Origin of the sequence: Paenibacillus sinensis, assembly GCF_019904155.1 — a bacterium.
GTDB lineage: Bacteria > Bacillota > Bacilli > Paenibacillales > Paenibacillaceae > Paenibacillus_AQ > Paenibacillus_AQ sinensis.
Genome location: NZ_JAHCMB010000217.1, coordinates 1 through 84,194 on the forward strand (window position 1 = coordinate 1; position 84,194 = coordinate 84,194).

Consider the following 84,194-nt stretch of genomic DNA (forward strand, 5'->3'; position numbering starts at 1 on the left):
AAATGTAAGTCTCTGAACTTTGAGTAGTCTACTTGATACCGGAAAATCCTTATAAAACGTGGGTTTATTGAGAGGCAGGGACCCAGCTCATAGGCCATTTATTTATGCTGAAGCTGAACATCGACATCGCCACGATTGCCAAGGCGACCGGATTATCGGAACAAGAGATTCTTGCAACCTTGATTCGTGTCTTCGCCAATTAAACATTGAGTAACCAAGCAATAAACCGCCAAGGGCCGAAACTTTGAAGAGGAACTTTTATTTTATTACGCTCGCCAATTTCCTTATTGCATTAAAGGACAGGATTTTATATAATCATTATGCAACCGGTTGCATCAAGGAAGGAGTAAGATATGGAGAAGTTGACCATTCAACAAATAGCCGATCTTGCCGGGGTCAACAAGGCTACGGTATCGCGGGTTCTGAACGGGAGCAGCAGCATTTCCGAGAAGACACGGCAAAAGGTCGAGCAGATTATTAAGCAGCACAACTATGTGCCCAATTCCATTGCCCGCGGATTGGCTTTTAATAAGACGTTTACTGTTGGTTTTTGCTTTGATTACACGGATAAGCGGGCCTATGCGAACCCCTTTTTTTATAAGGTGCTTCAGGGAATTGAGGAGATCGTGTATCAGAATGATCATCTGTTTCTGATGATGAGCGACCACCGGCTGAAGAAAAGCAAGTCCACCTTTGAACGGGTTGTCGCCGATCATCGGGTGGACGGCCTGATTATTCCGAATACGTTGTTAAATGAGCAAAATTACAATTTGCTCCTTAAACATAAAATGCCCTATGTTGTCTCCGGGGAAAATATGCTGCGAAAGGAGGGAGTACCGTGGGTTGATATCGACAATGTGCAGGCTGGCCGGATATTGACCGAGCATCTGATTGACCTTGGCTGTCGCCATATTTTGATCTATGCGGATAAAAGCGCGGCAGAGCGGGACAAGTTTATCGCCGACCGTCTGAAAGGGTACTCAGAAGCCATCAGCCGGGCAGGATTGGAAGTTAACGTCATTCACAGTCCCGAAGCTTTGAAAGCGGTTAATCAAGAGGGGGACGAGCAACCAGAAGGTCTTCCGCAGCCGGATGCTTTAATCTGCTGTACACATGAGCAGCTGTTTGAGGTTCTCGACTGGGAACTGGGACATTCTGTTTTATCCCGACTGGCTTTGGCCACATTTGATAATTTCCCAATATCCCGTTATATGAAGTATCCGATTCATTTTGTTGAGATTGACCTGGAGATGATGGGCAAGCAGGCGGCCCAAATGCTGTTCGCGCTAATGAGCAAAGAGGAAAGCGTGGTGCAATCCATCTTGATTCAGACACGCATCGGCAGTAAGTGATGAAGAACATACTGGAGTAGAGGAAGGATTTCAATGACTACAAACTTTTATCACGACCCGGCGGTGGATGCTGTCCTGATCTCGCCAAGGCAGATGGAGATCCGGCTCAGGCTCCCAAGTCATAACCATACAGTCCGGCTCCTGCACTGGAATAAATACAAGCTGGAGCAATATGGGATACAGTCCCAGCCTATGGTTATGTGGGCGGAATCCGAGGATTACAAGTATTACCGTACGATATTGACTGGAACGGAGTCTCGTATCCGTTACCTGCAATATAAATTTGAATTTGAAAGCGGGGGTGAGCGGTATTGGCTTCATTCCGACGGCGTGAAGCTCACAGAAGAAACGAAAGGCGGGTTCGCGTTATCCTATGCAGGAGACAGGGATGCCCTTGATCCGCCGGATTGGATCGGCAGCCGGGTATGGTATCAAATATTTCCGGAACGGTTCAGCAACGGAAATAAGGATAATGATCCTGAAGGCACAGAGCCATGGGGAAGCGTGCCTACACGCGACAACTATATGGGCGGCGATCTGCAGGGGATCATTGACCGTCTGGATTATCTCGACAGCCTGGGTATCAATGCGTTGTATCTCAACCCGATATTCAGCGCCACATCGAACCATAAGTATGATACGATTGATTATTTCGCCGTTGATCCGCAGTTTGGAACGGCCGATGACTTGCGTCGGCTCGTCAGCAAATGCCATGAACGGGATATCAAGGTGATTCTGGACCTGGTCATTAATCACTGTGGGTATTATCACCCGTACTTCCAGAATGTGATTAAACAGGGGGAACAGTCGGAGTATAAGGATTGGTTCTACATTAATCAATATCCGGTAGTGCGAAGCGAAGAGGGGTATGATTCAGTAGGATACTATCAGTGGATGCCCAAGCTGCGGACATCGAATCCCGCTGTTCAGCAATACATCTACGATATCGTTTCTTTTTGGCAGAAAGAAAGCGGTATCGACGGATGGAGGATCGATGTCGCAGACGAGGTGGAGATCAGCTTCTTGCGGGAGCTGAAATCCGTGGTGAAGAGATTAAATCCCAACGCTATCATTATTGCAGAAATCTGGGACGATGCCAAGCGGCTGATGCTGTCCGGAGCGGTGGACAGTGTCATGAACTACGAGCTTCGCACCCTCCTGTTCGATTTTATTCTGGACCGTTCCATCACCTTGCGCCAGTTCCATGCTCGTCTTGTTCATTTTACCCACCGGTATTCACTTGCGGAACTAGGGCAAATGTTCAATCTGCTGGGAAGCCATGACACCGAGCGGATTTTGACCAGATGCGGCGGGAACGAAGAGGATTTATTGCTGCTGCTTGCTGTACAGTTCATGCTTCCCGGCAATCCGACTGTGTACTACGGGGATGAAATCGGTATGACTGGAGAAAATGACCCATACTGCCGCGCAGCAATGCCATGGGAAGACCTGATGATGGAGCATCCGCTGTTTAAGCAATGGCAATTCTGGATTTCAAGAAAAAAAGGTGATACAGCACTTCAGAATGGCGGAATTGAGCTGCAATATATGGAAGAATCCGAATGCTACTTGATTCGCAGAGCGGATGAATCCCAAAGCATGAGCTTATTGATTAATTTCTCTTCATCGGAAGTGCAGCTGGAGTCTATTCATAATGATCTGGGCCTTCATGAAAGCACTTGCTTATACCGTTCATCCGAGCTTGGTGCAGCAACTGCAAGTCTTCACCCTCGGCAGTTTCATGTATATCAAAATACGATATAAGGAGACTAACATATGATGATCAAAAGGAGCCTCTTACTGTCAACTGTGCTTGTATTGCTTGTTGTTCTATCAGCTTGCGGTTCAGGCAACGGCAATAAGCCGGAAGCCGGAAATGCCAGTTCTCCACAGGCGGACAAGCAGGTAACCATAACGTTCTGGCATCACTACAGCACAGCTTCTCCGGAAGAGAAAACCTTGACCGAGAAGCTGATCCCCGAATTTGAGAAACAGAATCCGGGCATCAAGGTGAATGCCGTGGCTTTTCCTTGGGACGAGCTGCATAAGAAGCTTCAAATCAACAGCAGCGGAGGAGGAGAGCTGCCCGATGTAGCCCGTCTGGATATTATCTGGGTTCCGGAGCTGCAGGATTCCGGCGTTCTGGCCCCGCTGGATGAGGAGTTTGCCGATTTTGATACAGTCGCGCAAGGGCTGCTGGCAGGTCCGCTCTCGACCGCGAAAGTCGGTGACCATTATTACGGTGTCCCGCTGAATACAAATACCAAGGTGCTGTTCTGGAACAAGGACATGCTCCAAAAGAGCGGAGTGAATCAGGCGCCGGCTACGATGGATGAGTTCTTCAGCGCGATCTCGGCGGTTAAGGCTCAGTTCCCGAAAGGCTGGGGGTACGGTGAACCGGCTTTGCAGGGCTGGAACGTATTGCCATGGATTTGGAGCAATGGCGGGGATATTCTGTCGCCGGACTACAAGACTGCTGACGGCTATTTGAATTCGCCGAAGACGGTTGACATTATTGCCAGATTGAGAAAGGCGTATGCGGCCGGAGAAATCTCAGGCTTCAAGCCCGGAGATGTATCCGTAACGGAAGGCCATGCACAGGGAAGCTATGCCATGATGGCCGAGGGACCATGGTCTGTGGCGCAATTCAACTCGCAATTTCCGGATTACCAGGCTAATATGGCGCTGTTCCCGGCGGGTTCGGCAGGCTCCGTGCAGGTGCTTGGAGGCGAGGACTTAGGGGTGCTGAGCAAGGATAAGAAGGAGGAGTCCTGGAAGTTCGTTAAGTTTATGGTATCCGAATCTTCACAGGTAGAGATGGGCAAAATCGGCCAAATTCCGGTTAACCTGGCGGCGATGAACAATGAGGAAGTCCAGAAGATTGATTACTATCCTATCTTTATGGAACAGCTAAAAACAGCCAAGGCACGTCCTCCTGTAAAATCATGGCCGCAAATCGACAATGTGCTGGGCGATACGATGACCCGTATTTTCCTGACGGATAAAGATGTCAAAGCTGAGCTTGATGCGGCAGTTGTGCAGATCGACAAACTGTTAAAGGATTAACTATTAATGAAGGCGCCTTCATCTGAATCATGAAGTGAAGGCGTCTCCTCTAAATAAGGAGTCATATCTATGCGAAAAAGGGAAGGGACTGCCGGATATCTGTTTTTTCTGCCCGGTTTTATGTTTTTTTCAGTGTTTATCCTCTACCCGTTAATTCGGAATTTTATCTACAGCTTCTATGACTTCAGACTGACGGATATTAATCATCCCGTGTTTACCGGAATCACCAACTATAAGCATGTGCTGTCTGATTCCATGTTCTGGATTTCCTTGCGGAATATCCTGGTGTACGGATTGATTTCCGTGCCCGGGCAGATGATATTCGGTTTCTTGGTAGCCTATGCCTTGCATCAGAACCGTTTTGGAATTAAGCTGTTTCGTGTGGTTTATTTCCTGCCGGTTATCACATCCTGGGTGGTAGCCTCACTGATTTTCAAATTCGTGTTCATGGACCAGGGCTTCTTGAATTATGTAATCACCGATGTGCTGCATCTAACCGGAGAGACAATTAGCTGGCTGAGCGATCCCGGCAAGGCGATGTTTGTTATTGGCGCTCTGGGCATCTGGAAAGGGATCGGATGGGTGATGGTAATCTACCTGGCTGCATTGCAGGGAGTGCCCAAGGATCTATACGAGGCTGCAGCGCTGGATGGAGCCAGCACATGGGAGAAGATTCGTTACGTGACGCTGCCTTCCATTCGCAACACTACTTTTTTTATCCAGATGATGTTGATTATTGGGGCATTTAATGTGTTTACTTCCATTTACCTGATTACGGATGGCGGACCGCTGCACCAGACGGAAGTGATGCTGACATGGATGTATGAAAAGGCATTTACAGAGTATGATCTCGGTTATGCCTCGGCTTTGTCCTATGTGTTCGCTGTCATTATTGCCGGGTTGACGGCTATACAATTTCGCCTGAATAGACAGAATTAAGGAGGCGATCTCATGCGTTCGTTATGGAAACCAATAGTACTGTACACGCTGCTCATTATAGGCGGACTCATTTCCGTGTATCCGCTTGTTTATATGTTCCTGACGGCTTTAAAGCCGATGACCCTGTTGTTTGAATTTCCGCCCCGGCTGGTTCCGTCAGAGATAACCTGGGGGAATTTCACCGAAGCTTGGGTCAGTCAGGATTTTGCACGCTACCTGTTCAACAGCGTTTTGGTCACACTGTCCAGCTTTGCCTTGATTTTTGTATTATCCTCCATGCTGGCCTTTGCCTACTCCAGATTTCATTTTAAAGGAAAAGGCTTGAGCTTTGCGATTCTGATGGGCGGACTGGTCATTCCGAGCCTCACACTGCTGATTCCGCAATTCCTGCTGATCCGCCAGCTTGGCTTGTACAACTCACTATGGGGATTAATTGTGGTATATGCCGCCGGCAGTATTCCCTTTACCACGTTTCTGCTTAAGGGATTCTTCGATTCCATCTCTTTTGATATTGATGAATCCGTGGAGATGGAGGGAGGCAATGCCTGGACGCTGTTCTATTCCATCATTCTGCCGCTGTCGAAGCCGGCTTTTGTGCCGGCAACCATTTTTAACGCGCTCGTTGTGTGGGAAGAGTTCCCTTGGGCGCTAACGATCATCAATGATCCGCTGAAGCGGACCTTGCCGGTGGCGCTTGCCAATTTCCAGGGTCAATACACCACCCAGTGGGGGATCGTATTTGCCGGGTCATTGATTGCGATTGTGCCCATCATCCTGTTATTCCTGATGCTGCAGCGTTACTTTATCGCCGGCATTACCGCCGGAGCCATTAAGGGGTAAAGCCTCGGCCTCGCAATAAAGAAGTTCAAGAGCAGCGGGTACCGACAGACGGTGGCCTGCTGCTGTTCGTTATGCGGTTCTAATGAGAGAAGCGATTGCGCAAGCAAAAGCTTTTCTTTTTTTATGGTCGAAAAACTTTACAATCTGACGATCGTCAGATAAAATGATGGCATTTCCTATTTTTTAAATGGAGGTAAATTGAACAATGAGTACTCATGCAATAGACACCGAGGGGTCGAAGCTTTGGGGTAGAGCTTTTATTTTTATAATGCTAGCTAATTCCCTTATGTTTATGGCCTTTGAGATGCTGCTGCCTACATTGCCTTTGTTTGTTTCCCACGTAGGGGGAAGTGCGTCACAGATTGGCCTGGTTACAGGGATTTTTATGTTCTCAGCCATTTTGATCCGTCCGTTCACAGCTTCATTGGCCGCTAAGATGGACAAAAAATATTTGCTGCTAATCGGTGTCGCGATATGTGCATTGGTGACAGGAGCTTACTATCTGGCTTCAAATATAGGGATGATATTATTGCTGCGTGTCCTGCATGGGCTGGGATTCGGCATTGCAACGACTTATTTTGCTACGCTTGTAACCGAGAATATCCCTAAGGACCGTCGTGGAGAAGGGATGGGGTATTTTGGTGTTGGCGAGACTGTGGCTGTATCGGTGGGACCGCTGATTGGCACGGCTATTTTGACCAAATATGATTTTCATGGATTGTTTTATGGCGGAATGGGGATTGTTCTTCTTGCATTACTGATGGCGGTTTTTGTATCCCGAAAGCCTGGTGAGGGCGGCAGCAGCGTGCAGGCTGGGGCCAAAGTCAAATTCATAGAGAAAAAGGTTTTGTTTCCCTCAGTACTCATTATGCTGGTGGGTGTAGCGGCTGGAGCGATTATGTCCTTTCTGGCTCTTTATGCGAAGGAGCAAGGGTTCGAGACAATTGCGTGGTTTTTCTTTCTTATTGCTCTCGGGAGTTTTTTGGTTCGTCTCGTATCTGGTAAAATGTTTGATAGACTGGGCCCCGGCTCGGTGCTCGTCCCTTCAGCGATCGTGATGATGGCCGGGATTTGGCTCTTAACGATATCTGATAGTAATGTCATGTTCTTGATCTCGGCAGTTGTATACGGGTTCGGGTTCGGCGCCATTTTTCCGGCTCTTCAGACATGGTGTGTTAACCTGGTTGAGGTGCATGAGCATGAGCATGCGATGGCATCCTTCTTCAATTTTTTTGATCTGGGCATAGGCGGTGGTTCAATGATTCTTGGATTAATCGCCACCCTGTATTCCTATATTCAAGTCTATTATATAGCTATAGCCGTAATGGGCGTTTATTTGCTGTTATACCTTGTTTACGGAAGAAAAAAAGCAGCGGAGGGAATCAATGAGCAAAGACAAGATTAAAGAAGTTGCAGTCCAGCATTTTAACCGGTACGGGTATTACGGAGTGAAGATGGCTCAAATTGCAATAGATGCGGGAATCCGGAAGCAGTCGCTTTCCTATCATTTCCCCTCCAAGATCGCGCTGTTTACGGAAATATATGGAGAAGTAGTTGATGTGGAAATATCGTTTGTCCGTCATTTTTTTGCTGCTAATCAACAGTCCGCTTGGGATGAGCGGTTGTATCAGTTCCTTGTTGAACACAAAAATCGCTTCATAACGCATACGGAGATTAATTTCATGTTTGTGGTCTCTTTTGTCACTCCAACTGAGGCCAATGAGATTATCTCGATCAAATATCCGCAATACTTGGCGGCTCTGAAAGATGAAGTAACTCAGTTGTTTGCCCGGGAGCAGATCGCGTGGCTGGCCCCTGAAGAATGCGCACAAGCCTACGTTACCCTTTTGGATGGACTGGATGTGCAGCTGGTGTACGAGAATCCGGATGCCTACGATCAGACATTGAAGATTTCTTGGCGTGTATTCTCGCATGGGATTCAAGGCAGCTGATTGTTGCTTCGTGAGATATGGACGGTTTGGTTCTGCCCGTGCTTTCCCGGCGATCCATACAGAACAAAGTACCCTTCCGCAGCTGTTCTGAGGGCCTCTTAAGGTGGGGGACTTTTGACTGAATAGCAAGCGTTCACATTTACGGATTCTGATATGTCTCATGGACTATTAAGCAGAATAAGCTAGTATTCAGGAGGAAAAAAATGCTACTATTTACACAATTAAAAAATTATCAATAGCGAAAAGAAGGGTTGAACATTGACATATGAAAGTGAGCAGCAGGAAGACCTGCAGGAATTGACTGAAAAGGCGGAGAGCGGGGATGCAGAGGCTCAGTACCGCCTGGCGCATTGGTATTACAGCGGCGTGTATGGCGCCAATAAGGACGATGAGAAGGCCTTCTCCTGGTATTCGCAGGCTTTCTACTGGTTCTCCCAGGCGGCTGAACAGGGTATCATTATGGCTCAATACTATTTGGGCGTGTGCTATGAGAACGGATATGGCGTGACTGAGAATTATGAACGGGCCGTTTCCCTGTACAGTGAAGGGGCGGATCAGGATCTTCCGCCTGCGCAGTGTGCGCTCGGGCTGTGCTATGAGCACGGAACCGGTATCGAGGAAGACAAGGCCAGAGCGATGGAGCTGTATATGCTGGCAGCCGAGCAGGGCTATGCCCCGGCACAGTGCAATTTGGGCTTTTTTTATTATCTTGGCATTGTAGAGAAAGAGGATAACGTTCAGGCAGTTAAATGGTTTACTAAGGCGGCTGAACAGGGTCATTCCCGGGGGCAGCTTCTGTTGGGCGAATGCTATGAGAACGGATACGGCATTCCGATGGATAAGCCAAAGGCCAGAGAGCTGTACCGCAAGTCGGCAGAGCAGGGTTATGCTCCGGCGCAGTGCAATCTGGGCTTTTTCTACTATCATGGCATCACGGTTGAAGAAGACAACGAGGAAGCTGCCCGCTGGTTCGCCAGAGCCTGTGAGCAGGATTATCCCCGGGCGCAGTATCTCTTGGGCGTGTGCTATGAGAACGGTTATGGCGTCGAGCAAAGCCTGGAGCAAGCTGCCGCCCTGTACCGCAGCGCCGCCAAACGGAATTATCCGGATGGACTATGTGCGCTGGGCGTATGCTATGAATTTGGCAAAGGTCTGGAGCAGGATTATCAAAAGGCGGCGGAGTTCTACCGATTGGCGGCGGAGCAGGGCCATCCTGTGTCTCAGTGCAATTTGGGCTTTTTCTACTATCAAGGGATTGCGGTGGAGGAGGACAACGAACAGGCCGCCCAGTGGTTCGCCAAGTCAGCGGAACAGGGTCATTCACGAGCGCAGTTTTTGTTGGGCCAATGTTATATGCACGGGCATGGTGTGGAGCGAAATCCAGAACACGCTGTAGAGCTGTTCCAGCTTGCCGCCAGGCAGGGGGACCCCCGTGGACAGACGGAGCTGGGGTTATGCTATGAGTTTGGAACCGGTGTGGAGGAAGACAAAGCCAGGGCTATGGAGCTGTACCGTCAGGCGGCCGAGCAAGGCTATGCTCAAGCGCAGTGCAATGTTGGCTTTTTTTACTATAATGGCATCGTAGTGAAGGAAGATAATGACGAGGCTGTCCTTTGGTTCACAAAATCTGCCGAACAAGGCTATGTCCGTGCGCAGAGTCTGCTCGGCGTGTGTTATCAGAATGGCTGGGGGGTAGAGAAAAAAACGGAACAGGCAGTGCATCTTTATAGGCTTGCTGCCGACCGCGATTACCCGGAAGCGATGTGTAACCTTGGGTGGTGCTATGAAAACGGTGTAGGGGTGGAGCAGGACAAGGAACAAGCGCTTGAGCTATACCGCCAGGCAGCCGAGCAGGGCTATCCCCGGGCACAATGTAATCTGGGCATCTTTTATTACTACGGCATTGCTGTGGATGAGGACAATGATAAAGCGTTCTACTGGTTCTCCCAAGCCGCGGGGCGCAGTAATTATCACGCGCAATATATGCTTGGAGAATGCTATAAGAATGGCTTTGGCGCAAAAAAGGATCTGACGAAGGCCGCCGAGTATTACCAGCTGGCTTCGGATCAGGGGCATCTGCGCGCGCGCAATGCGCTAGGTGGTCTTTATGAATTCGGAAGCGGCGTCGAGCAGGACCTCACAAAGGCAATTGAGCTGTACCGCAGCGGAGCCGAGCAGGGCAATGCCGACTCCCAGTACAGGCTGGGCTTGATACTATATCTGGACGGAAACAAAGGGGCTGCTGGGGCAGCAAGCTGGCTTGCAAAAGCCGCGGAGCAGGGACACCGCGTTGCTCAGCATAAGCTGGGAGATTGCTATCTATTTGGCCATGGCGTAAAAGCGGACAGAAAAACGGCGCTGGAGCTGTATACGCTTTCCGCTGAGCAGAACTACCCTCAGGCACAGTATGATCTGGGTGAGGCTTATCTAAAGGGAACTTTATGTGAAAAGGATTACGATCAGGCGATCCTGTGGCTGGAGAAGGCCGACGCACAGGGTGAGACCAAGGCTGGTCATCTGCTGGGCATTTGCTATGAGAACGGTTATGGCGTCGAACAGGATTTGCGGCGGGCTTGTGAGTATTACGGTATTGCCGCCGAACACCGGTACACGGAAGCGATGAAGGATTTGCACCGATTGGCGGAAACCGGCTATATTCCGGCACAGTTCAATCTGGGGCAGCTTTATTATCACGGCTATACAGAGGATGAGGAAGAGAAGGCAGAGAATTTACAGGCGGAAATATGGTTCAAACGGGCGGCAGAGCAAGGCGATTCCGATGCGCAGTATATGCTTGGGTGCTGCTACTATGAGGCAACCGGGGTTGAGAACAACCTGCCCCTGGCTGCACAGTGGCTGGCAGCTGCCGCGAAGCAGGATCATCTGAAGGGGCTTCGCCTTTTGGCGCACTGTTATGAATATGCGGACGGTGTACCAAGAGACAAGAGCAAGTCCAACGAGCTATACCGCCGTGCGTTTCAGATTTGTCTTGCTCGTGCCGAGCAGGGAGATTTATCCGCGATTTCTCTGCTGGCGAAGAGCTATTGGCTCGGTCAGGGCGTCAAGCGGGATTATGCCATCGCGGTGCAATGGTATGAAAAAGCCGCGGAGCATGGAAGCATTGAGGCCATGTGCCGGCTAGGTGAATTCCACGAGCGTGGTCAAGGCGTAGCCAAGGATGGCGCTCAGGCCGCAGAATGGTACAGAAAAGCCGCAAATCGCGGCAGTGCTCATGCACTGGCCGAGCTCGCGCGCCTTTATGAGAAGGGCATTGGTGTGGAGCGCGATATGCAAAAAGCATATGAGCTGTATTGTACAGCCGCCGAGCGTGGCAGCGGCCAGGCAGAGGAGGCGCTAGAACGGCGGTTCGGCCATACCGAGTGGTTCCGGAAGAAGCACGAGGATGATGCTGAGAACGAGGGTGACGAAGACGACGAGAGCGACAAAGACGGTTCATTATTGTTTGACAACGAGGAGTACAAGGAGTACTGCCGTCAGCTTGACCGTTATAACTGGGATGATGGCTTCGGATTTCCGCAATCTCTATTATCCGACTCCGGCTGTGATCTTGCGCTTGCCCTGAAAATCTTCTATCTGGCAGACGGGTACGGGTACCTGCAGCGCTTTCTCGGTCAGGAACCGACAGGCTCTCCTGAATGGCTGGCTTTCATGGATGCACTGTACGCAAGGCTTGTGGAGAATCAATTTCCAGCCACGGAGAGCCGGTATCCCGGCAGAAAGCATCCTTATCAGATACCTCTGAGCAAGGTGCAGCGGCTTCGTCTGCGCAAGGCAAATGTAGCTGATGTGTTGTTGGAAGATGTGTGACATGCATACATAGAAAAATAACCCAAAGCGGCGATCGTATGATATCCTCTCGTGCTTATGCCAGAAAGGATATCATCGCCGAATGGGTTATTTAGGAACAGCACCTCATTTCAGTGCGATTCCTGCTTATTAATTGCCGAGCGAGGATCAGCGCAGCGTCTTCAGCGCGCCGCTCCAGGCTACGACTTGGTCGAGCATGCCGTTAACATTAGTCAGATGCAGATCCTGCGGCTTAAAGACTGCGCCGTTCTCAAAGTCGGTGAACAGTGACAGCGCAGGATGCACGCGGACATCGGCGATCGACAGTTCTCCCAGAATGCCGCGAAGATGCTCGGCGGCACGGGCTCCACCGACAGAACCATAGCTGACGATGCCGGCGGCTTTATTGTTCCAGGCTTCGCGGGCGTAATCCAGGGCGTTCTTGAGAGCTCCGGAGATGCTGTGGTTATATTCCTGCACGATGAATACGAAGCCGTCGAGGCTGGCAAGCTTGGTGTTCCAGGCTGTAGCTTGCTCTGTAGCATCCTCTTCGCCCAGCAGTGGCAGCTTGTAATCAGCGATGTCGACGATTTCGTAGTTGGCATCCCCGCGTTTCTCCGCGATACCCTTCACCCATTCTCCCACCTGAGGGCTTAAACGACCTTTCCGAGTGCTGCCCAGAATAATTCCGATATTTAATTTAGTCATTGTGTTCTCCTCCTGATCGGCATTTTTGCCAAATAATTTATCCAGAAAGCCCATTGCACACACCACCATATTCTGCTGATTGTTAGTTTCTCCTGAACGCGGAAATACGATCCCCGATGAGTTCATGAATTCCGGTCAAATTGAAGTGTTGGCCAACTGACTTTAATTTGATCTGTGTATGATTGCTATGGCACTATAATAATTCAATCACATTATAAATGTCAAGCTACTAACTATTAGTTTGTTGATGTTTTTTTCTTATCAAGCTCTCCAGATGGTTCATCAGCTGATTATCCACATAAAACTCTGATATAAATAACATTNGTTGCTAAAGTTCCTATTATGGCTAAAATCATGTTGGCCTTCCGCGGGATGTGTTACAATCAATGCTGCCGATGGCTAACTACCGTACTACTTATTGGAGGTCATTATGAAAAAAGTAGAAGCGATCATCCGTCCCGAGAAGCTGAGAGAGGTTATAGAGGCTCTTCGCATCATAAATGTAACCGGTTTTACAGTCACTCAAGCTCAGGGACGCGGCCAGCAGAAGAACACGACAGGCGTTTATCGGGGCAAGTCCTATACGGTGAATCTGCATCACAAGATCAAAATCGAGATCGTGGTATCCAACCACAAAGTGCAGGAGACGATCCAGACTCTTATCCGGACCGCTCAGACCGGCGAGATGGGCGACGGCAAAATTTTTGTCAGCACCATTGAGGAAATGTACAATATCCGCACCGGCGAACCCGACGAGACCATTGATGAATTAATGTGAACTGCATTACATGAATGACAAACCTGTGAACAAAGAGAGGCGAAGTCCTGAACTCGTCTCTTTTTTGTGTTAGCAAACATAACATTTCATGTTGACAATGATAGGCCTCGCTTTTACTATTAGAGATGCTCATATCGTGTCAGGGAGGATAACATCAACATGAATGCCGGAACTGAAGTAGCAATGAATACCGTATGGGTTGTACTGGCAGCGGCCATGGTTATATTCATGGAAGGCGGGTTCAGCCTGCTAGAAGCTGGCTTGGTACGGACGAAGAATGCGGTTAATGTGACAATGAAAATCTTTGTGGATTTGACGGTGGGAGTGCTGGCCTTTTTTCTCATCGGATTCGGACTCTTGTTTGGCAAAGACTCGGGCGGTGTCATCAGCTTCAATTTCTGGGGCGCTTCCCAGTCGCTGAAGATGTCCCTCGATCTCCCGCTCGCAGCCTTTGTCTTGTTTCAAATCGGATTCGCCATTGCGGCGATCTCCATTATTTCCGGCGCGGTTGCGGAACGGATGAGCTACAAGGCGTATATTTTGATCGCTGCATTCGTGGCCGCTATCCTGTACCCGATCTCGGCGCATTGGATCTGGAACGGAGACGGATGGCTGGCGCAGCTTGGCATGAAGGATTTTGCAGGCTCCGCTGCGATTCATGCCCTGGGCGGGTGGGCGGCATTCGCCTTTGCCAAAGTGCTCGGCCCCCGCAGGGGAAGATTCAATTCGGACGGCAGCGTGAACGTATTCGCGCCAAGCAATATTCCGCTGGCTTCGGCGGGAACCTTTATTCTCTGGTTTGGCTGGTTCGGCTTCAATTCGGGAAGCACGCTGAATGCGTTTGATGTTAATCTCGCTTCCATCGCACTCAACACTACGCTTGCGGCAGCGGCGGGAGGAACAGCGGCGATGGTGTACACGATGTTCCGCTACGGGAAGGCGGACCCCAGTATGACGATGAACGGCGCGCTGGCCGGTCTCGTTGCCATTACCGCAGGCTGTGCCTTTGTCAGCGCCTATTCCTCGATACTGATCGGACTCATTGCAGGTGTGCTGGTCATCTGGGGAACGCTGGTCATCGACAAATTGAAGGTGGATGATCCGGTTGGAGCCGTAGCCGTTCACGGGATCAACGGAGTCTTCGGAACGCTGGCGGTCGGCCTGTTTGATAAGAACGAAGGTCTCCTGACGACAGGCGGCTTGCATCTGTTAGGCGTGCAGGCACTCGGAATCGCAGTTGTCGTCATCTGGGGGCTCTCCATGAGCTTCGGCTTCGCGAAGCTGGTCCAGAAGACGGTTGGCCTGCGGGTGACGGCTGAGGAAGAAGAGGAAGGTCTGGATATGGCAATGCACGGCATTCCGGCCTACAACGAGCTTGAGCGGTTCAGTGACCAGCCGGGCATCGATCCTCGCCTTCTGCACAAGACTGGAACCGGACTTTAGAGCGGCAATGCTTGGAAGCATTGAACCTGGAGCCGATTCCAGAGCTGTATCTGAGCAGGAGCCGGAACTGAGAACCTGGAGCTGGCGCTCGAACTAGATCTGGAGATTTGCTTATAACAACGGAAAAAAGGGCAGCCCGGCTGAGGAATACCCCGTGTTTTTGAAACGGGGGGCAGATTCCTTGCATTTGCCGGGCGGCCCTTTTTAACGAAATAAATGACAAGCCAACCTCAGAACGTCCCCGCCGCTTCCTTGGCTCTGGCGATCCCGTTCTCCTTGATCTGCTGGGCTTTGTCCGGCTCCGCGTTATGCCCTTCAATGAAGATTCCTTCAAGTGACGGCACACCGTAGAAGTTCATCATGATCTGGATGTACCGGTGACCCATTTCCAGCTGGGCGGCTGCACCCTCGGAATAATAACCGCCCCGGGCTTGAATGTGGATCGCCTTCTTGTCCGTCAGCAGACCAACCGGTCCTTCGGCTGTATACCGGAAAGTTTTGCCGGCGACGGATATCGCGTCAAAGTAAGCTTTCATAACCGGGGGAAAAGAGAAGTTCCAGAAAGGGGTCACGAATACGTATTTATCGGCCTCAACGAACTGGTCACTCAGCGCAGCCAGACGTCCTACCTTGGTCTGTTCGTCTGCGGACAGCTGATCAAAGGCGGCGCCGGACTGTAGCTTGCCCCAGCCGCTGAATACATCGGCATCGATGTAGGGGATATGCTCCTTGTAGAGGTCGATCCGGATGATCTCGTCGCCCGGGTTCTTCGATTGATAGGTATCGATGAACGCTTTTCCGGCCGCCATACTGTAGGAGACCTGGTGGTCATGCGGGTGGGCGGTAATATAGAGCAGCTTGGCCATGTTGGGTTTCATTCCTCCTGGTGAGTGATCTGCCGTTAGTGTTGGATTTTCCCGGTGATTTATTCATGGCGATTTGCCGGGTACGTTAGAGATACGAACCAGCCCGAATCGCCGCACATACATAAATAACACATACATAAATAAAGCGGACCCCGAAGGACCCGCTTGCTATGAACGGCAAGCTGCTATGTAGTGCTTCTGATATCTTGGCCGGATAAGGTGCTCAATCGCCGTTGTTCGCATTCCGCAGTGAAAGCCTAGCCTATTGGTGTAGAAGCGTACTTGAATCTTGAATTTGTACTGGAAATGAAACGATAAACCTGTCAGAATACGAATAGACAAGGAAGTATTTACTCGATAAGCTCTGGTTTCCTCTTGATCAGCACGTCTTCGATGATTTCGATAAACTCCGCGGATGCCTTCGCCTGTACCGCCAACTCATAGATGTTCAGCAGTTGTTCATTGGTCAATGTTTCCAGTGAAGAAGGACGCGGAGAAGGAGTAAAATGATAGTTCATTAAATTCCTCCTTAAGGTTGAATGGTTGTGCAATATACATCCTTTCCAAATGATACCATTTGTTTGATGGCTTGTCTTCTTCTGTTCTCCCTCTCAATTCTTCTTTACATATCATGGGTATTATGTAATAATAATATTTTTTGTTAACTTAGATAGAGGAGAGTGTAAAAAATGAGCCAGCGTCCGCAACCTGAAGAGTATGACAAGTTTTTTGAGAAGTATATCGCTCTTGTTCCGGAGGAAGGAAGCTTGGAAGAACTGCTCGGCGAGCAGGCCAAAGCGGTAATCGCTTTATTCGGAGAACTATCGGAGGAACAAGCGGCTTATCGTTACGCTCCCGGTAAATGGAGTTTCAAACAGCTGCTGGGCCATTTGATCGACTCCGACCGGATTATGTCGTACCGGATGTTCTGGATCTCCCGGGGGGACAGCACATCGCTTCCCGGATTTGACGAGAATTTCTTTGTGGAAGCCGGTCAATATGACTCGTATCTGCTGAAGGATCTGATTCCTCTCTACGAAGCCTCCCGGCAGTCCACGCTGGCTCTTGTCGGCAGCATTAAGGATGAAGCCTGGACCCGGATGGGGAACGCGAACGGGCATGCCATTTCGGCCGGAGCCCAGCTCTGCCTGATGATTGGGCATGAACGCCATCATTTGAATATCATTAAGGAACGGTATCTCGGATAGGAGGGACTGGGATGGGGGTGTGGCGGAGTATCTTAAGGCTGTTGTGGTCGCCTGAGCGTCATCTGTTGGCTGAAACGTTCGATCAGTTCGAATACTTCCGGATCAAGGGAGCGCTGGGCAGCGTCGGTATCCGGCATCGTACCGTTTTCTCAGGGACGTCCGCAGCTGCTGAACGCCGCAGTCACCGCGGTGGGCCATCTACCATTCTATATCGGATTTATATCAGTTCTGAAGATGAAGGAAGAGCGGCGAAGGCGCTGAAGCGCTGAGGATTTTTAGCCCTTGAAGTCATTTCATGAAAAATAGGCCATGAACATCTGCGGCAAGCAGGCGGTCATGGCCTTTTCTATGGCTGGCTAGCCTATAGTGAAGGATTCTTGTGGCATTTGCGGCATACCGGATAGTAAGTCTCGTTGCCGCCGATCTGAATCTGCTTGCCGGTATAGACGGGCTTACCGTTCTCAACCCGCAGCGTCATGGTGGCTTTCCGCTCGCAGAACCAGCAGATTGTCTTCATTTCCTCGATTTTATCCGCATAGATAAGCATATACTTGCTGCCCTCGAACAGATTGTTCTGGAAATCGTTCTTCAGACCAAAGGCCATCACCGGAATGTCCAGCTCATCGACGATCCGGACGAGCTGAAGAATGCTGCTCTTGTTCAGGAACTGGCATTCGTCGATCAGCACGCAGTGCGGCTTCGGCTCATTCGAGCTGACGATGCCGAATATATCGGTGCTCTCATCGATCGCGATGGCCTGTCTGCGCAGACCGATCCGCGAGGATACATAGCCCACTTCATCACGGTTGTCGATGGCGGAGGTAAAGATCAGTACGGACTTGCCCTGTTCCTCGTAATTATGGGCAACCTTCAGAATTTCGATGGATTTCCCGCTGTTCATGGAACCGTATTTGAAAAATAATTGTGCCACTGGCTATCTGTCCCTTCCCTGAAAATGCGACCTCTCTAGAGTATCACACTCCCGCTGCGGCAGGCCACCAAAAAAGAGCCTCACTGGTCACCGGTCTGCCGAATCTGTTAAAATAACGTCATGCCAACCTGCCGCTCTTTGACAGCGCAGGTTATTTTTTTTCGGTAATCGATTCGGTAATTGATGATGGAGAGGAGTACACCAAGCATGGCAGAGGATCAAGACACATACAAGGAACGGATGACCAGATTGAAGGAAAAGGGCGCTCTTCCGCCCGAAGCGGAGAATCTCATGGAAGAGCTGCTCGCCAAGCTGGCGGAGGCGGAACGGAGCAATCTCGCGCTTCGCCGCGCCGCTCTCAAGGCGGCTGGAGGCCAGAGTATGTCCACCCGGCTGCGGGAAGCCTTATATGAATAGAAGGTAAGCCTATGTCCATTCTGTTTAAATTTCTCAAGCCGTACCGGACTGCTGCGATTCTGGCACTCGTCATGATGCTGATCGAGCTCTCGGTCGAGCTGTCGCAGCCCTATCTCATTTCCAAAATCATCGATAACGGCATACGCAGGCATGATTTATCTGTAGTGTGGACGTGGGGAGGATTCCTTGTACTCAGCGCCATTGTAGCGTTCTCAGCGGGGATTCTGAGCTCCTTCTTTGCTTCACATGCGAGCCAGGGCTTCGGCTTCGATATGCGGGACCGGCTCTATGAAAAAGTGCAGTCGTTCACGTATGCCGCGTTCAACCGTTTTGCCGCCTCGACACTGATCACCCGGCTTACAGGGGATGTCTCCCAGCTTCAGGATGCGGTATTCACAGGACTGCGTTTCATGTCTCGCATCCCGCTTGTGGTGCTCGGCAGCGTAGTCATGGGGCTGGTGGTGCAGTGGCGGCTTGGACTCGTGCTGACCGTGACCGTCCCGGTCATGATCGTCCTGCTGATACTGCTGATGCGCCGGTCCTCCCGGATGTTTCGGACCGTCCAGAACAAGCTGGACAGTGTCAACGGGGTCGTTCAGGAGAATCTGACCGGCATCCGTCTGATCCGCGTCTTCGTGCGGATGGGCTACGAAGTGACCCGCTTCGCCGAGTACAGCCGGAACCTGATGCGCAGCACGATTTCGGCCCTCCGGCTCACCGAAACGGCAATGCCGTTCGTCCTGCTGCTGATGAACGGCGGCATCCTGGTGCTGCTGTGGTTCGGCCGCATTGAAATCGCTCACGGGAACGCCACGCTGGGGCAGACGGTTGCCGTGATCAACTACACGCTGCGCGCGGTCGGCGGACTCTCGGCGCTGTCCGGCATCGTGGCCGCCTTCTCGCGGATGCGCGCATCCGCGCTGCGGGTGGGCGAAGTGCTGGACGCTCCAGGCGTCGAGGATACCCGCCGGAGCGAACGCGCAACTTCGGAGAATGGCGTGAACAATGCCGATATGGAGAACCCGCCCCAGCCTATCCGGGGAGCTGTCTCCTTCGAGCATGTGTCATTCCGATATCCGGATAGCGATATCGCCGTTCTGGCGGACATTTCATTCAAGGCCGAGCCCGGCGAGGTTGTGGCGATAATGGGGGCGACCGGCTCGGGCAAGACGTCGCTTGTGTCGCTGATCGCCCGGCTCTATGAACAGACGGAGGGCGTGATCCGGGTGGACGGCCGGGACACGCGTGAACTGAATCTCGCCGATCTGCGCGGTGCGATCGGGTACGTTCCCCAGGAGGTGCTGCTGTTCTCGGGCACCGTCCAGGATAATATCGCCTGGGGCAATCAGAAGGCGACGCCTTCCGAGATTGAAGCCGCCGCCCGGGCGGCGCAAATCCATGATACGATCATGAGCCTCCCGGATGGCTATGACGCTCTGCTCGGGCAGCGGGGAGTCAATCTGTCCGGCGGGCAGAAGCAGCGTCTCAGCATCGCCAGGGCGCTGGTGCGCAGACCGTCCATCCTGATTCTGGACGACAGCACGAGCGCGCTTGACGCCGTTACCGAAGGCAGGCTGCTGGCGGAGCTGCAAGAGCTGTCCTGCACGACATTTATCATCACCCAGAAGATCGCCTCGACGGCGGCAGCGGATCTGATCCTGCTGCTGGACGAAGGCAGGCTGCTGGCGGCCGGGACCCATGAGCAGCTGCTGGCCGGCTCCGGCCTGTACCGGAGCATCTGCGAGTCGCAGGGCGGAAAGGAGAACCTTCATGTTCAAAACCGTGCTTGAACCGTTCCGGCATCCGCGACCTGTCTTCGAACTTGGCGAAGGCCGGGCGCTGGGAGCGGGCCGCGGCGGGGGCAAGGCTCCGGTCAAGGCCAAGGACTGGTCCCAGGCGCTGCGCCGTCTGTGGAAGTATCTCGCCGAGCGCAAGCTGAAGCTTGGCATGGTCCTGTTGATGGTTGTGCTAAGCTCCGGGCTTTCCCTACTGGGGCCGTATATGATCGGCAGGGCCGTTGACCACTACCTGGAGGGAGGCGGAGGACATTGGGGTCTCTTTCTGGCGGGTCTTGGAGCGGTCTACGTATTGGTCGCCGTTACATCGTGGCTGCAGAACATCTGGATGATCGAAATTTCCCAGGAGACGGTATACCGGATGCGCACCGAGCTGTTCTCCCATCTGCACCGTCTGCCGATTTCATTCTTCAACCGGCGCCAGCAGGGGGAGATCATGAGCCGACTGACCAATGATATCGAGAATGTCAGCTCGAACCTGAACAGCTCGGCGATTCAAATCTTCTCCGGCGTGCTGACGCTGGCGGGAACATTGATCGTCATGCTGACGCTCAGTCCGCTGCTGACGCTGCTGACCTTTATCGTCGTGCCGCTGATGGCGGTGGGCATGCGCTGGATTACCCGGCGGACAGGCCCGCTGTTCAAGCAGCGGCAGCGCAACCTTGGCGAGCTGAACGGTTATATCGAAGAGACGCTGTCGGGGCAGCGGGTCATCAAGGCGTTCGGCCAGGAGGATCGGGTTATCACCGCCTTCCGGGAACGCAACAGCAGAATTATGCTGTCCGGCTTCTGGGCGCAGTCGATTTCCGGCTTTATCCCGAAGCTGATGAACGGCCTCAACAATCTGAGCTTCGCCATCGTCGCCGGGTTCGGGGGCTTTCTGGCGATCCGTGGCGCGATTACGGTCGGCGTAATCCTGGTCTTCGTCGAATATACCCGCCAGTTCACGCGGCCGCTCAACGATTTGGCGAATCAGTGGAACAGCGTGCTGTCGGCAATCGCGGGCGCGGAGCGGGTGTTCGAAATCCTGGACGAGGAAGTGGAGGTCAAGGATGAGAGCGGAGCGCATGATGCCGGAGAGCTGCGTGGAGAGGTGAAATTCGATGGGGTGTTCTTCTCCTACAGCGGGGATGGCGATACGCTGCATGATATTACATTCGAAGCCAAGCCGGGCGAGATGATCGCGCTGGTTGGCCCGACCGGAGCGGGGAAGACGACGCTGATCGGCCTGCTCTCCCGCTTCTATAATCCTTCGAAAGGCATGATCGCCGTTGACGGCATGAATCTGGCTTCTATCCGACGGGAGAGCCTGCGGAGCCAGATGGCGTTCGTGCTCCAGGATACGTTCCTGTTCAAGGGAAGCATCCGGGACAATATCCGCTACGGCAAATTGGAGGCGACCGACGAAGAGGTGGAGCGCGCGGCCAGACTGGCCAACGCCCATTCCTTCATCATGCGTCTGCCCGGTGGGTACGACCGCATGCTTGACGTCGACGGCGGCGGCATCAGCCAGGGGCAGAAGCAGCTGCTCGCCATCTCCAGAGCGATCCTGGCCGATCCGGCAATGCTCATGCTGGATGAAGCGACGAGCAGCATCGACACCGTGACCGAGCTGAAGATTCAGGAAGGCTTGCAATCGCTAATGAAGGGACGGACCAGCTTTGTCATCGCTCATCGGCTGGGAACGATTCGCCAGGCGGACCGTATTCTTGTGCTGAGCGGAGGAAGACTGGTGGAGCAGGGGAATCATCAGGAGCTGGTGGCACAAGGCGGCCTGTACAGCGAGCTTGTGAGTGGGGGAATGAGGCATTGAGCGAAGCGGGCCTTGCCTCGCTGTGGCGAGTGGAACACTGAAGAAGCCTCATAAGAGCCGGAACCGCAGGCAGAACAAGAGTGGGATAATAGCCCAGACAATACCAGAATACCATCCGGAAGAAAAAGCCGTGGACGGGGACCGTCACACGGCTTCTTTCGTTTCGCTGAGGCCGCCGGAACGTCTGGCAGTCCATCTTTTTCCAAGTGCGATCGCAGGTTTCTCTACATACTCATAGGACAAGACGGACAGCAGAATGGAAGCGGCGAGCGCAATAAGCAGGGTTGCCCAGAGGGGCAGAACATTATGGAACGCATATACAGAGGCAAAGAGCGCAATACAGTGATACAGATACAGGCTGTACGAAATATTTCCGAGAAAGAGAACGGGACGGATTTCCAGAAATCCGGAGATTTTGGGCGAAGCGAGAGAGGTCGAGATCAGAACGCATACGCCCGCCGCAATTCCCCAGTCGGAGAGCAGCGACAGCCATACCCCTTCCGCCTTGAAGAGCTTCTTCAAGACAGCATCGGAGATACCGGCGTACGTGTAGATCATCAAACCGGCGGCCAGCAGCACATATTTCATCGAGACGCTTAAGCGTAAAATCCCGGCGATCAGCGAAGTCCGGTGTTTGGCAAGCAGAGCCCCGATAATAAAGAACGCCATGTAATGCAGCGTGAAATAGAGATTCGAGGATATCGGCAGCGGATTGTCCGGTTTAATAAGATGATTGAGCAGAAGCGCAAGCCCCGAGAGCAGAATGCCGAAGGCAAGGCTGGTCTTCCAGCCGAACCGGATCATGAACATCATCAGAAACGGAAAGATGAGCGAAATCCGAAGCTCGACACACAGCGACCACAGCACGGGGTCCAGCGCAAAATCCTTGAAGCTCCCGAGCAGCAGCAGGTGATCAATGATCAGGCCGGGAGTCAGGGGGAAGCTCCACACATCCGTGAAGAAGCTGCTGAAGCCCGGCATCGCCCCTTCTCTATAGAAGGCCAGATAGGCGAGAATAGCACAGGCGACTGCCACGATATAGGGAATATAGATCCGGCACACCCGTTTGATCAGAAAATGCGAAATCCGTACCTTCGCGCCCTGCGCATAAAAGGGGAGGGAGAGTACGAAACCGCTGAGAACAAAGAAAAAAATCACCGCTTCGTGTCCGGCCTTGAATATGCGCAAGGGAGTGTAATTCAGCATTTCCAGCCACCATAATCCGGAGAAAATAAAGATAAAATGATGAATCAGAACTGTAGCGGCCGCGAGCCCTCGTAAGGAATCCAACTGATGGTACCTCTTCACTAAATAGCACCCCCACATGCTAGAATTACTAATATTATACATAATTATGATTCTTTACAATATGGAACGGAAGAGGGATAGACCGGTATTCAATTTCTTCAAAACAGCAGATAATAACGGTATCAGCGTTAGATTCGTTCGCTATAATGCGCTTTCTTTCGCAAAAAATGCAAATCAGGCATGATTGAGGATGCTTCCCAAGCGGGAAATCCCGGACGAAGTACCTGCTTAAAATTGCGATTATTTTCCGGGAAATGGGAGTGTAGTCCTGGTGCATTTGTTAGAGCAAAGCGTGGCTCCGCACTTATTGCGGTGGGCCGAGCAGGCGGGCCATGAGCGGTACAGACCAGAATCCGCCGTCCCTTCAGGACGGTGGGCCTATCCCGCGGCTAGCCGGTTACAATCTGCGCCAAAAGATGTCGAACCGCCGTCGGGTATAAATAATGATATGCGTTTGAATCCGCCCCCTTTCCGCCGTTTCTTCTCTCCGGGCCGAAAAGAGAGTACAATAGAAAGGATTCTGTGATTATGCGTATAAGGAACGGGAGGATACATATTCATGACCATTTCATGTGACGTGGCGATTCTGGGAGGCGGAACAGGGGGCTATGTTGCGGCCGTCCGGGCGGCTCAGCTCGGCAAGTCCGTCGTTGTCATCGAACAGGACAAGCTGGGCGGAACCTGCCTGCACCGGGGCTGCATTCCGAGCAAATCGCTGCTCCGCAGCGCCGAGGTCTATGCCGATATTGCCGAGAGCGATCAATATGGCATCGAAGTCTCAGGGGTAAAGCTCGCTTTCGATAAGGTCCAGCGCCGCAAGGAAGCCGTCGTGGAGCAGCTGCACCAGGGCGTTCAATATTTAATGCGCAAGAACAAGATTCAGGTTCTGAAAGGAAAAGGCCGGGTCATCGGCCCCTCGATCTTCTCCCCGAGAAGCGGCGCGGTTGCGGTCGAATTGGAGGATGGAGAGACCGAGACGGTGGTGCCGGATCGCCTTATCATCGCCACGGGCTCGCGTCCCAAGGTGATTCCGGGCTTCGAGCCCGACGGCGAGCTCGTGCTGACGAGCGAGGAGGCTCTGCAGCTTGAGGAGCTGCCGGAATCGATGCTGATTATCGGTGGAGGGGTTATCGGGGTCGAATGGGCTTCGATGCTGGCCGACTTCGGCGTAAAGGTTACGATCGTTGAAGCGGCGGACCAGCTGCTGCCGAGAGAAGACAAGGAGGTTGCCCGGGAGCTGCTGCGTCTGTTCAAGAAACGGGGAGTCAAGTGCCTGACAGGCGTCTCCGTAACGCCGGGTAGTATTACAAGAGAGGGAGACGGTGCCGCAGTCGAGGTTGTGAAGGGCGGTCAGGCGGAGACGCTCCGCGCATCGAAGATTCTCGTCTCGGTCGGAAGAACAGCGAATATCCAGGGCATCGGTCTGGAAAATACGGATATCCGCTTCGGTCAAGGTGTAATCGAAGTGAACGCCAATATGCAGACGGGCGAGCCGCATATTTACGCGATCGGCGATTGCATCGGCGGTCTGCAGCTGGCCCATGCTGCCAGCCATGAGGGCATTATGGCGGTGAATCATCTGGCTGGTGCAGCGCTGCATCCGTATCATCCACATCTGGTGCCCCGCTGCGTGTACACTCGCCCCGAAGTCGCAAGCGTCGGATACACGGAGCAGGAGGCAAAGGAACTGGGTCATGAGACGGCGATCGGCAAATTCCCGTTCTCGGCGATCGGCAAAGCGATCGTACAGGGCTCCAAAGACGGGTTCGTCAAAGTGGTTGCGGACAAGGCGACCGGCGATATTCTCGGCGTCCAGATGATCGGCCCGCATGTTACCGATCTGATCGGGGAAGCCTCGCTGGCCCAGGTTCTGGATGCGACCCCGTGGGAGGTCGGAGAAGCCATTCACGCCCATCCGACGCTGTCCGAAATTATCGGAGAGGCTATGCTGGCCGTTGATGGACGGGCCATTGGAATGTAAGGGCGCCGCCGCTTGGGCGGCCCTTTTCTTTTTAAAGAGAAACACTATATAATAGATGGAGACACGACTTAGTACCTGGTTTTAAGATCAGATCAGGATCGTGGTCCGGCCTCCACTCCGGACCCAGAATGAAGGAGGCACCTCCACTATGGATACACAAGAGACAGTACAAGGCGTCAACCGGCATGAACCGCTTGGCCTCACCGACGGCCAGGTTATCGACATGTACAGGTATATGCTGCTTGCGCGCAAGTACGATGAACGCAGCCTGCTGCTTCAGCGTGCGGGGAAGATCAACTTCCACGTATCGGGGATCGGCCAGGAGGCGGCGCAGGTCGGCGCAGCGTTTGCGCTTGACCGGGAGAAGGACTATTTTCTGCCCTATTACCGAGACTACGCGTTCGTGCTGTCCGTCGGCATGACGGCCCGCGAACTATTGCTGTCGGTCTTCGCCAAGGCGGAGGACCCGAACAGCGGGGGACGCCAGATGCCCGGCCATTTCGGCAGCAAACGGCTGCGGATTGTCACCGGCTCAAGCCCTGTTACAACACAGGTTCCCCACGCTGCGGGCTTTGCCCTGGCGGCCAAAATGCGCAAAGAACCAGCGGTTTCTTTTGTGACCTTCGGGGAAGGCTCAAGCAATCAGGGCGATTTTCATGAAGCATGCAACTTCGCCGGCGTGAACAAGCTGCCGGTTATTATAATGTGCGAGAACAATCAGTATGCCATTTCCATTCCGGCCCACCGCCAGCTTGGCGGGAAGGTCAGCGACCGGGCTCTCGGCTACGGCTTCCCGGGCATTCGCGTAGACGGCAACGATCCGCTTGAGGTATACAAGACTGTGAAGGAGGCCCGCGAGCGGGCGCTTCGAGGAGAAGGGCCGACGCTGATCGAAGCGATGATGTACCGGCTGTCTCCCCATTCGACGTCGGACAATGATCTGGCTTACCGGACCAAGGAAGAGGTCGAAGAGAACTGGAAGAAGGACGGCGTCGCGGCATTCCGGCAGTACTTGACCTCACTCGGACTATGGGATGAGGATAAGGAGCGCGACCTCGCCTCCCAGATTAACCTGGAACTTAAAGATGCGATCGAATACGCCGACAATGCGCCGTTCCCGAAACCGGAGGACACGCTGCTGCATGTGTACAGCGAATCCGAGGGAGGAGTATAGGCTATGGCGATGATGGAATATATCGATGCCATCCGGCTGGCGATGAAAGAAGAAATGGAGCGGGACGAGAACGTCTTCGTGCTCGGTGAGGATGTGGGCGTCAAAGGCGGCGTCTTCACCACGACCAAGGGACTTCAGGAGCAGTTCGGAACGGATCGCGTTCTGGATACACCGCTTGCGGAATCGGCGATCGCCGGTGTGGCGATCGGGGCGGCGATGTACGGCATGAAGCCGATCGCGGAGATGCAGTACTCGGACTTCATGCTTCCGGCGACGAACCAGATCATCAGCGAGGCGGCCAAAATCCGCTACCGCTCCAACAATGACTGGAGCTGTCCGGTCGTCATCCGCGCGCCGATCGGCGGCGGAATCTTCGGCGGGCTGTATCATTCGCAGTGCCCGGAATCGATCTTCTTCGGCACTCCGGGTCTCAAGATCGTGGCGCCTTATTCGGCTTACGATGCCAAAGGGCTGCTGAAGGCGGCTGTGCGTGATCCGGACCCGGTGCTCTTCTTCGAGAACAAGAAGTGCTACAAGCTGATCAAGGAAGAGGTGCCGGAGGGCGATTACACCGTTCCGATCGGCGAAGCCAATCTGCTGCGCGAGGGCGACGACATCACAGTGATCGGCTACAGTCTGCCGCTGCATTTTGCCATGCAGGCCGCCGAGGAATTAGAGCGGGAGCAGGGCATCACGGCGCATGTGCTGGATCTCCGTACCCTGCAGCCGCTCGACAAGAATGCCATTGTGGAGGCCGTTCGCCGCACGGGCAAGGTGCTGATCGTTCATGAGGACAACAAGACAGGCGGTGTCGGCGCCGAGGTGGCGGCCATTATTGCCGAGGAATGTCTCTTCGACCTGGACGCTCCGATATTCCGGCTGTGCGGACCTGACGTTCCGGCCATGCCGATCAGTCCGCCAATGGAGAAATTCTTCATGCTGAGCAAGGAAAAAGTGAAGGACGAGATGCTTCGTCTGGCGCAGTATTGAGATCATGATGACAGGCGTTTTCGGTCTTTAAGAGACTGAATGCGAAGACATAAGCTCCGCAGCAGAGCGGAGCCTTCTTAAGGAGTGAAAGTATGGTAAGCAACAAGTTGACGGATGTGGCAATGCCTCAGCTCGCGGAATCACTCGTATCGGCCACGATCGGCAAGTGGCTGAAGCGTCCGGGAGATCCGGTGGAGCAGTATGAGCCGCTGTGCGAAGTCATCACCGATAAAGTGAACGCCGAGCTGCCGTCCACGGTGGATGGCGTAATGGGCGACATTCTGGCGGAGGAAGGGCAGACGGTCGCTGTCGGCGAAATCATCTGCCGCATCGCCGTGGCGGCGCCAGACGCGGCCCAGGCCGCCGCGCCTGTATCCGGCGCGGCAGAACCAGCGCCGGCCCCTTCGGGCCGGCCGGCGGCTCCCGCTGCCGCTTCGCAGGCAGCGGGCGGACATGCGGCGCAGAACCACGCCGCATTCGACCCGAACGCGCCGATGCGGGCGCGTTATTCACCGGCCGTGCAGAGCCTTGCGGCGCAGCACGGCATTGAGCTGTCCGCCGTACCGGGAACCGGGCTCGGCGGACGCGTGACGCGCAAGGACGTCCTGGCGTACCTTGCGCAGGGTCCGGCGGCGGCTTCGCAGCCGCCGGTGACTCAGTCGCCGGCGCCTGTGGCCGCGCCAGCAGCACGCCCGGCCGCGCAGCCGCAGGCCGCGGCCATTCCGGTGGCTGCGCCTATGGAGCAGACGGCGCTGCCGCCCGTGCGGCATTCCGGACTGCATCTGTCCGAGACGCCGCGCATTCCGGAGATCGAGGTGGAGAGCGGACGCTCGGAATACCTGATCGACGTGACGCCGATCCGGAACACGATCGCCACCCGGATGCGCCAGAGTGTGGCGGAAATTCCCCATGCCTGGACGATGATCGAAGTGGACGTGACGAACCTGGTGCTGCTGCGCAACAAGCTGAAGGATGAATTCAAGCGCCGCGAGGGCATCAACTTGACTTATCTGGCGTTCATGATGAAGGCCGTCGTCAGTGCCATCAAGGATTACCCGATCATGAATTCCGTCTGGGCGGTGGACAAAATCATCGTCAAACGGGATATCAACATCTCGCTCGCTGTCGGCACCGAAGATTCGGTCATGACGCCTGTCATCAAGCGGGCTGACCAAAAGAACATAGCCGGACTTGCCCGGGAAATCGACGAACTGGCGATGAAGACGCGTGAAGGCAAGCTGCGGCTTGAGGATATGCAGGGAGGCACCTTCACCGTCAACAACACGGGATCGTTCGGCTCCATTCTGTCCTACCCGATCATCAACTATCCGCAGGCCGTGATTCTGACCTTCGAGTCGATCGTGAAGAGACCGGTCGTTATCAACGACATGATCGCTGTACGCTCTATGGCGAATATTTGTCTGTCGCTGGACCACCGGATTCTGGACGGCGTCATCTGCGGCCGTTTCCTGCAGCGGGTGAAGGACAACATCGAGAGCTATAACCTTGATACAAACGTCTATTAAGACGGCTTAAGACTGCTGGCCGCTACGCAACTCTGCGGAGCGGTTGAAGCGGCGTGAAGGGCAGTGAATTGGCCCTGATTCCTTGGAGTGGGGATTCATATGCCGCCGCAAGCGGCTGTTCGGTCCGGCGGCTATCACGGGAAGGGAGATGCTAGAGCATGGACAACATGGAAGCGCGCAAGCTTGAAATATCTTATATTCCCCTGATCGAATACGGCCAGGCCTGGGAGATGCAGAAGGAATCGGTGCGCGCAATAGACGCGGGCGAACGTCCGGAGCGGCTGGTCTTTCTGCAGCATCCGCCGACCTACACGATCGGTTCGCAGAATCACCCGGAGCATCTGCTGATGAGCCCTGAGCAGCTCAAGGCGGCGGGCATCGCCGTGTTTCAAATTGACCGCGGCGGGGATATCACCTATCACGGTCCGGGCCAACTGGTCGGCTATCCGCTGCTGGCGATCGGCGAGCAAGGGAAAGTCGATCTGCACGGTTATTTGCGGTCGCTGGAGCAGGTAATCATCGATTACCTGGCGGAGTTCGGCATTGAAGGCGGCCGCAAGCCGGAGTATACCGGCGTATGGGTAGGCGATGTGAAGATTTGCGCCATCGGCGTCAAATTCAACAAGAGCAAGACGCGCAAAGGCTTCGTGACCAGTCACGGCTTCGCTTTCAACATCCGGAAAGGGATTGCGGAGGAAGGGTTCCGTGGCATCATTCCCTGCGGCATTTCGGATTACGGGGTTACGTCGCTGGAGGAAAGCACCGGACGGCGGTTCGAGATCGAGGAAGTCGCGGCTGCGCTGGTGCCGCATTTTCATAGAATCTTTCCATATGGTAGTCTCGTCTCCGACTGGGAAGGCATGCCCGCCGAAGCGAAATAACGATATCCGCAGACGGCTGCGCTGCCAATTGTACGGGCGAGCCGCTTATGCAGAGCCAATATATAACGTCAAACGGCGGCCCGGATTATCCGGGCCGCCGTTACTAACGAAGCCAAATTCAGAAGCCGAACCCGCGCCTGGCGGTCAGCCTGCCAGAAGAGGCTCGATAATGATAAGCAGCGTGGAAGCGACCATAGCGAGCAGCATGAGATAGATGACGATGCGGAACCATTTTCGACGTTGCATGAGTAACTCCTTTGGGGTTTGGTGTAAAATATAAGACACTATAAGTTTTGGCTTATAACAGGTCTTCTATTTCTCGGTTAACGCCCGGCGCCTAAAGGAAGCCGTGAGGCGTTTATCCCTGATATAAAATAATTGTAACGCAAATTTGAAAGTGAGGGAAGTCCAGTGGTAGAACGGGACCGATTGATATCGGAATTTATGGAGCTTGTCCAGGTGGACAGCGAGACAGGAAATGAGCGGAATATCGCCGATGTGCTCATCGGCAAGTTCAAGGAGCTCGGGCTGACGGCGGTCGAGGACGATTCGCAGAAGAGAACGGGCCACGGAGCAGGCAATCTGATTGTTACCTGGGCAGCCGAGAACACGGAGAATGCACCCAAGCTGCTGTTCACCTGCCATATGGACACCGTCGTTCCGGGACAGGGCATCAAGCCGACGCTCGGCGGGGACGGATGGATTACAAGCGACGGCACGACCATTCTGGGCGCCGATGACAAGGCCGGGCTGGCCGCGCTGTTCGAAGGCATCCGGGTTGTTCGGGAACAGAAGCTTCCGCACGGACAAATCCAGTTTGTCATTACGGCCGGAGAGGAATCCGGGCTGCTCGGTTCGCGTTCGCTTGACCCGAAATACCTGGATGCGGATTTTGGCTTCGCGCTCGATTCGAACGGCGAGCTGGGGGCCATTGCGGTCGCCGCGCCTACGCAGGCAAAAATCACAATGCAGATCATCGGCAAATCGGCACATGCCGGCGTGAATCCAGAGGATGGCATCAGCGCCATCCAGGTGGCGGGCAAGGCGATTTCGGCGATGAAGCTTGGACGCATCGATAATGAGACGACCGCCAATATCGGCAAATTCGCGGGCGGCGGTCCGACGAATATCGTCTGCGACTTTGTGCAGCTTGATGCGGAAGCGCGGAGCATCGTGCAGGAGAAGGTGGAGCGCCAAATCGACTCCATGCGCGAAGCGCTGGAGACGACGGTGCGCGAGTACGGTGCGAACTGCGAGTTCCGCAGCGAGATCATCTATCCGGCGTTCAGCTTCAACGGAGAAGACCCCATCGTGCAATTGGCCGAGCGGGCTATTTCTTCCGTCGGCCTGACGCCGAGAACATTCCATTCAGGTGGGGGAAGCGACGCCAACGTGTTCAACGGACTGAACGTGCCGACGCTGAACCTCGCCATCGGGTATGAAAATATCCATACAACCAAGGAACGGGTCAAGGCGGACGATATTGTCAAAGCGGCCGAGCTGGTAGTCGCGCTCGTGCAGGAAAGCGCCAAGCCGCTGTAATTTTGCGGGGAAGCACAACCCGTTGTAATTTGCGGGAAAGCGCCAAAACCGTTGTAATTGTGCGGGAAGGTTTGTTCGGGAAGGCGCCAACCTGCTGTAATCCCACGGGAAGCGCCCACCCGCCGTACTTTTAAGGAATCGGACTGCATGATGCGATCCATCCCCAATAGGCAGCCGCACCCTGAACCGGAAGATTTACTTCCGGCCCAGGGTGCGGCTTTTTTATGTCGGATGGGAATTAACGGGCTAGCTAGAAGAACGGGTGAAGGCTGCGGTTTGGTTCAGGCAGGGGATCAAGCTTCTTCCTGTGAACGCAGCCGCCCTGAGGACCCGCCGGAAGAGCGCCGGGCCGGTTGCGAACGATCGTGACCGGCGAGCGACAGCACGTACGACAGCGGCATATCCCGTCCGTATTTGCGCTGCAGTATGCGAATCGCCTCCAAAATTTCATCCGGTTTCCCTTTCAGCAGCAGGCCGATACGCCCGGTCCCCGAGCCTTTCCCGTTCTTCATGTCCATTTCCTTCTTTCTTCTGAAGTTTGCTATAATACACGGTATGCAGAGAAGCCGTAAAGGAGACCTGAAACTATGAAAGAACTGAATACTGATATGAAAAAACAATGGCCTGCGAACCCCGCTCTGGACGAAACCTTTGTCTCGACGCAGCCCATTTTCTCCGGAAAAATCATTGCGCTGCAGGTTGATACCGTCACCCTTCCCGATGGGGGAACGGCAACGCGCGAGGTCGTGAAGCATCCCGGCGCGGTAGCGGTGCTGGCGCTTAACAAGGGCAAGTTGCTTGTAGTGGAACAGTATCGCCAACCGATGGGACGCACCGAGGTGGAGATTCCGGCAGGCAAGCTGGACCCCGGAGAAGATCCGCGGGATGCGGCTGCGCGCGAGCTTCGGGAAGAGACGGGATATCACAGCGGCGACCTGTCACTGCTGAAATCCTTCTATACCTCGCCGGGTTTTGCCGATGAAGTCATCCACCTCTATGTAACGGATAATGCAGAGGCCGGAGAGATGGCGCTGGATGAGGACGAGTTCCTGGAGGTGTCGGAGCTGACGCTGGAGGAAGCCTACCAATATATCGCGGACGGGCGCATTGCCGATGCCAAGACGATGATGGCCGTCTACGCCTGGCATTTGTACACGCTGACGGGGCAGTGGCACTGATGAGCCGCAATGAATCCGAGTCTCTGCCTGGCGGCTTGGAGGACCGGAATGTAGCGGCGCTCTCAACATACTACTGCGACCTGCATGTCCATATCGGAAGGACCTCGTCGGGCCAGGCAGTCAAAATCAGCGGCAGCCGCGATCTGACCTTTGCGGGGATCGCGCGGGAAGCATCGGAGCGGAAGGGAATCGGGCTGGTCGGGATAATCGACGCCCATTCTCCTGCTGTGCAGCGCGATATGCTGGACTGTCTGCACAGCGGCGAGATGATGGAGGCTCCAGGTGGCGGCATCCGCTACCGCGATACGGCTATTCTGCTCGGAGCCGAAATCGAACTGCGGGAGCCGGGGCGGCGGGAATTCCATGTCCTGGCATTCATGCCCGACCTGAAGGCAATGGAGGAGTTCAGCACATGGATGAGCCGTCATATGCGGAATGTGAATCTGAGCTCCCAGCGTCTCTATGTGACGCCTCTGGAGCTTCAGGCTGAAATTCTCGCAAGGGGCGGACTGCTGATCCCGGCTCATATTTTCACCCCGCATAAAGGGCTGTACGGCTCCGCGACGGAGCGGATGGCCGATGTTTTTGATCTTGACGGGATCGCGGCGGTGGAGCTGGGCTTAAGTGCGGATTCGGAGATGGCCGGTTATTTGCCGGAGCTTGATCATTTCACGTTCCTGACGAACTCCGACGCGCATTCGCTCGGCAAGATCGGCCGGGAATACAACGAGCTGACGCTTGCGTCACCTTCCTTCGCCGAATTCAAGCTGGCGCTCGAAGGCAGGGAGGGGAGAGGCGTCGTTGCCAACTACGGCTTGAATCCGCGACTTGGCAAGTATCACCGGACCTACTGTGCGGGCTGCGGCAGCATTATAGACGAAAATTTCTTCACCTCGCAGCGCTGTCCGTACTGCGGCAGTGTCAAGCTTGTCCAGGGTGTGCTGGACCGGATTCTTAGCATTGCGGATCGTGAGCAGCCGATGGTTCCGGGTAACCGCCCGCCGTACCGGTATCAGGTTCCCCTGGAATTTATTCCGGGGCTGGGGAAAGCGAAGATGAATGTGCTGCTGGAGGCCTTCGGTAGCGAGATGAATATCCTGCACCGGACCGGAGTAGAGGAACTATCGAAGAAGGTCGGCGCCGATTTGGCGGATAAAATCGTCGCTGCCCGCTCTGGCACCCTGGAGCTGACCGCCGGAGGCGGCGGAACATACGGGAAAGTGGCGGCTCCGCTTAAAGAGCGTCCCTAGGGCTGGGGCGCTTTCTGTTATGGATTGTGGATGATATCTATCATGCGGGAGAAGCACGATAGTCTTGGGGAGAGGCAGCTTCAGGGACGAAATCAATAACAAATGCAAATGCGCAGAGCATTTGAGGATAGCTGGTCTGCCGGACAAGTACATTTATGACGGGCAAGCCACACGGATAAGGCATACCAACGGACAAGGCATAGAGTCGGACATCCTCTCATATGGTGGTAACAGAGACCAGGAGAGGAGAACATCCGATGCGGAACATGAGCCGTTCCTTGAAAGAGCAGACGCCGCTCTATATATTTGTCGCCGTCCTGTTTCTGGTGGGCGTCGTGTTCGGCGCTCTGATCGTCAGCGCGCTGACGCTGGACCAGCAGCAGGATCTGGCCGACTATCTCGGCAATTTTTTTACAAGCGTTGACCAGCAGGGACTGCCCGCCGCGCCGGAATCGTTCTGGAGCATCGCGGTGCTTCATTTGAAATGGATCGGTCTGATCTGGGTGCTTGGGCTGTCGGTTATCGGGCTGCCCGGCATTCTGGTGCTGGATTTTCTCAAAGGGCTCTTGATTGGCTTCACGGTCGGAACGCTTGTCAGTCAGTACTCCTGGGACGGGCTGCTGTTCGCGCTCGTCTCCGTCGCACCGCATAATCTGGTCGTGATCCCCGTACTTCTCGTATGCAGCGTAGCCGCGATCGGGTTCTCGCTGCTTATGATCCGCAGCAGGGTGACGGCCCGGCGACCTGTTCCGATCGGCAGACCTTTTGCCACCTATACCATGCTGTCGTTGGCCATGGCTGCTGTGCTGCTCGCCGTCGCCTCGTTCGAGACGTACGTGACACCGGCGATGATGGCTTGGGTAACGCCGCTGCTCGTCAAATAATGTTGGGTTAGCAAGATTCACTCTAGCCTGTCTCATCTCCGGCATATATTCATGGACATTGCAAAGATGACCCCGGGCGGTTGCGGGGTCATCTTTTTGAGTACCAATCTTCCCTGGACCAAGGCACTTGCAACGCTTTCTTGCGGAAAGCGCCAATATGAAATCAAGTTCTCGTCTTAACGGCTAATCCACTAAATGAAATAGGCCCAACAACGTCGGCTCTTGTGTTTGCTGTGAGATTTTCAGCTGTGAGTGTGTACACGTGGGCACCTGGTCGAAGATTACGATCTTCCGCCTGGAATGTAACGGCGTAATTCTGTTCCGAACCAACAGATTCGATGCCTTGCTGCGTGTTGTAAATCTCTTTTCCATCACGGAAGATTCTGAAGCGTATTTGTGCAATGCCCGTGACGCCCCGAATACCTATCGTCGCCACCAAATCTACCCGATTTGGCCGAGAATTCACCGGAATCCGAAGAGTGATTGATGCAAGACGAGATCTTGAACGCCGAATTGTAAATGAGTTGGCCGGGTTGAACTTACGGAGCGGCTGGGAGACAGCTTTATCGAGAATCCGTACCAAAAATATCAGCTCCTCTTGTTTGATTTCTACAAAATATGATGAAATGCAAGAGTGTGATTGGATCATTATCCAAACTGCTGATACTTTGAGTCAAATGCACCGAAATCAATTGAAAGAGCAAAATAAAAGTAGTGTTGGAGCGGACCGGATCGGGGAGATCGCCGCATCGACACGTGAGAAAATAAAAGACCTCCGCCAGTTCTGGCGGAGGCTGTCATGCTACTCGATATCAATGCTCCACTGGCCGTCAGCTTGAACCGAAATTACGTAGGTCCCCTCATAATCCAGTGTCTCTGCGGTAGAACCGGAATAGTGGCCGATTTCATTGGCCAGCGAAATTCCCTCGTTCAGATGGACAATGAAATTGGATTCTCCGGTATGCTTGAAGCTGAATCTTGTGAGCTTGGATTGGAGATTGACAAATACAACGTCATTTCCTTTGCCGGTCAGCTTTGTCGGAGCACTCTTGATGGCCGTTGGGATCGTTTGTGTAATCTTGAATTTCCATGACCCTTCGGATTTGATCTTCAGCATGTATTTGCCGTCATCATCTATGACGACGATGCTCTTGCCTTTATAGGGGCCGATTTCGTTAATGACATGATCTTCATTCTGCCCGGATTCATCCAGGATGTGGACGATGAAATTCGAATCTCCCGAATCCGAAGCGTCGATCACGGCAAATCCCGAATGCAGCTCAAAAAATTTCGTTGCCTGATCGCCTTTGCCGGTAAGGACGAGAGGCTGATCCGCCTCCGGAGTCGGTTCCGGAACCGGCTCCGGAGAAGGCGATGGCGACGGCGACGGAGCCGGAGCTCTGAATGAAGGGACTATTTCGCCTAACTCTCCATATATTTTCGCCACGTTCTGAACATCTTCATCCTCCATCGATTCAGCGATTTCCAGATATTTGAACCGGACATCACCGATTTGATCTCTTGATTTCTCGCGTATGCTATCCGCTGTAGATTTGGATTTTTCCGTATTCCATTTATTGGTCCCATATAATTCAAGGAAATCTTTAGTCTCCAGCAAAATGAGCTTCTTCTGCTTCTCCAGTTCCTGCTGGTCTACTTCAGGTTCAGGAGATGCTGATGGAGAGGCGGAGACCGCCGGAGAGCTGACAGCAGTGGCGCTTGGTGATGGGCTGGCGGTTGGTCCGGCCGATGGATCGGCAGTGGAATTGCTGCAGCCGCCTATTATTACAGCTAATAGAAAAGACAGTGTTATGAACCTCAATTTCGTTGAGACTTTCTTCATATATATCCCCCAGTTCTGCGTATATACCAAAAGTATAAAGGGACTGGGTATATTTTACTATGATATTATTTTCAGGTATGAGTATTGGATCAGCAGCATTGTGAGGCCAGCGGCGTCCGGGGTCCGGAATCTATCTTACTTGCCGTCTTCTGCACCGGCAGAAGCGTTGGGAGAGGGAAGCACGGAAGTCCCGTCCTCATAAACCGGCCCGGTTGGGGACTTAGAGGCAATCCAGTCCGCCTTGGCCTGGTTGAGCTTGCTCTGCATCTCCTGCAGCAGCTCACTCCGGATTTCGTCGCGAAGCGCTGCCAGATCCTGTTTGGTCGCCTGTTGCCCTTTGGCATCTCCGGCGGTGTTAGCTACGTCAGCTCCCTCCTTGACCCAGCCATCTTCTCTCAGAATCTTCGTCTCTCCTGTAATCCGGTTCATCCGGACGGGATATTTGCCTTCCAGCTTGTCATATTTATACAGCCCCGGATAGATCAGCAGGCCGAACAAGGCGATGATCAACAGGGCGAGCACCGCACGGCGCAGTTCCTTTTCCATAATTACATTCTCCTCTGATGCAAAATATTTCTGTCATATCATTCCATTATAGGCTTCGCCCCGCACTCTCGCTGTGACTTTCTCTCTCTGCTCTGACGCGCGCGCCCGTTAGCGGAACACTTTAGCCAAAACGTTTGACTTCTCAAAGTTCCCGGTCCTATAATGGGAGAAGCGGCTTTTACAGAGAATAATCGCGCATGTTCCTGGGGGGAGGGAGATTATGGAAGACCGGATCGACAAAATCAAACAGCAGCTGCAGTCCCAAGGCTATAAATTGACACCCCAGCGGGAAGCGACTGTCCGCGTTCTCCTCGAGAACGAAGAGGATCATCTCAGTGCCGAAGATGTGTTCATGCTTGTTAAGGAAAAGGCTCCCGAAATCGGTCTCGCCACCGTATATCGTACCCTGGAACTCCTCAGCGAGCTTCATGTCGTGGAGAAGATCAATTTCGGAGACGGCGTTGCCCGTTACGATCTGCGTACGGATACGGCCAAGCACCACCATCATCATTTAATCTGCGTGCAGTGCGGCAGCATGGATGAAATCCGGGAGGATTGGCTTGGGCCGCTTGAGGAGAAGCTGGAGAACGAGTTCAATTTCTCGGTCATTGACCACCGGCTCGATTTTCACGGTATTTGCTACCGCTGCCGGGAGAAGAACAAAGCGGACGGCAAGACGGAGTAATCCGCTGCTCATCGGCCGTTCAATGACGACTATCATTTCAGACCTTCCATGTTATAAAGGGATAAGATAAGCTCTCCCGGCTCTGCCGGAGGGAGCTTTTTGATTCTTTTTTGGCTAAGCGGGCTTTTCGGAACCGTTGTGGTTGTACATAAGAATGGCGGCAAACGCATAAAGTGAAGGACGGAGGGATGTCTATGGTCATTTCGCTGCCCAAGGTGCTTCGGCGTCTGATCTTCATTGTGATGTTTGTCGCTTTTACCTGCCTGTTCTATAATATAATGGACCTGGTTCACCGCTGGATGGGACCGGTTCCTGATCCGAATATTCCGGAAGGCTCAGCCGTCCGTGCATACACCGGCGTTAATCCGGCGGACGGAGAGCTGAAAGCGTCCCAGCGGCTGAAGCTGTACTATTGGTATGGGGAATAGGTCCTCTAAAGGAATTGCAGCGATGGCTGCCGAATGAACAAAGAGAGGACGGTGCCGAGAGAAGCGATGAAATCGACGGTACAGGACTTTCTGGAGTATCTTTCCCGGGAAAAAAACGCCTCGCCGCGAACCCTCGAATCCTATGGGCGGGATATTTCACGATTTTTGGACTATGCGGCGGGACGGGGGACGGAGCGTCCGGAGGATATTCGCAGGCCGCTCATTTCGCTGTATTTTGGCGAGCTTCGGTCAGAAGGGCGCTCTGCGGCAACGCTCAACCGGAACACGGTGTCGATCCGTGCCTTTTTTCATTTTCTGCTGAAGGAAGGCTTGATTTCGGGTGACCCTACTCTTGGCATGGAATCGGTTAAAGTGGAGAAGAAGCCGCCGCTTGTACTGAACATCGAAGAGGTGGAATCACTTCTTGCGGCTCCGGACCCCGGAACTCCCCATGGACAGAGGGACAAGGCGATGCTTGAGCTGCTCTATGCGTCGGGGATTCGCGTCTCGGAGCTTGTGATGCTGGATGTAGGCGATGTGCAGACCTCGATGGGGTTCGCGCGCTGTTCAGGCTCCGGCGGACGGGAACGGGTAGTTCCGATCGGAGGGGCCGCATCGGAGACGGTGGAAGCGTATGTGCGGACAAGCCGGGACAAGCTGCTTCGGGGAGACGAAGACCGGGCGGAGCCTGCGCTGTTCCTGAACAATCTCGGGAGCCGGCTGACCCGGCAGGGTTTCTGGAAAATCATCAAGAGGTACGCGAAGGAAGCGGGAATCCGCGAGGATATTACGCCGCATACGCTGCGCGCTTCCTTCGCCTCTCATCTGCTGGAGAGAGGGGCCGATCTGCGCTCCGTCCAGCAGATGCTCGGCCATGCGGACATCTCGACGACCCAGATGTACGGCGGTGCCGTGCGCGGAAATATGAAAGAAGTATATGAAAGACATCATCCCCGTGCCCGTCCGCCCGGCTAAGGCGGATGCCGCGGGACAAGCTTCCAAGCCGTATCAGCGTTAGTGAAGCATACATGAAGGAGCGTGACATAAATTGTCTACATTTGACAAGATCTGTTTTATCGTACTGGACAGCGTGGGAATCGGGGAGGCGCCCGACGCTGCAAGCTTCGGCGATGCGGGAGCCCATACTCTGGGCCATATTCTTGAGCGGAATCCGCAGCTCAAGCTGCCGAACATGCAGCGTCTGGGACTTGGCAACATCGCCCCGCTGCCGCATCTGGAGCCGGTCCAGGCTCCGCAAGGGTACTATGGCAAGATGCAGGAAGTTTCCGTCGGCAAGGATACGATGACCGGTCACTGGGAGCTGATGGGGTTGAAGATCGAAATGCCGTTCAACACCTATCCGGATGGATTTCCCCAGGAGCTGATCACGAAGTTCGAAGAGGCAACCGGCCGCAAGGTGCTCGCCAACAAACCGGCATCCGGAACGGAGATTCTGGTCGAATACGGCGAGGAGCAAATGAAGACGGGCGCCTGGATCGTCTATACATCCGCCGACAGCGTCTTCCAGCTTGCTGCCCACGAGGATATTATTCCGCTGGACGAGCTGTACAAGGCGTGCCATATCGCCAGAGAGCTGACGATGGCGCCGGAATTCTCGGTCGGCCGCGTCATCGCCCGTCCGTACGTCGGACAGCCGGGCAGCTTCACCCGCACTCCGAATCGGCATGATTATGCCGTGAAGCCGCCGGAGCCGACCGTCATGAATGCGCTGGCGGATATCGGCCGCGACGTTATTGCCGTCGGCAAAATCAATGATATTTTCACGGGTGAAGGCGTTACGGAAGCCTACCCGACGAAGAGCAACGAACACGGTATCGAAGTCACGCTGGAGCAGCTGCGCAAGCCGTTTAACGGTCTGCTCTTCACGAATCTGGTCGATTTCGATTCTCTGTACGGCCATCGCCGCGATCCGGAGGGCTACGGACGTGCGCTGGAGGTGTTTGACAAGGCGCTGCCTGATCTGACGTCCTCGCTCGGCGAGAATGATCTGCTGATCGTATCTGCCGACCACGGCAATGATCCCGTGCACAGCGGGACGGACCATACCCGCGAATATGTGCCGCTGCTCGTCTACTCGCCGCGTTTCAAATCGCCGGGCAGTCTTGGAGTCCGCTCCACCTTCTCCGACGTGGCCGCCACGATTGCGGAGAACTTCGGCGCCAAGGCTCCGGCATACGGAACCAGCTTTCTTCAGGAACTGAAATAAGGAGGAATACACATGAAGGATTCAATCAGCCTAGGCTCCATTCAGGAAGCGGCGGCCTATATCAAGAGCAAGGGCGCCGGCACGCCTGACATCGGACTTATTCTCGGATCGGGGCTCGGTATTCTGGCCGATCTGATCAAAGACGGAATCAGCATTCCCTACCATGATATTCCCCATTTTCCCGTATCGACGGTGGAAGGGCATGAAGGCGAGCTGCTGATCGGCACGATCGAGGGCCGCAAGGTCGTCATGATGAAGGGCCGCTTCCATATGTATGAGGGCTACGGCCCCGAGACGACGGCGTTTCCCGTTCGCGTTATGAAGGAGCTTGGCGTGAAGAGCCTGCTCGTTACGAACGCCGCCGGAGGCGTGAACACCGGTTACACGCCAGGGGATCTGATTCTGCTTACCGATCATCTTAACCTGACCGGCCGCAATCCGCTCATCGGACCGAATGATCCGGAGCTTGGTGTGCGCTTCCCGGACATGTCGGAGCCTTACAGCCGCCGGTTGCTTCAAGCCGCTAGGGATGTGGCGAAGGAACAGAACTTCACCTTCAGAGAAGGCGTCTACGCAGGTCTTCTGGGACCTACTTACGAGACGCCTGCCGAGATCGTGATGCTGCGCCGTCTGGGCGCCGATGCGGTCGGCATGTCGACCGTCTCGGAGACGATCGTCGCCCGCCATGCAGGCATCGAGGTGCTCGGCATTTCCTGTATCACGAACATGGCTGCCGGCATTCTAAATCAGCCGTTGTCCCATGACGAGGTTATGGAGACGGCCGAGCGGGTGCGCGAGACGTTCCTGGGCCTTGTGCTTGCGCTCATTCCGAAGATGTAAGCCAGCTTAATTCCAAATATCCGGGAGGGAATCCATTATGACACAATCCGCAAGCAATGCGCCTGAGGTACTTGCATACGGCGTACAGGTTAAAGAAGCCGCCGATTACATCGCTTCCAAACTTGGCTCGTACAAGCCGGTTATCGGCCTGATCCTCGGCTCCGGCCTCGGCGATCTGGGCGACCAGATCGAAGACGCTGTATACCTGCCTTATGAAGAGATTCCCCATTTTCCGCGTTCCACCGTTGAAGGACATGCCGGACGCTTCGTCATCGGCAAGCTGGAAGGCAAGGATGTCATGATCATGCAGGGCCGCTTTCATTACTATGAAGGCTACGCCATGCGCAAGGTCGTGCTTCCCGTCTATGTGATGGCCAAGCTGGGCATTGGCACGCTTGTCATTACGAACGCGGGCGGCGGCATGAACCGCGCCTTCAAGGCCGGCGACCTCATGCTGATCACCGACCATCTCAACATGACGGGAGACAACCCGCTGATCGGGCCGAATGATCCCGAGCTTGGCGTCCGCTTCCCGGACATGTCCCGCGCGTACGATCCGGAATATATCGCGCTGGCCAAACGCCTTGCTCCCGAAATCAAGGGGGCAGACGGCGAAAGCCTGACGCTGCAGGAAGGCGTGTACGCCGGTATCAGCGGTCCGACCTATGAAACGCCAGCTGAGCTGAATATGCTGGCGCTGCTTGGCGGAGACGCGGTCGGCATGTCCACGGTTCCCGAAGTCATCGTGGCCAGCCACAGCCGCCAGCGTGTGCTTGGCATTACCTGTATCACCGACATGGCGATCGGCGACGAGCTGGAGCCGCTGACCCATGAGCAGGTTGTGAAGGTTGCGAACCTGACCAAGCCGAAGTTCATCGGACTTGTCCGCGCATTCGTCCGCGAGGTAAGTCTCTGATATGAGAGCGGTTGACATCATCCAGAAGAAAAGAGACGGCGGAGAACTGACCCGGGAGGAAATCACCTTTCTGGTTCAGGGCTACAGCCGGGGAGAAATCCCGGATTACCAAATGTCGGCCTGGGCAATGGCCGTCTACTTCCAGGGGATGAACGCCCGCGAGACCGGCGATCTGACGCTTGAAATGGCCATGTCCGGCGATCAGGTGGACCTCAGCCCCATCGCGGGCATCAAGGTGGACAAGCATTCCACCGGCGGAGTCGGCGACAAGACGACGGTCGTCCTGGCGCCGCTTGTGGCTTCGGCTGGCGTGCCGGTCGCCAAAATGTCGGGGCGCGGCCTCGGCCATACCGGCGGCACGCTCGACAAGCTGGAGTCCATCTCCGGCCTGACCGTTGAGATGGACCAGAGCCGCTTCTTCGCCCAGGTCGGCGAAATCGGCGTAGCCGTCATCGGCCAGTCGGGGAACATCACCCCGGCCGACAAGAAGCTGTACGCGCTGCGTGACGTGACCGCGACCGTTGATTCCATCCCGCTCATCGCCAGCTCCGTCATGAGCAAGAAGATCGCCGCCGGCGCGGACGCCATCGTGCTCGATGTGAAGACCGGCAGCGGCGCGTTCATGAAGACGCTGAATGACTCCATCGCGCTGGCGAAGGCAATGGTGGACATCGGCACCCAGCTGGGCCGCCACACCGTCGCGGTCATCAGCGATATGGATCAGCCGCTCGGATACGGCATCGGCAACGCGCTGGAGGTCAGAGAGGGGATCGAGACGCTGCGCGGCAGCGGACCGGCCGACCTGACCGAGGTCTGCCTCATTCTCGGCAGCCAGATGCTCGTTCTCGGCGGCAAAGCCAAGGATACAGACGAAGCCCGCCGCATCCTGAAGGAGCGCCTCGAAGATGGCAGCGCCCTTGCGAAGCTGAAGGCGCTCGTAACCGCGCAGGGCGGAGACGCTTCGCAGATCGACGACCCCGCGAAGCTGCCGTCCGCAAGCCGGCAGGTGGAGGTCAAGGCGGCATCAGGCGGCCATATCGAGGCTATTCAGGCCGAAGAAATCGGCATCGCCGCCATGCTGCTCGGGGCGGGACGGGAGACGAAGGAGTCGCAGATCGACCTGGCTGTCGGCATCGTCCTGGCGAAGAAGGTCGGAGACGCGGTGTCGGAGGGCGAGACGCTGGCCGTTCTACACCTGAACGATGCCTCTGAGTCCAAGCTTAAAGAGGCCGAGTTCAAGGTGCTGGAGGCATACCGGATAAATGATCAGCCGGTAACGCCGCCGCCGCTCGTCTACGCCATTGTGACCAAGGTAGGCGTGACCCGGTTCTAGGAGACGGGGCCGCTTGCAGGTCTGACAGCATTCATCCGGAAGCCGATGAGGGTTAGCTCGGTGACAAGGGTGACCTGACCGCCGCTCGCGGGAACCCGCAGCAGGATCAGGGACGCAGTACTTACCATAACGAAGTCAAGGCCGGGTTAAGCTCCATGCTTAACCCGGCCTTTTGTATAGTTACAGCAATATGTTGCTATTTAACCTTATTTCACCACAACCGTGAAGCTGACAATCGGTTCTTTGGCATTAATGTTGGCCCAATAAGGACTATACAGCGTGACGATGTACGTTCCCGTTCCCTCCTCCGGCTTGATCCGGGCGGAGAAGCTCCCATCCTTGGCCAGTGGAGCACTAACGGCTTTGCTCTCTCTGCCCCCGGCAGGACGGGTGGTCAGCAAGAGCCCGGTTACACCGCTAGCCGCGTTCGTCAGAGTTCCGCGCAGCTCGGCATAGCTCTCTGTCTCCGCATAGCCTGCCGGCCAGACGGTTCCGTCAGGGGTAACAAGCGACAGGTCCAGCTTCCACCCGTCAAAGGACGGACTGCCGGTGTAGCGGAAATCAATATCCGCAGCCTTAAGGTCGGCCTGAATCGGAATGCTGTTGATGATCCGCCCGGTGATGGCATCCCGGTATACGAATTCATTGTCCCCGGGAAGCAGGGGAATGCTGACTTTGTACAGGGCGTATTTCAATCCATTATAGCCTTGAGGCGGGCTGGTCGATTCATAGCTGTATGAGTCAAAAGCGCCGAACCGGCTGTTCTCGTAGGAGAAGCCGCCTGTGCCGAGCAGCGTCACCTGGAGGCTGCTGCCGGTCACCGTCGGCTGCTTATAGTTGGTGAACCAATTGCTGTACCGGAGCGCTCCCGAACCCGATGCCGCATCGAAGCTGTAAGATATCTTAAACTGCCGCTGCAGGAAGCTGAGAGGTACGAGAATGGTTCCGCCGCTTCGCAGAATCTTGATGGAATCGACCTTCTCGTTCTTCCGGTACACTGCCCCTGTCTTCACATCCAGCTTCGATTCATTCACATACCCGTTCTCCGAGAAATAGACGGAGTGCTCCGAAGGCACGCTCTGCATTTCCCCATGGATAAAAGTGACGGCGTCCTTAAGAGGAAAATACGGGACCGAGCCGGAGACAAGAGGGGCTGCGCTCAGCTTTACCTTCTCATTCTCCCGTTTATTCAGCGCCGAAGACGTTCCAAGGCGGAAGGCCAGTTCGTCCTCGTAAGGAATCAGCACGACATCCGCCTGATCCAGCAGATTGATGACCGGTCTGCAGCTGGTTAACACGGACAGGAAATCGCTGAGGGATGTGCGGGCTGAAAGGGTATACCCTGTTGCCTGATCAAATGTCCAATAGGCAGAGTAGACTGCCTTGACGCCGCTTCCCGAGATCAGGATCGTCCCTGTGACGTCCTTCGAGAGCGGTGTCGCGAACTTGAAAGCCTGGGACCAGAACTGAACCAGCTTCTGCTTGCTGCTGGAGGTTCCCGCCGCCGCTTCGTCGGCGTACACAGTCCAGCCGTTCTTCGTCAGCAGCTTGACGCTGCCACGAGGCATGACCCCGCTGTATGGCGACGCCGAAGTCTCGAGCAATGTGTCGCCGGAAGCGCGGAATGCGGAGGCTCCAGGCAGCGTGGATGCCGAAGAGGGCTTCACGCCGCTTTTGAACAGCTGGATCTCATAGCCATCCGATGTCAATTTACTCGCGATTCCATAGTATGACAGGCCCGCATCAGGCAGGCGCGTCGGCAGATAAGGCTTCACCTTGCTCTCCGCATACAGCTTGCCGGCCAGCTGTTTCCACAGGCTTTGATACCCGAAGCCGGGGTCCAGCACGACCTTTGCTTCCGGCTTAACGGCTTCTTCGGCGGATGCGGTCCCTGCTCCAAGGCCGGAGACCAGCGCGGCCAGCAGCAGAAACTTCATACCAAGCCCGAGAATTCGCTTAAGCTTATCCTTCTCCTGCCTATGTTTGTTATGCTGAATCATTCTTTCAACCTCCCGAAATCCTTCTTTTTCCAAAATGCCCTGATGTCTAGACGCGATTCATTGTCAAAAGTTTCAAGAGGCCGTCGCTTATCTCTATTAACGCCGTAAACGCGCTGGAATAATTCCTTCCATTTCTGACAAAACTGGAACACAGTACCTGTGATAAAGGTAAACGCTCAGGAGGGGAATTGGAATGAAGAAATGTCGTATTGCTGTGCTTGCGCTGTGTATCCTGCTGGGGCTGCTGAGTCCCGTCTCGGTGTTCGCGGAGGAGAAAGGCCAGAAGGGTCAGAAACCTGGGAGCGCGGCGCCCGATCTGGCGTCTCAGTCCCGCTCGGCGATTCTGATGGATGCCGGAACAGGAACGGTGATCTACGAGAAGAACAGCCACGTTAAGCTGCCCCCGGCCAGCATCACGAAGATTATGACGATGCTGCTGACGGTGGAGGCGATCGACGCCGGTACACTGAAGCTGACGGATAAGGTGCGGGCGAGCGAATATGCCGCTTCAATGGGAGGCTCGCAGATCTTTCTGGAGCCGGGCGAGGAAATGACCGTCGACGATATGCTGAAGGGTATCGCAATGGCCTCGGGCAACGACGCGTCGGTCGCGATGGCCGAGAAACTGGCCGGCTCGGAGAGCGCTTTTGTCGATCTGATGAACAAACGGGTGGAAGAGCTTGGACTGAAGGATACTCATTTTGCCAACTGCAACGGGCTGCCGACCAAGGATCATTATTCCTCTGCCCATGACATCGCCGTTATGAGCCGGGAGCTGCTGAAGCATCCGCAGATTATTAAATACACGGGCTCCTACCAGGACTACTTGCGCAAGGACTCACCCAAGCCGTTCTGGCTGGTGAATACGAACAAGCTGGTGCGCTTCTATACAGGCGCGGACGGTCTTAAGACCGGATATACGTCGGAAGCCAAGTTCTGCCTCTCCGCCACAGCTTCCAAGGATGGGCTGCGCGCAATCGCAGTCGTTCTGGGCGAACCCAACACCAAGACGCGCAACAGCGAAGTGTCGGGCATGTTCGATTACATGTTCTCCCAATACAAGGTTCATACAATTCACAAGACAGGAGACACACTCGGCACCCTCAAGATCGAGAAGGGCGTCAAACGCGAGCTGCCGATTGTCGCTCAGGAGAACTACACGCTGCTGCTGAAAAAAGGAATTACCCAGGAAGGAATCCGGCATGAAACGGTGATTCTGAGTCCGGTGAAAGCCCCGGTCGCCAAGGGTCAGACCATCGGCAAGCTGGTTGTCTATCAAGGGACATCCGTTGTGAAGGAGTATGAGCTCAAGGCGCCGGAAGCAGTCGGCAAGGCGGGCTGGTGGAAGCTGTTCAAGCGGACCGCCGGCTCCATGTTCTCGATGAGCTGACCGATGAGCTGACCTGTCTTTTATGGATTTCGGAGATTCGGCTCTCCGGCTGACAGACAAGAGAAACGCTGCGCGTCCGCCTGGGATGCGGCACAGCGTTTCTTTTTTTGCCGCGAAAGGGTATATCTCTCTATAAAACTGTCAACACTGGATAACAGATTATCACACGGGCAAAATGGGGAATCCTGGCTGTTCAATGCGGATGTTGTCCTTCATTCTTGTAGATACTTGAGAGGTTTCTTCTAGTTTTGTCGGCAGGCAGGAGTCCCCCGCAGCGGTGTAGAAATCGTTGTCCGAAAGGCGCCGAGAGAGGCGTCTGAAAGCCGCTTCTTAAGCAGCGAAGAGGAGAGTGACGATTATGAATTCCCATGTGGAAATGGAGCATCACCGCGGAGTGCTGGTCGTGCGCCTGACAGGCGAGCTGGATCACCATGCCGCCGATTATGTGAGAATGGATCTGGACGAGGCGATTCTGCGCCGGCAGGTGGAGCATCTGGTACTGAATCTGAAGGATCTCCAGTTCATGGACAGCTCCGGTCTTGGCGTTATTCTGGGACGGTATAAGCTGATTCGCGGCAAGGGAGGAAAAATGGTGCTGTGCGATGCCAATCCGGCGGTTCGGAGGCTGCTCGATATGTCGGGCTTGCTCAAAATTATGTCTCTGTATGACAGTGAAGATTTGGCGCTTTCTGATCTGGAGGTGGCGTTATGAGCATGGAGCCGAGCACCAATTTCATGAGCGTCCAGTTCTCCGCACTATCGGAGAATGAATCATTCGCCCGCGTCGTGGTAGCGGCTTTCGTATCGAGGCTTGATCCGACGATGGAGGAGCTTAACGATCTTAAGACTGTCGTCTCCGAGGCGGTGACCAACTGCATAATCCACGGCTATGACGGCGATCCGGAAGGGATCGTCTATATCTCGGCTGTCGTCGAAGGGGAGACCGTAAGTCTCATGATCGAGGACAAGGGTCGGGGGATCGAGGATTTGGAGCTGGCGCAGCAGCCGCTGTATACTTCGAAGCCGGAGCTTGAACGCTCGGGCATGGGCTTCACCATCATGGAGAACTTCATGGATGAATTCGAAGTGACCAGCGAGCCGGGGCGGGGAACCACCATCCGGATGAAGAAGACGATTGTCTCAAAAAAAGCGCTTTTTAACTAGGGGATGGAGCTATGGATGCGGAATCAAAGAAAGCTCCGCCGACCTATTTGGACGATGCGGAGGTCAAACGGCTGATCGCGCTCAGCCAGGCCGGAGACACGACGGCCCGGGATACGCTGGTCGGCTGCAATATCCGGCTCGTCTGGTCGGTCGTGCAGCGGTTCATGAACCGGGGCTATGAGCCTGACGACCTGTTCCAGATCGGCTGCATCGGCCTGCTCAAGTCCGTGGACAAGTTCGATCTCAGCTACGATGTCAAATTCTCCACCTACGCCGTGCCGATGATTATCGGCGAAATCCAGCGCTTCCTGAGAGATGACGGGACGCTGAAGGTGAGCCGCTCGCTGAAGGAAATGGCGAACAAGGTGCGCAAGATGAAGGATGAGATGTCCAAGACGCTGGACCGGCTGCCGACGATCGGCGAAGTCGCCGAGGCGCTTGGTGTAACGCCGGAAGATATCGTGTTTGCCCAGGAAGCGAATAAGCCGCCTGCTTCGATCCATGAAACGGTGTTCGAGAACGACGGTGATCCGATTACGCTGATCGACCAAATTGCCGACGACTCCCAGGAGAAATGGTTCGACAAGCTGGCGTTGAACGAAGCTATTGGCTCTTTGACCGAAAGGGAGCGTCTCATTGTCTATTTGCGCTATTATCGCGATCAGACCCAATCCGAGGTCGCGAGCCGCCTCGGCATCTCCCAGGTGCAGGTGTCGAGGCTGGAGAAGAAGATTTTGCAGAACATCAAGGAACAAATCGCCCAGTGAAGCCCGTCCGGGCTTTCCGGGTCGAGTCCATATCCGCAGTGAGGCTTTCTTCAGGAAAGGATGCCGACCTGCGGTTTTTTTCGTGGCGGATCAATCCGATTGGTCTCTCTATGGAAAGCTGCTAGTGCGGTTCAATAGAAATTGGATTTAATTTACTTGAACGGGTATGCTATGATGATAGAAAATCCTGGACTAGAAATGGAGAGTGGAGTTATGAAAGAAGAACTGGCGAAAGCGCTGAACGAGCAGCTGAATTTTGAGTTTTACTCGGCGCATGTCTATCTGGCGATGGCGGCTTATTGTTCGGGCGAAAGTCTGGACGGCTTTGCCAATTTTTTTCTGATTCAGGCGGAAGAAGAGCGGTTCCATGCCATGAAGATCTACCGCTTCCTCAATGACCGGGGCCTCCGGGCTACGCTTGCGGCACTGCCTGAGCCGAAGAATGATTATTCATCGGTTCTGGACGCATTTGAACATGGATATGCCCATGAGCAGCAAAATACGGGCAAATTCTATAATCTGACCGACCTTGCGCTGGAGACGCGCGAGCATGCCACCATGTATTTTCTGAAATGGTTCGTGGACGAGCAGGTAGAGGAAGAATCGCTGTTCAGCACCATTATTGAGAAGCTGAAGCGGATCGACAAGGACAGCAACGCTTTCTATATGATGGACGCCGAGTTTGCGGCGCGCACATTCACGCCGCCTGCCGAATAAGGCGGATCAGGGTCAGGCCGCATCTTGGCAGATTGAAGCAGGCCGAATCGCGACGGTTAATAAGATACTAGACAGCCCGGACACACTGGTCTCCGGGCTGCTTGGCATGGAACGCGGGAGAGGATCAGAACCCCGTCATTAAAATCCGGCATATTGCGGTTGCCAAAAACAGGGCGATCGGTTAAAATTTTATTGATAATGATTATCAATATCATATAACTGAACTACGTCTGGAGGATAACGATGAACGAGGCGATGAATGAGCATTCTGAAATATACGATGTGACCATTATCGGCGGCGGCCCGGCCGGTATGTACGCTGCCTTTTACAGTGGCATGAGAGATATGAAGACCAAGCTGATCGATGCAAATGAGGAATTGGGCGGCAAGATGCTCATTTATCCTGAGAAGATTATTTGGGATGTTGGAGGCGTTACGCCGCTGAGCTGCCGAAATCTGATCGATCGGCTGAAGGAACAGGCAACCACGTTCGACCCGACCATTGTCCAGGGCGAGCAGGTGGTGGAGATGAAGCTCCAGGGTGACGGGATCTACCGTCTGATTACCGCATCGGGCAGCGTTCATTTGACGAAGACGGTCATACTGGCTATCGGTTATGGGATACTGCGGATGGCGAAGCTCGATATTGAAGGAGCCGACCGCTACGAGATTACCAACCTGCATTATACGGTTCAGGAGCTGGAGCCCTTTCGGGGCAAGCATGTGCTGATTTCGGGCGGAGGAGATTCCGCGGTGGACTGGGCCAATGCTCTTGAGCCCGTTGCCAGCAAAGTAACGGTCGTTCATCGCAGGAACCAATTCGGCGGACATGAAGGCAGCATTCTCAAAATGCGGAGATCATCCGTTGACGTGCGCACTCCATATAGCATCAGCCAACTGCACAGTACCAATGGTGAACTGATCGAAGAGGTCACACTGGCGCATTCGGAGAGCGGGGCAACTGATCGGGTACAGGTGGATGCCGTCATTGTCAGCCATGGACTGAAATCCGATTTCGGCCCGGTGCGCGATTGGAACCTCGAAATGGGGGAATGGAACGCCTTCGTTAGTCCACAGCTGGAGACCAATCTGCCCGGGGTATTTGTGGCTGGCGATTTTGCGCATCATGAGAGCAAGCTAAGGCTGATCGCCGGCGCCTTCACGGATGCTGCGCTTGCGGTGAACAGCGCCAAGCTGTACATCGATCCCTCGGCGGACAAGGTTGCGTACGTCTCTTCGCATAACGATAAATTCAAAGAGAAGAACAAGGCTCTGAGTGTCAAGCTCAATGCCTGAATTTCATTGAGCCGGATTGATCCAGCTCTTTTATGAACAATGGGCGGGGGATTCCGGTTGAAACGAAGAAGCTGTCGAGTGAGCATCGGGCAGCTTCTTCGTGCATGTTGTGGTAAGTTGAACGCCTAGCCGGATCTATTCAAGCGAGGGGCCTTGCGACATCGTTCGAATCAGGATTTTCGGATTGGAATCATCAATTTTCTAACTGAAGGAATGAAAGAAAGTGCAAAGAAATGAAGAAGGCTTGGATGAAGTCTCGGGATAGAAAGGAATACACAAACCATCTTTTTCTCTGGACAAATAAAAATCGCAGCCGGTGAATAAAGCGTTTACATCACTGATTACATATGCTATGATAAAGTTAATATGTTGATGCAAACGATTGCACAACTGACCGCTTATAGTGCTTCAAACCGACTTCAGCCGGAATAAGGAATGATTTGTCGATGAAAAGTGCGGAGCGGTCTTTTTCTGGAATTTGTGCAAACGTTAGCGCAACTAATTTAACAAAAAACTGGAGGGGATAAGGGTCTATGTCCATCAACGCAATGAGGAAACACCGGCGCTGGATTTCATTTGTAACCGCTGTAATTATGGTGCTTCAGCTGGCGCTTGGCATTCTGCCGCAGTCGGCGCACGCCGATACGGGAGCACCAGCTGCCGATGTGCTGGCCGATCAGCCGGGAGGCGGAACCAATTGGGTCGTGGTCGGAAGCTTGAACGGCTGGAATAACAGCGACTCGGTAACCCGGATGAAGCATCTGGTCGGAGGCTTTTATGAATATTCGACCGTGCTGGACGCCGGACACTACGAGTTCAAGCTGGTCAAATCCGGAACGTGGAGCGGGTTTGACAATGCAGGGAACAATTTTGCCTTTGATTTGGATTCGGCATCCAAGGTCAATTTCTACATAAACGAGGATCTGAATCAGGCGCGGATCAGCCTGCCGAATGTTCAGGGCATACAGCAGTATGTGCCGTCCCGTTCGACTGACAATTGGCCGAGGCTCGTCGGCAATCTGCAGATGAAGCTGGGAGAGAGCGACGATTGGTCGCCAGCGACCAGCCAGCTGTTCTTTGTGGATTATAACTTTGACAATTCAATCTATAAAATTCAGCGCACTCTTCCGGTCGGAAGCTACGAAGCCAAGGTAATCTTCGGCACTGACTGGAATACAAGCGAGAGCTATGGAGACGGAGGGCAGAACCTGTCCGTCAATGTGCTGGACCCGTCCGATGTGACTTTCACGATCGACAACAGCGCAAGCAGCAAAAAGCTGACTCATAATTATGTCCCGAAAAATTCTGTGTATGACGGTAAAATCGACAGCGGCTCGCTTGTCTTTGACAGCCGTTCGATCACGTACAAGAAGCCGTTCGGCGCCGTCAAAATGGGGCAGGAAGCGGTCACGCTGCGTATCGCCGCCCTTAAGGGAGATGTGCAGTTGGCGAAGGTTGAGCTGACCAATCCGGACTCGCTGTCCAAGGATTTTACGATGAACCGGGTAACTTCGGTGGACGGCAAGGACTATTTTGAAGTGACGATTCCGGCGTCCCAGTTCTCCAAAATTGGCATATGGGGCTACAAGTTCATTCTTGTGGATGGAGCGGCCAAAGTGGAATACGGCGACGATACCGCCAGAGGCGGCACCGGCACTGTCAGCACAGAAGGCGCTGTGCCCTATGACCTGACGGTCTACGACCCGGATTTCAAGACACCGGACTGGATGAAGGATGCGGTTGTGTATCAGATTTTCCCGGACCGGTTCTTTGATGGGGATGACAGCAATAACCGCGCCAAGACGGCCGACGGCTATCGCGGCGCGCTGACCGAGGATGCAGCCACGAGCAAAGGCGGGCAGAAGCTGCAATATTTCGACGGCGGTGTCAGCAATGATCCAACACCTGACCAGGTGTGGGGGGATTGGACTACTGCGCCAGAGAATCCCGACCGCTCCAAGGCGGAGAACAAGCCTTATTATCCGGATGCGAAGACGGATGGCGTATGGACGAATGAGTTCTATGGCGGCGACATCCAGGGCATTCAGGAGAAGCTGGGCTATCTGAAGTCGCTGGGCGTCACGACGCTGTATTTGAATCCGGTTGCATGGGCCGCCTCCAACCATAAGTACGATGCCACGGACTATGAGCATCTCGATCCGATGTTCGGCGAGCCGGTGTACAATACGCCGGGAGATCCGGCTTCCGGTCTTGATTACACGGAGACCCGGGCCCAGTCGGACCGCATCTACCAGCTGTTCGCCAAAGAGGCGCGCGAGTTGGGTATGCATATTATCAACGACGGCGTATTCAATCATGTCGGTGATGATTCCATCTATTTTGACCGGTATGAGAAATATCCCGAAATCGGAGCCTATGAATACTGGTCCAAGGTCTATGACCTGATGAACGGGCAGAACCTCTCGCAAGCCGACGCGGAAGCGGCGGTACGGGCAGAGTTCACCGCCAAGATCAATCCGCTGACGAATGAACACTATAAATATCCTGAGGATTTCACGTACACCACCTGGTTTACGATCTCGAACGAGCTGGTGAAGAACGGTGACGACAGCAATAAGCATTACAAATACGATGCCTGGTGGGGCTATGATTCGCTGCCGGTGATGGATGCTAAGGAGCCGCAGACCGAAGCGACCGATTTCTTCCCGGCGGACTCCGAAGCGATTGAAGGAGCGAATGAATGGAATAACATCGGCTACCGCGACACGGTCATCGGCCATGATCTGACGGGATTGACCGATGCCCAGGCCTCCCAGGAGATGCAGTCGACCAATTCGCAGCGCTGGTTGTGGATGGGTTCAAGCGGCTGGCGTCTGGATGTTGCTCCGGATGTATCCGGGGGAACCTGGCAGAAATTCCGCGAAGCCGTCAAGTCGACGGAAGGCAGAAAGGATGCGAACGGCAATGCGATCGAAGAGCCGGTCATCCTGGGCGAGGAATGGGGCGTAGCGACCAAGTATCTGCTTGGAGACCAGTTCGACTCTGTCATGAACTACCGCTTCCGCAGCGCGGTTCAGAGCTATATGATTTCCGGCGACGCGGCCACACTTAATCAGTCGCTGGAATCGATCCGCGAGGATTATCCGAAGGAAGCCTGGCAGGCAATGCTTAACCTGGTGGACTCTCACGATACCACAAGATCCATCACGAAATACGACAACCCGAATTATGAGGAAGAGCATCTCGTTATTGCAGATGATGCTTCCGACAAGGCGCTTAAGCTGCAAGCTTTGACTGCGATTATGCAGATGGGTTACCCCGGGGCTCCTACGATCTACTACGGAGACGAGGTTGGCGTTACGGGCACGAAGGACCCTGATTCCAGACGCACCTTCCCTTGGGAACGCGTTATTGAGAACAGTAATGGAAGCTACAGTGCAACAGGCGGCTATGAGGAGCTGTTCCATACGTATCAGACCGCTGCGCAGGTTCGTAATGACAATGAGGTCTTCCGCACCGGAGATTTGAAAGTGGCCTACGCAAGCGGGGACGTTATTGTCTATGCACGTAAAAATGATACCAAAGGCGCGCTTGTCGCCATCAACCGCGGCAGCTCCGCACAGACGGTATCGGCCGATGTGACAGGCTACCTGCCGGAAGGTCTGACTCTGCGCGACCAGCTCGGCAGCGGTGCCGAGGGAACGGTAACCGGAGGCAAGATCAGCCTGTCGATTCCGGCACTGTCCGGCATGATGCTGCTGTCGACCTCCGATCTGTCTGTACTCCCGACCGTAACGGGACTTCATGCGGCGGCAGGCAACGGACAGGTTGTGCTGAGCTGGAATTCGGTGAACGGGGCGGAAGGCTATACCGTCTACCGGGCGGCTATTGAAGGTGGCACGCTGCAAAAGGTAGGGGAAACGGCAGATCCTTCTTTCACCGACAGCACCGTCACCAACGGCAGCAAATACTATTACACCGTAACCGCCAAGCAGGGCGTTAGTGAAAGCGCGCAATGCGATATGGCATCAGCGACGCCGGCTTTTGCGATCCAGAGCGTTGCGACCGTGCAGCAGGCGAAGGATATGACGATTGGCGTCGGCAAGGTGACCTATGAAATCCAGGTCGAGATCAAGATTCCGGGCCTCACCGATGTGCCATCCAGCGTGTATCAAGAACCTTCAGGCATTGTCGCGAAGCTGATTTACTATCCGAGCGGAGCATCGCCGGATCAGGCGGTTGAAACGAAGCTCCGTTATAAGGATGACAATGTGGAGGAAGGGGCCAAAATTTATTGGGCAGCCTTCGAGCCGACCATGCCGGGTTCCTACACGTATTTGGCACAGGTCTCCACCGATAACGGAGAGAGTTTCACTTCATCCGCACCGGAGACGATGACGGCGTATGCCGATCCGGATGATACGATTCCGCCGGCTGCGCCGGTGCTGGCCGAAATTCCGGTCGAATCCAATATGACGAATCTGTCCTGGACACTCGATACGGAAGGAGCGGCGGGCGTTGAAGTGTTCCGCAAAGAAGCGGGCCATGATTACAGGCTGATCGCTTCGCTGGACAAGAGCGCGGTCTCCTACAGGGATTACACCGTCAGCAATGATACTCCGTATACGTACAAAATCGCGGCCTATGACAGCTCATATAACCGCGCGTACTCCGAAGAGCAGAGTGTAACGCCGAAGACGGTCATGATTGATGTGACGATGCGGCTGCATCTGCCTGACTATACGCCGAGCACCGACAGCATCTATATTGCAGGCGACTTTAACGGCTGGAACGCCAGCGGCACGGCTTTGACCGTTCCGAGCGGCGCGACCGACCGCAGCGTCGTCGAGTATTCCTTCAAGATGATGGCGGGTAAAACAATTCAATACAAGTACACCCGGGGAGCCTGGAGCACCGAGGCGTTCACCAGTCACAGCCGCTCTGCCAACGACACGACGGACATGGGCAACTGGGCGTACAGCTCCACCGACACCAATATGAAGCTGACCATCGTCAATCAGGGCGGCAGTAAACAATTGATCGACGATTACGTGCTCAGATGGAGCGACATGCCGATGATCGTGACCCTTCCGCGTACCTCTTACGGGTCCGATATCGACTACACAACCGATGAGAGTACGATGAATCTGAAGGCATTTGTTCCGTTCGGCGTATCCTTTACGATCAACGGACAGCCGATTCCACAGGGGGCAATGGACAGCCGGGGCAATGTTCTGCTGAACGGCATCCCGCTGGCCTATGGAACGAACAGCTTCGTGCTGCATATGGAACCTACGCCCGAGACGCTGGCGCTTCCGTGGTACACGGATAAAGGACGCGCAGGCCAGGCGACCAAGACGCTGACGATTACGGTTAACCGTACCGGCGGCAATCCGGGCGGAGGAGGAGAGACGCAGCCTTCGCTGACAGGGCTGACCGTAAATTCGCCTGCGGCAGCACTGACAGTCGGTGATACCTGGAGCACGGTTGTTACCGCGCAGTACGACAACAACAGTACGGCGGATGTTACGAACGGCGCAGTATTTGAATCCTCGCAGCCGGCTGTGGCAAGCGTGGACAGCAAAGGCATCGTCACGGCTGTATCGCCGGGCAATGCCGAAATTACCGCTTCGTACGGCGGTATGACCAAGAGCTATAGCGTGCAGGTAATTGCCAAGGAGCCGGAGGTGACGGCGCTGTCGGTCAGCGGACCGGCAACCAGCCTTGCCGTGGGCGGCACTTGGAGCACTGTAGTGCAAGCCGTCTACAGCGACGGAAGCCGGAAGGATGTCACAGCGGCATCGGTGTTCGAATCCGGCACTCCGGAAGTGGCGAGTGTGGATGCAAGCGGTACCGTCCATGCGCTTGCGGCAGGCACTGCTGTTATTACCGCGCATTATGGTGAATGGACCGGAAGCTTTGATGTTACGGTAACGTCCGCGGCGGGAAGCAGCGGTGGAACCTCTTCCGGCCAAACCCAGACTCCGGGAGTGCAAGTCATCACGGCGGCGCAGTTGAAGCCGGACGCAAGCGGCACAGCTGCTATTACACTGGGTGCGGGCGTGATCCGGCTTCTGCTTCCTGCAGAGGCAGCGACAGCGGCAGGACTGCAGACACTTGAGGTTAAAGCCGATGGAGTGACGCTCTCCATTCCGTCTCAAGTTCTGACTTCCCTCACGGCCCTGCTGACGGAAGATCAGCGCAAGGCCGGAGCCCGAATCGAACTCATCGTGAATACGCTGGATGCTTCAACCAAGCAATCCGTGGCAAGCGGGCTGCAGCTGCCGGCGAACACCCGTATGACATTGGCCGGAGAGGTCTATGACTTCAGCTTGCAGGCGGTGGCTGAGGACGGCACCCGAATGAATCTGACGGTCTTCCCGGCGCCGATTCAATTGACGTTCCCGCTGACTGACGGTACCCATTCCGAACTGGCGGGCGTGTATTATCTGAGACTTAGCGGTGTCGCCGAGTATGCAGGCGGTACCTTGAACGGCAGTCTGCTGAAGACTGGGGTGACTCATTTCAGCCGTTATGCCGTCATGGAATATGTGAAGAGCTACAGCGATCTTCCGGCGAGCCATTGGGCGAACGAAGCCGTCGCCGTACTCAGCGCGAAGCATATCGTAACCGGCGATTCAGCCGATACCTTCGCTCCGAATCAGCGCGTGACCCGCGCCGAATTCACGGCAATGCTCGTCCGGACGCTGGGACTGACGGCTAAGGGCAAAGCTTCGTTCTCTGATGTAGCTGGCAGCGCATGGTATGCCGAATATGCTGCGGCAGCCTATGAGCACGGAATCGTCAAAGGCAGCGGCGGACGCTTCAATCCGCAGCAGGCCATAACCCGCGAAGAAATGGCATCCATGCTGCTCCGGGCTTATCAGGTGAAGACAGGAGAGGCAGCTGCTTCCAGTAAGTCGTCAGCATTCTCAGATGCCAACAGCATCAGCAGCTGGGCGAAGGAAGATGTAGCGACGGCTGTTTCACTCGGGCTGATGAAGGGCCAAGGCAATGGCATCTTCGGCGCCAAGGCCGTATCCACCCGCGCGGAAGCAGCGCAGGCAATCTATAACTTTGTTATGAAGCCGTAAAATATCATATCGAATAGAAGGCAGGACCGGCCCGCAGCTATCCCGGATAGCAGCGGGCCGGTTTTTTCACTTGATTCAACTTAACCTGCAGTTCGGGCTGCTATATAGAAACGGATGGGGGTTGATGGAGAATGAAAGGAAAGCAAGAGGAGAGCGAGCGAAGATTGAGAAGAGATGAGAAAAGATAAAAAAAGAATGAAAGTGAGCGGTGAGTGAGAGAGAAGTGTAACGCTGTTATGAACAGTTGAAGCGGCCTAAGCAAACGAAAACCCCCGCTGTCTCCAGCGGGGGTTTCGTGACTTATCTCTTGGTAATATATCCTTCGGCCTTCAGCAGCTCGGCGATCAGGACCGCACCGCCGGCAGCGCCGCGGAGAGTGTTGTGGGACAGACCCACAAATTTGAAGTCGTACAGGGAATCTTCGCGCAGACGTCCGGCGGAAATGCCCATGCCATTCTCGATATCGCGGTCGAGATGCGTCTGCGGACGGTTCTCTTCTTCGAAGTAGGTGATGAACTGCTTCGGCGCGCTCGGCAGCTCAAGCTCCTGCGGACGGCCCTTGTAGCTGTTCCATTTGGCAAGGATGTCTTCCTTGGATGGCTTGTTCTCGAAGGAGACAAATACCGTAGCCAGATGACCGTCTGTTACAGGGACGCGGATACACTGGGTCGTAATATGCGGAGCAGAGGCCTTGACAATCTCGCCATTCTCCACCGTACCCCAGATTCGCAGCGGCTCCTGCTCGCTCTTCTCTTCCTCGCCGCCGATGTACGGAATAACGTTATCCAGCATTTCCGGCCAGTCGGTGAAGGTCTTGCCGGCTCCGGAAATCGCCTGATAGGTGCTGGCGACGACCTGGGTCGGTTGGAATTCCTTCAGAGCGGACAGCATCGGCACATAGCTCTGGATGGAGCAGTTCGGCTTGACCGCGATAAATCCGGTTTCTGTTCCGAGGCGCTTGCGCTGATGTGCGATAACTTCCAGATGCTCGGGGTTGATCTCCGGCACGACCATCGGAACGTCATGCGTCCAGCGATGCGCGGAGTTGTTGGAGATGACGGGAACACCAGCCTTGGCATAGGCTTCTTCAAGCGCCTGAATCTCATTCTTCTTCATATCGACAGCGCAGAAGATCAGGTCGAGTCCGGCTGCGACTTCTTCCACCTTGGAGGCGTCCTGAACCTGAATATGTTTAACGCTTTCGGGCATCGGCGTGGAAAGCTTCCATCTGCCCTTTACCGATTCTTCATAGGATTTGCCCGCCGAGTTGGCGCTTGCGGCAATTGCAGTAACTTCAAACCAGGGATGATTCTCGAGTAGAGCGATGAAACGCTGGCCGACCATGCCGGTCCCGCCGACGATTCCGGCTCTCAGCTTCTCTGTCATGACGTTCTTCAGTTCCTTTCGAAGGCCTTATATAATAGCGGCTTTTTATTGTACTGAATTATATAGGATATGCCCGGAACCTTCAATATGAGAATGCCCCCAGATGCTATATTTATTTCATGTTGTGTAAGGATATTGACAAAGCTCAGCGATTGGAAAAAATTTCTGGTAAACTGGAGATTGCTATTATGGAGATTGCGATTATTCTGTGGCAGAACCCCAAACGGTCGGCTGGTGCAACCGCCTGGCAGCATGTACGGGCAAATATGAACTGCCGCCTGGAAGGATCATCGAAGGCGAAGAAGCGGAAGAGACGCTGACGAAGAAGCTCCGCATCCATGCGCGGGGCAAGGTACTGGATGTTGGCTGCGGACATGGAGCCTACACGGAGCAGTGGGCCAAGGTGGCCGAAGAGGTTGTTGGTTACGATATGACAGAAGGGTTTATCGAGACCGCGAAAGCGGGCCAAAAACCTAACATCAGCTATGTGCTAGGGCGAACAAATGAGGGGCTGCCTTTTGACGATAACTCTTTCGATATTGCTTATACCAAAAAAGGCCCGACCAGCTGGTACGCCGAAGGGAACCGGATCGTCCGGCCCGGCGGCAGGCTGTTACTCTTTCATCCCGGCGACGGGGATGGAGATGGAGGAGAGCTGGGAATTTGCTTCCCCGGACTGTTTGCCCCTCCTTCACCAGGCACGCCAATCCTGGACAAAATCGAACAGCGCCTGGGCGCCAGCGGTCTGACCGGCATTTCACTGTCGAAAATTAAAGAAACCGTGTGGCTGCCGGCGCCGGAGGACGTTCTGTCTCTGCTGACCTTTGGCCAGAGCGACAGCTTCACCCGGTATGCTAGTGAGCAATGCCTCCCAGGGATTCGGAACCAATTCGAGAAGCATGCGGGCGGGAAGGGGCTGCTTACAACCAGCTTCTACTATTTCATCGAGGCAACAGCTACATAGGGCACTAACGCCTAAACCTGGTGAATCTTGACCAGATTCGTCATTCCGGCCTTCCAGATCGGCACGCCTGCGCACAGGACGACGGTATCGCCCTGCGAGACCATGCCGGTCTTCACCGCATTTTCCACCGAGGACTCGAACATTTCATCTGTCGTGGACACGGACGAACCCAGCACGGGAATAACGCCGGAGAGCAGGCAGATCTTCGGAAGTACCTCTTGATTGGGCGTCACTGCGATAATCGGCGCTTCCGGCCGGTGCTTGGAGATCATTCGGGCGGTGAAGCCGCTCTCGGTGGCGGCGATGATGGCTTTGGCTCCGAGCATCAGGGAAGAGCTTACGGCGCTGCGGCTGACCACCTCGGTCACGCTCTGCTCCTTCCAGTCGAATCCCTGTATGAACTTCTCCTTGTAATTGATCATCGTCTCCGCCTTGGCCGCTACGGCCGCCATTGTGCGTACGGACTGGATCGGGTATTTGCCCGCAGCCGATTCGCCCGACAGCATGACGACATCGGCGCCTTGCAAGACGGCGTTCGCAACGTCGCTGACCTCCGAGCGGGTCGGGCGGGGGTTGATCTGCATCGATTCCAGCATATGTGTCGCCACGATGACCGGCTTGCCGGCCCGGTTGCATTTGTCGATCATTTCTTTCTGGAGCATCGGCACATCTTCAACCGGCACCTCTACGCCGAGATCGCCGCGGGCGGCCATGATGCCGTCGGAGGCTTCTATAATATCATCCAGATTGGTCATGCCTTCATGGTTCTCGATCTTGGAAATGATCTGAACATGCCCCGCACCGCTAGCGTTGAGGATGCTGCGGATTTCACGAATGTCGTCTCCCTTGCGGACGAAGGAGGCGGCGATCATTTCGATTTTTTCGCCGATGCCGAAATGAATATGCTTGATATCCCGCTCGGTCACGCCTGGGAGCGTCGTATGAACGCCGGGCAGATTGACGCCTTTTCTCGGCTTCAGCAAGCCGCCGCTGACGATCCGGCACTCCATATCCGATCCGTTGACACCGGTTACGGTAAGATCAATCAGCCCGTCGTCAATCAGGATACGGTCTCCGGTCTTGATGACCGAGGTCATATCGGGATAATTCACGGAAATCCGCTTCTCGTCGCCGAGAATCTCCTCAGTCGTCAGTGTCAGCAGTTCACCGGCTTTCAGGGTGACATAATCCTCCTTCAGCTTGCCGATCCGCACCTCAGGTCCCTTGATGTCCATCATGATGGGTACGAAGGTGCCGAGCTCGGATGCAGCCTGCCGGATATTTCGGATTCGGGCGGAATGTTCATCAAGCTCTCCGTGGGCCATGTTGAGCCTTGCAACCGTCATGCCTGCCGCAATCATTTCCTTGAGTGTTTCGAGCGATTCCGATGCGGGACCGATTGTACAGATGATTTTGGTCTTCCTCATTTTAAGTTCCTCCTTGCAAGGCAAGATTGATGGACATATGCTGTGAATAGTATATCGAATAGCCATGCCGTTATTCATTGAATTACCCCAGACATAAGGGAATAAACGTAAAGAAGGAGTATGGACATGACGACTTGGAATCTGGAGGGAACGACCTGCCATCTGCTCGTCTGCGGCGGAAGCAGCTGTAGAAAGCGTAAAGGTGAGGATATCATTGATGCCATAGACGGAGAAATTGAGAAGCAAGGAGCGGAGGCGGTCGTTCATACGACATTAACCCGCTGTAACGGCCGCTGCAATGATGCGCCGGTGGTCATCTCTTATCCCGATGGTGTCTGGTACGGGGATATGTCGCCCAAGCACGGCAAAGCGCTTGTCCGGCAGCTGCTGCAGGGCGAAAGGCTGGAGGAGAAGATCGTCTATACCTTCGGGGCGGAGGGGATGCAGGCTGCCGGAACATCCGGAACAAAGGGGAAGAGGAAGGGAAAAGGCCGTTCCACTTCAAAGGAAGCCTAAAGAGAAGAGTAAGCCTGCTGACGGTATCCGCACAGCATAACATTGGCGGGAAGCCGAATAGGCTAAGGCAATTAATCTGCCTGCCCAAAAAACAAGAATAGCTGGAGGGACAGTATCATGTTCATGAATCTGCCGAAAGGCGATCTTGTGCTGGAAGGAGAGCTTTTTCGCAAAGACGAAGTCCGCTATAATCTGCTTCATCTGATCTGCGGGAGCCAGGAGGCGCTCCGGGTCAGAACGGAGGATGGCCGTCTTGTACTGGGACAGACCCCGGGGTTTAATCCCTGGCTGTGGATTAGCTCCGACGTATCTTCCCATGAGAAGGACGAGATGATTCGGCGGCTGGCCGGGTATATGGATGACCGGGAGTTCCCGGGGATTACCGCCGATCTCGATATCGCAGACCGATTTGCACGTTATTATTCAAATCTGAAGCCTTGCAAGCCTTATCCTTATATGACACTGGAAGCATATGACTGTCCCGAAGTCTTCATGCCTTGGGGAGTGCAGGGTATGCCGGAGAAGGCGACCGTCACGTATACGGAGAAGATCGCCGCTTATATGGCCGCTTTCTCGATGGAAGCCTTTGGCAGAAGACCGGATAGCAGAGAAGTGTACCAAGCCGCCTCCTCGGCAATCGGCTCCGGTGGCATGTATCTCTGGAATGATGGAGACCAGATAGTCGCCATGGCGAGAATCGCCCACCGCTCACCCCGGCACGCCCGGATCAATGATGTCTATACACCTCCCGCCCATCGAAAAAAAGGATACGCCAGCGCCCTTGTCGCCTCCCTATGCCTTACCTGCAAGCAGAACGGGCTGACACCGATGCTGTATGCCGATGCCAAAAACCCGGATTCCAACAAAGTCTACCGATCTATTGGTTTCGTTCATGCGGGCAGACTTGAGGAATTCCGGTTCGCCTAGAAAGACGGAATGCTATCCGCCTGATTTGACTTGCCCTCCGGATGTTGTCTATCCTTAATGCAACACTATAATTTGGGAGGCTCAAGTGGATGCAAAGGCTGCAAATCTGGCCGGAGAAATTTCGCAAATTTTTTCTCAATAATAAATTCGTCGTCTTTCTGCTGGTGCTTCTGCTGATCGGACTTAATGTGATGGTGCTCTCGAAGATACCGTTTGTATTCAAGCCGCTGTCGGTGCTGCTGCATACGGTGGCGCTGCCGCTGATTCTGTCGGGAGTCGCCTATTATCTGCTCAACCCGCTGGTGGACAGGCTGGAGAAGAAGAGCCGGTTGAAGCGTTCCTACGGCATCATTATCCTGTATCTGCTCATTATCGGCATTATCACGCTCATCCTGCTGACAGTTATCCCGATCATCCGTCGCCAGCTGTTGGGATTGATCGACAATTTCCCGATGTACAGCTCGCAGATTCAGGAGGAAATCAACCACCTGATCGGCAGCAAATTTTTTGGCCAGCTTCAGGAGAAGACCGGCTCCGGCATCGATGAGGTAACGACCCGGGTCACCACCTGGGCCACCTCATTTCTGCGAAACGCCCTGAACGGTGTGGGCAATCTGGTCGGCACGATCACGGAGATCGTTCTCGGCATCGTGACGACGCCGCTGATTCTGTTCTACCTGCTGCGCGACGGCAGACGGCTGCCCGATTATATTCTGCGTTTCGTTCCGAATGGTCTACGGCCGCAGACGCGGTCGGTAATGTCCGAGATGAACGACCAGATTGCTTCCTATATCCGGGGTCAGATTATTGTGAGCTGCTGCATTGGAGCGCTTCTATATATCGGCTACCTGATTATCGGGCTCGATTACTCGCTGGTGCTCGCGATTGTGGCGGCGTGCACGGCGGTCGTTCCTTATCTTGGGCCCGCGATCGCGATTACACCTGCGCTGATTGTAGCTGCGGTCACCTCGCCGTTCATGCTGCTTAAAATGATCGTCGTCTGGACGGCGGTGCAATTGATCGAAGGCAAATTTATCTCGCCGCAAATTATGGGGAAATCGCTCAAAATCCATCCGATCACGATCATTTTCGCCATTGTATTTGCCGGTAAAATGTTCGGAGTAGTCGGCATTATCCTGGCTGTTCCGGGATACGCCGTGCTGAAAGTGGTCGTGACGCATGTGTTCCAATGGTTCCGCTTCCGTTCGGGTCTGTACGCCAAGCCGGGGGAAGACGAGGAGCCGCTATCTTAGACATAAAAGTCAATTTCAAAAACGAGTCTCGAAAATAAGTCTCGAAAATAACTCTCGAAAGCAACTCTTGAAAGCAGATCTCGAAAGCAAATCTCGAAGGCAACTTGAATGTTAGTATCGAAAGGATGTGTTCTTGTGCGGCATACTGAAGCTTCAACCGGCTATGGGATAGTTAGAGGAACGGAAGAAGACGGCGTTATCATCTGGCGAGGCATTCCTTTCGCCGCTCCGCCGGTCGGGGAGCTGCGCTTCGCGGCGCCTCGCCCCCCGGCATCCTGGGAAGGTGTCAGAGATGCGTCCTCCTTCGGACCCGTCAGCCTTCAGCCGCCGGATACTCGGGGAACCCGGTACCGGGGCCAGCAGCCGGTCTTCTCGGAGGACTGTCTGTACCTTAATGTTTGGTCGCCCGCCGGGGTGGACGAAACGCTGCCGGTCATGGTCTGGATTCACGGTGGCACGTTCCTGACCGGCTCGGGCAGCCAGCCGATGTTCGACGGCCGCGTGCTTGCATCGCGAAGCCGGGTCGTGGTCGTGTCGGTCAATTACCGACTGGGACCGCTGGGTTTCCTGCACCTCTCGCCGCTCGGCGAAGGCTTCGCCTCGAACGCCGGTCTTCTGGACCAGATCGCGGCGCTGGAATGGGTGCAGGGCAATATCGCCGCATTCGGCGGCGATCCGAAACGGGTGACCGTCTTTGGCGAGTCAGCCGGAAGCATGAGCGTCGCCGCCCTGCTGGCGATGCCGTCCGCGCGCGGGCTGTTCGCGCGCGCCATCATGCAGAGCGGCGCGTCGCAGGCGCTCCCGCCGGAGGCGGGCTCGGCCATAGCGGCAGCGCTGCTGGCCGAGCTTGGTCTGGACCGGAGCAGCGCGTCGCAGCTCCGGGTTCTGCCGGCCGAGAGCATTCTCTCGGCCGCATTCGCGGTGGCGCAGCGGCTGACCGGCGACTCGCCCGGCATGGTCTTCCAGCCGGTCGTCGATACCGACACGCTGCCGGAGGAGCCGGTCCTTGCCGTGAGCGGCGGATCGGCCAGCGGGGTTCCGCTGCTCATCGGCACGAACAGCCATGAAGGGCATTATTTCTTCCGGGAAGGGACGCCCGTCCCGCCGATGGAGAAGTCGCTGAAAGCGCTGGAGCAGACGCTCGGGCTCTCCGATCTGTCGGCGCTGGCGCCCTATTATTCGGAAGATTGGGAGGGGCAGGCGGGCATGATGACCGACCTGTTCTTCTGGCGCAGCGCGGTCGCTTTTGCGGAGAGCTATTTGGGCCATGGCCCGGTATGGATGTATCGCTTCGATTGGGGAGTGGAGGACCACACGCTGCTCTCCAAGGCGGTTCACACTGCCGAGATTCCCTATGTGTTCGGGAATATGGACTTCCTTCGGGGGCTGGGCATTCAGGTGACCCAGGCGCTTCAATCGCTGTCGGACGCGATGCGCAGCGCCTGGACCGCTTTTGCGTACAGCGGCAGTCCGGATTGTTCTGAGCTTCCCTGGCCGGAATATGAGACGGAGGAACGTGCGACCTTGATCTTCGATGAAGCGCCCGCGGTGGTCAAGGACCCGGAGAGCGAGAAGCGGAAGATGATCTTTGAATAAAGTGGTGAAAAGACTGCGGCCGGCATTTTTTTCTTGAAATTTTCATGAAAAGTCTTTACGAATGGCGTCGAAAGGAATATGCTTGGGCTGTGAAAAAAATAACGGAATACAAGATTCTCGGGGTAAGGTGAAATTCCTGACCGGCGGTGAGGTTCGCCAACAAGCGAACCGCAGCCCGCGACTCCCTCGCTTAAGCAATGAAGTGAAGGGACTGATCTGGTTAAACTCCAGAGCCGACGGTACAGTCCGGATGAGAGAGGATCAAGGATAGAAACGCCTGGTGCTGCCGGTGGAACGGATAGGCCCTGCGAAGAACGCAGGCGAACCGTTTCTTTAGGCTTGACGTTGATATCGGATAGAACCCCCGGGACGCATGATTAGGATGCGGCATCGGGGGTTTTTTGGTCCGGGTAATGGGATTCAAGGCAAGATTGTCTCATGGAAGTTAGACTTCAGGCAATCTATGTTCAATGGCGAGTCCCTGGGCAGTCCCGAAGCTTGTAGGAATGAGGAGTAATGTTCATGGTTAAATCAACTGCTGTTATTGAAGGCGCGCGGAAGGCGCCGCTGGGTGGAGGCTTCTGGCTGGTCGTCCTGGGCGCCGCCCTGTGGGGCGTGGACCCGCTGTTCCGCATTCTGCTGCTGAAATCGCTGACGTCTTCGCAGATTGTGCTGCTGGAGCATGTCGTGCTGTTCCTTGCTGCCGCGCCGGTACTGTGGCGGCGCCGTGCCGAGCTGAAGAGAATTCGCCTGCGGCATGCAGCCGCCTTGCTCTTCGTGTCTTGGGGCGGCTCGGCGGTGGCGACGATTCTGTTCACACAGGCTCTGTCCAGCGGAGATCTGAACGCCGTTATTCTGCTTCAGAAGCTGCAGCCGCTGTTCGCCATAAGTCTCGCGGCGGTCATCCTGAAGGAGCGGCTGCCCCGCTACTTTCTGCCGCTCCTGCTGCTTGCGCTGGCCGGCACCTATCTGCTCACCTTCGGATGGAGCATGCCGTTCGGGCATGCGGGTAGCTTCGTCACAGCCGGAAGTGCGCTGGCTCTCGGAGCGGCGGCGCTCTGGGGCGGCTCGACCGTTATGGGACGATATTTGCTCGGAACGATGCAATACGAGACGGTAACCTCGCTCCGGTTCATGCTGGCGCTCCCCTTGCTGTTCGTGATTACGGCGGCGGAGGGTGCGCCCTGGCAGCTGAACGGCGAAATCGGCACCTCGGCCCTGATCGCGATTAACCTGCTGCTCCAGGCACTGCTGCCGGGTCTGCTCAGCATGCTGCTCTACTACCGCGGCCTCAGCACCACGAAAGCGTCGTTCGCCACGCTGGCGGAACTTAGCTTCCCGATGACCAGCCTCGTGCTGAACTGGGCTGTCTACGGCCAGCTTGTAACCTGGGCACAGCTGCTTGGCTTCGTGCTGATCTGGACGGCGCTGTTCGCCATCTCTGCCCAGCAGAAAGAGCAGGCGGAGCCTGCTGCCACAGTGGAACTGCGCAAGATTTCCTGATATCCTCGCCCGCCCGCTGAGGGAGGCTATATCAGGAATAAACCCAGCTGAATATCGTATAACAAGCCCCTGTGGACAATCTCTGCAGGGGCTTATTTTAGCTGCTGAATCCTGCAAACGCTGCTTCTTTTGGGTAAAAAACTCCTTTTTCACCCATACTACCGTTATTCTAAGTCCGCTTGCGGCGGATGAGGGCCTTTAGTGGACCCGGCTATTATTCGACCGGACAAAATGCAGATGAACCGCAAGGAGGCAAGCCGATGCATAACCTGAACCGTTCCGTCATCTATATTCAGCTGAAGAGCCGGGTGACGCTGCCGCATGGAGCAGGCGTACGGCTTGGCGATATCGCATTCATGATTTCACCTCCGGAACTGAGAGAACCTCTGGAAACGCTGCTGCTTGTTCAACCGGATGCCGAAGACGGGAATCTGATCCTGATCGACATGCTGAAGGTCATCCCCATTGTGCAGACACTCGCACCGGAGGCGGAAATCGAGCCAATTGGAGAAGGACGGACGATCGTGGAAATATACAAGCCGCATACGCAGCGTAAGCCTTCCGGCTTCCGGTTCGCGCTGGTGTGGCTGCTGCTGTTCTTCGGCGCCGCATTGACGATCATGAATTTTCATGCGGATGTCAATATGGAGGAGGTCCAAATCCGGATTGTCGAGATGCTGACGGGCCGGAGGGACGAGCATCCGTACACCTTTCAGCTGGCCTATTCGCTCGGGATCGGATTCGGCATGGTCGTCTTTTTCAATCATCTCTTCAAGAAGAAATGGAATGAAGAACCGACTCCACTCGAAGTGGAAATGTTCCTCTACCAGAAGAGCATCGATCAGTATGTCGTCCATGAGGAATACCGAAAAATGGAGAATGAGGCCGGCTCGGGTGGGCGGAAGGAAAGAAGGCGATGACCGCAATCCTTGAATTGGCTGTCAGTCTGTTTCTCGGCATTGCCGGCGGAATCGCGGTAGGAGGCGGGGTCATCGCCCTGTTCGTCGTGCTGGACATGATTCCGCGTCTCGCTCAGCTGACCCGAAGCTATGACAAGGTCCATTGGTATGAAGGCGCTATGGTCAGCGGGTCGCTGATCGGTACGATCGCCGATTTCTGGCGCTTCAAATTTGGAGCGGGGCCGGTGATTCCGGCTGTTGTCGGCCTGTTTGACGGAGTGTTCGTCGGGATGCTTGCAGCCGCCCTTACCGAGGTGCTGAATGTGCTTCCCATCCTGGCGAAGCGGCTTCAAATGACGTCCTATTTGTTCGGCCTGCTGATGGCGATGGTCGCCGGGAAGGTAGCGGGCTCGTTGTTCGACTGGTTTGTATACCGACAGTAAACGGGGGCTTATGATGAGCAGATATATCCACAGTGGAGACAGCATGAATCAGGAAGACCCGGGCCGGGAAGAGCGGCAGCAGGAATCGCGGTGTCTTGAAAATGATGCGGAAGAAGCGAAGGACGCAGAATTTGAAGGCGTGGGATTGAGTGCGGACCCGGGCTGCATTCTGAACGAAGGCAGCAATCAGGCTCCCGCCAACGGGGATGCGGAGATTTCAGCCGAGCCGGGCACGACAGAGCGGGACTCCGAGGACAGCGAAGCCGGAGATGATATATCCGAAAGTGAGCAGGAAGAAGAGTCCGAAGAAGAGCCTGAAGAAGGCAATGGGGATACGGCTGGAGAAGATCAAGAGGATGGACCTGATAACGGAACGTCCTCCGAAACGGCTACAGAGGGTACATCGGCTCCAGTGCCTCCTGAAGCATCAGAGGGTGATTCGGCTGTTGAGAACCCGGTAACAGAGAGCAAAGATGGGGGTACGGGAACAGGCAATCCAGAGGACGATGCGTTCTCAAGTGGAGAAGAAGATAATGGAGCGGAAGACGGTCAGCCGGACTCTGATCCGGCAGGTCTGTCCGGTTCCGGGGAAATGGAAGCCTCCGTGGAACCGGGGACGGCGGATGCTGCGGGGGAGGAATCGCCGACGCCCGGCTGGGGCCGTGTGGAGCAGGATGCTCAAGGCAATGACTTCTCGGGGGAAGCTGAGCCTATTGGGGATGAAGCCAACATGGGGGATGGAAACCCCGGAGAAGGGGAGGCGGAAGATGCCCAAGGCGATGTAAACGAGCCGTCCGGGAAATCTTCCAAGGCTGAAGCGGATTCCGGCAAGGACAAGAAGAAGCCGAAGGACAAGAAGGAATCCCGCCTACAGGAGAAGCGCGACAAGGAGTTATCGAATTCGCTTGAGGAATCGATCCGGTACTGGAACGGAGACGACCGGGTTCCCGAATCACTGGATAAAACCCGAAGCGTGCTGACCGAGGTAATCGGTCTTGACACTTCCTTTGATATTGTGTTCAGAGAGATGAGCTTTGCCGGAACAAAAGCGGGTCTTCTCTTCGTGAGCGGCTTCGCCAAGGATTTCGTCATGGATGAAATCCTGAAGCGGCTGACCTATTTGACACCGTCCGACATGCTGACCGACGCCTTCGCCGCCTTTTTGAACGATTATATTCCGCATATACAGGTCGAGAAGACGGACCGCTTCAGCGAAGCGGTCAGCAAGACGATGATGGGCATGAGCACCCTTTTCGTTGACGGGGAACGCCATGTTATCGTCATGGATACCCGTGCGTATCCTTCAAGATCGCCGGACGAACCGACCATCGAGCGTGTTGTCCGGGGCGCGCGCGACGGGTTCACGGAAACACTCCTTAGCAATGTGGCGCTGGTTCGGCGCCGTCTTCGCGATCCGGGCCTTACCTTCAAGCTGCACCAGGTCGGCCGCCGGACGAATACGGACGTGGCCATTGCCTACATTGACGATATCGTGGACAAGTCCCAGGTCGAGGCGGTCTCCGAGAAAATCGCAGCGATCAATATAGACGGTATACCGCTAGCGGACAAGCAGCTTGAGGAAGCGATCGTCGGCAAGAACTGGAACCCGTATCCGATGGTCCGGTATTCCGAGCGTCCGGATGTTGTGGCCTCCCACCTGATGGAAGGACGGGTTGTCGTATTCGTCGATACGTCGCCCAGTGTCATGGTCATTCCGACCACATTCTTTGACCTGTGCCAGCATGCGGAGGAGAATCGGCAGACGCCCCTGGTTGGCTCTTACCTGAGGTGGGTCCGCTTTATAGGGATTCTGTGCTCGATCTTTCTGCTGCCTCTCTGGATGCTGTTTGTCATGCATCCCGAGCTTAAGCCCGCGTCTCTTGAATTTATCGGTCCGCAGAAGATGGCCAAAATCCCGCTGCTCGCCCAGTTCATGATGATCGAGCTCGGCGTCGATCTATTGCGGATGGCCGCCGTTCATACGCCGACGCCGCTCGGCTCGGCAATGGGCTTGATCGCCGCTATCATGATCGGGGACATTGCGGTGAAGACCGGCCTGTTCGTCAACGAGGTTATTCTGTACATGGCGCTGGCAACGATCGGGATGTTCGCCACGCCGAGCTATGAGCTTGGTCTGGCCAACCGGATTGTCAGGCTTCTGCTTCTCCTGGCGACGGGATTGTTCCATGTGCCCGGGTTTGTCATCGGCTCGACTTTGCTGATTGTGCTCCTGACGCTCAACCGGTCCTACAACTCGTCTTATTTATGGCCCTTTATACCTTTTAATGCAAAGGCACTCGGGTCCATCCTGTTCCGGCGGGAGGTCATGGCCTCCGAGACAAGGCCATCCTTCAACAAAACACGGGACAACACCCGTATCGGTCCGGCAAAAGGCCAGAACAACAAATCGTAGGATAATACAAATGAACTGTGCATTTGTCCATTCTACGTCGTTCCCATCCTCTGTTATACTGAATATCACAGGACGAATGCAATGGATATTCCAAATATGAAATCGGAGGATTGCACAAAATGTTCTTACACGGGACGAGCCGGATTAACGATGCCGGTCATTTGGAAATCGGGGGATGCGACGTTACCGAGCTTAAGGCCGAATACGGAACGCCTCTCTATATCATGGACGAACAGCTGGTCCGCCACCGCTGCCGCGAATACATGGATGCTTTCGCAGCCAGCGGGCTCGGCTTTCAGGTTGCTTACGCAAGCAAGGCGTTCTCGGTTATGGCGATGTGCCGGATCGCGGACGAGGAAGGGCTGTCTCTGGACGTCGTATCCGACGGCGAGCTGTATACTGCACTGCAAGCCGGATTCCCGGCAGACCGCATTCATTTCCACGGCAACAACAAGACGCCGGATGAAATCGAAATGGCGCTTGACGCGCATATTGGCTGCTTCGTTGTCGACAATTTCACTGAGCTTGAATTGCTGCAGGCCATCGCAGCAGGAAGAGGAGTGACAGTCAATATTCTTCTCCGCGTTACCCCGGGTGTTGAAGCTCATGCGCATCACGCCTATGCCGCGACAGGCCAAACCGACTCCAAGTTCGGCTTCGACATCGGCAACGGCTCCGCCTTCGAGGCGATACAGCTCGCATCGGCCAAAGAGAATCTGACGCTGCTCGGTGTTCATTCCCATATCGGCTCCCAGATTTTCGAGACGGACGGCTTCGAGATGGCTGTTGAGCGCGTAGCCAGCTTTGCCCGCCGCGTGAATGACGAACTGAACATTTCCTTCAAGGTCGTCAACCTTGGCGGAGGCTTCGGCATCCGTTATGTCGAAGGCGATACCCCTCTTCGGGTATCAGAATACGTCGCCGCTATTACGAACGCGGTGAAGAAATATTTTGCCGGGATCGGCGAGAGCCTTCCGGAAATCTGGGTTGAGCCGGGCCGCAGCATCGTGGGCGATGCCGGAACGACGCTCTACACCGTAGGCACAAGCAAGAACATTCCGGGTGTGCGCAAGTATGTCGCCGTGGACGGCGGCATGACCGACAATCCGCGTCCGGCGCTGTATGAATCGAAGTATGAGGCGCTGCTCGCGAACCGCGCGAATGAGCCTGCTGCTGAAACGGTGTCCATCGCCGGCAAATGCTGCGAGAGCGGCGATATGCTGATTTATGACGTGGAGCTTCCTGCCGTTGAGAGCGGAGACCTGCTTGCAGTTGCCTGCACAGGCGCCTACAATTACTCCATGGCGAGCAACTATAACCGCATCCGGCGTCCGGCTGTCGTCTTCGTCCAGAACGGACATAGCGATCTGGTCGTCAAGCGTGAGAGCCACGGTGATATTGTGGCCAATGATCTGGTGCCGGCCCGCATGACGAAGCAGCCGGTTACGAAGTAAGGATTCATTCGGCTATCAATCCGGGGAAGCCCTCTGCCATTGCGCAGTGGGCTTCCTGTTTATGAACAGCGGCAAGAGCCTCATTCGTTAACGGATATGCAGCCTGCTGCTTTGCTTTGAACCGGGTTTCATAGTACACTGGATAAGTACGCCTGCACCCTGAATCATGGAGATCCTGTGATTTTATCGTACATGGACGAGGTCCCGTCTCCTAGGATGTGAACGCGTACATACACATTTTGTTAATCTGAAAGGAGCTATTTACATATGGCTAAACAAGCGAAGATTACACTTGAGAACGGCGGCGAAGTGCTGCTGGATCTGTTCGATAAGGACGCTCCCAATACGGTGGCCAATTTCGAGAAGCTGGCGAATGACGGTTTCTACAACGGTCTTGTGTTTCACCGCGTAATTCCGGGCTTCGTTGCCCAGGGCGGCTGCCCGAACGGAACAGGAACCGGCGGTCCTGGTTATACCATCAACTGCGAAATCAACCCGAACAAGCATGAGCGCGGCACACTGGCTATGGCGCATGCCGGCCGCAACACCGGCGGCAGCCAGTTCTATATCTGCTACGCGCCGCAGCCTCATCTTGACGGTCAGCATACCGTGTTCGGCAAGGTTGTGAAGGGTATGGAATATGTCGACGCCTTCCAGGGCCGCGACAAAATGACCTTGGTTGAAGTTTACGAAGCATAAGTCGAGTTTCTGACAGCAAGACCAGTCATCAATCGAATACGCAGCAAGCTAAAGCCTCCGCAGGTTTCTGCGGAGGCTTATTGTCTTTTTATATAGGAAAATAGAGCTTCGGTTCTTCCCGCTTGACAGATTAAATTAAGGATAATAAGCTAGAAGCAGGTGTTCTCAATACAGAACAGTTCAGAGAACAAAAGGCGGCGCGGTGTTATCGCGTCCCTGCACACCGTCCGGAAGCCGCGGATACGAGGCAAGGATTTTAAGATTATACGGCGTTAAATGGATATTACGCATTGGGAGCATTTCAAGCGTTGGACATTCCGATACATAAAGGACGAGAGCGGGGGAATCCAAGAAACATCAAGACTGCAGCATCCCGTTCCTTAAATCCGGCACCGAGAGAATTATCATGATTAACGCTTACAGTTAACGGTTCACACAGCCTGGCAAGAGTACGGCACACCGTGAATATTTCTCCCTTGTGAAGAATAATCCATTTATATAATCTGGGCATTTTGCTCAAGCGTTAATATTCAAATTATGCAAAATGTTGAATGAATCAGCGGTACAGCACCGGCAAAACATGAGGGAAGAGGGGAATATAAAGGATGACACTGCGGAGAATGTTGAAGAAAAGGTTTGCCATGGGACTCGTGATCCTGCTGCTGATTGCCCAGTACAGCTATGGACTTGGATTTATGACTGATGCCAAAGCGGCTTCCATTGACAGCGACCAAAATATTATTACGAGCGTATCCATGGCGGTATACGGCCCCGACGGGCAGACGGTTACCGGAGATGTATACGAGCAAGGGGCTGAAGTGAAGCTCAATTATACATGGTCCCTGCCGGACGGACACGGCTATCAGGCCGGAGATACGTTTACCTTTCAACTGCCCGAGCAGTTCAAGCTGTACAACGATATCGGGGGAGCGCTGGAGTCCGATGAAGGCGATTTCGGAACCTTCACGGTTAGCCAGGCGACCCATCAGGTTACGCTGACCTTTAACGAATTCATTCAAAGTCATGATAATATCCACGGTACACTAAACATCTCCACCCGATTTGATAAAGATGTAATCAAGGGAAGCACCGTTCAGCAGATTTATTTTCCGGTCAATGGAGATACCCAGGTTGTCGTTGTAAGGTTTAAGCCTGATGTTGCCTCCACGATCGACAAGCAGGGAACGGCCGACCGCTATAACGCCACCTCCATACACTGGTCGGTGGATGTGAACAAGACGCTAGATTCCGTCTACGGCGCATCTGTAAGCGATCCGATCCCATCCGGACTTACACTCGATCCGGTGACGGTGGCTGTCTATCAGCTGGATATGCAATTGGACGGAGCTGTGAATCAGGGCATTCTTGTGGACCCGTCCCAATATGAGCTGGCATCCGGGAATGGCACGCTTTCGCTGCATTTCAAGTCTTCGCCAATTACGGGCGCTTACCGGCTCATGTATACGACCGATATTACCGATTTGACCAAGAGCCAGTTCACCAATACGGCGACCTTCTCCGGTACGAATCTGAACCCGGTGACCGCCTCTTCCACCGTTAAGGTCCTTAGAGCTCCGAGTCTGAAAAAATACGATATCGGCTATGACCGGATCACCCAGACGGTAACATGGAAGATTGAGTACAATTACAATTACGGCTTCATCCCGCAATCGGAGGCCGCCCTTACCGACCTGTTCAATAATACCCAGATCCTGGTTGACGGTTCGGTCAAGGTATATAACGTAAACGTCGATGCCAATGGTACGGCAAGCGTGGGTTCGCTGCTGGTTCCGGGAACGGATTATACGCTGACTCCAGCGAGCGCCAGCGGCAAGACCGGCTTCGTACTCCAGTTTCTGCGCGATGTAACGACGCCTTACGATATCCAATACCAGACGAAGCCGAAAGAGCGGCTGTTCGAGGCGAAGCGTATTTACAACACCGTTACCTCGGGCACGTACAAGGCGGAATACAATAAAGATATTTTTCCGGTAGTTATTACGAAGACGGCGGATGCCGCGAGCGCTGATTATGTCGCCAGAACCGTCAACTGGAAAATCACTCTGAATGAAGACAGCTATCCGATGAGCCATGTCGTCGTGAAGGATGTGGTTCCGTACGGTGGACTGACGTTCCTGCCTGACACCCTTGTCGTTACGGACGCCAAAGGCAAAAAAGTTCCGGCTTCGGCTTATACACTGGATTATGACCAGCCGGTTCAGCCTGGCAAAGGCTTCACACTAAGCTTCAATGATACGATTACCGGTAAATATACGATCTCTTATAAGACGAAATTTGATTTCAGTGCTCTTACAGGCAAGGATAAGTTCTACAATACCTCTTACTTGTATTGGGACGGAACGACCGGATATGCGATTGCATCCTTCGATCCGCGCTCTGAAGTGAAGAACAATGGCTTCAAGACAGGTGAATATAATGCCGTCAGCAAGGAAATCACCTGGTCGGTTGGAGGTAACTATAACGGCATGACGCTGAATAGCGCGATTGTCGTCGACAAGATTGAGTCCCCGCAGAAGCTGGTTCCCGGCTCCGTCAAGGTGAAGCAGATGTATCTGTGGTCCAACGGCAATACGACCAAAATGTCCGAACTGAACGTTCCTTATACGGTAACGATCGGTGACGATAATATTCTGAGAGTGAGCTTCCAGGAGCCGGTCAACTATCCGTTCTTCATCGAGTTCAAGACGAGTCTGGAAGGACAGCTGATCGACAGCAATAAGGCTGATAACAGCGCCTCCGTCTTCGACGGCGACAGCAAGGTGTCCGGCGATCTGACAGCATCGGTAACGATCCCGCACGGCGGCGACTATGTGTCCAAGAGCGGCTCGCAGTCCGGAGACAAGCTGAACTGGACGATTAATATCAATCGCGGGCAGTCTTATGTGAAGGATGCGAAGATTACTGATACGGGCAGTCCGAATCAACTGCTGCTGGCCGATTCCTTCCATCTGTATCCGACTGTCGTATCTCCTGACGGAACGATCGCCAAGTCGGGTCCCGAGCTGGTAAAAGGAACGGATTATACGCTGGATATCGTGACTACGGATGCCGGCAAGCAGACCTTTGTGCTAAGCTTCCTCAGTGACATCCGGTCGGCTTATATTTTGGAATACCAGTCGCTGATCGCCGCCCGCAGCGGCGAAGCGGTAACCAACAAGGCAACTTTGAGCGGCAATAATGTAATTGAGGTGACCAAAGAAACCTCGACCGAGGTTATCGTCGGCGTCTCCAGCGGTTCCGGTACAGGCATCGGCTCCCGGGGTACGCTGACGGTCCAGAAGCTGGATGAGACTGATCACCTGAAGCTGCTGGCTGGCGCCGAATTCAACCTGTATCGGCTTAACGGAGATGAGCGTCTCTTGATCGGCAGCAAAGTGACGGGAGAAGACGGCAAAGCTGTATTCAACGGTCTTCTGGCCGGCAGCTACGCCATAGTGGAGACCAAGGCACCGGAAGGCTATACGCTCGACGCGACCGAGCATGCGGTCAGCCTGGGAGCGGGCGCGACGATTACGCTTCCGGTAACGAATAAGAAGCTAGCCTCGCCGGAGCCTTCGGCAAGCCCGACGCCGACACCAACTCCAACACCGACTCCATCGGCTCCGGAAGTGACGGAATCGCCGACGCCAACTCCATCGGCTTCAACCGAGCCATCCGTATCGCCTTCGTCTGCTCCGTCCGAGGACCCGTCGGCCGGGCCTTCGGAAGTTCCGGCTTCGGCACCGCCTGCGGGCGCGACCGCCACGCCGACAGCAGCTCCGACGGGCGTCATTCCGACGGCCTCGCCAACGCCGTCAACCGGCGGCGAGGTGATCATCCCGGACGATACAGTTCCGATCGGACCGGCAGCGTCCGCTGTGCCTTCAGCCGTACCATCGCCATCGGCGGTTGCTTCGCCGTCGCCCACGGTGACGCCGTCCGAAGTGCCGATCATCGATGAAGTGCCTTCCGGCGGCGTGGATATTCCGGATGAAGATGTACCTAAGGGCGGTCCGGAGAACCCGGATAAGGGCTCTAACCCCGCCTCCGGCAAGCTGCCGAAGACAGGTGAAGGCAGCTCGATGCCCATCTATATGGGCGGACTTGGTCTCATCCTGATCGGTCTTGTCCTGAACCGCTGGCTGAGCCGCAGAAGAAAATCTTAATAGGTAGAAGTCAATCGTATTGTATCGACTGATGAATAAGAGAGCGCCCCGGCTGATGCCAGGGCGCTTTTTGTGCTGCCGGCCGGCGCTCGTGGCGCGCGGGCCAGTTCATCAGACTGCCTTTGAAGCAGCCTATTCTCATGCCCGTGACTTCCTTGTCCGGGCACGGGCTTATGCTTCAGTAAATGCGACAGCTGTGGGTATTATGGGCTATAATGGATAAACATGATAGACAAATGAGGCTTGGGGAGGTACAAGATGCTGCAGGAACAAGTGATTCAAAGAGTGCTTGGCGCCGCGCTTGAAACGGGAGCCGATTTTGCGGAGCTGTTCGCGGAAGACCGGACGGACGGCAGACTTGAAATGGTGGGCGGCCTTGTCGACAGCTCGCTGTCAGGCAGGGATTACGGTGTCGGTGTCCGGATTCTGAAGGGCAGCTTCGCGGTCTACGCCTACACGAACGATAGCAGCGAGGGCAATCTCATTGCGGTCGCGCGTTCGGCAGCAGCGGCCATTCGGGACGGAGGGGCCGTCATTCCGGCGATGGATCTCCGGCGGGCGGTGATTGACAACCGCCACTATATCGGAACGATCCCGGACAGCTCACTTAAGCAGCGGACGATCGAGCTTATGCGGCGAGCCCATCAGGCAGCTTCCGGCTATGACTCCGCTGTCTCCCAGACGCGCATCTATGCGAGTAATCAGCGCCAGCATGTGCTGATCGCCAACAGTGACGGTCTGCTGGTTGAAGATATGCGGATATACACGAGACTTGGCATCAGCGCCGTAGCGGAAGAAGGCGGGCAGAAGCAGTCAGGCTTCAGCGGCCCTGGCGCCTATGCGGGACATGAATTTCTGGAAGGGCTGGATATTGAAGAGCATGCCCGGACCGCCGCACGGATCGCGGTGACGATGGTGAGAGCAGGCTATGCCCCGAGCGGCCGGTTTCCGGTCATTATCGATAACGGCTTCGGCGGCGTACTGTTTCACGAAGCTTGCGGACATGGGCTGGAATCGACATCCGTGGCTCCGGGGTCATCCGTCTTCGCCGGCAAGCTGGGGGAACGGGTCGCCTCCGAACTCGTCACAGCTGTGGATGACGGGACGATCGCCAATGCCTGGGGCTCACTCAACATTGATGACGAGGGAGCAAAGACCCAGCGCAATGTGCTGATCGAGAACGGCATCCTGAAGGGCTATCTGATCGACAAGCTGGGCGCCCGCCAGATGGGCATGGCTGCCACCGGATCGGGACGGAGACAGTCCTATAAGTTCGCACCGGCCTCACGTATGAACAACACCTTCATCTGCAACGGAACCTCGACCCGTGAAGAGATTATCGCGGATACGGAATTCGGCATTTATGCCAAATCCATGGGCGGCGGATCGGTCAATACCGCATCCAGCGATTTCAACTTCGCTGTACAGGAAGCCTATATAATCCGGAACGGGAAGATTGCGGAGCCTGTCAAAGGGGCGACTCTGATCGGAAAAGGCATCGACATCCTGAGACGGATCGACAAGGTCGGCGACAACCTGGAGCATGGGCAGGGCATGTGCGGCTCGATCAGCGGAAGCCTTCCGGTGAATTGCGGGCAGCCGACGATCCGGGTGTCCGAGATGACGGTCGGCGGAAGAAAGGGGGAGTAGGCGGTGAACATTGCTGAATTTCAAGAGGCGCTGCTTCGCAAAGGCCGGGAAGCCGGATTCACGGATATGGAGATTTACTATTCAAGCGGGAAATCCTTATCCGTGTCCGTCGTAAAAGGCGAGATCGATGCTTATAAAATTGTGGAGAGCGGAGGACTGTCCTTCCGTGGCCTGATCGGCGGAAAGATGGGCTACGCTTCTACTGAGGCGCTGGATGAAGTCTCCATTCCCTTCCTGTTGACCGAAGCGGCCGGGAATGCGGAGGTTGTGGAGCTGAACGAGGACGAGGAGCTGTTCGAGGGCTCGGAGCACTATCATGAAGTTGACAGCTACTCGGCGGAGATCATGAAGACACCGCCGGAGAAGCTGATCGAAGCTGCTTTTGCCATGGAGCGTACAGCGCTGAACTCCGATTCGCGGATTGAAATGGTCAGACGCTCTGCAGCCGCAGTTAGCGAGAACGAAATATCGATTATCAACACCAAGGGACTGAACTGCCACCTGTGCAGCAGCAGCGCCACAGCGAGCATTTATGTGCTTGCGAAGGAATCTCCCGAAGCGGCGGAGACGGTGACGGGGGGCTGGTTCGATTATTCGCTGAGCAGCTTTGACGATATCGATCTGGAGGCGGTTGCCCTTACCGGAGTCCGGGAGGCGGTATCCAAGCTTGGGGCGGCTACTGTTCCCTCGGATAATTATCCGGTAATTTTCCGGAATGACGCCGCGACCTCGCTGCTGTCGAGCTTCGCTTCGGTATTTTCCGCCGAATCCGTAGACAAAGGCTTCTCGCTGCTAAAGGGCCGGCTGGGTGAAGTAATTGCGGGCAGCAATGTGACGATTATCGACGACCCGCTGATGCCTGGGGCTCCATCGGCCAAAGCGTTCGATGCGGAAGGCAGCGCTACCGGTCGGCATGAACTGGTGAAGGAGGGCAAACTGCTCACCTTCCTGCATAACCGGGCAACGGCGCGCAAAGCGGGGACGTCCAGTACTTCGAACGCTTCGAAAGGCGGATACAAAGGCAAAATTGGAGTGTCCTATCACAATTTGTATATCGCACCAGGTACAGAGAGCCTGGAGGAGATGATCGCCGGAACGGATAAAGGCCTGCTGATCGTGGAGCTCCAAGGCCTCCATGCCGGAACCAACGCCACCTCCGGCAGCTTCTCGCTCGCGGCTATCGGATATTGGATTGAGGCGGGCGCCATTGTAAGACCGGTCAACCAGATTACCGTGTCCGGCAATTTCTTTGAGCTTCTGAACGGCATCGAAACGGTGGGCAACGATCCCCGATTCATCGGAAGCTGCACCTCGCCGTCGCTGAAGGCCGTATCGTTAACGGTCTCGGGAGCATAGAGCTTCAGTATGCGGCTGCCGGGATGCCGGAATCAGCCTGTTAAGAGAGGATCGGATTGCTTCGGATCGGTCATTATTTCTCAAAGATTTTAATCAGGCAAGCGTCCGGGCATTATTCTGCTCTGGTCATTTATGAATGAACGAACGATTTCACTAGGTCGCCTACATGGCGGCCTTTATTAATTTTGGGCTTTGGCCTGCATCCTGCGCGGGAGACCAGTTGTTTTGTTCGTCAACCCGCATAGCATCGCGTCATCTATACAGTGAAAAAAACTTAAAATAAATTACATTTTGTGGAAAAAACACTTGACAGGCATATGATACAATTAATTTATAAAGGCTTTAAAATCGTACTAGGAGGCTTTATGCATAAATATATAACGGTTAACGGAGCTAGAGAAAACAATCTGAAGAATGTCAAACTCCGGATCCCGCGGAACCAATTCGTTGTATTTACCGGGGTGAGCGGGTCGGGGAAATCGAGCTTGGCTTTTGATACTCTGCATTCTGAGGGGCAAATGAGGTACATTGAATCCTTGTCATCCTATGCCAGGCTGTTTCTTGGCAATACCAATAAACCAGATGTTGATTCCATTGATGGGCTCTCTCCGGCAATTGCAGTTGAACAGAAGACTACTTCTAACAACCCGCGTTCTACGGTAGGGACCGTAACTGAGATCTATGACTACCTGCGTTTACTATGGGCAAGAGTCGGTGTGCCGCATTGTCCGAACTGCAAGAGAGAGATTCGGCGGCAATCTGTTGATCAAATTATCGATACCATTCAGCAGTGGCCAACCGGGACCCGGTATATGGTAATGGCTCCAATCATTCGTGATGAACCAGGCGAACATACGGAAGTCTTGGGAAAAATTAAATCGGATGGTTTTGCGCGGGTTCGGATTAATGGAGAAATGCTCAGTTTAGGCGAATCAATCCAATTAAAGAAAGATGAGAAGCATACCATTGATATCGTGATAGATCGGCTGACGGTCAAAGAGGGGGAGTTTCAAAGATTAACAGACTCTCTGGAAACCGCCTTCTTATTATCGGGGGATGTAGTGAATATTTACAGGGTTGATACCCGGGAAGATAATGTGTACTCTCAAAGATTTGCTTGTACGGAATGCGGGCTGTCACTGCAGGAGCTATCCCCGCGGATGTTCTCTTTTAATAATCAATATGGAGCTTGCAGAACTTGCACTGGGCTGGGATACCAGCTGAAGGTCGATCCATTAAAAGTAGCACCTGACCGGGCCCTTTCACTGAAGGATAATGGCATTGCAGTTGGAGGCTGGAGTAACCCGGAAGGCAGTTATTATTCCCAGATGTATTACAGAGCATTAGGCGAAAAATATAGCTTCGATTTGGATACGCCCCTCTCGAACTTTACAGAAGCGGCTCTTGATGCTCTTTTTTATGGAACGAAAGGAGAAAAGCTGCACATGGAGCGCAGCTCCGGGAACGGCGGCGATCTTAGATCCATTCAACAGGCTTTTGAGGGTATTATCAATCAGATGGAGCGCAGATATCGTGAAACGCAATCCGAAGCTATGCGCAAGGAATTGGAATCCTTCATGTCATCTCAGGAATGTCCGGATTGCGGGGGCAATCGGCTTCATCCCATGATTCTTGCGGTATTGGTTGAAGGGAAGAATATATCGGATTTTTGCAAATTATCAATAAACGAAGCAAGCAATCTGCTTATGAACTTTACTTTATCTGGAGCGAGGGCCAGAATAGCCGAACCTATAATAGAAGAAATACAAAACCGCCTGCATTTCCTGCAAGATGTCGGTCTTGAATACTTGACGCTTTCCAGAGCGGCGGGCACTCTGTCGGGAGGAGAAAGTCAGCGGATTCGGCTGGCAACTCAAATTGGCTCCGGCTTAACCGGAGTCCTGTATATCCTGGATGAACCGTCAATAGGATTGCATCAACGGGATAACAACCGTCTTCTAAGCGCTTTAAAAAGTTTGCGCGATCTGGGCAATACCTTGATCGTCGTTGAACATGATGAAGAGACGATGCGCCAGGCGGAATGGATCGTAGATATTGGCCCCGGCGCAGGGACTAACGGGGGAGAAATCGTTGCACAGGGTGCTGTAGCCGACATAATAAACGAGCCGCGTTCGTTAACGGGGCAATATTTGTCGGGGGAGAAGCATATTTCTGTACCCAGAGAACGACGAAAAGGCAGCGGACAAATGTTAACCGTGTTTGGAGCTGCGGAGCATAATTTGAAGGATATCGATGTATCCTTTCCGCTGGGAACGTTTATTTGCGTTACCGGTGTTTCCGGTTCAGGCAAATCAAGTCTTGTAAATGAAATCTTGTATAAGCAGCTGGCGGCAAAACTAAACAGAGCCCATACACATGCGGGCAAGTATCGGGAAATGGAAGGGATCGAGCTGCTCAATAAGGTTATCAATGTTGATCAAACTCCGATTGGGAGGACGCCAAGATCCAATCCGGCGACTTATACGGGATTATTTGACAACATCAGGTCACTGTTTGCCATGACCAATGAGGCCAAGCTTAGAGGATATGATGCGGGACGATTCTCTTTTAATATCCAGGATGGTCGCTGTGAGGCTTGCACTGGAGAAGGCTTGATGAGGATTGGAATGCACTTCCTTCCGGATGTCTATGTTCCTTGTGATGTATGCAAGGGGAAGCGTTATAATCGAGAAACACTTGAGGTTCATTATAAAGGAAAAAGCATCGCAGACGTACTTGATATGACGGCTTTAGAGGCATCCGCTTTTTTTGAAAACCTGCCCAAAATACGAAAAAAAGTGGAAGCATTGTGCCGGGTAGGCTTGGGCTATATAAAACTAGGCCAGGCTTCTACGACTCTTTCCGGCGGAGAAGCGCAGCGAGTAAAGCTGGCTACTGAGTTGTTAAAACCGGCTACGGGATCAACTCTTTATATAATGGATGAACCGACGACCGGACTTCATGTTGCCGATGTTCATCAGCTCATTCATATCCTGCATGATTTGGTTGATGGCGGTAACACCGTTGTCGTAATTGAGCATAACCTTGATTTGATAAAAAATGCTGATCATATCATCGATTTGGGTCCTGAGGGAGGTCCGAATGGTGGCACGATTATATGCTCGGGGACCCCTGAAGAGGTTGCAGCTTGTTCTGAGAGCTATACAGGAAGGTACTTGGATTTGAATGGATGAGAATGATCATCTAGTAATACAACGAGGGAGAGGGATAACTAATGCAGTTTATTGGGCAAGAGGTAACCCATATTGTTTTTGGTAAGGGGACAATCAGTAAAGTGGAAGAAGGCCGGGTGGAAGTTGATTTTCCTAATGCAGCCGGGCATAAAATGTTTGTTTACCCAGATGCTTTTGAAAAATTCATAAGCATGACCGATGGCAGAAGCCAGGAGAAGGTTCTTGTGGAAGTAGAGCAGACAAAAAAAGATCGGCAAGCTGAAAAAGCACGGATTGAACAGAAATTTCAAGAAGAACGTCTGGCTGCAGAGGAAGCTGCTAAAAAGAAAAGTGTCACTTCTCGAAAGGCATCGGTCAAAACGAAAAGAAAGTGACCTCCTCAACAAGCAGACTTACGAAATACGGACCTTACGGTGGCAATCCTGTCAATAGCAAGTCTGAGGGGTATGGATTTAGCACGTACACAGCGTAGAGGAGTATATCAATGTATGATTTAGCAAATGACAAAATT

General features: G+C 54.4%; 68 protein-coding genes and 1 riboswitch. Of the genes, 54 read left to right on the forward strand and 14 right to left on the reverse strand.

Annotated elements, in window-relative coordinates; translation table 11 throughout:
* The first annotated feature begins 353 nt into the window (after positions 1-353).
* The 8 genes from KIH86_RS26095 to KIH86_RS26130 all read left to right on the forward strand — a co-directional run bounded on the left by KIH86_RS26095 (position 354) and on the right by KIH86_RS26130 (position 11,977).
* Positions 354-1,352 carry a LacI family DNA-binding transcriptional regulator gene (locus KIH86_RS26095; RefSeq protein ID WP_223086282.1) on the forward strand — a complete coding sequence of 333 codons (999 nt, stop codon included), beginning with the start codon at positions 354-356 and terminating at the stop codon, positions 1,350-1,352.
* A gap of 33 nt (positions 1,353-1,385) precedes the next feature.
* Entirely contained in the window at positions 1,386-3,116 is a 1,731-nt protein-coding gene (locus tag KIH86_RS26100) for a glycoside hydrolase family 13 protein (RefSeq protein WP_223086283.1), read from the forward strand.
* A 15-nt stretch (positions 3,117-3,131) separates the two neighbouring features.
* Positions 3,132-4,418, forward strand: a complete 1,287-nt coding sequence (locus KIH86_RS26105) for an extracellular solute-binding protein (protein ID WP_223110751.1) — start codon at positions 3,132-3,134, stop codon at positions 4,416-4,418.
* A gap of 120 nt (positions 4,419-4,538) precedes the next feature.
* Positions 4,539-5,357: a carbohydrate ABC transporter permease gene (locus KIH86_RS26110; RefSeq protein ID WP_223110752.1), complete on the forward strand. Its 819-nt coding sequence runs from the start codon at positions 4,539-4,541 to the stop codon at positions 5,355-5,357.
* 12 nt (positions 5,358-5,369) lie between these two features.
* Complete coding sequence (locus KIH86_RS26115; protein WP_223086286.1) at positions 5,370-6,197, forward strand: carbohydrate ABC transporter permease; 828 nt, start codon at positions 5,370-5,372, stop codon at positions 6,195-6,197.
* A 205-nt stretch (positions 6,198-6,402) separates the two neighbouring features.
* Positions 6,403-7,602, forward strand: a complete 1,200-nt coding sequence (locus KIH86_RS26120) for an MFS transporter (RefSeq protein WP_223086287.1) — start codon at positions 6,403-6,405, stop codon at positions 7,600-7,602.
* Positions 7,583-8,149: a TetR/AcrR family transcriptional regulator gene (locus tag KIH86_RS26125; RefSeq protein WP_223086288.1), complete on the forward strand. Its 567-nt coding sequence runs from the start codon at positions 7,583-7,585 to the stop codon at positions 8,147-8,149. Before KIH86_RS26120 ends, KIH86_RS26125 begins: the two co-directional genes overlap by 20 nt.
* Before the next feature lie 258 nt (positions 8,150-8,407).
* On the forward strand, positions 8,408-11,977 hold the full coding sequence (locus KIH86_RS26130; protein WP_223086289.1) for a DUF4274 domain-containing protein: 3,570 nt from the start codon (positions 8,408-8,410) through the stop codon (positions 11,975-11,977).
* A 147-nt stretch (positions 11,978-12,124) separates the two neighbouring features.
* Here the strand turns inward: KIH86_RS26130 and KIH86_RS26135 are convergent, their stop codons facing one another.
* Entirely contained in the window at positions 12,125-12,664 is a 540-nt protein-coding gene (locus KIH86_RS26135; RefSeq protein WP_223086290.1) for an NADPH-dependent FMN reductase, read from the reverse strand.
* Positions 12,665-13,094: 430 nt separating this feature from the next.
* Here KIH86_RS26135 and KIH86_RS26140 point away from each other — a divergent pair, with 430 nt between their 5' ends.
* Positions 13,095-13,442: a P-II family nitrogen regulator gene (locus KIH86_RS26140; RefSeq protein ID WP_223086291.1), complete on the forward strand. Its 348-nt coding sequence runs from the start codon at positions 13,095-13,097 to the stop codon at positions 13,440-13,442.
* Between the two features lie 183 nt (positions 13,443-13,625).
* A complete protein-coding gene (locus KIH86_RS26145) occupies positions 13,626-14,885 on the forward strand; it encodes an ammonium transporter (RefSeq protein WP_235775612.1) in 1,260 nt (419 codons plus the stop codon).
* 230 nt (positions 14,886-15,115) lie between these two features.
* Here KIH86_RS26145 and KIH86_RS26150 read toward each other — a convergent pair whose 3' ends face one another.
* Both KIH86_RS26150 and sda read right to left on the reverse strand, forming a co-directional pair.
* Complete coding sequence (locus tag KIH86_RS26150; protein ID WP_223087652.1) at positions 15,116-15,751, reverse strand: FMN-dependent NADH-azoreductase; 636 nt, start codon at positions 15,749-15,751, stop codon at positions 15,116-15,118.
* Positions 15,752-16,101: 350 nt separating this feature from the next.
* A complete protein-coding gene (gene sda, locus KIH86_RS26155; protein ID WP_223086293.1) occupies positions 16,102-16,269 on the reverse strand; it encodes a sporulation histidine kinase inhibitor Sda in 168 nt (55 codons plus the stop codon).
* Between the two features lie 171 nt (positions 16,270-16,440).
* On the opposite strand from sda, the gene KIH86_RS26160 reads away from it, so the two are divergent.
* Entirely contained in the window at positions 16,441-16,959 is a 519-nt protein-coding gene (locus tag KIH86_RS26160; protein ID WP_223086294.1) for a DinB family protein, read from the forward strand.
* An 11-nt stretch (positions 16,960-16,970) separates the two neighbouring features.
* Positions 16,971-17,228 (forward strand): hypothetical protein, encoded by a 258-nt coding sequence (locus KIH86_RS26165; protein WP_223086295.1) that lies wholly within the window; start codon positions 16,971-16,973, stop codon positions 17,226-17,228.
* Positions 17,229-17,320: 92 nt separating this feature from the next.
* On the opposite strand, the gene KIH86_RS26170 is transcribed toward KIH86_RS26165, so the two are convergent.
* Positions 17,321-17,890 carry a thymidine kinase gene (locus KIH86_RS26170; protein WP_223086296.1) on the reverse strand — a complete coding sequence of 190 codons (570 nt, stop codon included), beginning with the start codon at positions 17,888-17,890 and terminating at the stop codon, positions 17,321-17,323.
* Between the two features lie 207 nt (positions 17,891-18,097).
* On the opposite strand from KIH86_RS26170, the gene KIH86_RS26175 reads away from it, so the two are divergent.
* Genes KIH86_RS26175 through KIH86_RS26185 form a run of 3 tightly spaced genes read left to right on the forward strand, consistent with a single transcriptional unit; the run spans position 18,098 to position 21,916 of the window.
* Entirely contained in the window at positions 18,098-18,307 is a 210-nt protein-coding gene (locus KIH86_RS26175; protein ID WP_223086297.1) for a Ni2+-binding GTPase, read from the forward strand.
* An 11-nt stretch (positions 18,308-18,318) separates the two neighbouring features.
* Entirely contained in the window at positions 18,319-20,097 is a 1,779-nt protein-coding gene (locus KIH86_RS26180) for an ABC transporter ATP-binding protein (protein WP_223086298.1), read from the forward strand.
* A complete protein-coding gene (locus tag KIH86_RS26185) occupies positions 20,078-21,916 on the forward strand; it encodes an ABC transporter ATP-binding protein (RefSeq protein WP_223086299.1) in 1,839 nt (612 codons plus the stop codon). The genes KIH86_RS26180 and KIH86_RS26185 overlap by 20 nt, the downstream gene beginning before the upstream one ends.
* Positions 21,917-22,060: 144 nt before the next feature.
* On the opposite strand, the gene KIH86_RS26190 is transcribed toward KIH86_RS26185, so the two are convergent.
* Positions 22,061-23,206 (reverse strand): acyltransferase family protein, encoded by a 1,146-nt coding sequence (locus tag KIH86_RS26190; RefSeq protein WP_223086301.1) that lies wholly within the window; start codon positions 23,204-23,206, stop codon positions 22,061-22,063.
* Between the two features lie 577 nt (positions 23,207-23,783).
* On the opposite strand from KIH86_RS26190, the gene lpdA reads away from it, so the two are divergent.
* The 5 genes from lpdA to lipB all read left to right on the forward strand — a co-directional run bounded on the left by lpdA (position 23,784) and on the right by lipB (position 29,776).
* Positions 23,784-25,205, forward strand: a complete 1,422-nt coding sequence (gene lpdA / locus KIH86_RS26195; RefSeq protein ID WP_223086305.1) for a dihydrolipoyl dehydrogenase — start codon at positions 23,784-23,786, stop codon at positions 25,203-25,205.
* Positions 25,206-25,353: 148 nt separating this feature from the next.
* Positions 25,354-26,379, forward strand: a complete 1,026-nt coding sequence (locus KIH86_RS26200) for a thiamine pyrophosphate-dependent dehydrogenase E1 component subunit alpha (RefSeq protein ID WP_223086308.1) — start codon at positions 25,354-25,356, stop codon at positions 26,377-26,379.
* A 3-nt stretch (positions 26,380-26,382) separates the two neighbouring features.
* Positions 26,383-27,369, forward strand: a complete 987-nt coding sequence (locus tag KIH86_RS26205; protein ID WP_223086310.1) for an alpha-ketoacid dehydrogenase subunit beta — start codon at positions 26,383-26,385, stop codon at positions 27,367-27,369.
* 92 nt (positions 27,370-27,461) lie between these two features.
* Positions 27,462-28,895, forward strand: a complete 1,434-nt coding sequence (locus tag KIH86_RS26210; protein WP_223086312.1) for a dihydrolipoamide acetyltransferase family protein — start codon at positions 27,462-27,464, stop codon at positions 28,893-28,895.
* 167 nt (positions 28,896-29,062) lie between these two features.
* On the forward strand, positions 29,063-29,776 hold the full coding sequence (lipB, locus tag KIH86_RS26215; RefSeq protein ID WP_223087654.1) for a lipoyl(octanoyl) transferase LipB: 714 nt from the start codon (positions 29,063-29,065) through the stop codon (positions 29,774-29,776).
* Between the two features lie 144 nt (positions 29,777-29,920).
* On the opposite strand, the gene prli42 is transcribed toward lipB, so the two are convergent.
* On the reverse strand, positions 29,921-30,022 hold the full coding sequence (prli42, locus tag KIH86_RS26220) for a stressosome-associated protein Prli42 (RefSeq protein ID WP_223086315.1): 102 nt from the start codon (positions 30,020-30,022) through the stop codon (positions 29,921-29,923).
* A 165-nt stretch (positions 30,023-30,187) separates the two neighbouring features.
* Between prli42 and KIH86_RS26225 the strand changes: the two genes are divergently transcribed.
* A complete protein-coding gene (locus KIH86_RS26225) occupies positions 30,188-31,318 on the forward strand; it encodes a M20/M25/M40 family metallo-hydrolase (RefSeq protein WP_223086317.1) in 1,131 nt (376 codons plus the stop codon).
* A 293-nt stretch (positions 31,319-31,611) separates the two neighbouring features.
* On the opposite strand, the gene KIH86_RS26230 is transcribed toward KIH86_RS26225, so the two are convergent.
* Positions 31,612-31,830, reverse strand: a complete 219-nt coding sequence (locus KIH86_RS26230; RefSeq protein WP_223086320.1) for a hypothetical protein — start codon at positions 31,828-31,830, stop codon at positions 31,612-31,614.
* A gap of 75 nt (positions 31,831-31,905) precedes the next feature.
* Here KIH86_RS26230 and KIH86_RS26235 point away from each other — a divergent pair, with 75 nt between their 5' ends.
* The 3 genes from KIH86_RS26235 to spoIIM all read left to right on the forward strand — a co-directional run bounded on the left by KIH86_RS26235 (position 31,906) and on the right by spoIIM (position 34,630).
* A complete protein-coding gene (locus KIH86_RS26235; protein WP_235775614.1) occupies positions 31,906-32,496 on the forward strand; it encodes an NUDIX hydrolase in 591 nt (196 codons plus the stop codon).
* Positions 32,496-33,746, forward strand: coding sequence for an endonuclease Q family protein (locus tag KIH86_RS26240; RefSeq protein ID WP_223086322.1), 1,251 nt, complete (start codon positions 32,496-32,498; stop codon positions 33,744-33,746). The genes KIH86_RS26235 and KIH86_RS26240 overlap by 1 nt, the downstream gene beginning before the upstream one ends.
* Before the next feature lie 257 nt (positions 33,747-34,003).
* Complete coding sequence (gene spoIIM, locus KIH86_RS26245; RefSeq protein ID WP_223086326.1) at positions 34,004-34,630, forward strand: stage II sporulation protein M; 627 nt, start codon at positions 34,004-34,006, stop codon at positions 34,628-34,630.
* 163 nt (positions 34,631-34,793) lie between these two features.
* Here the strand turns inward: spoIIM and KIH86_RS26250 are convergent, their stop codons facing one another.
* The 3 genes from KIH86_RS26250 to KIH86_RS26260 all read right to left on the reverse strand — a co-directional run bounded on the left by KIH86_RS26250 (position 34,794) and on the right by KIH86_RS26260 (position 37,019).
* Complete coding sequence (locus KIH86_RS26250; protein WP_223087663.1) at positions 34,794-35,213, reverse strand: exosporium protein C; 420 nt, start codon at positions 35,211-35,213, stop codon at positions 34,794-34,796.
* A 219-nt stretch (positions 35,214-35,432) separates the two neighbouring features.
* Positions 35,433-36,473, reverse strand: coding sequence for a hypothetical protein (locus tag KIH86_RS26255; protein ID WP_223086329.1), 1,041 nt, complete (start codon positions 36,471-36,473; stop codon positions 35,433-35,435).
* A 135-nt stretch (positions 36,474-36,608) separates the two neighbouring features.
* Positions 36,609-37,019, reverse strand: coding sequence for a hypothetical protein (locus tag KIH86_RS26260; protein ID WP_223086332.1), 411 nt, complete (start codon positions 37,017-37,019; stop codon positions 36,609-36,611).
* 220 nt (positions 37,020-37,239) lie between these two features.
* On the opposite strand from KIH86_RS26260, the gene fur reads away from it, so the two are divergent.
* The 7 genes from fur to KIH86_RS26295 all read left to right on the forward strand — a co-directional run bounded on the left by fur (position 37,240) and on the right by KIH86_RS26295 (position 43,448).
* Positions 37,240-37,704 (forward strand): ferric iron uptake transcriptional regulator, encoded by a 465-nt coding sequence (fur, locus tag KIH86_RS26265; RefSeq protein WP_223086335.1) that lies wholly within the window; start codon positions 37,240-37,242, stop codon positions 37,702-37,704.
* Between the two features lie 188 nt (positions 37,705-37,892).
* Entirely contained in the window at positions 37,893-38,132 is a 240-nt protein-coding gene (locus KIH86_RS26270) for a DUF4227 family protein (RefSeq protein WP_223086338.1), read from the forward strand.
* Between the two features lie 66 nt (positions 38,133-38,198).
* Positions 38,199-39,107: a site-specific tyrosine recombinase XerD gene (xerD, locus tag KIH86_RS26275; RefSeq protein ID WP_223087666.1), complete on the forward strand. Its 909-nt coding sequence runs from the start codon at positions 38,199-38,201 to the stop codon at positions 39,105-39,107.
* Positions 39,108-39,180: 73 nt separating this feature from the next.
* Positions 39,181-40,359 (forward strand): phosphopentomutase, encoded by a 1,179-nt coding sequence (gene deoB, locus KIH86_RS26280; protein ID WP_223086340.1) that lies wholly within the window; start codon positions 39,181-39,183, stop codon positions 40,357-40,359.
* 12 nt (positions 40,360-40,371) lie between these two features.
* Positions 40,372-41,199 carry a purine-nucleoside phosphorylase gene (locus tag KIH86_RS26285; RefSeq protein ID WP_223086343.1) on the forward strand — a complete coding sequence of 276 codons (828 nt, stop codon included), beginning with the start codon at positions 40,372-40,374 and terminating at the stop codon, positions 41,197-41,199.
* Between the two features lie 37 nt (positions 41,200-41,236).
* Positions 41,237-42,115 (forward strand): purine-nucleoside phosphorylase, encoded by an 879-nt coding sequence (locus KIH86_RS26290; RefSeq protein ID WP_223086345.1) that lies wholly within the window; start codon positions 41,237-41,239, stop codon positions 42,113-42,115.
* A gap of 1 nt (position 42,116) precedes the next feature.
* Positions 42,117-43,448, forward strand: coding sequence for a pyrimidine-nucleoside phosphorylase (locus KIH86_RS26295; protein ID WP_223086347.1), 1,332 nt, complete (start codon positions 42,117-42,119; stop codon positions 43,446-43,448).
* On the opposite strand, the gene KIH86_RS29910 is transcribed toward KIH86_RS26295, so the two are convergent.
* On the reverse strand, positions 43,445-43,576 hold the full coding sequence (locus KIH86_RS29910) for a hypothetical protein (protein WP_268964252.1): 132 nt from the start codon (positions 43,574-43,576) through the stop codon (positions 43,445-43,447). The genes KIH86_RS26295 and KIH86_RS29910 overlap by 4 nt on opposite strands.
* 78 nt (positions 43,577-43,654) lie before the next feature.
* Positions 43,655-45,448, reverse strand: a complete 1,794-nt coding sequence (locus tag KIH86_RS26300; RefSeq protein WP_223086349.1) for a hypothetical protein — start codon at positions 45,446-45,448, stop codon at positions 43,655-43,657.
* Between the two features lie 193 nt (positions 45,449-45,641).
* Between KIH86_RS26300 and KIH86_RS26305 the strand changes: the two genes are divergently transcribed.
* The 7 genes from KIH86_RS26305 (at position 45,642) to KIH86_RS26335 (ending at position 57,837) form a co-directional block, all read left to right on the forward strand.
* Entirely contained in the window at positions 45,642-46,838 is a 1,197-nt protein-coding gene (locus KIH86_RS26305) for a D-alanyl-D-alanine carboxypeptidase family protein (protein ID WP_223086352.1), read from the forward strand.
* 358 nt (positions 46,839-47,196) lie between these two features.
* Complete coding sequence (gene spoIIAA / locus KIH86_RS26310) at positions 47,197-47,550, forward strand: anti-sigma F factor antagonist (protein ID WP_223086355.1); 354 nt, start codon at positions 47,197-47,199, stop codon at positions 47,548-47,550.
* Positions 47,551-47,552: 2 nt separating this feature from the next.
* The gene (gene spoIIAB / locus KIH86_RS26315) at positions 47,553-48,002 is read left to right on the forward strand and encodes an anti-sigma F factor (protein WP_456094030.1); all 450 of its coding nucleotides are present in this window, start codon (positions 47,553-47,555) and stop codon (positions 48,000-48,002) included.
* Between the two features lie 11 nt (positions 48,003-48,013).
* The gene (sigF, locus tag KIH86_RS26320; protein ID WP_223086360.1) at positions 48,014-48,769 is read left to right on the forward strand and encodes an RNA polymerase sporulation sigma factor SigF; all 756 of its coding nucleotides are present in this window, start codon (positions 48,014-48,016) and stop codon (positions 48,767-48,769) included.
* A gap of 213 nt (positions 48,770-48,982) precedes the next feature.
* Positions 48,983-49,486 carry a ferritin gene (locus KIH86_RS26325; RefSeq protein ID WP_038697184.1) on the forward strand — a complete coding sequence of 168 codons (504 nt, stop codon included), beginning with the start codon at positions 48,983-48,985 and terminating at the stop codon, positions 49,484-49,486.
* Positions 49,487-49,741: 255 nt separating this feature from the next.
* Positions 49,742-50,782 (forward strand): NAD(P)/FAD-dependent oxidoreductase, encoded by a 1,041-nt coding sequence (locus KIH86_RS26330; protein ID WP_223087668.1) that lies wholly within the window; start codon positions 49,742-49,744, stop codon positions 50,780-50,782.
* 533 nt (positions 50,783-51,315) lie between these two features.
* Positions 51,316-57,837, forward strand: a complete 6,522-nt coding sequence (locus KIH86_RS26335; protein ID WP_223086362.1) for an S-layer homology domain-containing protein — start codon at positions 51,316-51,318, stop codon at positions 57,835-57,837.
* Between the two features lie 300 nt (positions 57,838-58,137).
* Here the strand turns inward: KIH86_RS26335 and asd are convergent, their stop codons facing one another.
* Complete coding sequence (gene asd, locus KIH86_RS26340; RefSeq protein ID WP_223086365.1) at positions 58,138-59,223, reverse strand: aspartate-semialdehyde dehydrogenase; 1,086 nt, start codon at positions 59,221-59,223, stop codon at positions 58,138-58,140.
* 208 nt (positions 59,224-59,431) lie between these two features.
* Here asd and KIH86_RS26345 point away from each other — a divergent pair, with 208 nt between their 5' ends.
* On the forward strand, positions 59,432-60,187 hold the full coding sequence (locus tag KIH86_RS26345) for a class I SAM-dependent methyltransferase (RefSeq protein WP_223086369.1): 756 nt from the start codon (positions 59,432-59,434) through the stop codon (positions 60,185-60,187).
* A gap of 11 nt (positions 60,188-60,198) precedes the next feature.
* Here the strand turns inward: KIH86_RS26345 and pyk are convergent, their stop codons facing one another.
* A complete protein-coding gene (pyk, locus tag KIH86_RS26350; protein ID WP_223086371.1) occupies positions 60,199-61,614 on the reverse strand; it encodes a pyruvate kinase in 1,416 nt (471 codons plus the stop codon).
* A gap of 126 nt (positions 61,615-61,740) precedes the next feature.
* On the opposite strand from pyk, the gene KIH86_RS26355 reads away from it, so the two are divergent.
* The 15 genes from KIH86_RS26355 to KIH86_RS26425 all read left to right on the forward strand — a co-directional run bounded on the left by KIH86_RS26355 (position 61,741) and on the right by KIH86_RS26425 (position 84,057).
* Positions 61,741-62,130: a (2Fe-2S) ferredoxin domain-containing protein gene (locus KIH86_RS26355; RefSeq protein WP_223086373.1), complete on the forward strand. Its 390-nt coding sequence runs from the start codon at positions 61,741-61,743 to the stop codon at positions 62,128-62,130.
* Positions 62,131-62,247: 117 nt separating this feature from the next.
* Positions 62,248-63,057: a GNAT family N-acetyltransferase gene (locus KIH86_RS26360; RefSeq protein ID WP_223086376.1), complete on the forward strand. Its 810-nt coding sequence runs from the start codon at positions 62,248-62,250 to the stop codon at positions 63,055-63,057.
* A gap of 89 nt (positions 63,058-63,146) precedes the next feature.
* Positions 63,147-64,310 carry an AI-2E family transporter gene (locus KIH86_RS26365; protein WP_223086378.1) on the forward strand — a complete coding sequence of 388 codons (1,164 nt, stop codon included), beginning with the start codon at positions 63,147-63,149 and terminating at the stop codon, positions 64,308-64,310.
* Positions 64,311-64,445: 135 nt separating this feature from the next.
* Positions 64,446-65,906: a carboxylesterase/lipase family protein gene (locus tag KIH86_RS26370; protein ID WP_235775615.1), complete on the forward strand. Its 1,461-nt coding sequence runs from the start codon at positions 64,446-64,448 to the stop codon at positions 65,904-65,906.
* 109 nt (positions 65,907-66,015) lie between these two features.
* A riboswitch (FMN riboswitch) is annotated at positions 66,016-66,172 on the forward strand.
* A gap of 256 nt (positions 66,173-66,428) precedes the next feature.
* Positions 66,429-67,409 carry a DMT family transporter gene (locus tag KIH86_RS26375; RefSeq protein WP_223086383.1) on the forward strand — a complete coding sequence of 327 codons (981 nt, stop codon included), beginning with the start codon at positions 66,429-66,431 and terminating at the stop codon, positions 67,407-67,409.
* Positions 67,410-67,669: 260 nt separating this feature from the next.
* Positions 67,670-68,329: a stage V sporulation protein AA gene (locus tag KIH86_RS26380; RefSeq protein ID WP_223086385.1), complete on the forward strand. Its 660-nt coding sequence runs from the start codon at positions 67,670-67,672 to the stop codon at positions 68,327-68,329.
* A complete protein-coding gene (locus tag KIH86_RS26385) occupies positions 68,326-68,751 on the forward strand; it encodes a stage V sporulation protein AB (RefSeq protein WP_223086387.1) in 426 nt (141 codons plus the stop codon). Before KIH86_RS26380 ends, KIH86_RS26385 begins: the two co-directional genes overlap by 4 nt.
* Before the next feature lie 730 nt (positions 68,752-69,481).
* Positions 69,482-71,164 (forward strand): spore germination protein, encoded by a 1,683-nt coding sequence (locus tag KIH86_RS26390; protein ID WP_223087672.1) that lies wholly within the window; start codon positions 69,482-69,484, stop codon positions 71,162-71,164.
* Positions 71,165-71,283: 119 nt separating this feature from the next.
* Positions 71,284-72,618: a diaminopimelate decarboxylase gene (gene lysA, locus KIH86_RS26395; RefSeq protein WP_223086389.1), complete on the forward strand. Its 1,335-nt coding sequence runs from the start codon at positions 71,284-71,286 to the stop codon at positions 72,616-72,618.
* A gap of 267 nt (positions 72,619-72,885) precedes the next feature.
* Positions 72,886-73,317, forward strand: a complete 432-nt coding sequence (locus tag KIH86_RS26400) for a peptidylprolyl isomerase (RefSeq protein ID WP_223086391.1) — start codon at positions 72,886-72,888, stop codon at positions 73,315-73,317.
* 605 nt (positions 73,318-73,922) lie between these two features.
* Positions 73,923-77,483, forward strand: coding sequence for a collagen binding domain-containing protein (locus tag KIH86_RS26405; RefSeq protein WP_223086393.1), 3,561 nt, complete (start codon positions 73,923-73,925; stop codon positions 77,481-77,483).
* Between the two features lie 258 nt (positions 77,484-77,741).
* Positions 77,742-79,133 carry a TldD/PmbA family protein gene (locus KIH86_RS26410; RefSeq protein WP_223086396.1) on the forward strand — a complete coding sequence of 464 codons (1,392 nt, stop codon included), beginning with the start codon at positions 77,742-77,744 and terminating at the stop codon, positions 79,131-79,133.
* 3 nt (positions 79,134-79,136) lie between these two features.
* The gene (locus tag KIH86_RS26415; RefSeq protein ID WP_223086399.1) at positions 79,137-80,489 is read left to right on the forward strand and encodes a TldD/PmbA family protein; all 1,353 of its coding nucleotides are present in this window, start codon (positions 79,137-79,139) and stop codon (positions 80,487-80,489) included.
* 365 nt (positions 80,490-80,854) lie between these two features.
* Entirely contained in the window at positions 80,855-83,683 is a 2,829-nt protein-coding gene (uvrA, locus tag KIH86_RS26420; protein ID WP_223086401.1) for an excinuclease ABC subunit UvrA, read from the forward strand.
* Between the two features lie 41 nt (positions 83,684-83,724).
* Positions 83,725-84,057 carry a hypothetical protein gene (locus KIH86_RS26425; RefSeq protein WP_223086404.1) on the forward strand — a complete coding sequence of 111 codons (333 nt, stop codon included), beginning with the start codon at positions 83,725-83,727 and terminating at the stop codon, positions 84,055-84,057.
* The last annotated feature ends 137 nt before the right edge of the window (positions 84,058-84,194 follow it).

What these genes read in the sequence shown, in the direction of transcription:
- spoIIAB (WP_456094030.1), top strand. Translation starts at nt 47,553, where the DNA reads ATGGAGCCGAGCACCAATTTCATGAGCGTCCAGTTCTCCGCACTATCG.
- KIH86_RS26180 (WP_223086298.1), top strand. Translation starts at nt 18,319, where the DNA reads ATGTCCATTCTGTTTAAATTTCTCAAGCCGTACCGGACTGCTGCGATT.
- KIH86_RS26380 (WP_223086385.1), top strand. Translation starts at nt 67,670, where the DNA reads ATGCATAACCTGAACCGTTCCGTCATCTATATTCAGCTGAAGAGCCGG.
- KIH86_RS26330 (WP_223087668.1), top strand. Translation starts at nt 49,742, where the DNA reads ATGAATGAGCATTCTGAAATATACGATGTGACCATTATCGGCGGCGGC.
- KIH86_RS26105 (WP_223110751.1), top strand. Translation starts at nt 3,132, where the DNA reads ATGATCAAAAGGAGCCTCTTACTGTCAACTGTGCTTGTATTGCTTGTT.
- KIH86_RS26375 (WP_223086383.1), top strand. Translation starts at nt 66,429, where the DNA reads ATGGTTAAATCAACTGCTGTTATTGAAGGCGCGCGGAAGGCGCCGCTG.
- sda (WP_223086293.1), bottom strand. Translation starts at nt 16,269, where the DNA reads ATGAACTATCATTTTACTCCTTCTCCGCGTCCTTCTTCACTGGAAACA.
- KIH86_RS26205 (WP_223086310.1), top strand. Translation starts at nt 26,383, where the DNA reads ATGGCGATGATGGAATATATCGATGCCATCCGGCTGGCGATGAAAGAA.
- KIH86_RS26410 (WP_223086396.1), top strand. Translation starts at nt 77,742, where the DNA reads ATGCTGCAGGAACAAGTGATTCAAAGAGTGCTTGGCGCCGCGCTTGAA.
- spoIIM (WP_223086326.1), top strand. Translation starts at nt 34,004, where the DNA reads ATGCGGAACATGAGCCGTTCCTTGAAAGAGCAGACGCCGCTCTATATA.
- KIH86_RS26145 (WP_235775612.1), top strand. Translation starts at nt 13,626, where the DNA reads ATGAATACCGTATGGGTTGTACTGGCAGCGGCCATGGTTATATTCATG.
- KIH86_RS26165 (WP_223086295.1), top strand. Translation starts at nt 16,971, where the DNA reads ATGGGGGTGTGGCGGAGTATCTTAAGGCTGTTGTGGTCGCCTGAGCGT.
- KIH86_RS26160 (WP_223086294.1), top strand. Translation starts at nt 16,441, where the DNA reads ATGAGCCAGCGTCCGCAACCTGAAGAGTATGACAAGTTTTTTGAGAAG.
- KIH86_RS26120 (WP_223086287.1), top strand. Translation starts at nt 6,403, where the DNA reads ATGAGTACTCATGCAATAGACACCGAGGGGTCGAAGCTTTGGGGTAGA.
- asd (WP_223086365.1), bottom strand. Translation starts at nt 59,223, where the DNA reads ATGACAGAGAAGCTGAGAGCCGGAATCGTCGGCGGGACCGGCATGGTC.
- KIH86_RS26365 (WP_223086378.1), top strand. Translation starts at nt 63,147, where the DNA reads ATGCAAAGGCTGCAAATCTGGCCGGAGAAATTTCGCAAATTTTTTCTC.
- fur (WP_223086335.1), top strand. Translation starts at nt 37,240, where the DNA reads ATGGAAGACCGGATCGACAAAATCAAACAGCAGCTGCAGTCCCAAGGC.
- KIH86_RS26255 (WP_223086329.1), bottom strand. Translation starts at nt 36,473, where the DNA reads ATGAAGAAAGTCTCAACGAAATTGAGGTTCATAACACTGTCTTTTCTA.
- KIH86_RS26100 (WP_223086283.1), top strand. Translation starts at nt 1,386, where the DNA reads ATGACTACAAACTTTTATCACGACCCGGCGGTGGATGCTGTCCTGATC.
- KIH86_RS29910 (WP_268964252.1), bottom strand. Translation starts at nt 43,576, where the DNA reads ATGGTAAGTACTGCGTCCCTGATCCTGCTGCGGGTTCCCGCGAGCGGC.
- KIH86_RS26325 (WP_038697184.1), top strand. Translation starts at nt 48,983, where the DNA reads ATGAAAGAAGAACTGGCGAAAGCGCTGAACGAGCAGCTGAATTTTGAG.
- KIH86_RS26405 (WP_223086393.1), top strand. Translation starts at nt 73,923, where the DNA reads ATGACACTGCGGAGAATGTTGAAGAAAAGGTTTGCCATGGGACTCGTG.
- lipB (WP_223087654.1), top strand. Translation starts at nt 29,063, where the DNA reads ATGGAAGCGCGCAAGCTTGAAATATCTTATATTCCCCTGATCGAATAC.
- KIH86_RS26385 (WP_223086387.1), top strand. Translation starts at nt 68,326, where the DNA reads ATGACCGCAATCCTTGAATTGGCTGTCAGTCTGTTTCTCGGCATTGCC.
- KIH86_RS26400 (WP_223086391.1), top strand. Translation starts at nt 72,886, where the DNA reads ATGGCTAAACAAGCGAAGATTACACTTGAGAACGGCGGCGAAGTGCTG.
- lysA (WP_223086389.1), top strand. Translation starts at nt 71,284, where the DNA reads ATGTTCTTACACGGGACGAGCCGGATTAACGATGCCGGTCATTTGGAA.
- KIH86_RS26390 (WP_223087672.1), top strand. Translation starts at nt 69,482, where the DNA reads ATGGGGGATGGAAACCCCGGAGAAGGGGAGGCGGAAGATGCCCAAGGC.
- KIH86_RS26300 (WP_223086349.1), bottom strand. Translation starts at nt 45,448, where the DNA reads ATGATTCAGCATAACAAACATAGGCAGGAGAAGGATAAGCTTAAGCGA.
- lpdA (WP_223086305.1), top strand. Translation starts at nt 23,784, where the DNA reads ATGACCATTTCATGTGACGTGGCGATTCTGGGAGGCGGAACAGGGGGC.
- KIH86_RS26095 (WP_223086282.1), top strand. Translation starts at nt 354, where the DNA reads ATGGAGAAGTTGACCATTCAACAAATAGCCGATCTTGCCGGGGTCAAC.
- uvrA (WP_223086401.1), top strand. Translation starts at nt 80,855, where the DNA reads ATGCATAAATATATAACGGTTAACGGAGCTAGAGAAAACAATCTGAAG.
- KIH86_RS26125 (WP_223086288.1), top strand. Translation starts at nt 7,583, where the DNA reads ATGAGCAAAGACAAGATTAAAGAAGTTGCAGTCCAGCATTTTAACCGG.
- KIH86_RS26230 (WP_223086320.1), bottom strand. Translation starts at nt 31,830, where the DNA reads ATGAAGAACGGGAAAGGCTCGGGGACCGGGCGTATCGGCCTGCTGCTG.
- KIH86_RS26150 (WP_223087652.1), bottom strand. Translation starts at nt 15,751, where the DNA reads ATGGCCAAGCTGCTCTATATTACCGCCCACCCGCATGACCACCAGGTC.
- KIH86_RS26110 (WP_223110752.1), top strand. Translation starts at nt 4,539, where the DNA reads ATGTTTTTTTCAGTGTTTATCCTCTACCCGTTAATTCGGAATTTTATC.
- KIH86_RS26425 (WP_223086404.1), top strand. Translation starts at nt 83,725, where the DNA reads ATGCAGTTTATTGGGCAAGAGGTAACCCATATTGTTTTTGGTAAGGGG.
- KIH86_RS26360 (WP_223086376.1), top strand. Translation starts at nt 62,248, where the DNA reads ATGTTCATGAATCTGCCGAAAGGCGATCTTGTGCTGGAAGGAGAGCTT.
- KIH86_RS26240 (WP_223086322.1), top strand. Translation starts at nt 32,496, where the DNA reads ATGAGCCGCAATGAATCCGAGTCTCTGCCTGGCGGCTTGGAGGACCGG.
- KIH86_RS26295 (WP_223086347.1), top strand. Translation starts at nt 42,117, where the DNA reads ATGAGAGCGGTTGACATCATCCAGAAGAAAAGAGACGGCGGAGAACTG.
- xerD (WP_223087666.1), top strand. Translation starts at nt 38,199, where the DNA reads ATGAAATCGACGGTACAGGACTTTCTGGAGTATCTTTCCCGGGAAAAA.
- KIH86_RS26335 (WP_223086362.1), top strand. Translation starts at nt 51,316, where the DNA reads ATGTCCATCAACGCAATGAGGAAACACCGGCGCTGGATTTCATTTGTA.
- KIH86_RS26140 (WP_223086291.1), top strand. Translation starts at nt 13,095, where the DNA reads ATGAAAAAAGTAGAAGCGATCATCCGTCCCGAGAAGCTGAGAGAGGTT.
- KIH86_RS26290 (WP_223086345.1), top strand. Translation starts at nt 41,237, where the DNA reads ATGACACAATCCGCAAGCAATGCGCCTGAGGTACTTGCATACGGCGTA.
- pyk (WP_223086371.1), bottom strand. Translation starts at nt 61,614, where the DNA reads ATGAGGAAGACCAAAATCATCTGTACAATCGGTCCCGCATCGGAATCG.
- KIH86_RS26260 (WP_223086332.1), bottom strand. Translation starts at nt 37,019, where the DNA reads ATGGAAAAGGAACTGCGCCGTGCGGTGCTCGCCCTGTTGATCATCGCC.
- KIH86_RS26235 (WP_235775614.1), top strand. Translation starts at nt 31,906, where the DNA reads ATGAAAGAACTGAATACTGATATGAAAAAACAATGGCCTGCGAACCCC.
- prli42 (WP_223086315.1), bottom strand. Translation starts at nt 30,022, where the DNA reads ATGCAACGTCGAAAATGGTTCCGCATCGTCATCTATCTCATGCTGCTC.
- KIH86_RS26200 (WP_223086308.1), top strand. Translation starts at nt 25,354, where the DNA reads ATGGATACACAAGAGACAGTACAAGGCGTCAACCGGCATGAACCGCTT.
- KIH86_RS26270 (WP_223086338.1), top strand. Translation starts at nt 37,893, where the DNA reads ATGTCTATGGTCATTTCGCTGCCCAAGGTGCTTCGGCGTCTGATCTTC.
- spoIIAA (WP_223086355.1), top strand. Translation starts at nt 47,197, where the DNA reads ATGAATTCCCATGTGGAAATGGAGCATCACCGCGGAGTGCTGGTCGTG.
- KIH86_RS26355 (WP_223086373.1), top strand. Translation starts at nt 61,741, where the DNA reads ATGACGACTTGGAATCTGGAGGGAACGACCTGCCATCTGCTCGTCTGC.
- sigF (WP_223086360.1), top strand. Translation starts at nt 48,014, where the DNA reads ATGGATGCGGAATCAAAGAAAGCTCCGCCGACCTATTTGGACGATGCG.
- KIH86_RS26305 (WP_223086352.1), top strand. Translation starts at nt 45,642, where the DNA reads ATGAAGAAATGTCGTATTGCTGTGCTTGCGCTGTGTATCCTGCTGGGG.
- KIH86_RS26115 (WP_223086286.1), top strand. Translation starts at nt 5,370, where the DNA reads ATGCGTTCGTTATGGAAACCAATAGTACTGTACACGCTGCTCATTATA.
- KIH86_RS26210 (WP_223086312.1), top strand. Translation starts at nt 27,462, where the DNA reads ATGGTAAGCAACAAGTTGACGGATGTGGCAATGCCTCAGCTCGCGGAA.
- KIH86_RS26185 (WP_223086299.1), top strand. Translation starts at nt 20,078, where the DNA reads ATGTTCAAAACCGTGCTTGAACCGTTCCGGCATCCGCGACCTGTCTTC.
- KIH86_RS26175 (WP_223086297.1), top strand. Translation starts at nt 18,098, where the DNA reads ATGGCAGAGGATCAAGACACATACAAGGAACGGATGACCAGATTGAAG.
- KIH86_RS26285 (WP_223086343.1), top strand. Translation starts at nt 40,372, where the DNA reads ATGAAGGATTCAATCAGCCTAGGCTCCATTCAGGAAGCGGCGGCCTAT.
- KIH86_RS26135 (WP_223086290.1), bottom strand. Translation starts at nt 12,664, where the DNA reads ATGACTAAATTAAATATCGGAATTATTCTGGGCAGCACTCGGAAAGGT.